Source organism: Pseudonocardia sp. TMWB2A, assembly GCF_017312135.1.
On sequence record NZ_QKQY01000002.1, the window covers coordinates 5,694,466 to 5,809,808 of the forward strand.

General features: G+C 73.7%; 103 protein-coding genes and 1 tRNA gene (2 of these 104 only partly in view). 42 read left to right on the top strand and 62 right to left on the bottom strand.

Annotated features, from left to right (window positions below; translation table 11 throughout):
• Window positions 1-165, bottom strand: partial view of a VOC family protein gene (locus tag DMP17_RS41085; protein WP_226350082.1) — the 5' portion only. Its footprint begins 327 nt before the window's first position; 165 of the gene's 492 nt are visible here — the first part of the coding sequence; it begins with the start codon at window positions 163-165; its stop codon lies beyond the left edge, outside the window.
• 227 nt (window positions 166-392) lie between these two features.
• Between DMP17_RS41085 and DMP17_RS41090 the strand changes: the two genes are divergently transcribed.
• Complete coding sequence (locus DMP17_RS41090; RefSeq protein ID WP_226350081.1) at window positions 393-1,853, top strand: purine-cytosine permease family protein; 1,461 nt, start codon at window positions 393-395, stop codon at window positions 1,851-1,853.
• Window positions 1,854-1,914: 61 nt separating this feature from the next.
• On the top strand, window positions 1,915-2,895 hold the full coding sequence (locus tag DMP17_RS41095; RefSeq protein ID WP_337832373.1) for an AraC family transcriptional regulator: 981 nt from the start codon (window positions 1,915-1,917) through the stop codon (window positions 2,893-2,895).
• A gap of 4 nt (window positions 2,896-2,899) precedes the next feature.
• On the opposite strand, the gene murA is transcribed toward DMP17_RS41095, so the two are convergent.
• Entirely contained in the window at window positions 2,900-4,168 is a 1,269-nt protein-coding gene (gene murA, locus DMP17_RS41100) for a UDP-N-acetylglucosamine 1-carboxyvinyltransferase (protein ID WP_226350079.1), read from the bottom strand.
• 124 nt (window positions 4,169-4,292) lie between these two features.
• On the opposite strand from murA, the gene DMP17_RS41105 reads away from it, so the two are divergent.
• The gene (locus DMP17_RS41105) at window positions 4,293-4,886 is read left to right on the top strand and encodes a cob(I)yrinic acid a,c-diamide adenosyltransferase (RefSeq protein WP_337832374.1); all 594 of its coding nucleotides are present in this window, start codon (window positions 4,293-4,295) and stop codon (window positions 4,884-4,886) included.
• A gap of 38 nt (window positions 4,887-4,924) precedes the next feature.
• Here DMP17_RS41105 and DMP17_RS41110 read toward each other — a convergent pair whose 3' ends face one another.
• From DMP17_RS41110 to argS, 23 genes are all read right to left on the bottom strand, one after another.
• The gene (locus DMP17_RS41110; RefSeq protein ID WP_226350077.1) at window positions 4,925-5,665 is read right to left on the bottom strand and encodes an E3 ubiquitin ligase family protein; all 741 of its coding nucleotides are present in this window, start codon (window positions 5,663-5,665) and stop codon (window positions 4,925-4,927) included.
• 61 nt (window positions 5,666-5,726) lie between these two features.
• A complete protein-coding gene (locus DMP17_RS41115; protein ID WP_062397354.1) occupies window positions 5,727-6,176 on the bottom strand; it encodes a DUF2550 domain-containing protein in 450 nt (149 codons plus the stop codon).
• Window positions 6,177-6,196: 20 nt separating this feature from the next.
• Window positions 6,197-6,568, bottom strand: coding sequence for a F0F1 ATP synthase subunit epsilon (locus DMP17_RS41120; RefSeq protein WP_020621465.1), 372 nt, complete (start codon window positions 6,566-6,568; stop codon window positions 6,197-6,199).
• Between the two features lie 50 nt (window positions 6,569-6,618).
• On the bottom strand, window positions 6,619-8,052 hold the full coding sequence (gene atpD / locus DMP17_RS41125; protein ID WP_062397356.1) for a F0F1 ATP synthase subunit beta: 1,434 nt from the start codon (window positions 8,050-8,052) through the stop codon (window positions 6,619-6,621).
• On the bottom strand, window positions 8,052-9,050 hold the full coding sequence (locus DMP17_RS41130; RefSeq protein ID WP_226367372.1) for a F0F1 ATP synthase subunit gamma: 999 nt from the start codon (window positions 9,048-9,050) through the stop codon (window positions 8,052-8,054). The genes atpD and DMP17_RS41130 overlap by 1 nt, the downstream gene beginning before the upstream one ends.
• A 12-nt stretch (window positions 9,051-9,062) precedes the next feature.
• A complete protein-coding gene (atpA, locus tag DMP17_RS41135) occupies window positions 9,063-10,700 on the bottom strand; it encodes a F0F1 ATP synthase subunit alpha (RefSeq protein WP_226350074.1) in 1,638 nt (545 codons plus the stop codon).
• Window positions 10,701-10,775: 75 nt separating this feature from the next.
• Window positions 10,776-11,606, bottom strand: a complete 831-nt coding sequence (locus DMP17_RS41140) for a F0F1 ATP synthase subunit delta (RefSeq protein WP_226350073.1) — start codon at window positions 11,604-11,606, stop codon at window positions 10,776-10,778.
• A complete protein-coding gene (locus DMP17_RS41145) occupies window positions 11,606-12,154 on the bottom strand; it encodes a F0F1 ATP synthase subunit B (protein WP_062397364.1) in 549 nt (182 codons plus the stop codon). The genes DMP17_RS41140 and DMP17_RS41145 overlap by 1 nt, the downstream gene beginning before the upstream one ends.
• A gap of 63 nt (window positions 12,155-12,217) precedes the next feature.
• A complete protein-coding gene (locus DMP17_RS41150; protein WP_020621511.1) occupies window positions 12,218-12,463 on the bottom strand; it encodes a F0F1 ATP synthase subunit C in 246 nt (81 codons plus the stop codon).
• A 124-nt stretch (window positions 12,464-12,587) separates the two neighbouring features.
• A complete protein-coding gene (gene atpB, locus DMP17_RS41155) occupies window positions 12,588-13,361 on the bottom strand; it encodes a F0F1 ATP synthase subunit A (protein ID WP_062397367.1) in 774 nt (257 codons plus the stop codon).
• Window positions 13,362-13,721: 360 nt separating this feature from the next.
• Window positions 13,722-14,198: a hypothetical protein gene (locus DMP17_RS41160; protein ID WP_337832375.1), complete on the bottom strand. Its 477-nt coding sequence runs from the start codon at window positions 14,196-14,198 to the stop codon at window positions 13,722-13,724.
• Between the two features lie 282 nt (window positions 14,199-14,480).
• On the bottom strand, window positions 14,481-16,340 hold the full coding sequence (locus DMP17_RS41165; RefSeq protein WP_337832376.1) for a glycosyltransferase family 4 protein: 1,860 nt from the start codon (window positions 16,338-16,340) through the stop codon (window positions 14,481-14,483).
• 38 nt (window positions 16,341-16,378) lie between these two features.
• A complete protein-coding gene (glyA, locus tag DMP17_RS41170) occupies window positions 16,379-17,662 on the bottom strand; it encodes a serine hydroxymethyltransferase (protein WP_226350071.1) in 1,284 nt (427 codons plus the stop codon).
• 75 nt (window positions 17,663-17,737) lie between these two features.
• Complete coding sequence (locus DMP17_RS41175; RefSeq protein ID WP_226350070.1) at window positions 17,738-18,400, bottom strand: L-threonylcarbamoyladenylate synthase; 663 nt, start codon at window positions 18,398-18,400, stop codon at window positions 17,738-17,740.
• A 104-nt stretch (window positions 18,401-18,504) separates the two neighbouring features.
• Window positions 18,505-19,404, bottom strand: coding sequence for a peptide chain release factor N(5)-glutamine methyltransferase (gene prmC, locus DMP17_RS41180; RefSeq protein WP_226350069.1), 900 nt, complete (start codon window positions 19,402-19,404; stop codon window positions 18,505-18,507).
• Between the two features lie 68 nt (window positions 19,405-19,472).
• Entirely contained in the window at window positions 19,473-20,549 is a 1,077-nt protein-coding gene (gene prfA / locus DMP17_RS41185; protein WP_226350068.1) for a peptide chain release factor 1, read from the bottom strand.
• A gap of 87 nt (window positions 20,550-20,636) precedes the next feature.
• Window positions 20,637-20,858 carry a 50S ribosomal protein L31 gene (gene rpmE, locus DMP17_RS41190; RefSeq protein WP_062397374.1) on the bottom strand — a complete coding sequence of 74 codons (222 nt, stop codon included), beginning with the start codon at window positions 20,856-20,858 and terminating at the stop codon, window positions 20,637-20,639.
• Between the two features lie 132 nt (window positions 20,859-20,990).
• A complete protein-coding gene (rho, locus tag DMP17_RS41195; RefSeq protein WP_443217996.1) occupies window positions 20,991-23,306 on the bottom strand; it encodes a transcription termination factor Rho in 2,316 nt (771 codons plus the stop codon).
• A 403-nt stretch (window positions 23,307-23,709) separates the two neighbouring features.
• Window positions 23,710-24,612, bottom strand: a complete 903-nt coding sequence (gene thrB, locus DMP17_RS41200; protein WP_337832378.1) for a homoserine kinase — start codon at window positions 24,610-24,612, stop codon at window positions 23,710-23,712.
• Window positions 24,612-25,628, bottom strand: a complete 1,017-nt coding sequence (thrC, locus tag DMP17_RS41205; protein WP_255656744.1) for a threonine synthase — start codon at window positions 25,626-25,628, stop codon at window positions 24,612-24,614. Before thrC ends, thrB begins: the two co-directional genes overlap by 1 nt.
• Window positions 25,629-25,792: 164 nt before the next feature.
• Complete coding sequence (locus DMP17_RS41210) at window positions 25,793-27,172, bottom strand: homoserine dehydrogenase (protein WP_226350065.1); 1,380 nt, start codon at window positions 27,170-27,172, stop codon at window positions 25,793-25,795.
• Window positions 27,173-27,271: 99 nt separating this feature from the next.
• Window positions 27,272-28,720 (bottom strand): diaminopimelate decarboxylase, encoded by a 1,449-nt coding sequence (gene lysA, locus DMP17_RS41215; protein ID WP_226350064.1) that lies wholly within the window; start codon window positions 28,718-28,720, stop codon window positions 27,272-27,274.
• 1 nt (window position 28,721) lies between these two features.
• Complete coding sequence (gene argS, locus DMP17_RS41220; RefSeq protein WP_337832379.1) at window positions 28,722-30,371, bottom strand: arginine--tRNA ligase; 1,650 nt, start codon at window positions 30,369-30,371, stop codon at window positions 28,722-28,724.
• Between the two features lie 74 nt (window positions 30,372-30,445).
• Between argS and DMP17_RS41225 the strand changes: the two genes are divergently transcribed.
• From DMP17_RS41225 to DMP17_RS41245, 5 genes are all read left to right on the top strand, one after another.
• Window positions 30,446-32,539 carry a hypothetical protein gene (locus DMP17_RS41225; RefSeq protein ID WP_337832380.1) on the top strand — a complete coding sequence of 698 codons (2,094 nt, stop codon included), beginning with the start codon at window positions 30,446-30,448 and terminating at the stop codon, window positions 32,537-32,539.
• A 56-nt stretch (window positions 32,540-32,595) separates the two neighbouring features.
• Window positions 32,596-33,426, top strand: coding sequence for a DUF3105 domain-containing protein (locus tag DMP17_RS41230; protein ID WP_226350062.1), 831 nt, complete (start codon window positions 32,596-32,598; stop codon window positions 33,424-33,426).
• A 7-nt stretch (window positions 33,427-33,433) separates the two neighbouring features.
• Complete coding sequence (locus DMP17_RS41235) at window positions 33,434-34,108, top strand: DUF305 domain-containing protein (RefSeq protein WP_226350061.1); 675 nt, start codon at window positions 33,434-33,436, stop codon at window positions 34,106-34,108.
• Between the two features lie 106 nt (window positions 34,109-34,214).
• Window positions 34,215-35,102, top strand: coding sequence for an alpha/beta fold hydrolase (locus DMP17_RS41240; RefSeq protein WP_337832381.1), 888 nt, complete (start codon window positions 34,215-34,217; stop codon window positions 35,100-35,102).
• Between the two features lie 81 nt (window positions 35,103-35,183).
• Window positions 35,184-35,255: transfer RNA gene (locus DMP17_RS41245), tRNA-Arg, on the top strand.
• 76 nt (window positions 35,256-35,331) lie between these two features.
• Here the strand turns inward: DMP17_RS41245 and DMP17_RS41250 are convergent.
• From DMP17_RS41250 to DMP17_RS41265, 4 genes are read right to left on the bottom strand one after another with little or no spacing between them, the layout of a single operon-like run.
• Window positions 35,332-35,943 carry a GNAT family N-acetyltransferase gene (locus DMP17_RS41250; RefSeq protein WP_226350059.1) on the bottom strand — a complete coding sequence of 204 codons (612 nt, stop codon included), beginning with the start codon at window positions 35,941-35,943 and terminating at the stop codon, window positions 35,332-35,334.
• Window positions 35,944-35,983: 40 nt separating this feature from the next.
• Window positions 35,984-36,466, bottom strand: coding sequence for a DinB family protein (locus DMP17_RS41255; RefSeq protein ID WP_226367476.1), 483 nt, complete (start codon window positions 36,464-36,466; stop codon window positions 35,984-35,986).
• Between the two features lie 2 nt (window positions 36,467-36,468).
• Entirely contained in the window at window positions 36,469-37,125 is a 657-nt protein-coding gene (locus DMP17_RS41260) for a class I SAM-dependent methyltransferase (protein WP_374228754.1), read from the bottom strand.
• Between the two features lie 53 nt (window positions 37,126-37,178).
• A complete protein-coding gene (locus DMP17_RS41265) occupies window positions 37,179-38,198 on the bottom strand; it encodes an alpha/beta fold hydrolase (protein ID WP_337832382.1) in 1,020 nt (339 codons plus the stop codon).
• A 65-nt stretch (window positions 38,199-38,263) separates the two neighbouring features.
• Here DMP17_RS41265 and DMP17_RS41270 point away from each other — a divergent pair, with 65 nt between their 5' ends.
• Window positions 38,264-38,869: a helix-turn-helix domain-containing protein gene (locus DMP17_RS41270; protein WP_226350056.1), complete on the top strand. Its 606-nt coding sequence runs from the start codon at window positions 38,264-38,266 to the stop codon at window positions 38,867-38,869.
• Window positions 38,870-39,150: 281 nt separating this feature from the next.
• Here DMP17_RS41270 and DMP17_RS41275 read toward each other — a convergent pair whose 3' ends face one another.
• On the bottom strand, window positions 39,151-39,729 hold the full coding sequence (locus DMP17_RS41275) for a TetR/AcrR family transcriptional regulator (protein WP_226350624.1): 579 nt from the start codon (window positions 39,727-39,729) through the stop codon (window positions 39,151-39,153).
• Between the two features lie 74 nt (window positions 39,730-39,803).
• Here DMP17_RS41275 and DMP17_RS41280 point away from each other — a divergent pair, with 74 nt between their 5' ends.
• The 3 genes from DMP17_RS41280 to DMP17_RS41290 are packed head-to-tail and all read left to right on the top strand — an operon-like array spanning window position 39,804 to window position 43,412.
• Window positions 39,804-41,336 carry a class I adenylate-forming enzyme family protein gene (locus DMP17_RS41280; RefSeq protein WP_226350055.1) on the top strand — a complete coding sequence of 511 codons (1,533 nt, stop codon included), beginning with the start codon at window positions 39,804-39,806 and terminating at the stop codon, window positions 41,334-41,336.
• A gap of 28 nt (window positions 41,337-41,364) precedes the next feature.
• Window positions 41,365-42,558: an aromatic ring-hydroxylating oxygenase subunit alpha gene (locus DMP17_RS41285; protein WP_226350054.1), complete on the top strand. Its 1,194-nt coding sequence runs from the start codon at window positions 41,365-41,367 to the stop codon at window positions 42,556-42,558.
• Complete coding sequence (locus DMP17_RS41290) at window positions 42,555-43,412, top strand: hypothetical protein (protein WP_226367479.1); 858 nt, start codon at window positions 42,555-42,557, stop codon at window positions 43,410-43,412. The genes DMP17_RS41285 and DMP17_RS41290 overlap by 4 nt, the downstream gene beginning before the upstream one ends.
• A 14-nt stretch (window positions 43,413-43,426) precedes the next feature.
• Here the strand turns inward: DMP17_RS41290 and DMP17_RS41295 are convergent, their stop codons facing one another.
• The 3 genes from DMP17_RS41295 to DMP17_RS41305 are packed head-to-tail and all read right to left on the bottom strand — an operon-like array spanning window position 43,427 to window position 46,801.
• Window positions 43,427-44,863, bottom strand: a complete 1,437-nt coding sequence (locus tag DMP17_RS41295; RefSeq protein ID WP_226367480.1) for a phenylacetate--CoA ligase family protein — start codon at window positions 44,861-44,863, stop codon at window positions 43,427-43,429.
• Window positions 44,864-44,900: 37 nt separating this feature from the next.
• Window positions 44,901-45,662, bottom strand: coding sequence for an SDR family NAD(P)-dependent oxidoreductase (locus DMP17_RS41300; RefSeq protein ID WP_337832383.1), 762 nt, complete (start codon window positions 45,660-45,662; stop codon window positions 44,901-44,903).
• Window positions 45,663-45,691: 29 nt separating this feature from the next.
• A complete protein-coding gene (locus tag DMP17_RS41305; RefSeq protein ID WP_226350052.1) occupies window positions 45,692-46,801 on the bottom strand; it encodes an LLM class flavin-dependent oxidoreductase in 1,110 nt (369 codons plus the stop codon).
• A 201-nt stretch (window positions 46,802-47,002) separates the two neighbouring features.
• Between DMP17_RS41305 and DMP17_RS41310 the strand changes: the two genes are divergently transcribed.
• Genes DMP17_RS41310 through DMP17_RS41330 form a run of 5 tightly spaced genes read left to right on the top strand, consistent with a single transcriptional unit; the run spans window position 47,003 to window position 51,259 of the window.
• Window positions 47,003-47,401 carry a Zn-ribbon domain-containing OB-fold protein gene (locus tag DMP17_RS41310; protein WP_226350051.1) on the top strand — a complete coding sequence of 133 codons (399 nt, stop codon included), beginning with the start codon at window positions 47,003-47,005 and terminating at the stop codon, window positions 47,399-47,401.
• Window positions 47,398-48,528, top strand: a complete 1,131-nt coding sequence (locus DMP17_RS41315) for a thiolase family protein (protein WP_337832384.1) — start codon at window positions 47,398-47,400, stop codon at window positions 48,526-48,528. The genes DMP17_RS41310 and DMP17_RS41315 overlap by 4 nt, the downstream gene beginning before the upstream one ends.
• A complete protein-coding gene (locus tag DMP17_RS41320) occupies window positions 48,525-49,799 on the top strand; it encodes a cytochrome P450 (RefSeq protein ID WP_226350049.1) in 1,275 nt (424 codons plus the stop codon). Before DMP17_RS41315 ends, DMP17_RS41320 begins: the two co-directional genes overlap by 4 nt.
• Window positions 49,800-49,816: 17 nt before the next feature.
• Complete coding sequence (locus tag DMP17_RS41325; protein ID WP_226367483.1) at window positions 49,817-50,605, top strand: SDR family NAD(P)-dependent oxidoreductase; 789 nt, start codon at window positions 49,817-49,819, stop codon at window positions 50,603-50,605.
• An 18-nt stretch (window positions 50,606-50,623) separates the two neighbouring features.
• Entirely contained in the window at window positions 50,624-51,259 is a 636-nt protein-coding gene (locus tag DMP17_RS41330) for a TetR/AcrR family transcriptional regulator (RefSeq protein ID WP_226350047.1), read from the top strand.
• Window positions 51,260-51,310: 51 nt separating this feature from the next.
• Here DMP17_RS41330 and aspA read toward each other — a convergent pair whose 3' ends face one another.
• The 7 genes from aspA to DMP17_RS41365 all read right to left on the bottom strand — a co-directional run bounded on the left by aspA (window position 51,311) and on the right by DMP17_RS41365 (window position 60,354).
• Complete coding sequence (gene aspA, locus DMP17_RS41335; RefSeq protein WP_226350046.1) at window positions 51,311-52,711, bottom strand: aspartate ammonia-lyase; 1,401 nt, start codon at window positions 52,709-52,711, stop codon at window positions 51,311-51,313.
• Window positions 52,708-53,667 carry an asparaginase gene (locus tag DMP17_RS41340; protein WP_337832385.1) on the bottom strand — a complete coding sequence of 320 codons (960 nt, stop codon included), beginning with the start codon at window positions 53,665-53,667 and terminating at the stop codon, window positions 52,708-52,710. The genes aspA and DMP17_RS41340 overlap by 4 nt, the downstream gene beginning before the upstream one ends.
• Entirely contained in the window at window positions 53,664-55,055 is a 1,392-nt protein-coding gene (locus DMP17_RS41345; RefSeq protein WP_226350623.1) for an amino acid permease, read from the bottom strand. Before DMP17_RS41345 ends, DMP17_RS41340 begins: the two co-directional genes overlap by 4 nt.
• Before the next feature lie 77 nt (window positions 55,056-55,132).
• Window positions 55,133-55,789, bottom strand: coding sequence for a FadR/GntR family transcriptional regulator (locus DMP17_RS41350; protein WP_226350044.1), 657 nt, complete (start codon window positions 55,787-55,789; stop codon window positions 55,133-55,135).
• Between the two features lie 160 nt (window positions 55,790-55,949).
• Window positions 55,950-56,387: a VOC family protein gene (locus DMP17_RS41355; protein ID WP_226350043.1), complete on the bottom strand. Its 438-nt coding sequence runs from the start codon at window positions 56,385-56,387 to the stop codon at window positions 55,950-55,952.
• Between the two features lie 77 nt (window positions 56,388-56,464).
• Complete coding sequence (rph, locus tag DMP17_RS41360) at window positions 56,465-59,050, bottom strand: rifamycin-inactivating phosphotransferase (RefSeq protein WP_337832386.1); 2,586 nt, start codon at window positions 59,048-59,050, stop codon at window positions 56,465-56,467.
• Between the two features lie 134 nt (window positions 59,051-59,184).
• Window positions 59,185-60,354, bottom strand: a complete 1,170-nt coding sequence (locus tag DMP17_RS41365) for a lipase family protein (protein ID WP_337832387.1) — start codon at window positions 60,352-60,354, stop codon at window positions 59,185-59,187.
• Between the two features lie 219 nt (window positions 60,355-60,573).
• On the opposite strand from DMP17_RS41365, the gene DMP17_RS41370 reads away from it, so the two are divergent.
• From DMP17_RS41370 to DMP17_RS41385, 4 genes are all read left to right on the top strand, one after another.
• Window positions 60,574-61,635 carry an alpha/beta hydrolase gene (locus tag DMP17_RS41370; RefSeq protein ID WP_226367487.1) on the top strand — a complete coding sequence of 354 codons (1,062 nt, stop codon included), beginning with the start codon at window positions 60,574-60,576 and terminating at the stop codon, window positions 61,633-61,635.
• Between the two features lie 63 nt (window positions 61,636-61,698).
• A complete protein-coding gene (locus DMP17_RS41375; RefSeq protein WP_226350039.1) occupies window positions 61,699-62,088 on the top strand; it encodes a hypothetical protein in 390 nt (129 codons plus the stop codon).
• A 35-nt stretch (window positions 62,089-62,123) separates the two neighbouring features.
• Window positions 62,124-62,813 (top strand): response regulator transcription factor, encoded by a 690-nt coding sequence (locus DMP17_RS41380; RefSeq protein WP_337832388.1) that lies wholly within the window; start codon window positions 62,124-62,126, stop codon window positions 62,811-62,813.
• The gene (locus tag DMP17_RS41385) at window positions 62,810-64,195 is read left to right on the top strand and encodes a HAMP domain-containing sensor histidine kinase (RefSeq protein WP_337832389.1); all 1,386 of its coding nucleotides are present in this window, start codon (window positions 62,810-62,812) and stop codon (window positions 64,193-64,195) included. Before DMP17_RS41380 ends, DMP17_RS41385 begins: the two co-directional genes overlap by 4 nt.
• Window positions 64,196-64,219: 24 nt before the next feature.
• Here the strand turns inward: DMP17_RS41385 and DMP17_RS41390 are convergent, their stop codons facing one another.
• Window positions 64,220-65,002, bottom strand: coding sequence for a PRC and DUF2382 domain-containing protein (locus DMP17_RS41390; protein ID WP_337832390.1), 783 nt, complete (start codon window positions 65,000-65,002; stop codon window positions 64,220-64,222).
• A gap of 296 nt (window positions 65,003-65,298) precedes the next feature.
• Here DMP17_RS41390 and DMP17_RS41395 point away from each other — a divergent pair, with 296 nt between their 5' ends.
• The 6 genes from DMP17_RS41395 (at window position 65,299) to DMP17_RS41420 (ending at window position 72,282) form a co-directional block, all read left to right on the top strand.
• Complete coding sequence (locus DMP17_RS41395) at window positions 65,299-66,231, top strand: hypothetical protein (protein ID WP_337832391.1); 933 nt, start codon at window positions 65,299-65,301, stop codon at window positions 66,229-66,231.
• A 109-nt stretch (window positions 66,232-66,340) separates the two neighbouring features.
• Window positions 66,341-68,038 carry a phosphatidylglycerol lysyltransferase domain-containing protein gene (locus DMP17_RS41400; RefSeq protein WP_443217997.1) on the top strand — a complete coding sequence of 566 codons (1,698 nt, stop codon included), beginning with the start codon at window positions 66,341-66,343 and terminating at the stop codon, window positions 68,036-68,038.
• A 25-nt stretch (window positions 68,039-68,063) separates the two neighbouring features.
• On the top strand, window positions 68,064-69,251 hold the full coding sequence (locus DMP17_RS41405) for an alpha/beta hydrolase (protein WP_337832393.1): 1,188 nt from the start codon (window positions 68,064-68,066) through the stop codon (window positions 69,249-69,251).
• 13 nt (window positions 69,252-69,264) lie between these two features.
• Window positions 69,265-69,537, top strand: a complete 273-nt coding sequence (locus DMP17_RS41410) for a hypothetical protein (protein ID WP_073578537.1) — start codon at window positions 69,265-69,267, stop codon at window positions 69,535-69,537.
• 24 nt (window positions 69,538-69,561) lie between these two features.
• The gene (locus tag DMP17_RS41415) at window positions 69,562-71,607 is read left to right on the top strand and encodes an NAD(+) synthase (RefSeq protein ID WP_337832394.1); all 2,046 of its coding nucleotides are present in this window, start codon (window positions 69,562-69,564) and stop codon (window positions 71,605-71,607) included.
• Window positions 71,608-71,997: 390 nt separating this feature from the next.
• Window positions 71,998-72,282, top strand: coding sequence for a hypothetical protein (locus DMP17_RS41420; protein WP_208820499.1), 285 nt, complete (start codon window positions 71,998-72,000; stop codon window positions 72,280-72,282).
• Between the two features lie 44 nt (window positions 72,283-72,326).
• On the opposite strand, the gene DMP17_RS41425 is transcribed toward DMP17_RS41420, so the two are convergent.
• The gene (locus DMP17_RS41425; protein WP_226350032.1) at window positions 72,327-73,670 is read right to left on the bottom strand and encodes an MFS transporter; all 1,344 of its coding nucleotides are present in this window, start codon (window positions 73,668-73,670) and stop codon (window positions 72,327-72,329) included.
• Window positions 73,671-73,951: 281 nt separating this feature from the next.
• On the opposite strand from DMP17_RS41425, the gene DMP17_RS41430 reads away from it, so the two are divergent.
• On the top strand, window positions 73,952-74,722 hold the full coding sequence (locus DMP17_RS41430; protein ID WP_226350031.1) for a hypothetical protein: 771 nt from the start codon (window positions 73,952-73,954) through the stop codon (window positions 74,720-74,722).
• 46 nt (window positions 74,723-74,768) lie between these two features.
• On the opposite strand, the gene DMP17_RS41435 is transcribed toward DMP17_RS41430, so the two are convergent.
• Window positions 74,769-76,895, bottom strand: coding sequence for a PhoX family protein (locus DMP17_RS41435; protein ID WP_337832395.1), 2,127 nt, complete (start codon window positions 76,893-76,895; stop codon window positions 74,769-74,771).
• 264 nt (window positions 76,896-77,159) lie between these two features.
• The gene (locus DMP17_RS41440) at window positions 77,160-77,897 is read right to left on the bottom strand and encodes a LuxR C-terminal-related transcriptional regulator (protein WP_062397435.1); all 738 of its coding nucleotides are present in this window, start codon (window positions 77,895-77,897) and stop codon (window positions 77,160-77,162) included.
• A gap of 271 nt (window positions 77,898-78,168) precedes the next feature.
• On the opposite strand from DMP17_RS41440, the gene DMP17_RS41445 reads away from it, so the two are divergent.
• A complete protein-coding gene (locus tag DMP17_RS41445; RefSeq protein ID WP_337832396.1) occupies window positions 78,169-79,674 on the top strand; it encodes a GAF domain-containing protein in 1,506 nt (501 codons plus the stop codon).
• Window positions 79,675-79,684: 10 nt separating this feature from the next.
• On the opposite strand, the gene DMP17_RS41450 is transcribed toward DMP17_RS41445, so the two are convergent.
• The 3 genes from DMP17_RS41450 to DMP17_RS41460 form a co-directional block, all read right to left on the bottom strand.
• Entirely contained in the window at window positions 79,685-83,464 is a 3,780-nt protein-coding gene (locus tag DMP17_RS41450) for an ABC transporter ATP-binding protein (RefSeq protein ID WP_337832803.1), read from the bottom strand.
• Between the two features lie 275 nt (window positions 83,465-83,739).
• Entirely contained in the window at window positions 83,740-84,600 is an 861-nt protein-coding gene (locus DMP17_RS41455) for a hypothetical protein (protein ID WP_226350028.1), read from the bottom strand.
• Entirely contained in the window at window positions 84,600-85,541 is a 942-nt protein-coding gene (locus DMP17_RS41460; protein WP_226367496.1) for an ATP-binding cassette domain-containing protein, read from the bottom strand. Before DMP17_RS41460 ends, DMP17_RS41455 begins: the two co-directional genes overlap by 1 nt.
• 195 nt (window positions 85,542-85,736) lie before the next feature.
• Between DMP17_RS41460 and DMP17_RS41465 the strand changes: the two genes are divergently transcribed.
• From DMP17_RS41465 to katG, 3 genes are all read left to right on the top strand, one after another.
• Complete coding sequence (locus DMP17_RS41465; protein ID WP_337832397.1) at window positions 85,737-87,293, top strand: long-chain-fatty-acid--CoA ligase; 1,557 nt, start codon at window positions 85,737-85,739, stop codon at window positions 87,291-87,293.
• Between the two features lie 98 nt (window positions 87,294-87,391).
• On the top strand, window positions 87,392-87,811 hold the full coding sequence (locus DMP17_RS41470; protein WP_443217998.1) for a Fur family transcriptional regulator: 420 nt from the start codon (window positions 87,392-87,394) through the stop codon (window positions 87,809-87,811).
• Complete coding sequence (katG, locus tag DMP17_RS41475) at window positions 87,804-90,050, top strand: catalase/peroxidase HPI (protein ID WP_443217955.1); 2,247 nt, start codon at window positions 87,804-87,806, stop codon at window positions 90,048-90,050. The genes DMP17_RS41470 and katG overlap by 8 nt, the downstream gene beginning before the upstream one ends.
• 236 nt (window positions 90,051-90,286) lie before the next feature.
• Here katG and DMP17_RS41480 read toward each other — a convergent pair whose 3' ends face one another.
• The 4 genes from DMP17_RS41480 to DMP17_RS41495 all read right to left on the bottom strand — a co-directional run bounded on the left by DMP17_RS41480 (window position 90,287) and on the right by DMP17_RS41495 (window position 92,399).
• Window positions 90,287-90,481: a hypothetical protein gene (locus DMP17_RS41480; RefSeq protein WP_062397453.1), complete on the bottom strand. Its 195-nt coding sequence runs from the start codon at window positions 90,479-90,481 to the stop codon at window positions 90,287-90,289.
• Window positions 90,478-91,089 (bottom strand): winged helix-turn-helix domain-containing protein, encoded by a 612-nt coding sequence (locus tag DMP17_RS41485; RefSeq protein ID WP_226350025.1) that lies wholly within the window; start codon window positions 91,087-91,089, stop codon window positions 90,478-90,480. Before DMP17_RS41485 ends, DMP17_RS41480 begins: the two co-directional genes overlap by 4 nt.
• Before the next feature lie 181 nt (window positions 91,090-91,270).
• Entirely contained in the window at window positions 91,271-91,978 is a 708-nt protein-coding gene (locus tag DMP17_RS41490) for an alpha/beta hydrolase (RefSeq protein WP_337832399.1), read from the bottom strand.
• A gap of 43 nt (window positions 91,979-92,021) precedes the next feature.
• Window positions 92,022-92,399: a DUF5997 family protein gene (locus tag DMP17_RS41495; protein WP_062397456.1), complete on the bottom strand. Its 378-nt coding sequence runs from the start codon at window positions 92,397-92,399 to the stop codon at window positions 92,022-92,024.
• A gap of 30 nt (window positions 92,400-92,429) precedes the next feature.
• Between DMP17_RS41495 and DMP17_RS41500 the strand changes: the two genes are divergently transcribed.
• Window positions 92,430-93,110, top strand: a complete 681-nt coding sequence (locus DMP17_RS41500) for a LysR substrate-binding domain-containing protein (RefSeq protein WP_443217956.1) — start codon at window positions 92,430-92,432, stop codon at window positions 93,108-93,110.
• Between the two features lie 67 nt (window positions 93,111-93,177).
• On the opposite strand, the gene DMP17_RS41505 is transcribed toward DMP17_RS41500, so the two are convergent.
• Window positions 93,178-94,146 (bottom strand): acyl-CoA desaturase, encoded by a 969-nt coding sequence (locus DMP17_RS41505; protein ID WP_226350023.1) that lies wholly within the window; start codon window positions 94,144-94,146, stop codon window positions 93,178-93,180.
• 121 nt (window positions 94,147-94,267) lie between these two features.
• Between DMP17_RS41505 and DMP17_RS41510 the strand changes: the two genes are divergently transcribed.
• The 4 genes from DMP17_RS41510 (at window position 94,268) to DMP17_RS41525 (ending at window position 102,018) form a co-directional block, all read left to right on the top strand.
• A complete protein-coding gene (locus DMP17_RS41510; protein WP_226350022.1) occupies window positions 94,268-95,296 on the top strand; it encodes an LLM class F420-dependent oxidoreductase in 1,029 nt (342 codons plus the stop codon).
• Window positions 95,297-95,340: 44 nt separating this feature from the next.
• A complete protein-coding gene (locus DMP17_RS41515) occupies window positions 95,341-96,987 on the top strand; it encodes a flavin-containing monooxygenase (RefSeq protein ID WP_337832400.1) in 1,647 nt (548 codons plus the stop codon).
• 186 nt (window positions 96,988-97,173) lie between these two features.
• Window positions 97,174-97,953, top strand: a complete 780-nt coding sequence (locus DMP17_RS41520; RefSeq protein ID WP_337832401.1) for a hypothetical protein — start codon at window positions 97,174-97,176, stop codon at window positions 97,951-97,953.
• A gap of 144 nt (window positions 97,954-98,097) precedes the next feature.
• Complete coding sequence (locus DMP17_RS41525; protein WP_337832402.1) at window positions 98,098-102,018, top strand: multifunctional oxoglutarate decarboxylase/oxoglutarate dehydrogenase thiamine pyrophosphate-binding subunit/dihydrolipoyllysine-residue succinyltransferase subunit; 3,921 nt, start codon at window positions 98,098-98,100, stop codon at window positions 102,016-102,018.
• Window positions 102,019-102,080: 62 nt separating this feature from the next.
• Here the strand turns inward: DMP17_RS41525 and DMP17_RS41530 are convergent, their stop codons facing one another.
• Both DMP17_RS41530 and DMP17_RS41535 read right to left on the bottom strand, forming a co-directional pair.
• The gene (locus DMP17_RS41530; protein ID WP_224401521.1) at window positions 102,081-102,533 is read right to left on the bottom strand and encodes a hypothetical protein; all 453 of its coding nucleotides are present in this window, start codon (window positions 102,531-102,533) and stop codon (window positions 102,081-102,083) included.
• Between the two features lie 55 nt (window positions 102,534-102,588).
• Window positions 102,589-103,803 (bottom strand): DUF418 domain-containing protein, encoded by a 1,215-nt coding sequence (locus DMP17_RS41535; protein WP_337832403.1) that lies wholly within the window; start codon window positions 103,801-103,803, stop codon window positions 102,589-102,591.
• Window positions 103,804-103,889: 86 nt separating this feature from the next.
• Here DMP17_RS41535 and DMP17_RS41540 point away from each other — a divergent pair, with 86 nt between their 5' ends.
• Window positions 103,890-104,066, top strand: a complete 177-nt coding sequence (locus DMP17_RS41540; protein WP_020623156.1) for a DUF6104 family protein — start codon at window positions 103,890-103,892, stop codon at window positions 104,064-104,066.
• A 48-nt stretch (window positions 104,067-104,114) separates the two neighbouring features.
• On the opposite strand, the gene DMP17_RS41545 is transcribed toward DMP17_RS41540, so the two are convergent.
• The 6 genes from DMP17_RS41545 to DMP17_RS41570 form a co-directional block, all read right to left on the bottom strand.
• Window positions 104,115-105,203 carry an S-(hydroxymethyl)mycothiol dehydrogenase gene (locus DMP17_RS41545; protein WP_337832404.1) on the bottom strand — a complete coding sequence of 363 codons (1,089 nt, stop codon included), beginning with the start codon at window positions 105,201-105,203 and terminating at the stop codon, window positions 104,115-104,117.
• Window positions 105,200-106,192, bottom strand: a complete 993-nt coding sequence (locus DMP17_RS41550) for an LLM class flavin-dependent oxidoreductase (RefSeq protein WP_226367504.1) — start codon at window positions 106,190-106,192, stop codon at window positions 105,200-105,202. The genes DMP17_RS41545 and DMP17_RS41550 overlap by 4 nt, the downstream gene beginning before the upstream one ends.
• Window positions 106,189-106,965, bottom strand: coding sequence for an HpcH/HpaI aldolase family protein (locus tag DMP17_RS41555; protein WP_226367505.1), 777 nt, complete (start codon window positions 106,963-106,965; stop codon window positions 106,189-106,191). Before DMP17_RS41555 ends, DMP17_RS41550 begins: the two co-directional genes overlap by 4 nt.
• Complete coding sequence (locus DMP17_RS41560; protein ID WP_337832405.1) at window positions 106,962-107,870, bottom strand: hypothetical protein; 909 nt, start codon at window positions 107,868-107,870, stop codon at window positions 106,962-106,964. The genes DMP17_RS41555 and DMP17_RS41560 overlap by 4 nt, the downstream gene beginning before the upstream one ends.
• 30 nt (window positions 107,871-107,900) lie before the next feature.
• On the bottom strand, window positions 107,901-108,791 hold the full coding sequence (locus tag DMP17_RS41565; RefSeq protein WP_226350013.1) for a DUF6282 family protein: 891 nt from the start codon (window positions 108,789-108,791) through the stop codon (window positions 107,901-107,903).
• Between the two features lie 73 nt (window positions 108,792-108,864).
• Entirely contained in the window at window positions 108,865-109,947 is a 1,083-nt protein-coding gene (locus tag DMP17_RS41570) for an ABC transporter substrate-binding protein (protein ID WP_337832406.1), read from the bottom strand.
• Window positions 109,948-110,192: 245 nt separating this feature from the next.
• On the opposite strand from DMP17_RS41570, the gene DMP17_RS41575 reads away from it, so the two are divergent.
• The 4 genes from DMP17_RS41575 (at window position 110,193) to DMP17_RS41590 (ending at window position 114,320) form a co-directional block, all read left to right on the top strand.
• Complete coding sequence (locus DMP17_RS41575) at window positions 110,193-111,017, top strand: IclR family transcriptional regulator (RefSeq protein ID WP_226350011.1); 825 nt, start codon at window positions 110,193-110,195, stop codon at window positions 111,015-111,017.
• A 41-nt stretch (window positions 111,018-111,058) separates the two neighbouring features.
• Window positions 111,059-111,841 (top strand): ABC transporter ATP-binding protein, encoded by a 783-nt coding sequence (locus tag DMP17_RS41580; RefSeq protein WP_226350010.1) that lies wholly within the window; start codon window positions 111,059-111,061, stop codon window positions 111,839-111,841.
• 31 nt (window positions 111,842-111,872) lie between these two features.
• Window positions 111,873-112,718: an ABC transporter permease gene (locus DMP17_RS41585; protein ID WP_337832407.1), complete on the top strand. Its 846-nt coding sequence runs from the start codon at window positions 111,873-111,875 to the stop codon at window positions 112,716-112,718.
• Between the two features lie 159 nt (window positions 112,719-112,877).
• Window positions 112,878-114,320, top strand: coding sequence for a CitMHS family transporter (locus tag DMP17_RS41590; protein ID WP_337832408.1), 1,443 nt, complete (start codon window positions 112,878-112,880; stop codon window positions 114,318-114,320).
• Between the two features lie 184 nt (window positions 114,321-114,504).
• On the opposite strand, the gene DMP17_RS41595 is transcribed toward DMP17_RS41590, so the two are convergent.
• Window positions 114,505-114,867: a hypothetical protein gene (locus DMP17_RS41595; protein WP_139283056.1), complete on the bottom strand. Its 363-nt coding sequence runs from the start codon at window positions 114,865-114,867 to the stop codon at window positions 114,505-114,507.
• A protein-coding gene (locus DMP17_RS41600) for an FtsK/SpoIIIE domain-containing protein (protein ID WP_337832409.1) crosses the window boundary here: on the bottom strand, window positions 114,864-115,343 show its end. The gene runs 2,313 nt beyond the window's last position; only the last 480 of its 2,793 coding nucleotides appear in the window; its start codon lies beyond the right edge, outside the window; its stop codon occupies window positions 114,864-114,866. The genes DMP17_RS41595 and DMP17_RS41600 overlap by 4 nt, the downstream gene beginning before the upstream one ends.

The window sequence follows — 115,343 nt, forward strand, 5'->3', positions numbered from 1 at the left end:
GTAGATCGCGGCGGCGGCGTCGCCGAGCGGGGAGCCGTCCTCGAGCACCTCGATCGGCCCCGCCACCAGGTACAGGCCGAGCACCTCCCGGTACCACGCGACGGCGGCGGGCAGGTCGGGGACGGTGACCCCGACGTGGGAGAAGGCTCCGGGCCGGTCGCTCATGGTGGTCGTTCCCTCCTCGTACGGCCGGGCGGGCCCCGGCCGGCGGCGCCATCGGAGCCCTCCGCGACGGCGGCCGTCAACGCGTCCACGGCCCCGTCCGGACCTGCGCGGACAGCGGGGTGCGTTGCGCGGACAAACGGTGCGCCGGACGGATCGCCGGTCGTGGCGGGCGCTCCTAGCGTTCCGCGGCATCGACGGCCTGGACCGTCGCCCACGAAGGGACCGCCATGACCGACTCCGGCTCCGGCTCCGCACCGGCGCAGCTGCGCGCACAGATGGAAGACCACGCACTGACCGCGGTGCCCGACTCCGAGCGCCGCTCGGGCTGGGGGCTGATGACCAACACCGCGGGCATCGCCTCCACCCTGATCCAGCTCGCCATCGGCGGCAGTGTCACGCTGATCGCGGGCGTCGGCTGGGGCATCCTCGCCGGTGTCGTCGTGGCCGTCTTCGGTGGCGCGCTGGGCTGGCTGGTCGGCCACGTCGCCTACGTCTCGGGGACCTCCAGCACCGTGACCGCCCGCTTCTACGGCCTGGGCGTGCGCGGGTCGGCGCTGGCGTCGCTGATCTTCGCGTTCATGATCCTGGGCTTCCTGGCCCTGGAGAACGCGCTGCTCTACTACGGCACGCTGTTCATGTTCGGCTGGGAGCCGACGCTCGCCAACGCGATCGTCATCTACGGCGTGCTCACCCTGGCCTGGATCGGGCTGACCGTGTTCGGGCTGTCGCTGGTGCAGCGGACCTCGATGGTCCTGCTGGTCGTGTTCGTGGTGCTGACGGTGGCACTCGCCGTCGTCGCGTTCGTCCGCTCCGGGCTGTCGATGAGCGAGCTGCTGGCCGCGGGCCCGGTCGTGCCCGGCTACGGCAGCGGCGCGGAGCGGTTCACCGCGGTGCTGTCGATCCTGGCCGGGTCGGCCGGCGCGCTGGCCCTGGTCGACGCCGACTTCGCCCGCTACGCCCGCTCCAGCCGCGACGTCGGCATCCTCGCCGTCGGTGGCTCGATCATGATCGACGTCGTCGTGGTCGCGCTCGGGACCGTGCTCATCCACGCCGGTTCGGGCCTGGTCTCGGACTACCTCGGCCGGAACCCGGCGGTCGCCGCGACCCAGTCCGGCACGAGCGTCGCCGACAAGGTGACCTGGATGATCGCGAACAACTCCGGCGCGTTCTTCATCGTGCTCGCCGGCACGCTGGGCTTCGTCCTGATGTACGTGGCGCAGGTCAAGGCGCAGGTGCTCAACACCTACAGCGGGTCGCTGGCGCTGTCGAACCTGGCCGACGGGCTGTTCGGCAGCAACCCGGGCCGGGTGGCGATGGTCGTCGTCGGGAACGTGATCGGGCTGCTGATGGTCGCCGGTGACATCCTCGGCCTGGTCAACAGCTATCTCGGCCTGCTCGGGGTCACGACGACCGCGCTCGCGGGCGTGATCATCGCGGACTTCTTCGTGGTGCGCCGCCGCCGGGTCGCGGCGCCGGACGAGGCGGAGCCGGTCAACCTCGCCGGCGTGGTCTCGGTGGTCGGGGCGTCGGTCCTGGGCGGGGTCCTGCAGGAGACCGGGGTGACCTCGCTGGGCTTCGTCGTCGCGCTCGTGACCGTGCTGGTGGCGTATCCCCTGCTGAGGACTCGCGTTTTCGTGACGACCGTAACGCGGGCGACACCCGAAACGACGGTGCAGGTCGGAGAATGACGACCTGAGCGGAGCGGCCGGTCGCCGGGACCGGCCGCTCCGTCGCTCCCGAGGAGTGCCCGTGACCGCCACCGCCACCGCCACCGCCCACCGCGTCCGGCTGTCCAGCCACGACGTCGACGAGACCCGCGAGATCGTCGGGCAGGACTTCTGCCCGCACGACCTCAGGCTCGTCGAGCGGTCCACGCCGCTGGCCGCGCGGTACCGGTCGGACCGGGTGGGCGGGGTCGGCGTCTGCCGGCTGGACTACGGCGCACCGGTCCGCATCGCGGCCGGCGCCGAGCGGGACTTCTACCTCGTCGAGATCCCGCTGGGCGGACGGTCCGAGGTCACCGTCGGGGCGGACCGGGTCGTCGCCGACCCGCGCAGCGGCGTGGTCATCTCCCCCGGCGACGCGCTCGCCGTCTCCCGGTCCGCCGCCAGCCCGCAGCTCATCGTCCGCTTCGAGCGAGCCGCGGTGGAACGCGAGCTCGCCGCCCTCACCGGGCTCCCCGCCGTCCGGCCGCTGCGCTTCGCCGCGCCGCTCGACCTCGGTTCGGCCGCCGGACGCTCCTGGCGGCGGCTGGTGGAGCTGCTGTGGGCCGAGATCCGCGACGACGGCCCGCTGCTCGCCAGCCCGCTCGCCCTGGTGCACCTGCAGTCGGTCCTGCTCGGCCAGCTCCTCGCCGGGCACGCGCACAACTACAGCCAGGCGCTCCACGACGACACCCGGCGCCCGCTGCCCAAGCTGGTCCGCCGCGCCGTCGAGCTCATCGACCGGCACGCCGACGAGCCGCTGACCGTCGCCGACGTCGCCGAGGCCGTGGGGGTCGGTGTGCGGGCGCTGCAGGACGGGTTCCGCACCCACGTCGGCGCCAGCCCCACCGAGTACCTGCGCTCGGTCCGGCTGGACCGGGTGCACGCCGAGCTGGCCGCGGCCGACCCGGCCGCCAGCACCGTCACCGACGTGGCGCTGCGCTGGGGGTTCACCCACCTCGGCCGGTTCGCCGCCGAGTACCGGCGCCGCCACGGCGAGTCGCCGTCGGCGACCCTGCGGGGCTGAGCGCCTACCGCTCCGGCTCGCCCGCGACCCGCCGGATGTCGGCGCCCAGTGCGGACAGGTTCTCCACGAACCGCGGGTAGCCGCGGTCGATGTGCGCGACGTCCCAGACCTCGGTGGTGCCCCGCGCGCACAGCCCGGCCAGCACCAGCCCGGCGCCCGCCCGGATGTCGCTGGCCCACACCGGCGCGCTGGACAGCTCCGGCCGCCCCCGTACGACGGCGTGGTGCCCGTCGGTGCGGGCGTCCGCACCCAGGCGCACCATCTCGTCGACGAAGCGGAAGCGCGCCTCGAACACGTTCTCGGTGATCATCGACGTGCCCTCGGCGACGGCGGACAGCGCGATCGCCATCGGCTGCAGGTCCGTCGCGAAGCCCGGGTAGGGCAGCGTCACGAAGTCGACCGCCTCGGGGCGGCCGGGCATCGTGACCGAGAACTCCTGCTCGGCGGTGGTGACCTCGGCGCCCGCGCTGCGGAGCTTGTCGAGGACCAGGTCGATGTGGTGCGGGTCGACGCCGCGCACGGTGACCTCGCCGCGGGTCATGGCGGCCGCGAACGCCCAGGTGGCACCGACGATCCGGTCCCCGATGACGCGGTGCGTGGTCGGCTGCAGCCCGGCGACGCCGTGCACGGTCAGCGTGGAGCTGCCGACGCCCTCGAGCTTGGCGCCCATCTGCTGCAGCATCACGCAGAGGTCGACGATCTCCGGCTCGCGGGCCGCGTTGTCGATGACGGTCGTGCCCTCGGCGAGCACCGCGGCCATCAGGATGTTCTCGGTCGCCCCGACGCTCGGGAAGTCCAGCCAGATCTGCGCGCCGTGCAGGTCACCCGCCGTCGCGGTGACGCTGCCGTGCACGATGTCGGTGGTCGCGCCCAGCTTGCGCAGCCCGTTCTGGTGCATGTCCAGCGGGCGCGAGCCGATCGCGTCGCCCCCGGGGAGCGGGACGACCGCCCGCCGGCAGCGCGCCACCAGCGGCCCGAGCACGCACACCGACGCGCGCAGCTTGGACACCGACCGGTAGTCGGCCTCCGCCCCGGGGTCGGCGGGCACGTCGATGTGCACGGTCGACCCCTCGATCGCGACCGTGCAGCCCAGGCTCCGCAGGACGTCGGCCATCAGCGGCACGTCCAGGATCTCCGGGCAGTTCTCGAGCGTCGTCCGCCCCTCGGCCAGCAGCGCCGCCGCCATGAGCTTGAGCACGCTGTTCTTCGCCCCGACGACGTCGACGGACCCGCTCAGCCGGGCCCCGCCGTTGACCGCGAAATGCTCCACCACGCCCGGAACGGTAACGGGACCGTCACCGCGCCGGATGCCCGCCCCGGACGGCCCTGACCCTTCGGACCGTCCGGCGCACCCCCGCATCTGGTCGCCGAGGCACCGGCGCCCCTAGCCTGTCGGGGTGGCGGTGCATCTGACGCGGATCTACACGAAGACCGGCGACGACGGTACGACGGCCCTGGGCGACTTCAGCCGGGTCCGGAAGACCGACGCCCGGCTGGCGGCCTACGCCGACACCGACGAGGCGAACGCCGCGATCGGGGTCGCCGTGACCGTCGGGGGACTCCCGGATCGGATCGTCGACCCGCTGCGGCAGATCCAGAACGACCTGTTCGACGTCGGCGCCGACCTGTGCACCCCGATCGTCGAGAACCCCGAGTACCCGCCGCTGCGGGTCACCGAGGGCTACGTGACCCGGCTCGAGGGCTGGTGCGACGAGTTCAACCCCGAGCTGCCCAAGCTCAACTCCTTCATCCTCCCCGGCGGCACCCCCGGGGCGGCGTACCTGCACGTCGCCCGGACCGTCGCCCGGCGTGCCGAGCGGTCGGTGTGGGGCCTGCTGGAGGTCGACCGGGAGCACACCAACCCGCTGACCGCGCAGTACCTCAACCGGCTCTCGGACCTGCTGTTCATCCTCGGCCGGGTCGCGAACCCCGACGGCGACGTCCTGTGGCAGCCGGGCGGCCCGCACGGCGCCCCGATCACCGACGCCTGACCGGACCCGCTCCGGACGGCCCATTCAGGACGGCCCGCTCAGGTCAGCACCGCCACCAGCAGCGCGACGACGGCGCCGCAGCCGAACGCCACGGCCCGCCGCATCGCGGTGCCGCTGCGGCTCCGGCTGCGCTCCAGGTGGTCGCCGCGCTCGGCGACGGTGAGTGTGAGCGGGTGGTCGGCCGCGGCGGACAGGCGTACCCGGTCCCCGGACAGCCGGGCCTCCCCCACCACGGTGAGCCGGGAGCCCGGCTCGATCCGCCACTCGGTGCGCTCGCGGGCCACCGTCGGGTCGACGAGGCGGAACAGGCCGAACTCGTGGCCCTCGCCGTCGTCGGTGACCCGGCGGCGCTCGGCGACCGGGATCTCGGTGTGCGCGTCGCGGGGGTCGACCACGACCTCCGCGCCTCCGTCGGTCAGCCGGAACGGCCGCTCCCGCCGCTGCTCGGCGACGACCTGCCGCTCCTCCCGGTCGTCCCGGCCGCGGGAGAGCGCCTCCTCGACGAACCGGAACCAGACCGAGTCGACCCCGGTGAGCGGGGCCGGGCGGGCCTCGTCGTCGAGCGGCTCGACGGTGCCGGACAGCGACACCACCTGGCGGAACGCCGGGGCGTCGAGCTCGTCGCGGACGGAGCCGGCCATGGCGACGAGCTCAGCGACCGTCACCGGGGTCGCGGCCAGGCCGCGCGTCCAGCGGGCGTGCCCGTCGCGGGCCTCGCGGAACGACGTCCACGCCAGCCAGCCGAGAATGCCCGCAAACGCCAGGAAGACCAGATCCACGACGGCAGCATAGAACGGACAGACCGGACGACAGGTCCGTAGAGCTACCGATCCGGGGAGGTCAGGACGCCTCGCGGTAGCCGTGCCCCTGCCCCGGCGGGGTGGACTCCAGCCACGCCATGAAGCCGGTGCGGACGCCCGCCGACATCGCCAGCTCGACGTCGATGCCCCGGCCGGCGGCGTCGCGGCCGCGGCAGCGCAGCACCTCGACCGCCATCGGGATCGCGAACTCCTCCGACCGGTGCGGCGGCCGCCGGTCGACGATCTCCAGGTCGGCCCGGTCCATCACGACGGTCGCACCGATCCGGAAGCTGGTCAGGCGGTACCAGGCGAACCGCTCGCCCTCGTAGCGCCCGACGCCGAAGTGCCAGTCCGTGACAGCGAAACGGCGGCGCAGACACAGGTCCACACCGCCGTTGCGCATGAGTCGTACCCGCCGTACGGCGAGCCAGACCAGGGGGACGACCAGGCACAGCAGCAGAACTCCGACGAACGCCGCGATGAGCTCCACTGCCGTGCCCGGTCCCCGTACTAGTTCGCCTCGGCCGCCCGAAGGCGGGCCTCGGCCCGGGCGATCGCCGATTTGCCCTCGTCGGTGGACGAGTCGGCGCCGTCGCGCGCCCGCCGGGCCCGCTCGACGTCGATCTCGTCCGCCTGCTCGGCGAACTCGGCCAGGATGGACACCCGCTCCGCCGACACCGACAGGAACCCGCCGTGCACCGCGATGGTGCGCTTCGAGCCGTCGGTGGAGTCGATGCGGACGACCCCGGCCTCTTCCAGCTGGGCCAGCATCGGCTGGTGGCCGGGCAGGATGCCGACCTCGCCGACCGTGGTCCGGGCGAGCACGAAGCGTGCGTCGCCCGACCACAGCCGGCGCTCGACCGACACGAGCTCCACAGTCATCTCAGCAGGCATAGTCGAACTCCGCTGTCTCTTCGCTCCGCAAGCGTCGCTCAGCCTTCGAGCTTCTTGCGGTTCTTCTCCAGGTCGTCGAGACCGCCGCAGAGGAAGAACGCCTGCTCGGGGACGTCGTCGAACTCGCCCTTGGCGATCTTGTCGAACGCCTCGATGGTCTCCTTGAGCGGGACCGTCGAGCCCGGCTGGCCGGTGAACTGCTCGGCGACCAGGAGGTTCTGCGACAGGAAGCGCTCGATGCGACGCGCCCGGCCGACGAGCTGCTTGTCCTCCTCGGACAGCTCGTCGATACCGAGGATGGCGATGATGTCCTGCAGGTCGTTGTACTTCTGCAGGATCCGCTTGACCTCGTTGGCGACGCGGAAGTGCTCGTCACCGACGTACTGCGGGTCCAGGATCCGCGAGGTCGAGGTCAGCGGGTCCACCGCCGGGTAGATCCCCTTCTGGGAGATCGGCCGGGAGAGCTCGGTGGTGGCGTCGAGGTGCGCGAACGTCGTCGCCGGAGCCGGGTCGGTGTAGTCGTCCGCGGGGACGTAGATCGCCTGCATCGAGGTGATCGAACGACCGCGGGTCGAGGTGATCCGCTCCTGCAGCTCGCCCATCTCGTCGGCCAGGGTGGGCTGGTAGCCCACCGCGGACGGCATGCGGCCGAGGAGGGTCGAGACCTCCTGGCCGGCCTGGGTGAACCGGAAGATGTTGTCGATGAACAGGAGGACGTCCTGCTCCTGCACGTCACGGAAGTACTCCGCCATGGTCAGCGCGGAGAGCGCGACGCGCATACGGGTGCCCGGCGGCTCGTCCATCTGACCGAACACCAGGGCGGTGTTCTTCATGACGCCCGACTCGGTCATCTCCGTGATGAGGTCGTTGCCCTCACGGGTGCGCTCACCGACGCCGGCGAACACCGAGGTGCCACCGAAGTTCAGCGCGACACGCTGGATCATCTCCTGGATCAGCACGGTCTTGCCGACACCGGCACCACCGAACAGACCGATCTTGCCGCCGACGACGTAGGGCGTCATCAGGTCCAGGACCTTGATGCCGGTCTCCAGCATCTCGGTCTTGCCCTCGAGCTCGTCGAAGCGCGGGGCCTTCTGGTGGATCGACCGGAGGTCACCGGTGAACTGGATGGACGGGTCGTCCAGGCAGTCGCCGAGGGCGTTGAACACGTGGCCCTTGACCTGGTCGCCCACCGGCACGGAGATCGGGCGGCCGAGGTCGGTGACCTCCTGGCCGCGCACGACGCCGTCGGTCGGCTGCATGGAGATGGCCCGGACCAGGTTGTCACCCAGGTGCGTGGCGATCTCCAGCGTCAGCTTGCGCTTGTCGCCGGAGAGGTCCACCTCCAGCGTGAGGGCGTTGAGCAGGTTCGGGACCTGGTCACGCGGGAACTCGACGTCGACGACCGGGCCGGTCACCTGGACGACGCGCCCGGTGATCGGGCCGGCCGAAGTTTCGGCGGTCGTGGTCATCAGCTCTCACTTCCTGCGCTGGCGAGAGCGTCGACCCCACCGACGATCTCGCTGATCTCCTGGGTGATCTGTGCCTGGCGAGCCTGGTTGGCCTCCAGGGTCAGGCTACGGATCAATTCGTTGGCGTTGTCCGTCGCGGCCTTCATGGCCCGCTGCCGGTTCGCCGACTCCGACGCCGCCGACTCCAGCAGGGCCGCGTAGAGGCGGGCCCCGATGTACTTCGGCAGCAGCGCGTCGAAGAGCGTGTCCGGGTCCGGCTCGAACTCGTAGAGCGGCTGGAGCCCCTTGCTCTCCGGGTGGTCCCGCTGGCTCTCGGCCGTGTCGGCGTCGCTGTCGATCTCGTCGACCGGCTTCGCCGAGGCACTGTCGGCCGCGTACTCGACCTCGAGCGGAGCCATCCGCCGGGCCTGCGGCACCTGGGTGATCATGTTCTTGAAGCTGGTGTAGACGAGGTGCAGCTCGTCCACGCCGGTCACACCGTCGGTGTTGCCGTCGTGGTCGTCCTCCCCCGCCATGAACGAGTCGACCAGCGTCCGTGCGGCCTCGGCCGCGTGCTCGTAGCCCGGCTGCTCGGAGAAGCCGGTCCACGACTGCTCGATCTCCCGGTTGCGGAACCGGTAGTACGAGACGCCCTTGCGGCCGATCACGTAGAGGACCGGCTCCTTGCCCTGCTCGCGGAGCAGGGCCTGGAGCTGCTCGGCCTCCTTGAGGACGTTGGCGTTGTAGCCGCCGCACTGACCGCGGTCACTGGTGACGACCAGGACCGCGGCCCGCTTCGGCTGCTCCCGCTCGACGAGCAGCGGGTGGTCCAGCGCCGAGTTCGACGCGAGCTCCGACAGGGTGCTCGTCATCAGCTCGGCGTACGGACGTGCCTCGTCCACCCGCGCCCGGGCCTTCGCGATCCGTGAGGTCGCGATCAGCTCCTGGGAACGGGTGATCTTCTTGATGGACTGCGTCGACCGGATACGCCGGCGCAGCACCCGGATCTGTGCCGCCATCGGGTATCAGCCTCAGTTCTTCTTGACCGTGACGGTCTCCTGCTCGACATCGTCCTCGTCGAGGGCCTTCTCGGCCTTCTCCTTGGGGACGACCGAGGAACCGTCGGACGCGGTGAACTCGTTGCGCTTGAACTCGTCGACCGACTTGGTCAGCGTCTCGACGGCGTCGTCGGAGAGCTTCCCGGTGTCGGTGATCTCGTTCAGGGCGCCGGAGGCGTGGCGACGCGAGTACTCGCGGAACTCCGACTCGAAGCGCTGCACGTCGGCGACGGGCACCGAGTCGAGCTTGCCGGAGGTGCCCAGCCAGATCGAGACGACCTGGTCCTGCACCGAGACCGGCGCGTACTGCGCCTGCTTGAGCAGCTCGACCAGGCGCTCGCCACGGCCCAGAGCGGCGGCCGAGGCGGCGTCGAGGTCGGAACCGAAGGCGGCGAACGCCTCCAGCTCGCGGTACTGCGACAGGTCCAGACGCAGCGAGCCCGAGACCGTCTTCATGGCCTTGATCTGCGCCGAGCCACCGACCCGGGAGACCGAGATACCGACGTTGATCGCCGGCCGGACACCCTGGTTGAACAGGTCGGACTCGAGGAAGACCTGGCCGTCGGTGATCGAGATGACGTTGGTCGGGATGTAGGCCGACACGTCGTTCGCCTTGGTCTCGATGATCGGCAGACCGGTCATCGACCCCGCGCCGAGCTCGTCCGAGAGCTTCGCGCAGCGCTCCAGCAGACGCGAGTGCAGGTAGAAGACGTCGCCCGGGTAGGCCTCACGGCCCGGCGGGCGGCGCAGCAGCAGCGAGATCGCGCGGTAGGCCTCGGCCTGCTTCGACAGGTCGTCGAACACGATCAGGACGTGCTTGCCCTGGTACATCCAGTGCTGGCCGATGGCCGAGCCGGTGTAGGGCGCGAGCCACTTGAAGCCGGCCGGGTCGGACGCGGGGGCCGCGACGATCGTCGTGTACTCCAGCGCACCGGCGTCCTCGAGGGACTGCCGGACACCGGCGATCGTGGAGCCCTTCTGGCCGATGGCGACGTAGATGCAGCGGACCTGCTTCGACGGGTCGCCCGACTCCCAGTTCTCCTTCTGGTTGATGATCGTGTCGACGCAGACCGCGGTCTTGCCGGTCTTGCGGTCGCCGATCACCAGCTGGCGCTGGCCGCGGCCGATCGGGGTCATGGCGTCGATGGCCTTGATCCCGGTCTGCAGCGGCTCGCCGACGGACTGGCGGTCCATCACGCCGGCCGCCTGGAGCTCGAGCACGCGGCGGGCGTCGCTCTCGACGTCGCCGAGGCCGTCGATCGGGTTGCCCAGCGGGTCGACGACCCGGCCCAGGTAGCCCTCGCCGACCGGCACGGACAGGACCTCGCCGGTGCGGGTGACCTGCTGGCCCTCCTCGAGGCCGGTGTAGTCGCCCAGGACGACCGCACCGATCTCGTTCTGCTCGAGGTTCAGGGCGACGCCGCGGACGCCGCCCTCGAACTCGAGCAGCTCGTTGGTCATGGCCGAGGGCAGACCCTCGACGTGGGCGATGCCGTCACCGGTGTCGGCGACGATCCCGACCTCACGGCGGGACGTGCCGCTCTCCAGCGACGAGACGTAGCTGGAGATCGCACTCCGGATCTCCTCGGAGGAGATCGTCAGCTCTGTCATGGCTGCGTCGTTCCTTCTCTCGAACGGGGTCTTCGGGTCGTTCCGCCGGGGTCCGGCGATCGCGTCCGAAGCAGGTCAGCTGGGCAGGGATCGGCGAGCTGCGGCGAGTCGACCCGCCACACTGCCGTCGATGACCTCGCCGCCGACCTGCACGACCAGGCCTCCGAGGAGGCTCCGGTCGAGCTCGACCTGCAGGGAGATCGTGCGGCCGTACATACGGCCCAGGGTCTCGGCGAGCTTGGTCTCCTGCTCGGAGGAGAGCTCGACGGGTGTGCGCACCTTGGCGACCGAGCGGTCCCGGCGGGCCGCCGCGAGCTCGGCGAGCTCCTCGGCGACGACGTCGAGGTGCCGGCTGCGGGGCAGCCGGACCGCTTCGCGGAGCAGCGTCGCCGTCACCGGGTAGACCTTCTCGCCGAGCACCGAGTCCAGGAGCTGGACGCGACCCTCGACGGGCCGGGCGCCGTCGCCGAGCAGGCTCGCCAGCTGCGGCTCGCGGGCCACGATCCGGCCGAACCGGAACAGCTGGTCCTCGACCTCGTCGAGGGAGCCGTTGCGGTCCGCGATCGCGATGGCCGTGCGGCGGGCCAGGCCCTCCGCGCCGGTGACGATGTCGCGGGCCTTCGACCAGCGCTTGCGCGCCAGCTCGGAGACGAGGTCCACGGTCGGCTGCGAGAGCTGGGACCCGAACAGCCGGCGGACGAGGTCCGCGCGGGCATCCTCGGGGGAGGACGCGTCGGCCAGCAGGCGCCGGACGGAGCGCTCGGAGTCCAGGAACCGGGCCACCGCGAACAGCTCGTCCGCGGTCGTGGTCAGGTCCCGGGCCGACGCGGAGTCGGTCCAGGAGTCCAGCCGCTCGGTCAGCGCCGCGAGGGACTCACGGCTGGCGGGCTGCAGGACAGCCGCCATCAGTTCGCCCCGCTCCGCTGGGCCACGCCCTGCTGGTCGAGCTCACCGAGGAACGAGTCGATCGTCGCGGAGCGACGCGAGTCGTCGGCCAGCTGCTCGCGCAGCAGGCGCTCGGCCAGCTGGACCGACAGGCCCCCGACCTCGTTGCGCAGAGCACGCTGGGCGGCGTCGCGCGACGCGGCCACCTGCTCCTCGCCACGGGCCTTGATGCGCGCGGCCTCGGCCTCGGCCTCCTCGCGGAGCTCGGCCTTGATCTGCTGGCCCTCGGCCCGGGCGTCGTCGCGGATGCGCGCCGCCTCGGCCCGGAGGCCGGCGAGCTGCTCCTCGTACTCCTTCTTCAGCCGGTCCGCCTGCTCCTGGGTCTCCTGAGCACGCTTGAGGCCGCCCTCGATCGCGTCGGTCCGCTCCTCGTAGAGCGTCTCGAAGCGCGGGACCGCGAACTTCCAGAGCAGGAACAGCAGGATCGCGAACGCGACCACACCGAGCACGAGCTCATCGAGGTGCGGGAGAATCGGAAGCGGCTGTTCGGCGGCGAGAATCAGTTCCACCGTGTGTCCTTCCCTGACATGGCCGCCGGTACCGGGACCGGCATGAGAGTGATCTGCCGGCTCTTACTGCGCGATGAAGAAGAGCACCAGGCCGATCAGCATGACCAGCTCGGCGAGGACGAAGGTGGTCCAGCCGATACCCATCAGCTGGCCGCGGGCCTCCGGCTGGCGGGCGGTGCCGCTGATGACGGCCGACCAGATCAGGCCGACGCCGATACCGGCGCCGATGGCCGAGGCGCCGAACCCGATGGCCGCGAGGCCCGGGTTGATGTTGGCGGCTTCCTGGGCCAGAACCTGGGTGACGTTCACTTCGGGTTTCCTTCCGTCGGGTCCGCGGGATGCGGGTCGTTCGGTGTATCGGCCCGGACGGGCCGGCGGATGAAGCAGGTGGTGCGAGCGCGGTGCCGACGGCACCGGGGTCTCGGTGGTGCTGTCAGTGGTCCTCGGAGATCGCCGCGCCGATGAACACGGCGGCGAGCAGGGCGAAGACGTAGGCCTGGATGACCTGGACCAGCGCCTCCAGGAACGTGAACGCGATCCCGGCGGCGAACACCACCGGGGACGCGATGACGAGCGCGGAGCCCGCCGACACCAGGAACGCCGCACCCACGGCGGTCAGGGCGAGGATGAGGTGGCCTGCGAACATCGCGGCGAACACACGCAGTGCCAGCGAGAGCGGCTGCACCAGGAACTTCTGCAGCAGCTCGATCACGATGATCAGCGGCGCGATGAAGACCGGGACGCCCGGCGGCAGCGCGGCGTGCTTGATGTAGCCGAAGAACCCGTGCTTCTTGAACCCGGCGTAGTGGTAGAAGACGTAGACGAACAACGCCAGCGCGATGGGGAACCCGATCCGCGACAGCGTCGGGAACTGGATCACCGGGATGATCGCGAAGATGTTGTTGACCAGGATGAAGCTGAACAGGCCGAGGATCAGCGGGATGTACCGCTTGAAGTCCTCGGAGCCGATCTGGTCACGCGCCATCGTGTTGCGCGGGATGTTGTAGAAGGACTCCAGTCCGAACTGGAATCGGCTCGGGACGATGGACAGCTTGCGCGTGCCCAGCGTGAAGACGGCCGCGACGATGATCAGCGACAGGACCGCCAGCACCATCGGCTTGGTGACGGCGCCGAAGATCGGCGGGTACTCGAACAGACCTGCGCCGGGCGGAGTGAACTCCTCGGCCGCCAGTACCAACGTGCCCAATGGGGGTCCTTCCGGTGCTCCCGTTCCGCATCCACGCGGAACGGGGGATCGCCTGCAAGGTGCCTCGTGGCGCGATGTGTTTCCGGGCGGCCGGGTCGAAACACCGGAAGTCACCCACATCGCCTACGTGGCGGATGCTATCAGCCGTACTTCTACACGATGTCGGGGGCTCGTACGCACCTCACCTGCGCGTTCGTCCGGCGAAACGATCTTGGTCGGGTCCGGCGCGTCGCGTCGGGTGATTCACCGTTAACTCCCCCGGCGGTCGCCGCCCGGTCATCCGCCCGACGCCCTCGACAGCCCCCGTGGAGGCCCGCGAGGGCACCGCAGGAACGGACGAAACGGTCGTCGAACCCCAGGTCAGGCATCTGTGGACCCCGGATCGGTGCCGATCAGGATCTGGAGCTTCTGCCCCGCCCAGGCCTCCGCCGCCGTCGTCGTGATGAAGACGACGAGCATGGTGACGGCCAGTGACATGCGGTGCAGGCCCGCCGTCCCCCCGAGGGTGAACAGGGCGAGCAGGAGGATGACGGCCTTCATCGCGAGGCCGCCGAATGCGGCCAGCATCACAGCGCCCGGCTCGAGATGGGTCGTACGCAGCATCAGCACCGGCGTGAGCAGGGCCGAGCCGGTGGCCAGCAGGCCACCGAGGGCCGCGGCGGACAGGCCCGGGACCCCGGCCGCGACGACCCCGCCGACGGCGCAGACCACCGTGGTGGCCACACCGACCAGGGCGGCGCCGCGGGCCATCGACCCCGACAGCCGCCGCACGACCTGCGCCTGACCGAGCGCGGGACCGTCGTACTCCACGGTCCCCCAGCGGTCCCATCGCCACACGGTGCGTCCGCCTCCCGGCTCACCGGCCGCCCCACCAGCGGGTACGGCTCCGCGCACACGGTAACCGGCGGGTCCGGCACCCCGACCGGCGCCGTCCCCCGCGATGTCCCGTGCTGCCCGGCCCGCGTCGAGAAGTGCCTGAGCGCAGTCGGACCGCTGTCGAGCAGCACCCGGGTGCTTCTCGACGCGCTCGGCGGGCCCGGGACCGGGCGGCGTACGGGGCCGGGCGGGGCCCGATCCGTGAGCGCGGACACCTCTCCCCAGGGCGAGGACCGGCGCAGGTCAGGCGTCGCGGTCGCGGGCGGGGTGGTGCGCGGGGGTGGGGACGGTCGGCTGGTCCGGCCCCGACCCCGGCGTCGCGGCGGGGTGGGCGCGGTGACCGGTGCCGCGCGGGGGCTGCGGGCGGGGTGGGGTCGGCCCGAGGCCGGTCGGGTCCGGCGTCGGCGGTCCGGCGGCCGTGCCGCGTGGCATCCGCGGACGGGCGGCGACGGGCCGGGACGGGGGCGGCGGTATAGGCGGCCCGGCCTCGGCGGCCGTCGTCGCGCCGAGGTGCTCCGGCCCCCCGGTCGGGGCGCCCGTGAGCCGGGCGGGTCCGGGTCCGGGTCCGGCGAGCGCAGGTCCCGCAGCACCGGCGGCCACCGGTCCCCCGGTGCCGGCGGGCGCGCGTCGCGTCCCGGTCCGCGACGGGCCACGCCCGCCGCTCGGCCGGTGCGCGCCTCGCGTCCACGGCGCAGGCCCACCGGATGCGTCCCGGCCCGGTGTGTCCCGCCGTGACGGGTCCCGACCGGAGGTGTCCCCGCCCGGCACGACCCTGCCCGGCGCGGGCGCCGCCGCGGCGTGGCCCGGCGGTCCGGGACCGTCCACGACCGGACCGCCGGCGGACGGCCGGGCGGGGGGCGTCCCGCGCTCGGGCCCGGCGTCCGGGAGGTCGTCGGTCGAGGCGATCGCCGTCTCCCCCGCGGCGGCCGGTGCCGCGGAGGCGGTGCGCATCCGCGACCGGTGCGGCACGGCCGAGGCCACGAACGCCACGACCAGCGCGATCCCGGTCGCGGCGAGCACCAGGCCGGTGCGCGGGACCAGGGCGAGCGCGACCGCACCGAAGGCGATCACCGCGACCCACAGGTAGACCAGCAGCACCGCGCGCCGGTGGCTGTGCCCGACCTGGAGCAGGCGGTGGTGCAGGTGCATCTTGTCCGGGCTGAACGGGCTGGTCCCGGCCCGGGTCCGGCGCACGACCGCCATGAGCAGGTCCAGCGACGGGATGAACACGATGCCGACCAGCACGACCACCGGGGAGACCAGCGCCAGCAGATCCCCGGGCGAAGGGGTGTCCGACTGTGGGACGCGGCCGGACGCGCTCGTGATCGCGGCGGCTAGCATCACCCCGACCATCATCGAGCCGGTGTCGCCCATGAAGATCCGCGCGGGGTGGAAGTTGTGCGGCAGGAACCCCAGACAGGATCCCGCGAGCACCACCGCGAGCAGCGCGGGGACGAACGTGGCCGGATCATTGCCGTTCTCGCTGATCAGCCCGATGCAGAACACCGCGGTCGCGAGCGTCGTGATCAGCCCGATCCCCGCCGCGAGCCCGTCGAGCCCGTCGACGAAGTTCATCGCGTTGACCAGGACGACGGTGACCAGCACCGTCAGCAGCACCGACTGGCTCTGCCCGAGCGCCAGCACCGACCCGCTGAGGAACGAGTCGCCGCCGATCGGGATCCAGATCTGGAGCCACTGGACCCCGTAGAGGACCAGCAGCCCGGCCGCGGTGACCTGCGCGGCGAACTTGGTGAGGGCGTCGAGGTCGTAGCGGTCGTCGAGCATCCCGACGCCGACCAGCAACCCGGTCGCGACGACGACCCCGACGACCTCGGTGCTCTGCTCGAAGTAGGCCAGCCGCAGGGCCGGGAGCTGCAGCGACAGCAGCAGCCCGGCCAGCACCCCGCCGAACATCGCCAGGCCGCCCCACCGCGGGGTCGGGGTGACGTGCACGTCCCGTCCCCGCGGCCAGGCGACCGCGCCGACCTTCAGCGCCAGCATCCGGACCGGCCCGGTCAGCAGCAGCGTGACGACGGCGGCGACCAGCCCGACGAGCAGGAGCTCCCGGATGGGGAGTCCGTACGTGAACTGGTCAGTGGGCACGTCGCGAGCGCCTCTCCGCCTCCGCCGTGGGTCTCAGGTCACCCCCGAGGGTAGGCCGGTGCCTTCGAGACGAGCGCGGTGACCGCCTTCGCGACGTCGGCGAGCTCGGCGTCGCCGGCCGTGGTGTCGTGCTCGGCCTTGACCGCGCGGGCCAGCAGGGCGCCGACCTCGGCCATGTCGGCCTCGGTCATCCCCTGCGTGGTGACGCTGGGCGAGCCGACCCGGATGCCGGACGGCTTCATCGGCGGCGCCGGGTCGTAGGGGATCGCGTTCTTGTTCAGCGTGATGCCGGCGCGGTCGCAGCGGGTCTCCGCCTCCGAGCCGGTGACGCCGATCGGACGCAGGTCCAGCAGCGCGAGGTGGTTGTCGGTGCCGCCGGAGACGGCGCGCATGCCCTCGGACTCCAGGCTCTTGGTCAGCGCCTGGGCGTTCGCGATGACCTGGCGGGCGTAGGCCTGGTACTCCGGCTGCGCCGCCTCCTTCATCGCGACGGCCTTCGCGGCGACCGCGTGCATCAGCGGGCCACCCTGGGAGAACGGGAAGACGGCCTTGTCGATGGCCTTCGCGTGCTCCTCGCGGCACAGCACCATGCCGCCGCGCGGGCCGCGCAGGACCTTGTGCGTGGTGGCGGTGACGACGTCGGCGTAGGGCACCGGCGACGGGATCGCCTTGCCGGCGACCAGGCCGATGAAGTGCGCGGCGTCGACCATGAGCTTGGCGCCGACCTCGTCGGCGATCTCGCGGAACACCGCGAAGTCGATCAGGCGCGGGTACGCGGTCGCACCGGCGATGATGATCTTCGGCTGGTGCTGCTTGGCCAGGTCGCGGACCTGGTCGTAGTCGATGACCTCGGTGTCCTCGCGGACGGTGTAGGACACCGCGTCGAACCACAGGCCGGAGAAGTTGACCTTGCTGCCGTGCGTGAGGTGGCCGCCCTGCTTGAGGTCCATGGCCAGCACGGTGTCGCCGGGCTTGGCGAACGCCGCGTAGGCGGCGAGGTTCGCGCTCGCACCGGAGTGCGGCTGGAGGTTGACGTGCTCGGCGCCGAAGAGCTCCTTGGTCCGCGCGTTGCCGATGTTCTCGGCGACGTCGACGACGCCGCAGCCGCCGTAGTAGCGGCGGCCGGGGTAGCCCTCGGCGTACTTGTTCGACAGCGTCGACCCGAGCGCGGCCAGCACCGCGGGGCTGGTCAGGTTCTCGCTCGCGATGAGCTGCAGTCCGCCGCGCAGGCGCTCGAGCTCGTCCAGCACGACGCCCGCGATCTCGGGATCCTGCTGCTGCAGTGCGTGGAAGTCCGGTCCCCAGAAGGTCTGCTCGCTCACGCCGGGACACGCTACCCGCTGCCATCCCCGCAGGCCGCGGCCGTGCAGGCGTGATCACACCCGCGGGTGGCCCGCTCAGACCCGGTCGATCTCCTGGCCTACGACCTCCTCGACCTGTTCGGCGGTCACCCCGCCCTCGCGCAGCATGCGCGGCCGGGCGCCGGTGAGGTCGACGATCGTGGACGCGACCGGGTCACCGGACGGGCCGCCGTCGAGGTAGACCTGCACGCTCGAGGCCAGCTGGGTGATCGCCTCGGTCACGTTCGACGCCGGCGGGTTGCCCGAGGTGTTCGCGCTCGACACCGCCATCGGCCCGACCTCGCGCAGCAGCTCCAGCGCGACCGGGTGCAGCGGCATGCGCAGCATCACCGTCCCGCGGGTGCTGCCCAGGTCCCAGGCCAGCGACGGCGCGTGCTCCAGCACCAGCGACACCTCGCCCGGCCAGAACGCCTCGATCAGCGCCCGGGCGGACTGCGGGACCGTGGAGACGAGGCCGTCGATGGTGGTCCAGGAGCCGACGAGCACGCCGACCGGCATGTCCGGGCCGCGCCGCTTGGCGGCCAGCAGCGCGCGCACGGCGGTGCCGTTGAACGCGTCGCAGCCGATGCCGTAGACGGTGTCGGTGGGCAGGACGACCAGCTCCCCCGCCCGGACGGCGCGCGCGGCGGCGGTCAGGCCGCGTGTGCGCTCGGCGGGGACGCTGCAGTCGAACAGCGGCTGGGTCTGCGGTGCACTCACGATCCGCGAGGATACGACCGCGCCGCGCGGGGGTGCGGGGCGGCTCACATCCGCGGCACCGGCGGGGCGTCCGGACGACCGCTCCCCGCCGGGTGGGACGGGCGTCAGGGGCAGGGGACGCGGCGGGCGGTGACGAAGCGCGGGCGGCCGGTGAGGTCGTCGTGCTCGGTGACCTCACCCAGCGTGCGACGGCGGCGCAGCAGCGCCGGGACCGTCTCGCCGTGGGTGTCGTCGTGCTCGATCGCGAGGTGTCCGCCGTGCCGCAGCCATCCGCTGGCCCCGCGCACGACGGCCTGGATGATCTGGGTGCCGTCGGGGCCGCCGAACACGGCGCCGGGCGGGTCCCAGCGCTCCACCTCGGGCGGCACCGGCGTCCCGTCCGGGACGTAGGGCGGGTTGCAGACGACCAGGTCGACCGCGCCCTCCAGCTCGATGAGCAGGTCGGTCCACCGGACGTCGGCGACGTGCAGGGTCACCGGGCGCCCGCCCGCGGCCACGTGCGCGTCGAGGTTGCGCCGGGTCCAGGACAGCGCCGACGGGTCGGCCTCGAGGGCGTGCACCTCGGCGTCGGGCCGGGACACCGCGAAGGCCAGCGCGAGCGCGCCGGAGCCGGTGCAGAGGTCGAGCACCCGGGGGCGGGACACGTCGCGGATCGCGGCGAGGCCCCACTCCAGCAGCAGCTCGGTCTCCGGGCGCGGGGTGAACACCCCCGGTCCGACGGCGACCTCGACCGGGCCGAGCACCGCGGTGCCGAGGATGTGCTGCAACGGTTCCCGGGTGGCGCGGCGGGCCACGAGGGCCTGCAGCCGTTCGACGACCGGCGGGTCCACCAGCGGGGTCATCAGCAGCGTGGACCGCGAGGAGCCGAGCACGTGCGCGGCGAGCAGCTCGGCGTCGACGCGGGGGGACGCGACGCCGGCGGCCGCCAGGGTGCGCTCGGCCTCCGCGATCGCCACCCGGAGCGGCAGCCGGCTGCCGACCGCCGGGGTCGTCGTCTCGGTCACGCCTCCAGTGTCGCGGCTGCGGGGCTCGGGGACACCCCACGTGACCGGTGCATCACCTGAGCGGGGGATCACTCCTGCTCCTGCTCCCCCGCCATGGCCTCGGCGCGCTCGGCCGCGGTCAGGGCGGCGAGGACGTCGACGAGGTGGCCGTCGAGCACCGCGGACAGGTTGTAGGCCTTGAACCCGACGCGGTGGTCGGAGATCCGGTTCTCCGGGTAGTTGTAGGTGCGGATCCGCTCGGAGCGGTCCACGGTGCGGACCTGCGAGCGGCGCTGCTCCGACGCCGCCTCGGCGGCCTCGGCCTCGGCCTTCGCCTGCAGCCGGACCCGCAGCACGTCCATCGCGCGGGCCTTGTTCTGCAGCTGGGAGCGCTCGTTCTGGCAGGTCACGACGATGCCGGTCGGCAGGTGCGTGATCCGCACGGCGGAGTCGGTGGTGTTGACGCTCTGCCCGCCGTGGCCCGAGGCCCGGTAGACGTCGACCCGGATGTCGGCGTCGTGGATCTCGACGTCGGGGGTGTCGTCGGCGTCGGGGAAGACCAGGACGCCGGCCGCGGAGGTGTGGATGCGGCCCTGCGACTCGGTCACCGGGACGCGCTGCACGCGGTGCACGCCGCCCTCGAACTTCAGCGCGGCCCACACCCCGTCCACCGGGTCCTTGCTGCGCAGCGACAGCGTGATGTCCTTGTACCCGCCCAGGTCGGACGGGGTGGCGCCGAGGACCTCGACCTTCCAGCCGCGGCTCTCGGCGTAGCGGCTGTACATGCGCACGAGGTCGCCGGCGAACAGTGCGGACTCCTCGCCGCCCTCGCCGGACTTGACCTCCATCAGGACGTCGTCGCCGTCGTGCGGGTCGCGCGGGCGCAGCAGCTCGGTCAGCTCGGTCTCGAGCTCGACGATGCGGGTGTCCAGCGCGTCGGCCTCGGCGGCGAAGGCGCGGTCCTCGGCGGCGAGCTCACGGGCGGCGTCGCGGTCCTCGCGGACCTGGGCGAGCTCACGGGCGCAGCGCACGACCGGGCCGAGCTCGGCGTAGCGACGGCCCAGCTTGCGGGCCTGCGCCTGGTCGGAGAGGACGTCGGGGTCGGCGAGGCGCTGCTCCAGCTCGGCGTGCTCGTCGAGCAGGGCGTCGACCGACTGCGTGCTCATCCGGATTCCTTCGAGGCGCTGGGGCGGGAACGCGAAACGGCGCCCGCCTCCTCGCGTGCGGCGAGGCGACGGGCGCCGTGTCGGGAGCTACTTGGCGGCGCGCTCGCGCTTCCCGTAGCGGGCCTCGAAGCGGGCCACGCGGCCACCGGAGTCCAGGATCTTCTGCTTGCCGGTGTAGAACGGGTGGCAGGCGGAGCAGACCTCGACGCTGATGGCGCCGCTGTTCTTGGTGCTGCGGGTGGTGAACTGGTTGCCGCAACCGCAGGTGACCTGGGTGTCGACGTACTGAGGGTGGATTCCCTCGCGCATGGCTCTCTCCTCATCGTTGGCCGCCGGGTCCCTGGTACGACCAGGGTGAACCGGTGCCGGGAAGCTGACGGTCCATTCAACCATCCGGGCCCCGGCGGAATTCCCACCGGGGCCCGGACGGCACGGCTCGGACTAGTCCTCGTCCTTGCCGGGGGTGTTCTTGGCGACCTGCATCAGGAACTCGATGTTGGTCTTGGTCTTCTTGAGCCGGCTGAGCACCAGGTCGAGCGCCTGCTGGTCGTCGAGCGCGGCGAGGACGCGGCGGAGCTTCACCATCACCGCGTGCTCGTCGGGCGACATCAGGAGCTCCTCCTTGCGGGTGCTCGAGTCGCCGACGTCGATGGCCGGGAAGATCCGCTTGTCGGCGATCTTCCGGTCCAGCTTGAGCTCGGCGTTGCCGGTGCCCTTGAACTCCTCGAAGATCACCGTGTCCATCGTGGACCCGGTCTCGACCAGCGCGGTCGCGAAGATGGTGAGCGAGCCACCGTCCTCGATGTTGCGCGCGGCGCCGAGGAAGCGCTTCGGCGGGTACAGCGCCGTGGAGTCGACACCACCGGACAGGATCCGGCCCGACGCGGGCGCGGCCAGGTTGTAGGCGCGGCCGAGGCGGGTGATGTTGTCCAGCAGGACGACGACGTCGTGCCCCATCTCGACCAGGCGCTTGGCCCGCTCGATGGACAGCTCGGCGACGGCGGTGTGGTCTGCCGGCGGGCGGTCGAAGGTCGAGGCGATGACCTCGCCCTTCACCGACCGCTGCATGTCGGTGACCTCCTCGGGCCGCTCGTCGACGAGGACGACCATGAGGTGGCACTCGGGGTTGTTCGTGGTGATCGCGTTCGCGATGTTCTGCATGATCGTCGTCTTGCCCGCCTTGGGCGGGGAGACGATCAGCGCACGCTGCCCCTTGCCGACCGGCATGATCAGGTCGATCACACGGGTGGTCAGCTGCGACGGGTCGGTCTCCAGGCGGAGCCGCTCGTTGGGGTAGAGCGGGGTCAGCTTGGTGAACTCGGGCCGGTTGCGCGCGGCCTCCGGGTCCCGCCCGTTGATCGAGTCGACGCGCACCAGCGGGTTGAACTTCTGCCGCTGCTGCTCGCCCTCGCGGGGCTGGCGGACGGCGCCGGTGATGGCGTCGCCGCGCCGCAGGCCGTTCTTGCGGACCATCGACATCGACACGTAGACGTCGGTGGGGCCGGACAGGTAGCCGGTGGTCCGGACGAACGCGTAGTTGTCGAGGATGTCCACGATGCCGGCGACCGGCAGCAGGACGTCGTCGTCGCGGATCTCGGTGTCCACGCCACCGCCGGCGGCGCCGCCACCGGTGCGCTCGCGGTCCCGGCCGCGACGGCGGTCGCGGAACCGGCGGCCGCGGCGGCCGCGGCCGTCACCGTCGTCGCCGTCGTCGTCGCGGAAGTCGTTGCGGTCGGCACCGCGGTCGTTGTTCCGGTCGTTGACGCGGTCGTTGTTCCGGTCGCCGTTGCGGTCGTTGTTCCGGTCACCGTTCCGCTCACCACGGTTGTCACCGCGGTCGCCGGTCCGGTCGTTGTTGCGGTTCCCGCGGTTGCCGCGGCCGGAGTCGTCGCCGTCGCGGTTGCGCCCGCCACGGCCGTTGTCTCCGTTGCCGCGACCGTTGTCGTCGCGACCCTCACCGGTGCGGTCGCCACCGTTGCGGTCGGCACCGCGCTCGGCGTTGCGGTCGGCCCCACGGCCGCGACGGCGGTCGCCGTCGGTGCCGGGGTCGTCGCCGTCGGCGTCGCGACGGGCGTCCTTCTGGCCCGCGTCCCGCTGGCCCGCGTCCGTGGCGGTGTCCTTCGGGGCGCCCTGGGGGGCGGTGTCCTTCTGGCCGTTGTCGTCGCCCTGCCCGCGGCGGCGGGTCCGGCCACGACGACCGGCGCCGTCGGCGTCCTCACGACGCTCCTCGGCCGGGGCCGGGGTGCTGTCGGCCTGCTCCGGCGCGCTCGCGGCGGGGGCGGCCTGCTCGGGCGCGGCGGCCGGGGCGCTCTCGGCGGCGGCCGGGGCCGCACCGTTGCCGGCGGAGGTGCCGGTGTCGCCGGTGGCGGCGTCGGTCACGGTGGCGTCGGGGGCGCCGGCCGGACGGGTCGCAGCACGGCGACGACGGGTGCGCGGCGCGGGGGCCTCGGCCTGCTCGGCGGCCTGTCCGCCCTGGTCACCGGCCTGCTCGGCGGGTGCCTGGGGGGCGGCCGGCGCGGCGGAGCCGTTGCCGGCGGGGGCCGCGGCGGTGTCGCCGAGGGCGAGCTGCGGCGCGTCCGCACCGTCGGAGCCGGTGGTGGCAGCGGGGTCCGCCTTCGCCTTCGGCTTCTTCGCGGGGGCCGCCGCCGCTCCGCCCTGACGCTCCTTGATGGCCGCGATCAGGTCGCCCTTTCGCATGCCGGAGATGTCCGGGACGTTCAGCTCGGTGGCCAGCTGGCGCAGCTCGGCCAGCACCATGCCGGACAGGCCGCCGCGTCGGCGGGGCGCCGCCTCGGCCGACGCGGTCCCGGTACCGGCGAGATCGGTCTCGCTCACAGAGTTCCTTCCTGACCGACCCGGTTACCTGTCCAGGTCAGGGGATGTCACACGCTCGGCCGATACGGAGACCCCGTATCGGCAGCATTCACAGATGGAGTCCCACGACGACGTCGCGGGAGTCAGGCCGCCCGTTCGGGATTCCGAGTCCAGTTCAGAAAGGAGATCGGGCGAGCGGGCCCGGCCGCAAGACTACGCCGATGTCGCGTGGATCGCCATGCACGGGCGAGACTAGTCCGTACACCCCGGGGCGGCAACAACCCCCCTCGGGCGACGCGCCGACACACGGGGTCGCGTACCTCACGTTCCCGGCGGGCACCGGTGCTCAGCGGACCTCGACCTGCACACCGGTGGTGTCGACCGGCAGCCGCTGCACCGCGAAACCGTCGGTGTCGACGCCGTCGGGCAGCGCGCCGTCGCCGGTCAGGGCCAGCACCGTCGGCCCGGCGCCGGAGATCGCGGCGGGTACGCCGTGCTCGCGCAGCGCCTCGACCAGCCGCAGCGACGACGGGTACGCCGGCCGCCGGTAGGGCTGGTGCAGCCGGTCCTCGGTGGCCGCCATGAGCAGGTCCGGCCGCCGGGTCATCGCCAGCACCGCCAGCGCGCAACGGCTGCCGGTGAACGCGGCGTCGACCAGCGGGACCTGCTCGGGCAGCAGCCCGCGGGTGGTCTTGGTCGCGGACTCGAGGTCGGGCACGCAGGCGACCGGGTGCACGTCGGGGTGCACGTCCAGCTTCTCGGCGTGGAAGCGCCGGGCGGCACCCGCCGTCTCCCAGGCGACCACGAACCCGCCGAGCAGGCTGGCCGCGGCGTTGTCGGCGTGGCCCTCCATCCCGGCCGAGAGCTGCAGCAACGCGTCGCGCTCCAGCTCCGGGTCCCGCCCGGCCAGCACGGCCGCGGCCGTCACCCCGGCGACGGCCGCCCCCGCGGAGCTGCCGAGGCCGCGCGAGTGCGGCACCGCGTTGAGGCAGCGCAGCCGCAGCCCCGCGGGCGCCCCGCCGAACGTCTCGAAGGCCAGGCGCATCGCCCGCAGGACCAGGTGCCGCTCGTCGCGGGGGACGTGCCGGCAGCCCTGGCCCGCGACGTCGACGAACAGCCCCGGCGTCTCGAAGGTCTCTACCTCGATCTCGTCGTAGAGCGCGAGGGCCATGCCGAGGGTGTCGAAGCCGGGGCCGAGGTTGGCCGTCGACCCCGGCACCCGCACCAGTACGCGCGTCGGGCGGCCCATCAGGCCAGCTCGAGCGCCGCGGCGACGGCACCGGGGTCGATCGGCACGATCTCCGGGTCCGGCGCGGTGAGCAGGGCGGTGTCGGGGTCCTTGAGGCCGTGTCCGGTCACCGTGCACACCACGAGCGAGCCGGTCGGCAGCGACCCGTCGGCGTGGCTCTGCAGCAGTCCGGCGACGCTGGAGGCCGACGCGGGCTCGACGAACACGCCCTCCTGCGCGGACAGCATCCGGTAGGCGGCGAGGATCTCGTCGTCGGTGACGGCGGCGAACTTCCCGTTCGACTCGTCGCGGGCGGTGGTCGCGCCCTTCCACGAGGCGGGGGCGCCGATCCGGATGGCGGTCGCGATCGTCTCGGGGTCGCTCACCGGTGCGCCGTGCACCAGCGGTGCGGCGCCGGCGGCCTGGAACCCGAACATCCGCGGCAGCGCGTCGATGATGCCGTCCGCGTGGTAGCCGCGGTAGCCGTGCCAGTAGGCGGTGATGTTGCCGGCGTTGCCGACCGGCAGGCAGTGCACGTCCGGGGCGCGGCCCAGCTGGTCGCAGATCTCGTAGGCGGCCGAGGCCTGCCCGGCGATCCGCGTCGGGTTCACCGAGTTGACCAGCGCGATCGCCGGGTAGTCGGCGGTGGTCTTGCGGGCCAGCTCCAGGCAGTCGTCGAAGTTGCCGTCGATCTGCAGGATCCGGGCGCCGTGCGCGACGGCCTGGGCGAGCTTGCCCAGCGCGATCTTCCCGGTCGGCACGAGCACCGCGCAGGTCATCCCGGCACGGGTGGCGTAGGCGGCCGCCGACGCGGAGGTGTTGCCGGTGGACGCGCACAGCACGCTGGACTTGCCGTCGGCGAGCGCGGCGGTGACCGCCATCGTCATGCCGCGGTCCTTGAACGAGCCGGTCGGGTTGGCGCCGTCGACCTTGAGGTAGACCTGGCAGCCGGTCAGCTCGGACAGCCGCGGGGCCGGGAGCAGCGGCGTACCGCCCTCCCCCAGCGTCACCACGGTCCAGTCCGGCTGCACCGGCATCCGGTCGCGGTAGGCCTCGATGACACCCGGCCACTGGCCGGGCGGCGGCAGCGCGACCGCACCGGCGACCTGGGTCACCGGACCGAAGGGACCGGACGCCGGCCCCCGGACTCCTCGCACGCTGCCCGTCACGACCGGTCCACTCCCTGATCCCCCACCTGTGGTCATTCGCCCATACCCAGTGCGCTCACCGCGCGGCCCAGTCCCTCGACCCGCAGCACCCCGGCGACGCCGAGCACGTGGTCGAGGTCCAGCAGCGCCGACACCGTGGCCGACAGCGCGGCCTCCGGCGCCGAGTGCGTGACGACCGTCAGCCGGGCCTGGCTGCGGTCCGAGCCGTCGGCCCGGTCCACCGAGCCGTTCACGCCGCCGGTCTGGCGGACCGCGGCGATCGAGACGCCGTGCCGGGCGAACTCGCTCGCGATGGCGGCGAGCACGCCCTCGCGGTCGGCCACCTCGAGGTCGACGTGGTAGCGCGTCGGCACCTCGCCGATCGGGCGCACCGGCAGGCTGGCGTAGGCCGACTCGCGCGGCCCGCGGCCGCCGCCGACCCGGTTGCGGGCCACCGCGACGAGGTCGCCGAGCACCGCGGAGGCGGTCGGCGCGCCGCCGGCGCCCTGGCCGTAGAACATCAGCTGGCCGGCGGCCTCGGCCTCGACGAACACCGCGTTGAACGCGCCGTCGACGCCCGCCAGCGGGTGCGAGTCGGGGACCATCGCCGGGTAGACGCGCGCCGAGACCGACTCGGTCCCGTCCGCGGCCACCACGCGCTCGCAGATGGCGAGCAGCTTGATCGTGCAGCCGAGCCTGCGGGCGGCGGCGACGTCGGCCGAGCTGACCTCGCGCATGCCCTCGCGGTGCACGTCGGAGGCGGTGAAGCGGGTGTGGAACGCCAGCGAGGCCAGGATCGCGGCCTTCGAGGCGGCGTCGTAGCCGTCGACGTCGGCACTCGGGTCGGCCTCGGCGTAGCCCAGCCGGGTCGCCTCCTCCAGCGCGTCGGCGTAGGAGGTCCCGCCCGACGACATGGCCGAGAGGATGAAGTTCGAGGTGCCGTTGACGATGCCGGCGACCCGGGTGATGCGGTCCCCGGCGAGGGACTCGCGCAGCGGGCGCAGCAGCGGGATGGCCCCGGCGACGGCGGCCTCGTAGTAGAGGTCGGCGCCGGAAGCGTCGGCGGCCTCGGCCAGCGTCGGGCCGTCCTCGGCGAGCAGCGCCTTGTTCGCCGTGACGACCGAGCGGCCGGATTTGAGCGCCTCCAGCAGCCAGCCGCGGACCGGCTCGATCCCGCCGATGACCTCGACGACGACGTCGACGTCGTCGCGGGTCACGAGCTCGCCGGCATCGGTGGTCACCAGGTCCGGGAAGTTCTCGGTCAGCCAGGGGTGCCGGTGCGGTCGCCGCACGGCGACCCCGGCCAGCTCGATGCGGGCTCCCACCCGCGCGGCCAGCTCGTCGGCCTGCTCGGTGATGAGCCGGACCACCTCGGTGCCGACGGTGCCGCAGCCCAGCAGTGCCACCCGGACGGCGCCGGTCTCGCTCGCCACGTGTCCTCCTCGCGTGCGCGCACCCCTCGGGCGCGCGCCGATCATTCCTGGTCGGACGGGTGCAGACAGGTCCGGGTGGCGGTTCTCACCCGGGTGCGCTCACACCTCGAAACGGAACTGGTCCTCCAGTGTCTCGCGTCGCAACAGGGTCCGGTCGACCCCGTCACGGACCGCGACGACAGCGGGGCGCGGCAGCCGGTTGTACCCCGACGCCATGGCGTAGCAGTAGGCCCCCGTCGCCGCGACGGCCAGCAGGTCGCCCGGCGCGAGATCGGCCGGCAGCCAGCAGTCGCGCACCACGATGTCACCCGACTCGCAGTGCTTGCCGACCACCCGGGACAGCACGGGGACGTCCCCGCCGGGGACCGAGTCGTGCCCGCTGGCGCGCGACACCAGCCGTACGTCGTACTCGGCGTCGTAGAGGGAGGTGCGGATGTTGTCGCTCATCCCGCCGTCGACGCTGACGTAGCGCCGGGAGTACCCGCCGAGCGGGACGTCCTTGACGGTGCCGACCTCGTAGACGGTGACGGTGCCCGGCCCGGCGATGGCCCGGCCCGGCTCGACGGCGATCGCCGGCACGTCCAGCCCGGAGGCCGCGCACTCGCGCTTGACGATCGCGCGCAGCTCCTCGGCCAGCGCCGGCATCGACAGCGGGGTGTCCCCCGGCCGGTAGGCGATGCCGATGCCGCCGCCGAGGTCCAGGGTGCGCAGCGCGGTCAGGTTCTCGCCGCCGTGCTCGGCGTGCAGGTCGGCGAGCACCTTGACCACGCGGCGGGCGGCCGCCTCGAAGCCCTCGGTCTCGAAGATCTGCGAGCCGATGTGGCTGTGCAGCCCGACCAGGCTCAGGTGGCTCGCGGCGAGCACGCGGCGCGCCGCCTCCAGCGCCGCGGAGTCCTTCGTGTCGGACCCGGCGATGGAGAACCCGAACTTCTGGTCCTCGTGCGCGGTGGCGATGTACTCGTGGGTGTGCGCCTCGACGCCGACGGTGAGCCGGATCAGCACCGGCGCGACGGTGTCCCGCGCGGCGGCGACGTCGGCGAGCCGGGCGATCTCGTCGAAGGAGTCGACGACGATCCCGCCGACCCCCGCCTCGACCGCGGCCTCCAGCTCGGCGAGGGACTTGTTGTTGCCGTGCAGCGCGATCCGCTCGGGCGGGAACTCCGCGCGCAGCGCCACGGCCAGCTCGCCGCCGGAGCACACGTCCAGCGACAGGCCCTCCTGCGCGACCCAGCGGGCGATCTCGGTGCACAGGAACGCCTTCGCCGCGTAGTGCACGGCCTCGGCCCCGAACGCGGCGGCGAACTCGCTGCAGCGGCCGCGGAAGTCGTCCTCGTCGAGCACGAACAGCGGGGTGCCGTGGGTCGCGGCGAGGTCGCGGACGTCGGCCCCGGCCAGGCGCAGCGCGCCGTCCTCGCCGCGGGCGGCGTGCCGCGGCCAGACCGCGGGCGCCAGCTCGTCGAGCGCCGCGGCGCTCTCCGGGCGGGGCCCGGCCGACTCGGGCGCGGGGGTGAGGCCCGCGTGCATCGGGCCTGCGGGGTGTGCCCTCATGTCACATCCGTTCCGGGGCGTCGACGCCGAGCAGCGCCAGGCCGTTGGCGAGCACCGTGCGGGCGGCGACGCAGAGCGCGAGACGCGCGCGGTGCAGGTCGGAGACCTCCTCGTCGCCCTGGGGCAGGACGCGGCAGGAGTCGTAGAACTTGTGGTAGGCGCCGGCGAGCGACTCCAGGTAGCGGGCGACCCGGTGCGGCTCGCGCAGCTCGGCCGCGGTGCGCAGGATGTCGCCGAACTCGCCGAGGGTGCGGATCAGGTCGCCCTCGCGGGCGTGGTCCAGCAGGCCGTAGTCCTCGCCGGGGGTGATGCCGAGGTCCGCGGCGTTGCGGGCCAGCGAGGACAGCCGGGCGTGCGCGTACTGGACGTAGAACACCGGGTTCTCGCTGGTCCGGCTGGCCAGCAGGTCCAGGTCGATGTCCAGGCCGGAGTCCACCGACGAGCGGACGAGCGAGTACCGGGCGGCGTCGACGCCGACGGCCCCGACCAGGTCGTCCATCGTCACGACGGTGCCGGCGCGCTTGCTCATCCGGACCGGGGTGCCGTCCTTGACCAGGTTGACCAGCTGCCCGATCAGGACCTCGACGACGGCCGGGTCGTCGCCGAACGCGGCCGCGGCGGCCTTGAGCCGGGCGACGTAGCCGTGGTGGTCCGCGCCGAGCATGTAGATGCACAGGTCGAACCCGCGGGCCCGCTTGTCGCGCAGGTAGGCGATGTCGCCGGCGATGTAGGCGGGGCGGCCGTCGGACTTGATGACGACGCGGTCCTTGTCGTCGCCGTGGTCGGTCGAGCGCAGCCACCAGGCGCCGTCGGCCTCGTAGAGCGAGCCCTTCTCCTTCAGCGCGGCGACGGCGTTCTCCACCGCGCCCGAGTCGTGCAGCGACTGCTCGTGGAACCACACGTCGAACTCGACGCGGAACTCTCCCAGCTTCTGCTTGATCTCGGTGAACATGAAGCCGACGCCGACCCGGCGGAAGACCTCGTCGCGCTCGGTGTCGGGCAGCTCCAACGCGCCGGGCTCGGCCGCGACGACGCGCTGGGCGATCTCGGCGATGTAGTCCCCGCCGTAGCCGTTCTCCGGGGCGGGCTCGCCCTTCGCGGCCGCGACCAGGGAGCCGACGAACCGGTCGATCTGGGCGCCGGCGTCGTTGAAGTAGTACTCGCGGGTGACCTTCGCGCCGCGCGCGGACAGCACCCGGCCCAGCGCGTCGCCGACCGCGGCCCACCGGGTGCCGCCCAGGTGCAGCGGGCCGGTCGGGTTGGCGGAGACGAACTCCAGGTTGACGTTGCGCCCGGCCAGCTCGTCGCCGGTGCCGTAGCCCGCGCCCGCGGCGAGGACCTCCCCGACGATCGCGCCCTGCGCGTCGGCGGCCAGGCGCAGGTTGATGAACCCGGGCCCGGCGATCTCGGCGCTGGCGACGCCGTCGCGGGTCGCCAGCTCCTCGGCCAGCCAGGTGGCGAGCTCGCGCGGGTTCACGCCGGCCTTCTTGGCGGTGCGCAGCGCGATGTTGGTCGCGTAGTCGCCGTGGTCGGGGTTGCGGGGACGCTCGACCCCCGCATCGGCCGGCAGGGCGGAGACGTCCAGGTCGCGTCGGATCAGCACGTCCCGCGCGACGTCACGGACCAGGTCGGCGAGCACGTCGGGATTCACCACCCGGATTCTACGGAGGGACCCCCGGCACCCTCATGCAGGTATCCGCACCCCGACCGGCGACGATGCGGGGCGTGACGCCCCCCTCCACCGACCGGAGTACCCGCGCACCCGTCGTCTCCGGGGCGGTGGCGCTGCTGCTCGGGGCGGGGTTCGTCGCGGTGTCGCTGGCCTACAACCGCGGGAGCCTGGTCCCGCCGCTCGACGACGTCTACATCCACCTGCAGTACGCCCGGCAGTTCGGCGACGGCGAGCCGCTGCGCTACCAGCCGGGTGCGGAGATCACGACGGGCGCGTCGAGCCTGCTCTGGATGGTCCTGCTCGGCGCCGCGCACGCGGTCGGGTTCGACGGCCGGTGGCTGCTCGCCGTCGCCGTCGCGGGCGGGGTCGTCGGCGTCGCCCTCGCCGCGGTTTTCACCTCGGCCGCCGCGACCCGGCTGGGCGGCCGCGCGGCCGGGTGGTGGGCGGGGCTGCTCACCGCGCTGTGCGGGCCGCTGCTGTGGGGCGGGGCCAGCGGCATGGAGGTGGGTCTGCTCGCGGCCCTGGTCACCGGCACCCAGCTGTCCTACCTGCGCGAACGTCCCCGATTCCGGTGGACGCCGGTGGTCGCGGCGCTGCTGGCCCTCACCCGTCCCGAGGGCTTCCTGGTCGCCGCCGCGTTCGTCGCCGCGATGCTGTGGACGCTGTACCGGCAGCGGTCCTCCCCCGCCGCGGCGCCGTGGTGGCGGGGCGTGCCGGTCGTGCTGCCGGTGGTGGTGTTCGCCGGGCAGCTGCTGCTGTTCCGGGTGCTCACCGGGACCTCCCAGGCCAACGGGGTGCTCGCGAAGTCGTGGCTGCACACGGGGTTCCTGCACCAGCCGCTGGAGATCGCCGACCACGTGCAGCGCAACGTCGCGGCACTGCTCGCCTCGCTGGCCGGGCTGTCCGGGCAGGACGTGCTGGCGCCGCTCGCGCTCGTCGTCGCGGTGCTGGGGGTCGCCGCGCTCGCCGCGCGCCGGGAGCGGACCCTCGCGGTCGCGCTCGGCGGCGGGCTGGTGCTGGTGGTGGCGGCCGTTGCCACCCTGACGACGGCGATGTGGCAGGACCTGCGCTACCTGCAGCCGTTCCTGCCGCTGCTGCTCCTGCTCGTGGTGCTGGGCGCCGGTCTCGTGCCGCACCGGGCGGCGCGCGGCGGGCTGCTCGCGGTGGTGCTGCTGTTCACCGTCGCCGCGACGCCCGCCTGGGCGCTACGGCTGGGCCAGCAGGCCTCGGCGATGCGCGAGGGACCGGTGAGCGTCGCGCAGTGGATCGCCGGGAACGTGCCGCCGGGCGAGGCCGTCGCCGTCAACGACGTCGGCGCCGCGGCCTGGTTCGGCGGTCACCGCACCGTCGACCTGGTCGGCCTGACCACGAACGGGATGGCGGCGCAGTCGCTGAACGGGCCCGGGACGCTCTACGAGGCCCTGCGCGCGCTGCCGCCGGACGAGCGGCCGCGGTGGTTCGCGGTGTTCGACCGGTGGGGCGGGGTCCCCGTCGCCGACCTCGGCCGCGCCGGGCTGCTCGGCACCGAGCCGGTCATCACCTTCGGGCTCGCCGGGCCCGCCCGGCCCATCTCGGCGTCCGCACCGCAGACCTGCCAGATCGACCGCAGCTGCGACCGGGTGAGCATCTGGCGTGCGGACTGGTCCGCCGCGGACTCCGCGCAGGCACCGGACGCACCCGTGCCCGGCCGGATCGTGGACCACCTGAACGTCGGGGACACCGCCGACGAGGCCGCGCACGGCTGGACGACCGACCCGCCGGTGCTCGGCGTGCAGCCGGACTCGGTGCTGGACCGGGCCGCCGTCGCACCGGGACGGCTCGTCGCCGACAGCGGCCGGCACGTCGTCGGCGGGGAGACCTTCACCCTCGGCGGCACCGTCCCCGGACGGCCGGTCACCCTGACCGGGCGGATCGGTGCCGGGCCCGCGCTGCCCGGCGAGCGGACCCGGGTGGTCGCCGTCGACGTCGACGGCCGCCCCGCCGGGGAGTGGACGCTGCCGGACGCGCAGCCGTGGGCGCAGGCGTCGTTCACGGTGCCCGGGGAGCTCGTGACCGGTGACCGCGTCACGGTGACCACCCGCCCGGTCGCGCCGCTGCTCGCGCCCTACCCCGACTACCGCTCCTACGGGTGGTGGGCGAGCCGCTGACGGGGTCTTCCTAGACTCGGGCGAACCCGCCCGCCGACCACGAACAGGACTCCCCCATGGCCAGCGGCAAGTCCGGCAAGAAGCGACCGTCGATGCCGAGCTCGGTCGGCCGGCGCCAGTTCCCCTGGGGCATGGTCGCCGCGATCACCGTGCTGGTGCTGCTCGCGGGGGCGTTCATCGTCTACCCGCTGGTGCAGCGCAACCAGAACCGGGCCTGGGAGCCCTCCGACGACAACCGCAACCCGGCGCTCGCGATCCCCGGCATCGTCAGCCAGGACTACCCGGGCCTGCAGCACGTGCTCGGCTTCCAGCGGGTCGCCTACACCCACAGCCCGCCCTTCGGCGGCGCGCACGACGGCTTCTGGGCCGCCTGCAACGGCGTGGTCTACCCGAACCCGGTCCGCTCGGAGAACCTCGTGCACTCCCTGGAGCACGGCGCCGTGTGGATCGCCTACAACCCCGACACCCTCGACGAGGCCGGGCGGGCCGCGCTGGCCCAGCGGGTCGAGGGCCAGCCGTACACGGTGATGTCGCCCTACCCGGGGCTCGACGCGCCGATCTCGCTGCAGTCCTGGGGCAACCAGCTGAAGGTCCAGACCGCCGACGACGAGCGGATCGACCAGTTCGTCCGCGCCCTGCGCCTCAACCGCTTCACCCACCCCGAGGTCGGCGCCTCCTGCGACGCCCTCGGTGCGCAGGGCTTCGACCAGGACAACCCGCCGGCCTTCCAGCCGATCCCGGAGCAGTCCACCGTCGACGGGCAGACGATCCTGCCCGAGAACCAGGGCGCGACCCCCGGCGGCGCCCCGGCGCCCGACCCCGCCGTCCCCGGGCAGCCCGCACCCGGTCAGCCGGCCCCGGCGCCCGCGCCCGCCCCCGGGCAGTGACGCCCCGATGACGACCCCGGCCGACGAGACCCCGCTCTGGCGGAACCCGATCACGATCGCGCTCGGCGTGATCGCGCTGGTCGCGGTGCTCGTCGCCGGGTTCGCGGTCCGCGGCGCGTTCGGCCCGTTCGTGCCCGAGCCGGGCTCGGTCGACGTCGGGTTCGCCCAGGACATGACCGTGCACCACCGCCAGGCCGTCGAGATGGCGTCCTGGGAACGCGACCGCGCCACCGACCCGCGGGTGCGGCAGCTGGCGTTCGACATCGAGACCACCCAGAACCAGCAGGTCGGCCGGATGCAGGGCTGGCTCGGCCTGTGGGACGCGCCGAGCCTGCCCAGCGGCGGCCACATGGCCTGGATGGACGACTCCGCACACGCCGGCATGTCCGGCATGTCCGGGACCTCCGGCGGCGTCGCGACGATGCCGGGGATGGCGAGCACCGCCGACCTCGCCCGGCTGCGGGCCACCCCGCCCGGCACCGCGCTGGATGTCGAGTTCCTCCAGCTGATGCTGCGCCACCACCTGGGCGGCGTGTCGATGCTGGAGTACGCCCGCGACCACGCCGACACCGGCGAGGTCCGCAACCTCGCGTCGCAGATGCTCTTCTCGCAGAACTCCGAGGCGGACCTGATGCGCGGGCTGCTCGCCGAGCGCGGCGCGGCCCCGCTGCCCCTGGGCTGACCGCCCCGGGTGCCGGGACTGGACGACCGGCACCGCGGCGCGCTCTGATGGGAGCTGCCGCAGACGCCGGCGCCACCCCGTGGCCATCCGCGGCCGAGGAGGCCCCGTGAGCAGCACCGCGACCGTCGACGTCCCCCACCTGGGCGGATCCCGGATTGGGTACCGGTCCGGCAGGCCGCACGACCCGTCGCTGCCGACCGTCGTCATGGTCAACTCCTTCACCACGACCGTCGACCTCTACCGCCCCCAGTTCGAGGACACCGCGCTGTCGGGCGCGGCGAACCTGCTCGCCCTGGAGCCCTACGGGCACGGCGCGACGAGGTCTGCCTACCCGCACTTCACCTACTGGGACAGCGCCCTGGCGAACCTGCAGGCCATGGACGCGCTCGGCGTCGACCGGGCCTTCGTGCTCGGCACCTCGCAGGGCGGCTGGGTCGCCGCCCGGATGGCGCTGCTCGCCCCGGACCGGATCCAGGGCATCCTCCCGCTCGGCACCTCGATGGACTTCGAGAGCCCGGCCAGCCGCGAGCGGGGCTGCTGGGACGGCATCGAGTTCTGCACGCCGTCGGTCGACGCGCTGGCCGCCCCGGTCGGCGACGACTGGGTGGTGCCGGAGGAGTTCGTCGACGCCGTCCTGGGCGCAGGGCTCGGCGAGGGGATCGGCGACGAGTTCCGCGCGTTCTGGCGGCGGACCTACCGCGAGACCTACACCGGCGACGACGGCCGCCACCGCCTGCGCGTCTGCACGGTCAACCTGCGGGACCGCGACGGCCTGCACGGCAGGCTCGACGAGGTCCGCTGCCCGGTGCTGTGGCTGCACGGGACCGACGACACGGTCTACTCCGTCGCCAACGCCGAGGACGGCATCCGGCGTTTCACCGGTGCCCGGCACGCCGAGCTCGAGATCGTGCAGGGCGGGCAGCACTTCCTGAGCGCCTCGAACCCGGAGGAGGTCGACGCCGCGGCCCTGGCCTTCGTGACGCGGTGGGCGTGAACGGGACCCGGCGACGGGCATGATCGGCACCCCCCGCGCGGGCGGGGCGGGTGCGATGCGCTATCTTTCTCCCATCGCACGGCCCCCGTAGCTCAGGGGATAGAGCACCGCCCTCCGGAGGCGGGAGCGCAGGTTCGAATCCTGCCGGGGGCACGTCAACGCTTGACAGAGAACGCGGCCTCTCACCTGCTGGAACAGGGTGAGGGGTCGCGTTCGTCGTGTCCGGCCGTCATCGGCTGTGGGTGGCTCGTTGCGGGCGCGCCGGCGACGTCCCGTCGACGGTGCGCGTCACCACCCAGCGGTGCGGGGAGATCGGTCGGGTGCGGGTGAACCCTCGCCGCTCGAACACAGCCATCGGTCCGGTGTGCAGGTACGAACCCGGGACCGCTCGGTCGTCGGTCTCCTCCGGATACCCCTCCACGACCCCGCCGCCCAGGCGATCGATCTCGGCCAGCGCGCCGCCGAGCGCGATGTCGGCGACTCCCCGCTGCCGCAGCCCCTTCCCTGTGAAGAAGCAGGTGATGCGCCAGTCGGGCAGCCGCGTCAGCTCCTTCTCGTACCGCCGCCGGCTCTTGATCTCGGGGAGCTCATGCGGACTGCCGAACTGGCACCAGCCCAGACACGTGTCGCCGTCGAGAACCAGTGCGTTGTGAGTGGCACCCGACCGCACGAGCTCACGCTTCTCGGTTCGATTCTGCTGCGGGCTACGGCCTCTACCGAGCTTGACGTGGAAGCCCATGCACCAGCAACCGCCCCAGACGCCGTTGTTCGCCTCGACCAATTCGGCGAACGAAGCCCAGTTGTCCTCGTTCAGCATCGCGACCGTGAGAGCGTTCGCCATGGTGGGTCACTCTGCCAGCAGGTCGGCGAAGGCTCACTCCTCAGCGCCCGGTGCGGCCGTCGATGCGTTCGCGGAGGATGTCGGCGTGCCCGGCGTGGCGCCCGGTCTCCTCGATCATGTGCACCAGCAGCCACCGCCTCGACGGGGCCGACCTCCGTCCCACCGGCACCGGCGCCGCCCGGTCCAGGTCGGCCCAGGTGGCGATGACGGCGTCGGCCCGGGCGGTGGCCTCCCGGTAGGCGGCCACGACGTCCTCGGCGGTGTCCTCCTCCCGCGGCCGGAAGGTCGCGGGCCAGTCGCGGACGGCCTCGCCGAGGAAGTAGTGGCGTTCGACGTGCGTCAGGTGCGAGACCAGGCCGAGCAGGCTGGTCCCCGAGGGGACGCCGGGCTCGCGGGCGGCGGGGTCCGGGACGCCGGCGGCCTTGACGGCGACCGCGCCGCGGAGATGGCCCAGGAACCCGGTCAGCACGCTCTTCTCGTCCGCGGCGTCGCGGGGGAGGCCGGTGTCGTGGTGTCGGGGCACGGTCAGCTCCGGTCGGAGGGGACGGCGCCGGCGCGACGCAGGACCAGGACGGTGTCGACGACCGTGGCGGTGCGGCCGTCGGGGCCGGTCGCGAGGCGCCGGGGCTCGTCGGCGCGCTCGACGGCCCACCCGCCGGGGTCGAGGCCGAGCCCGGCGGCGATCTCGGCGGCGGTGGGGTGGCGGGTGTCCGGGTCCTGGTCCCACGACCACGGGGCGACGGACCCGTGGTCGACGACGAGGAGCACCCCGCCCGGGCGCAGTGCGCGCGCGGCGGTCCGCAGCACCGCGTCGCGGTCCAGTGTGAACGGGGTGTGCAGGTACTGGGCGGAGACCAGGTCGAACGTCCCGTCCGGGAACGTCGTCGCGAGGTCGTGGCGTTCGGCGCGGATCCGCTCCGCGAGCCCGTCGGCGCGACCACGACGCGCGAGCCCGTCCACGGCGGCGGCGGAGATGTCCACCGCCGTGACGTGCCAGCCACGCCGGGCCAGCCAGATCGTGTCGCCCCCGGCGCCGCATCCGAGGTCCAGGGCCGTGCCCGGTGCCAGCGGGCCGGCGACCTCGGCGAGCAGGGGGTTGGCGCGGACCTCTCCCCCGCCGCGGCGGCGGTACAGCTCGTTCCAGAAGGTCTCGGGGTCGGACGCGGTCGGCATGGGGTCCATCGGTGGTTCCTCCGGGAGGTGTCGGTGTGCGGGTGGGCGGGAGGGGTGGGCCGTCACGGCAGGAAGGTGAGCAGCTCGGCGAGCACGAACCCCGGGTTCTCCTCGGGCAGCCAGTGCCCGCTGCCGGGCACCTCCACCGCGCGGACCAGGTTCGGCAGGCGCGACTCGACGGACGGACGCGTCGACGTGAGCAGCCCCTGGGCGGTCATCAGCATCGTCGGCGTCGGGACGGGTGCGGCCGCGGTGTTGTCGCGCTCGTCCCGGCCGAGCGCCCGGTAGAGCTCGAAGCCGCCGCTCAGGACCTGGGGCCGGCTGTAGGTCCGGGTGAACTCGTCGATCTCCCGCTCGTCGAAGGGCGGCGTCGTGCGGCTGCCGCCGAAGCTCTCCCCGTCGTGCGCGACCTGGGCGTAGAACAGGCTCAGGTACTCGCGCACGTCGTCGGCGACGACGGTCTCGGGCACGACCCGCTTCGTGTGGAACGCGATGTGCCAGCTGAACGTGGCGTACCGGGCGGCGCTGAGCGCGGGACCCGGCAGCGGGTAGTCGAGATGGGCGTAGCGCAGGACCTCGTCCGGGTACTGGGCCGCGTACCGGAACCCGACCCCGGCTCCCAGGTCGTGCCCGACGATGCGGACCTCGCGCAGACCCAGGTGCTCCGCGACCAGTCCGTGCACGTACCGGGCGAGGGTGGCCTTGTCGTAGCCGGTGGGGACGCCCTCGCTGTCCCCCAGGCCCGGCAGGTCGACCGCGTAGACGGTGTAGTGCTCGGCGAGGGCGGGCATGATCGGCCACCACGCGTACCAGGACTGCGGCCATCCGTGCAGGAGCACCACGGGCGGGCCGGTCCCGCCGGCGACGTAGTGCATCCGCACCCCGTCGACGTCGGCGAACCCGTGCCGGAACGCGCCGTCGAACCCGGGGTCGTCCCGGGTGGCGGCGCCGAACCCGGTCGCGCCGGGCGGGGCCGGTGCCGGGCCGGCGCCCGGAGCGGAATCGGTCCCGCACCCGGCCGTCAGGGCCAGCACGGTGAGGGCGACGGCCACGGCGCGGCGGGCCGGTCGGAGAAGGTTCACCTCCGCAGCATCGGCACCCGTCGTACCTGCTTGCAAGAAATCTTGCCGATCGGCAATCTGGCGGGATGGACGACACCGGACACGACGTGCTCGCCGGAGTGGGCCCGCGGTTGCGGGACCTGCGCCGTCGCCGCGGCGCCACTCTCGACCAGCTCGCGGCGGAGACCTCGCTGACCGCGAGCACCCTGTCCCGGCTGGAGACCGGGAAGCTCCGGCCGACGCTGGAGCAGCTGTTGCCCCTCGCCCGGGCGCACGGGGTCCCGCTCGACGACCTCGTACAGGCGCCACCGACCGGTGACCCCCGCATCCATCTGCGCCCGGTGCGCCACCGCGGGCTGGTGTTCGTCCCGCTGACCCGTCGCGGCGGCGGGGTCCAGGCCTTCAAGGTGATCTACCCACCGGCCGCCGCGTCGCCGACGACCGCCCTGCAGACCCACGAGGGCTACGAGTGGTTCTACGTCCTCGACGGCCGGGTGCGCCTGGTCCTCGACGACACCGAGCACCTCCTCGACCCCGGCGAGGTGGTCGAGTTCGACACCGGCACACCGCACTGGATCGGCAGCGCCGACGACCGGCCCGCCGAGACGCTCGCGCTGTTCAGCCTCCAGGGCGAGCACGCCCACCTCGGCCGGGGTGCGACCCGTGCCGCGCACGACGGCCGAGGCCACTGAGGGCATCACCGGCGAATCCGGCCCGTTCGACGCAGGGCACGGCGGAGCGACGAAGCTGATCGAGCGGTCCGTCCTCGGCGAGCTTCAGTCGGCCCCCATGCGCGGTCACCGGCAGCGGAGCAGCGGGTCGATCGCCCGACGCCACTCAACCCAGCGCCCCGCTCCTGCCGCTGTCACTCCTCGGTGACGCAGAAGAACGCCTTGACCTGCTTTTACTAACGTGGTTAGCTTATTGTGGTCGCACGGGAACGGACACGAACCGGTACCCGGACACGCGGGGCTCAGCCGGGGAGATCCACCCCGCGCAAGAAGGTCCGCATCATCTCGACGAAGCGTCGTTCGTCCTCGTCATCCGAGGCGGGCACCAGGTCGTCGGGACCGAGTCCCTGCAGCGCGGCGCGCCCGTTCGCCGTACTGATCGCCGAACCGATCGTCATCCGATGCGCAGCTTCGAGGAGGAACAGATGCACGCGCTCCGGGACGCCCTGCCCCTCCAGTAGGAGGGAGTACCGCCGGTAGAGCCGCACGAGCAGCGGCTGCGGAAAGTACGCGACCACCAGCGGCACGGCACGCGGGTGCCGCAGCAGTGAACGGCGGAACAGCGTCGACTCCTCGACGAGCCACTCCCGCCACTGCCCGGCGGCGGGATCCGGCACGCGCGGGGTGTCCAGCACGATGGTCCGGGCGACCTCCGCCAGGATCTCCGCCTTGTCCGCGAAGTGGTTGTAGAGCGACGGCGCCCGGACGCCCAGGGCCGCGGCGAGCCGTTCGAGACTGAGCGCTGCGGGCCCGCCCTCGTCGACGATCGCCAGCGCGGCGCGGGCGGCGCCGTCACGCGTGATCAGCGGCCTGCGCCCCATCACCACCTCATCTCCTGTCGGACCGAGCCTACGGCCCACACCCACCACCACCTCACGACGGAGGACGCTCGACGATGCGCAACACCACCGTTCTCGATGCCCTGGGCGCCTGGTCGAGGCGTCGCCCCGACTCGCCTGCGCTGCAGGACCCGGCGCGTTCCCTGACCCGGCGCGAGCTCGCCGCGGCGCAGGACGCCGCCGCCGCCGCGCTGGTCGAGGCCGGGGTCCGGCCCGGCGACCGGGTCGGAGTACTCGGTCCGCTCTCCGTCGACTGGGCAGTGGCCGCGCTCGGCGTGCTGCGCGCGGGCGCAGTGCTGTGCCCGCTCAACGAACGTCTGGGAGCGTTCGAGCTGGCCGAGGTCCTCCGTCGGATCGACCCGGTGTTGGTCGTCGCCGATGACGGACACCGCCCGACGCTGGACGGCATCGACGCCGACACCCCCGCGGTCCGCTCCCTCGCGGCGATGCAGGAACGCCCCGCTGCGGGACGTTCCGTCTTGCCCGACCTGCCCCGCGACCCGACGCAGCCGGCGTGCATCCTGCCGACCTCGGGGTCGACCGGACGCCCGAAGGGGGTCGTGTACACCCACGAGGCCCTGCTCGGTGCGTTCTTCGAGTGGGCACTGCAGGCGCCGGAGCTGCTGCGTGGGCGGGCACTCGGCGTCAGTGCGTTCTCCTTCGCCGCGGGGCTGCTCAACGGCCTGCTCGGCCCCCTGGTGCTCGGTGGCAGCGTGGTACTGCTCCCCCGGTGGGACGCAGCGACCGCACTGCGTCTGATCAGGGACGAGCAGATCACCACCTTCGCCGCCACCACCATCTTCTACGAGCAGATGGCCCGGCTCCCGGAGTTCGCCGACGCCGACCTGTCCTCGTTGACCGTGGCGTTCACCGGCGGGAACCCGGTCACCACCGAACTGATCGAGGCCTGGGCTGCGAAGGGCGTCGGGCTACGACAGGCCTACGGCCTCACCGAGTCGCTGTCGAACGTCACCTTCCCGACCGTCGAGATGTCCGTGCGCAGCCCGGAGTCCGTCGGCGAGGGCGGCATCCTCACCAGGGTCGTGGTCACCGACCCCGACGGCGTCGTACTCCCGCCGGGCGAGCCCGGGGAGATCCGGATCTCGGGGCCCGGACTCGCCGCCGGCTACTGGCAGGACGAGGAGCACACGGCGGAGGCCTTCGCCGACGGGTGGCTGCGGACCGGCGATGTGGGCGTCGTCGACGACCACGGTGCGCTGCGTGTCGTCGGCCGCCTGAAGGACATGATCATCAGTGGCGGGATGAACGTCTACGCCGCCGAGGTGGAACGCGCGGCGCTCGCGCTTCCGGGCGTGGTCGAGGTGGCGGTGATCGGCGTGCCCGACGACGAGTTCGGCGAGACCCCGGCGCTGCTGCTGCGAGCGACCGAACCGTTCTCCGACCAGGCCGTACTGGAGCACTGCCGGACCCGCCTGGCCGCGTACAAGATGCCCCGCTACGTCGTGTTCCTCGACGAGCCGCTTCCGCGGACACCGAGCATGAAGATCGACAAGGCGGCCGTCCGAGACCGCCACACCGACATCCCCGCCACGCACCGTCGGCACGCACGTACCCCCCTGCCCGCGTGAACCGGGCCCCGGACGAGAGGACCAGCGCATGAGCATCGACGAGACCCCGGTGACCGGGCGGCAGGACCGCGCGTTCCGCACCATGCTCCGACACGTCGAGAAGGGCAGTACCGACTGCCACGACGAGATCGCCCGGTCCGAGGCAGCCGAGTACCGGGACCCGGGGCTGGCCGCCCTCGAACGCGATCGGGTGTTCGGCGAGGTGCCGTTCATCGTCGGCCACGGCTCGGAGATCGCGCGGCCCAACGAGTTCCTGACCCGCAGGCTGCCCCGCAACAACGCCATCGTCATCCGACAGCGCGACGGCGGCGTCAAGGCGTTCGTGAACGCGTGCCGACACCGCGGGGCCCAGCTCGTCGACGAGGCGTCCGGCCGGTGCCGGCTCTTCTCCTGCCCCTATCACCGCTGGTCCTACGACCCGAGTGGTGAGCTGCGCACCGTCACCCTCGACGACACGTTCGGCGACTTCGACCGGACTGCGTTCGGTCTGGTGGAGCTGCCCGTGCAGGAACGGCACGGGTTCCTCTGGATGATCGACAACGCGAAGCGCGGGATCGACGTCGAGAGCTGGCTCGGCCCGGAGATGGACGCCATCCTCGCCGGGTACCGGATCGAGGACCTGGTGAGCGTGACTCCACAGTCGTTCGACCGGCCGACCAACTGGAAGATCATGCAGGACGGCTTCCTCGACAACTACCACGTCAAGTACGCCCACCCGAACACGGCGGGCAAGGTCCTGCACACCAACAAGCTGGCGCTCGAGGACTACGGCAGGCACTTCTGGTTCCTCGCGGCACGCAAGAGCATCGACCGGTTCGTCGACGACGAGGACCCGGCCGGGGCCGACATCGCCAAGCACACGATCGAGAGCTGCTTCCTCGCGCCGAACAGCATGCTGCTCAAGCACGCGACGCACGTCGAGCTCCTGACCTTCCGGCCCTATGGCGACGACCCCGCGAGCTCGGTGATGGAGATGCGGATCATGGCGCCCACCACCGAGGCGCTGGAGATGGATCAGGAGCGCTGGGACGCGCTCTGGGCGAAGAACTGGAAGATCATGATCTCGATCATCCACGACGAGGACTTCCCGATCCTGGAGGGTTCGCAGGCGGCGATGCGCAGCCAGGACGCCGGGACGATGCTGCTGGGCCGCAACGAGCTGGGTAACCATCTGTTCCGGCGGGAGCTGAACCGCCTGGTCACGGCCGAGCCGGGCGCGTGACGACCACCGCGGGCCCGCCCGGCCTGGTCCGGCTGCGGGAGGTGCCGGACCTGACCGTGGCGGCCCGCGAGCTGCTCGCGCGGGCGGCCCGGTTCGACGCCGAGATGGGCTTCGGCCCACCACCGCCGGACCTCCGCCGCCCGGTGGACACCGTCATCGAGATCGACACCTGCCTGCACCGCCACGACGTCGCGCACGACGACCACTACGTGCCGGCCGGTGTCGTGTGCATCCGTGACCTCGGCGGGGGCACCGGGTCCGTCGAGCTGGTCGTCGACCCCCTGCGTCGTGCGATCGGGGTGGCGACCTCGGTGCTGGAGGTGCTCGGCACCGAGCCGGACCCGGTGTGGGGCTGGGCCGGGACCGGGTTGCACGTGCTGCACGCCGTCGCGCTCGGCAACCATCCGGCCGCCGAGCGCCTGGCGCGGCGGTCCGGTGTGGCCACCGACGCCGTCCGGCACCACCTGGTGCTCCCCGTCGACGAACCCGCACCCGACGATCCGCAGCTCACCCGGGACCGGCCGGACGGCACCGTCGCCGGCACCGACGACGACCGCGAGGTGGTCCTGCGCGACGTCACCGGGGGGTCCGCCCGTCTCCGACGGCCGGGCCCGGACGGCGCGCTCGCCGGGATCTCGGAGATCGCGACCGCACCCGGTACGCCGGAGCACGCACGGTGCGCGGCGCTGGTCACGCTCGTCGGCGCGGCCGTCGTCCGGCTGCGGGCGGAAGGTGCGGGAGCCGTCGAAGCGGTCGCCGACGCGGGCGACGGAGCGCTGCTGCTGGCGTTGCGCCGGTTGCGCTTCGAGCACGACCGCACCGACCTGGTCTTCCGCATCGGACCGGCCCGCTGACGCCGGGCCCGGTGTCAGGCCCGCGGACGCTCGTCGACGACCCGCCGGGCCTTGAACGTCGTCTCGGGCAGCGTCCCGGGATCGAGCAGCGTCACCGGCACCGTGATGGCGACGGCCCGGCGCAGCGCCTGCTCGGCCCGCCCGGCGAGCTCCCGCCGGGCCGCGGCGGCGTCCGCGGCGGGCAGGCCGTCGAGCGCCGTGGCGGTGGGCGCCGAGACCTCGGCCTGCACCGTGATCTCGTCCAGCGCGGCCGGGCGAGCGACCCGGATCCGGAACTCCGGCCCCAGCCCGTCCACCGAGCGCAGCGCCGTCTCGACCGCCGACGGGAAGACGTTCGCCCCGCGGACGACGAGCATGTCGTCGAGCCGGCCCAGCACGCCCTCGGGCATCCGCGGGTAGGTCCGCCCGCACGGGCACGGGTCGTCGGCGAGGTAGGTCTCGTCCCCCGGCGCGAACCGGATCATGGGCTGGGACTCGCGCCAGAGGTGGGTGTAGACGACCGCGCCGCGCCCGCCGACCGGCACCGCGGTGTGCGGGTCGTCGGGGGCGACGACCTCCACGTGCACCTCGTCGGTGATCAGGTGGGTGCCGGTGCCCGCGGTGCAGCCCACGCTGGTCTGGAACGGGTACATCTCCGACGTCGACCCCGCGTCGACGACGGTCGCGCCCCAGCCCTGCTCGATGAGGTGGCGGGTCCCGGGCAGGGAGCCCCCGGGCTCACCGCCCACCAGCAGGGTGCGGACCGTCCCCGCCGCGAGGTCGATGCCCATCCGCTCGGCCACCGACAGCAGGTGCACGCAGTACGACGGCGTCGCCGTGAACACCGTCGACCCGAGCCGTCCGATCAGCTCGAGGTGCCGCTCGGAGTCGGTGACGCCGAGCGGGAACACGGTCGCGCCGATCCGTTCGAGCCCCTGCAGCACACCCCAGCCGCCGAAGAACAGCCCGAACGGGAACCCGACCTGGGCGATGTCGTCCGGCCGGACACCCGCACACCACTGGGCCATCGCGTGCACGTCCGCGGCGCGGTCCCAGTCGCCCCGTGACACCGCGTAGAGCGTCGGTGTCCCCGAGGTGCCCGACGAGCCGTGGATCCGGGCGATCCCGGTCGACCCGTCGGGCGTGGAGAAGTCCCGGGTGTAGCTGCCGAACGGCGGATGCTCGGCCTGGTCCGCCACCAGCATCCGCTTGGTGACCACCGGGACCTTCGCGGTGAAGTCCGCGAGCGAGCGCACGTCGTCGGGGTGGAAGCCGTGCGCGTCGTAGTGCCTGCGGTAGAACGGCAGCCGGTCGTAGGCGTAGTGCAGCTGGTGGCGGATCCGGTCCAGCACCACCGCGTCGCGGTCGCGGGGGTCGCGGGTCTCCCGTTCGGCGTCCCAGAATCGGGCGAACCCCCGGTCGTCACGGTCGGTGCCGTCGACGACGGTGTGCGGCACGGCGGCGCTGCTCATGCGTGTCCTCTCTGCGGCGGGGTGGTCTCGGCGGCGGTCAGCCGGCGCTGCCCTTGGCGTTCCACCCGCCGTCGACGGGCAGGACCTCCCCGGTGAGGAAGGACGCGTCCTCCGACAGCAGGAACGCGGCCGCGGCGGCGATGTCGGCGGGCGTGCCGAGCCGCGGGATCAGGTGGGCCGCGACGAAGTTCTCCCGCATGCTGTCGGTGATCCCGGCGAGGATCGGGGTGTCGATCGTGCCCGGGCAGATGCAGTTCACCCGGATCCCGCGCGGGCTGTACTCCATCGCGACCTGCTGGGTGAGGCTGACGACGCCGCCCTTGGCCGCGCTGTAGGCGGCCAGGTTCTCCAGGCCCTTGAGCGCCGCCATCGACCCGATGTTGAGGATCGACCCGCCCCCGCCGTCGAGCATCCGCGGGATGACGGCCTGCATCCCCAGCCAGACGCCCTTGAGATCGGTGTCGACGACGTGGTCCCACCCGGCCTCGTCGAGGTCGACGACGTTGTCCGGCCCGAGGGTGTTGGTGACGCCCGCGACGTTGCCGAGGGCGTGCACCCCGCCGAACCCGCCGACGGCCTCGTCGACCAGGCGCTTCCAGTCGCCCGGGCGGCGCACGTCCATCACGACGTGCGCGCCCCGCCCGCCGGCGTCGACGATCTCGCGGGCAGTCGTGTCGTCGTCCTGCAGGTCGCCGACCACCACCGCGGCGCCCTCCGCGGCCAGCCGCAGCGCGATGCCGCGGCCGATCCCCTGCACACCGCCGGTGATGACGGCGACCTTCCCGTCGAACCTGTTCATGCTCGCTCCGATCTCGAAGGGGGTCGGGGTCAGGCCCGGCCGAGGGCCACGTTCGCCAGCCGCTCGCGGCGGGCCATGTTCTCCCGCGGGGTGAACTGCGGGGTGACGTAGCGGGCGAACAGCTCCAGCGAGCGGTTCCAGCGGTCGGTGGTCACCCAGTCCCGGGTGTTGATGAGGAAGGTGCCGAAGCCGCCGGTCTGCTCCTCCAGCTCCCTGATCGACCGGATGCAGTCCTCCGGGCTGCCGACGATCCAGGGGATCTCCTCGACCATCCACTCGAAGGTGAGGTCGGCGTCGTCCATCCCGTGGCCCTTCTTCATGAGGGCGCCGAGGCCGAGGCCGAGCAGGTACTCGTAGGAGCGCCGCACGCCCTCCCGGATCTCGTTCATCGCCTGGTTGCGGGAGTCGGAGACGTAGACCTCGCGGCTGACCCGCCAGTTCCGCCGTGCCTCGGCGGGGTCGAGTCCCGCCTGCTCGGCGGCGCCGACGAGCGCGGCGGCGTGGGCGGCGAGGTCGGGCGCGTCGGTGTAGCCGCGGTTGTCGGTGGGCGCGAAGTACACCGAGAGCGCCTTCCAGCCCTTCTCGCCGCACCGCGCGTAGTTGTGGGTGCCGGTGAGCCCGGCGATCGCGAACGGCGGGACCTCCTGGTAGGGCCCGACCTGCAGCTGGCGGTTCTCGTACTTCCAGTAGAGGCCCTCGTAGCTGACCGGCTCCTCGGAGGTCAGCAGCTGCCAGATGATCTCCAGCGCCTCGTTCGTGCGCGGCTTGGCCTCGGAGCGCTCCAGCCCGAACAGGGCCTGGTCGGTCGGCAGCCCGCCGCCGCCGAAGCCGTACTCGAGACGGCCGTGGGTGAGGTGGTCGAGGAACGCGAGGCGCTCCGCCACCTGGAACGGGTCCTGGTAGGGCAGGTTGACCACGCCGGTGCCGAGCCGGATGCGGCTGGTGACCGCGGACGCCTTGGCGATCATGTACTCGGGCACCGGGACGTTCTCGAAGCCGCCGGTGTGGTGCTCGCCGATCCAGTACTCGTGGAAGCCCAGCTTCTCCGCCAACACGATGTCGTCGATGTCCCGGTCGTAGGACAGCGTCCAGTTCTCGTGCGGGGGGTGCTCGGGCATCGTGAACAAGCCGAACCGCATCGGTCGGACCTCCTGGCCGCACTCGACCGGCGTAGCCTCGTTGCCAAACGCCGGGTTGTTTTCAGTTCGGCAAACAGTGACCTGGTTCACCTGAGCTGTCAAGAACTCCGTTCGTAACGGGGCAGACCGCCCCTGTGCGTCGTTGATAACTGACCCACGGTTTGTTTTCATGGCGGGACACCCGACCCAGGAGAGCCGCCCGTGCCGCACGCCGACGCCGTCGACCCACGCCCCCGTTCCGAGCTCGACGCCGACGGGACGTGGCGGCTCGCCGGGCTGCGCTGTCCGGGGTGCGCGGCCGTCTCCGCCCACGTGTGGCCGCGGTGCCCGGCGTGCGGCGGACCGGTGGAGCGGGCGTCGTTCGGTCCGGGCGGCACCGTCTGGAGCAGCACCGTCGTCCGGATCCCGGTCGCCGGGCGGGAGCCGCCCGTCGCGCTGGCCTACGTGGACCTCGACGACGGGCCACGCGTCCTCGCCCACGCTCCGCTCGGACCGGACGCGCCGCCGGTCGGCTCCCGGGTCGTGCTCGTCGCGCCGACCGCGGCGGGCGACCCGGCGGTCGGCACGGTGCCCGGTACCGGCGCGGGGGTGGCGTCGTGACCGGGGTCGCGGTGCACGGCGTCGGCACCTCCCACTTCGGGCGCAGGCCCGACCGGGACGCCGTCGCGCTCGTGCACGACGCGGTGTCCGAGGCGCTCTCCGACGCCGGGGACCCGGCGCTCGACGCGGTCTGGGTCGGCACGGTGTTCGGCGCGCCCGGGGTGGCCCAGCGGTCGCTGCGCGCGCTCGGGATCACCGGGATCCCGGTGGTCACGGTCGAGAACGCCTGCGCGAGCGGGACGACGGCCTTCGCCGAGGCCTGCGAGGCCGTCCGCTCCGGCCGGTACGGGCGGGTGCTCGCGCTCGGCGTCGAGCGGATGAGCGCGGCGTTCGACGGCGCGATCACCCCCGAGCCGTCCGACCCGGAGCAGGCCTCGGGCCTCGCGCTGCCCGCCCTCTACGCCATGAGCGCCGCCCGCTACCTGGCGCTCGGCGCCGTCACGCACGCGCAGCTGGCGGCGGTGTCGGTGAAGAACCACGCGCACGCCCTGCACAACCCCCGCGCCCAGTACGCGGGGTCCTACACCGTCGAGCAGGTGCTCGGGTCCCGCATGATCAGCGACCCGCTGACCCTGCTGCAGTGCTGCCCGACCTCCGATGGCGCCGCCGCGGCGGTGCTCGGACCGGCCCGCGGGACGGGCCGGGAGGTGGCCGTGCGCGGGGTGGCGCTGCGCAGCGGCGCGCCGTGGAACGAGCGGTCGCCCCACGTGTGGGGGTACGACCTGACCCGCGACACGGCCGCCGACGCGCTCGCCGCCGCCGGCCTGGACTCGGTGTCCGACGTCGACGTCGTGGAGATGCACGACGCCTTCACGATCGGCGAGATCGTCACCGTCGAGGCGCTCGGGCTGGTGCCCCCCGGTGCGGGCGGACGGGCCGCCGAGACCGGCCTGACCGCACTCGGCGGCCGGCACCCGGTGAACCCGTCCGGCGGGCTGCTCTCCCGTGGCCACCCGCTCGGCGCGACCGGGCTCGCCCAGGTCGCGGAGATCGTGTGGCAGCTGCGCGGCGAGGCGGCGGCCCGGCAGGTCGAGGGGGCCCGGATCGGGCTGGTCGAGACGATGGGCGGCGGCGTCTCGGTCCTCGACGGCAACGCCTGCGTCGTCGCCGTCCTGGAGGCACCGTGACCACCACCCCGCCCGACGCCGCCCCGTTCGACGCCGACAGCGCCGACCTGCTCTCCGCGGAGGCCGTGGCCGACCCGTACCCGCTGCTCGCCGCGCTGCGCGAGCACGACCCGGTGCACTGGAGCCCGCGGTACCGCTCGTGGTTCCTCACCCGGTTCGACGACGTCGACGCCGCACTGCGCGACGTGCGCTTCTCCTCCGACCGGATCGCCCCGTACCGGCGGGCCAAGCTGGACCGTCCGGGCGCCGACCCCGGGCTCCGCTACGCCTTCGGGGTCCTCGAGGAGTGGATGGTCTTCAAGGACCCGCCGGACCACACCCGGCTCCGCAAGCTGCTCAGCCGCGGGTTCACCCCGCGGGCGGTCGCCCGGATCCGGCCGCGGGTCGAGGAGCTCGCCGACGAGCTGCTCGACGCGGCGACGCCCTCCGGCGCGGGCACCCTCGACGTCGTCCGGGACTTCGCCTACCCGCTGACCGCCTCGGTCATCGCCGAGATGCTCGGGGTCCCCCGGCGCGACCAGGACGACTTCAAGGTCTGGTCGGACCGGATCACCGGCCTGGTGTTCGGCGGTATGGGCGACGCCGGGCGGCACGCCGACGGGGCGAGCGGGATGGCCGAGCTGACCGGCTACCTGGCGGACCTGGTCGCGGCCCACGAGCGCCAGCCCGCCGACGACCTGCTCTCGGCGCTGATCAGCGCGCGCGACGAGCACGACTCGCTGAGCCACGACGAGCTCGTCGCCACCGGGGTGCTGCTGCTGTTCGCCGGGCACGAGACCACCACGAACCTGATCGGCAGCGCGGTGCTGGCGCTGCTGCGCCACCCCGGGCAGCGCGCCCTGCTCGACGCCGACCCGCAGCGGTGGAGCGGCGCGGTCGAGGAGGTGCTCCGCTTCGACGGTCCCGCCAAGACCGTCGCGCGGGTGATGGCGCAGGACGTGGAGCTGCGCGGACGGACCCTGCGCCGCGGGGACCGGGTGTTCCTCAGCCCCTCGGCGGCCAACCGCGACCCGGCGGTGTTCGAGGACCCGGACAGCTTCGACATCACCCGCCGGCCGGGCCGCCAGCTCGGCTTCGGGGTCGGGCCGCACTACTGCCTGGGCGCGCCGCTCGCGCGGCTCGAGGCCGCCGTCGCCGTGCCCCGGGTGCTGGCACGGCTGCCCGGCCAGACCGTCGACGAGGACGGGCTCCGCTGGGCGCCGGTGCTGCTGTCCCGCGGGATGGAGCGGCTGCCCGTGCTGCTCGACCCGGGTCCGCCGGACGCCCGGTGACCGGGGAGGATGGGCGGGTGACCGACCCGCCGGCAGCGCTCCCCGGCGGGTTCCGGCTGGACGGCCGGGTCGCCGTCGTCACCGGCGCGTCGTCCGGGCTGGGTGCCTGCTTCGCCCGGGTGCTGGCCGGTGCGGGCGCCGACGTCGTACTGGGCGCGCGCCGGGCCGACCGGCTGGAACAGGTGCGGCGCTCGATCGCCGACACCGGGCGCCGCGCCGTCGCGGTCGTCACCGACGTCGCCGACCCGGACCACTGCGAGCGGCTCGTCGACGCCGCCGTCACCGGGCTGGGCCGCATCGACGTCCTCGTCAACAACGCCGGCACCGGCTACGCCGCCCGCGCGGAGACCGACGACCACGGGCGGGCGGCCGCGCTGCTGGAGGTCAACCTGCTGGGGGCCTACGCGATGGCCGCGGCCGCGGGCCGGCGGATGATCGACGCGGGCCGCGGCGGCGCGATCGTCAACGTCTCCTCGGTGCTCGGGCTGACCGCCGGCACCGTGCCGCAGGCGGCCTACTCGGCGTCGAAGGCGGGGCTGGCGGGGCTCACCCGGGACCTGGCGGCGCAGTGGGCCCGGCACGGCGTCCGGGTCAACACGCTGGCTCCCGGCTGGTTCGCCTCGGAGATGACCGGCCCGCTGCTGGAGCACCCGCGCGGGCGCGACGCCGTCGTCGACCGGATCCCGCTGGGCCGCCTCGGCGAGCACGACGAGCTGGCCGGGCCGCTGCTGCTGCTCGCGTCGCCGGCGGGGTCGTACCTGACGGGCACGACGCTGTGCGTCGACGGCGGCTGGACGATGCACTGAGCGGGAAGGGGTGAGCTGATGCCGCGACCGAGTCGCTGGCCGGACCTCGTGCGTGCGGCCGGGGAGGAGTTCCGGGAGCACGGGTACGACAACGCGACGCTGGAGAGCATCGGGGCCCGGGTCGGGATCCTGAAGGGCAGTGTCTACAACTACGTCGGCAGCAAGGAGGAGCTGCTGCTCGCCGTCGTGGACCGGCCGGCGCAGGCGCTGCTCGCCGAGCTCGACCGGCTGCGGGCCGACACCGACAGCAGCGTGGCGATGCGGCTGCGCGAGCTGATCCGGACCCAGGTCCGGATCTTCTCCGACTACTACCCGGCCGCCTTCGTGTACCTGCAGCACGTCGGGCGCTTCCGGTCGCCGGTCTTCGCCCGGTTCGACGACATGGACCGCCGCTACATCGCCGCGGTCGAGTCGCTGCTGGCCGAGGGGGTGGACAAGGGTGAGTTCTCGCTGGCGGGCTCGCCCGCCGTGGCCGCCCGCGCCGTCGTCGGCATGCTCGACTGGATGCAGCACTGGTTCACCCCGCAGAGCGGTGAGGCCGACGCGCGCCTCGCCGACGAGCTCTTCGCGATCGCGCTCGGGGGCCTGCTCACCGCGGGCGGGGTGCACAGCCTGACCCGCGGACTCCCCTACGAGGCCCCGCCGCAGCCCTGACACCCGTTCCGCACCGGGTGCAGGGCCGCGGCGGGCCCTGCGCGGGCCTTCTCAGCGGAGCCCGGGGCGGGCCAGCACCTCCGGGCGCAGCAGCCGGGCCAGCTCGTCGGCCGGGATCAGGCCCCGTTCGACGACGAGCTCCACGACCCCGCGGCCCGACGCGAGCGCCTCCTTCGCGATCTCGGTGGCGGCGGCGTAGCCGATCGTCGGGTTCAGGGCGGTGACCAGCCCGATCGAGTTCTCCACGTAGCCGCGGAGCACGTCGGTGTTGGCCGTGATGCCCGCGACGCAGCGGGTCGCGAGCGTCCGGCACGCGGCACCCAGGTGCGTGATCGACTCCGACAGCGAGTGCAGGATGATCGGCTCGAACGCGTTGAGCTGCAGCTGTCCGGCCTCGGCGGCCATGGTGACGGCGACGTCGTTGCCGATCACCTCGAAGGCGACCTGGTTGACCACCTCCGGGATCACCGGGTTGATCTTCCCGGGCATGATCGAGGACCCGGCCTGGACCGGCGGCAGGTCGATCTCGTTCAGACCGGCGCGCGGGCCCGAGGACAGCAGCCGCAGATCGTTGCAGGACTTCGACAGCTTCACCGCGATCCGCTTGAGCACACCCGACAGGTGCACGAACGCGCCGCAGTCCTGGGTGGCCTCCACCAGGTCGGCCGCGGTCCGGACCGGCACCCCGGTGATCTCGCCCAGGTGCCGGCAGGCCGCCTCGGCGTAGCCGGGCGCGGCATTGAGACCGGTCCCGATCGCCGTCGCGCCGAGGTTGATCTCGTGCAGCAGCGCCGCGGCCTCGGTGAGCCGCTCGCGGTCCTCGCCCAGCATCACCGCGTACGTGCCGAACTCCTGCCCGAGGGTCATCGGCACGGCGTCCTGCAGCTGGGTGCGCCCCATCTTGAGCACGTCGTGGAACTCGACGGCCTTCGCGGCGAAGGCGCGCTCCAGCACGTGCATCGACTCCGACAGCTCGCGCGCCGCCAGGATCGTCGCGACGTTGACCGCGGTCGGGTAGGCGTCGTTGGTCGACTGGGACATGTTGACGTGCTCGTTGGGGTGCACGACGTCGTAGCGGCCGCGCTCGTGGCCCAGCAGCTCCAGCGCCCGGTTCGCGACGACCTCGTTGGCGTTCATGTTCGTCGAGGTGCCCGCACCCCCCTGGATGACGTCGACGACGAACTGGTCGTGCAGGGCCCCGCCCCGGATCTCGGCGCAGGCGGCCACGATCGCGTCGGCCACCTCCGGATCCAGCAGCCCCAGCTCCCGGTTGGCCAGGGCCGCGGCCTCCTTCACCGCCGCGAGCGCCTCGATCAGGTGCGGGTAGACGGCGATGGTGGTGCCGGTGATCGGGAAGTTCTCCCGGGCCCGGGCGGTGTGCACGCCCCAGTAGGCCTCGGCGGGGACGTCGCGGTCGCCGAGCAGGTCGTGCTCGTGACGGACGGCGCTCATGCGGTCTCTCCTTCGGCGGTGGCCAGGGGGCCGGTGACCCGCAGGTCGGTCCGACCCGGCGGGAGGTGGACGCCGCACCGGGCGAGTGCGGCGGTGACGACGGGGCGCAGGGCGCGCAGCCCGCCGTCGGCGATCTTCACGGCGACGGCGGTGCCGTCCGGCAGCGCGGCGACGGTGACGGCCTCGAAGCCGTCCTTGGCGAGCAGGCCGGGCACCGCCCGCATCAGCGCGGTGACCGGGCGCCGCGATCCGCCGACGAGCTCGGGGTGCCGGCGCATCCCGGCCGCGACCAGGCCGTCCGGGGACTCCGGGTCGGCCGTCACGAGCCAGGCCAGCGCGCCGGCCAGCCCCCGCAGCGAGACGGCGAACAGCGGTGCCCCGCAGCCGTCGACGGCGGTCCGGGCGACCGGGGCGCCGGTGAGGTCCTCGACGGTCTCCCGGATCGCGGTCTGCAGCGGGTGCCGCGGGTCCAGGTAGCCCTCGGTCGGCCAGTCGCGCAGCAGACAGGTCCGCAGCATCGCGGCGTGCTTGCCGGAGCAGTTCTGCGCCAGCTGCGACGCCGACCGGCCCGCGGCGAGCCAGGCGTCCCGCTCCTCGGGGTCGTAGGGCAGGTCGGCGGGGTTGCCCAGCGCGCCGATGCCGATCGGGCCGAGCAGCGCCCGGACGGCGCCGAGGTGGGCCTGCTCGCCGGAGTGGCTCGCGGCGGCGATCGCGAACCCGGACGGACCGGGTCGCAGCCCGAGCCGGGCCATCGCCGCGGCCTGCAGCGGCTTCGCCGTCGAGCGGGGGTAGAACGCGACGTCCGGGTCCCCCGCGGCGAACAGCGTCGAGCCGTCCGGGGCGAGCACCACGACCGAGCCGTGGTGCACCCCCTCGACCATGCCGTCGCGCAGGAGGTGCACCAGCGGTTCGTGGGCCGGTACCCCGATCCTCGGCGGGGCGGCCAGCTGGGTCATACCGTGTCGTCCTCTCTGTCGTCCGTGCTGTGGTCCGTGCTGTCGTCCGCGCCGAAACCGGTCCGGTCGAACGCGGACATGTCGATGCGGTTGCGGACCGCGTACCAGCCCGCGACCAGGGCGCCGACGATCACCGGCAGCCCCATGAGGGTGATCCTGCCGACCTCGTCGAAGGCCATGAGCACGACGACGGCGGCGAGGAACACCAGCGTCGCGACGTGCGTGTACGGCGCGCCCGGCAGCCGGAACGCGGGCCGCTCGACGCCTTCGCGGCGGCAGCGGCGCACGAACAGCAGGTTGCTGATCATGATCGTTCCCCAGGTGCCGAGGATGCCGATCGCGGCGAAGTTCAGGACGATCTCGAACGCCTGCGCCGGGACCACCGCGTTGAGCCCGACGCCGAGCACGCAGATCGACGAGGTCAGGAGGATGCCGCCGTAGGGCACCCCGCGCCGGCTCATCACCCCGGTGAAGCGGGGTGCCGACCCCGACGCCGCCATCGAGCGCAGGATCCGGCCGGTCGTGTAGAGGCCGGCGTTGAGGCTCGACAGCGCCGCGGTGAGCACGATCAGGTTCATGATGCTGTCCGCGCCGGGCAGCCCGAGCCGGGCGAGCACGGTGACGAACGGGCTCTCCCCGGCGGAGTACTCCGTCCACGGCAGCAGCATCGTCAGCAGCACCACCGAGCCGACGTAGAACAGCGCGATCCGCCAGACGATCGAGTTGATCGCCCGCGGCATGACCTTCTCCGGGTGCTCGGTCTCTCCGGCGGTGACGCCGACCATCTCGATCGCGGCGTAGGCGAACACGACGCCCTGCACGATGAGCACCGCGGGCAGCAGCCCGGCCGGGAGGATCCCGCCGTTCCCGGTGATCAGGGACGGTCCGGGGGTGACCCCGTCGATCGGGGTCTGCGTCGCCAGCAGCCAGATGCCCAGCAGCATGAACGCCACCAGGGCGCCGACCTTGACGATGGCGAACCAGAACTCCAGCTCGCCGAACAGCCGCACCGACACCAGGTTGACCACGAGCACGACGGCCAGCGCGACCAGGGCGAGGACCCACTGCGGGACCGGGGTGAAGAACGACCAGAAGTGCGCGTAGAGCGCGATCGCGGTGATGTCGGCGATCCCGGTCGTCGACCAGTTGAGGAAGTACATCCAGCCCGCGACGTAGGCGCCCTTCTCCCCCATGAACTCCCGGGCGTAGGACACGAACGCACCCGACGAGGGCCGGTAGAGGATCAGCTCCCCCAGCGCCCGGACCACGAGGAACGCGACGACGCCGCAGACCGCGTAGACCAGCGCGAGCGCCGGTCCCGCCTGGGCGAGGCGGCCGCCGGCACCGAGGAACAGCCCGGTCCCGATCGCCCCACCGATGGCGATCATGTGGATGTGCCGGGCCCGCAGGTCCTTGCGGTAGCCGGAGTCGCCACGGTCGGCGACGGGGGCGGGTCGCGTCCCGGTCACCGGGTCACCCCGCCCTCGCGCACGATCCCGGCCAGGGTCTGCTCGACGTGGCCCAGGTGGGCGGTCATCTCGGCGACGGCGCGCTCCTCGGAGCGTTCGGCGATCGCGGCGACGATCCGACGGTGCTCGGCGTTGGACTGCTCGCGCCGGTCGCCCAGCTTGTTCAGGAACGACGACTGCGCGGCCAGCGCCTCCCGGATCTCCTCGATGACCTTGGCGAACGCGGGGTTCCGCGACGCCCGCGCGATCGTGATGTGGAACAGCGAGTCCAGGGCGACCCAGGTGGCGTCGTCGGTCTCGGCGTCCATCCGGCCGACCAGGTGCCACAGCTCGTCGAGGTCGGCGTCGTCGTGCCGCACGGCGGCGTAGCCCGCGACCGGGATCTCGACGTGCCTGCGGACCTCGAACAGGTCACGGGCGCTGTAGTCGCCGAAGGTCGGGTCGTCCGTCGGACCGGTCGCGACGACGAAGGTGCCGCGCCCGGTGCGCGACTCGGTGAGCCCGAGCGCCTGCAGGCCCCGGAGCGCCTCGCGGACCACCGACCGGCTGACCTCGAACTCCGCGCTCAGCGCCGCCTCGGCGGGCAGCTTGTCTCCGACCTCGTACTCACCCCGCTCGATGGTGGCTCGCAGGTGGGACAGCACGGCCTCCATGGCGCTGACGCGACGGGGACCACGCTGTCCGGCTGTCCGGCTGTCTGACAGGTTCACGGTGCAAGAGAGTGACGGGGAGGGGCGCCGCTGTCAAGAACCGGGGCCGGCCGGCCGAGGGCCGACCGGCCGCAGTCGACCGGTCTCCGCCAGCCGGTCTCCGTCAGCCGGTCTCCTCGGCCAGCGCGACGAGGATGCCGTCCGGTCCCCGTACGTAGGCGAGCACGTGCGCCCCGCCGAACGGCACCACGTCGCCGACCGGCACGGCGCCGTGCCCGCGCAGCCGGGCGAGGGTCTCCGCCACGTCGGTGACCGCGAACATGATCCGCCGGATGCCGAGCACGTTCACCGCGGCGCCCGGGTCCCCGGCCGGCGACGACGGCGACCCGAACCGCATGAGCTCCAGCCGGCCGTGCCCGTCCGGCGTCCGCACGACGGCCATGTCGCACTGCACGCCGTCGAGCCCGACCAGCCGGTCCACGTCCGGGCCCGCCACCGTCGCCCGGCCCTCCTCCGCCAGGCCGAGCGCGCCGAAGAACGCGACCGCCTCGTCGAGGTCGGTGACGACGACGCCGACGTTGTCCATCCGCAGCACGCTCATGATGTCCTCCCGATCGCGCGGCCCCGGTGGCCGCGTCCGTCCCGGGGACGGAGCCGGTCCCCGGTTCTCGACATGTCTCAGCCGAGGATCTCGACCAGCCCGCTCCCGCCGTCCACCCGGACCCGCTGACCGTCCCGGATCAGCCGGGTCGCGTCCTCGACCCCGACCACGGCGGGCAGGCCGTACTCGCGGGCGACGACGGCGCCGTGGGTCATCCGCCCGCCGACCTCGGTGACCAGCCCGGCGATCGTCACAAACGCCGGTGACCAGCTGGGGTCGGTGTAGGTGGTGACCAGCACGTCCCCGGGTTCGAGTGCGGCGCCGGACAGGTCGGCGACGACGCGGGCGCGGCCCTCGACCGTCCCGGCCGACACCGCGAGCCCGGCGAGCGCTCCGGGCGGCACGTCGTCGCGGTGGTAGGAGCCCTGCAGGCACTCGCCGTCGGAGGTCAGCACCCGCGGCGGGGTCAGCGCCTCGTACGCGGCGAACTCCGCCCGCCGGGCGCGCACCAGCGCGAGGTCGGCGTGCCCGGTGCGCGAGACCTGCTCCAGCTCGTCGAACCGCAGGTAGTAGGCGTCGGTGCGGTCGTCGAGCACCCCGGCGGCGACGAGCCGGTCGGCCTCGGCGAGCAGCGCGGCCCGGTAGACCGCGTAGCGCGAGACCATGCCGAACTTGGGGAACTCGCGGTAGCCGATGAAGGTCCGCAGCCGGTCGATCATCAGCGCCGTCCGCGCGGCCCGTGCCTCGCCGTCGGTCCCGGCCCGCAGCCGGGCCAGCAGGTCGTCGCGGGTGGCCTCGGCCTCGCGGCGGCCCTGCTCGAACCGGCGGCGCCCGGCGCCGGGCTCCTCGCCGTCGACGTGGCCGAGGATCAGCGGCACGAGCGCGGCCGGGCGCTCGTGCCACCGCGGCCGGCTGATGTCGATCTCGCCGACGCAGCGGGCCCCGTAGGCGTCGAGCCAGCCGACGATCGCGTCGCGGGCCACCGTGCCGCCCTCGACCGACCCCAGCGCGTCGAGCACGTCCTCCCGTCCCTCGCGCAGGAGCGCCACCGCCGCCGGGTACGGGCGGACCGCGTCGGCGACGTCGAGCAGCGCGAGCCCCATCTGCGAGGTCACGTTGTCGGGCACCGACCGGGTCAGCACGTCCGACGGCCGCTCCCCCAGCCACTCGCCGACGTGCTCGTCGATCCAGTACGCCGCGTCCATCGCCGTCATGAACACCCGGGTGCTGCGCGGGTTGTTCAGCCGCGCCCGCAGCTCAGGGATGTCCGCGCGGACGGCGGCGAACAGCTCCGGCCCGACGCGGCCGGAGATCCTGCGGGCCGCGTCCGCCACCGAGGCCCGGACCTCGGCGACCAGCTCGGCGACGAGCGCGGGGTCCGGGTCCAGCGGCTCGGAGGTCGGCGCGCCGTGCACCGGGGCGGGCGTCGCCGGGTCCTCGCCGAGCGGGACCGCGCCGCGGTCGAGCACGGTGCGCAGCGCGTCGGTCATCAGCGGGTCCGACCGGCCCATCACCGCGAGCAGGCCGTCGCGACCGGAGAGGGTGCCCAGCGCGGCGGTGACGTCGACGAACAGCCGCCCGCCCGCCTCGGCCATCGGGCGCGGCGTCGTCATCTGCCAGAACGACAGCCCGAGCGGGCGCATCGCGTCGGTCATCATCTGCTGGTAGCCGACCGACAGGTAGACGTGGAGGCGGTCGTCGTCGGTGTCGGGGACCGGGAACAGCGTGGTGATCGGGCGGCTCTGGACGACCTGGAACCGGCCGCCGGACAGGCACCACTCGACGTCCTGCGGGCCGCCGAGCCCGGCCTCGATCGTGCGGCCGAGGCGCGCCAGCTCCAGGACCTGGTCGTCGGTGAGCAGCGGGGAGTCGTCGTGCGGGCCGAGCCGCTCGGTCCGGATGCCCCCACCGGGCGCGGGCCGGACCGCGACGGTCCGCGGTGCGGCGCGCCGGTCGACGACGGTGCCGTCGCGCACCGTCCACCCGTCCGCCGCGACCAGCCCGGACACCAGTGCCTCACCGAGCCCGGGCACCGCCTCGACGACGGTCGCGGTCCGGTCGGAGGTCACCGGGTCGGCGGTGAACAGCACCCCGGACACGTCCGGGACGACCATCTCCTGGACCACCACCGCCATCGCGACGGCGCGGTGATCCAGGCCGCGCCGCCGGCGGTAGGCCACGGCGCGGTCGGTGAACAGCGACGCCCAGCAGTCCCGCACCCGGTCGAGCACGGCGTCGGCGCCCACCACGTTCAGGTAGGAGTCCTGCTGCCCGGCGAACGACGCCGTCGGCAGGTCCTCGGCGGTCGCGCTGGAGCGCACCGCCCACGCCGTCCCGGCCGGGGACCGACCGACCGCCGCGGCGACCGCCGCCGCGACGTCGTCGGGGACCGGCCGGGACGCCACCAGCCCGCGGACCTCGGCGGCGACCGCGGCGAGCCCGTCGGCGTCGTCGGCGGGCAGGCCGGCCAGGCGGTCCAGCAACGCGTCGAACCCGGGCGCACCCTCCACGACGGCCCGGTAGGCGCCGGTGGTCACGCACCAGCCGCCCGGGACCGTGATCCCCGCCGTCCGGGTCAGCTCCCCCAGGTGCGCGGCCTTCCCCCCGACGACGGCGAGCCGGTCCCGGCCGACCTCGCCCAACTGCAGCAGCACCCCGTGCACGCCCACCCCCGTGTCACCACGACGCCGCAGGTCACGGCGCCGGGCGCAGAGTCTGGCGCGGCCACCGGGTCTTGCCGCAAGTCCCCCGCTGCGTTATACGTTGACCATGGCGGGAGGGACTCCCGCCATGGCTGTCAGCGGCAGGTGGGCGTCGTCGGCAGGTCGGCGAAGCGGGCCTGCAGGAACGCCAGCGCACGGGCCTGCCCCTCCGGGTACCCGCCGAGGTGGCCGGGGACGGGCGACGGCCGGAACTCGACGTCGGCGCCGCGGGCGCACCAGCGCTCGGCGAGCTCCTCGCCCTGGCCGAACGGCACGATGTCGTCGGCGACGCTGTGCACGATCAGCACCGGCGCCTCGGGGGTGCGACGCCCGATCAGCTGCTCGTCGACCCGGCTCGCGAAGGGCTCCTCGTCGAGGAACGCCGAGATCGGGCGTCCGTCGGCGGACAGCGACTCCGAACGCAGGCCCGGGTAGCGCAGCGCGGAGTCCTGGGTGCACTGCTCGCGCAGCTCGGCGACCACCTGCCGGCCGCGGTCGTTGAGCAGGTCCTGCACCCCCAGGTCGGGGTAGGCGGCGTCGAACCCGGACACCGCGTAGCCGAGCAGCGCGACGGCGGGGCCGCCCTCCAGGGCCCGGCCGGTCGCACGCAGGTCCGCCGGCGGCGCGCCCGCGTAGGCGCCGACGAGGTTCAGCTCGGGGGCGTACTCCGGGGCCAGCTCGACCGCGGCGGCCGACGCGCCACCGCCCTGGGAGTAACCGTAGAGCGCGGTCGGGGCGTCCTCCGGCACGCCGACACCGGCCCGCTGGGCGGCGCGCGCCACGTCGAGCAGGGCGTGCGCCTGCGCGGCGCGGTTGACGTAGGTGTGCTCGCCGGGCGTGCCCAGGCCCTCGTAGTCGGTGACGGCCACGGTGTAGCCGCTGGTCAGCAGCGCACCGATCGCCGGGGCCTCGTACTCGGTACCGGCCTGCAGCTGCCGCGACGGCGCGCAGCGGTCGGCGAGCCCCTGGGTCCCCGCGGCGAAGCCGACGACCCGGGTCGGCCCGAGCGCCGGGACGAGCGGGGTGAGGACGATCCCGCTCACCGTGATCGGCCGGTCGTCGGTGTCGAGGCTGCGGTAGAGGATCCGGGTCGCCGTCGCGGCGGGCACCGTCGGGGTGAGGACCCGCTCCGCGGACACGACGTCACCCGGCGCACCCTCGCCCCCCGGTCCGTCCGGCGAGGCCAGTGCCTGCGGCACCGCGACCACCGCCGCGACGACCGCCACCACCCCCGCCACGACCGTCGCACGCAGCCTCGTCCTCATGCCCGTCCCCCTCCGCAGATGATCTCCACTGGGCTGAACGAGCACCCGTCCGCCGGGGAACGGGGGACGAAGGTTGCGAAACGGCAGCGGCGGGTGATCCGTGCCGCGACGAGCGGCACGCAACGGCACCCGGTGCCACAATCGAGGGTGAAGATCGGGTACACGCGGGAGGTCACCGTGGATCATCGGGTACGTGTCGCACGAGGAGCCCTGCGCGGTGTGCTGGCCCTGCCGAAGCCGGTGAAGCGGGCGATCGCCGGCCCGCCCGTCCGTCGCGACGGCCAGCAGCTCGACCTCGACATCCAGCTCCTGCTGCGGCTGCTCACCCCGCGCCGGCCGCAGCCGGTCCCGCCGCCGGAGCAGATGCGGGCGGGCCAGTCGTTCGTCGACCGCGTCGTCGCCGGGCCCGAGGAGCCGGGGGTGCGCCGCGAGGACCGCACGGTCCCCGGCGCGGTCGCCGACCTGCGGGCGCGGCTGTACGTGCCGCCGCCGGGACCCGACGTCGTCGACGGCGCGCTGCTCGTCTACGTGCACGGCGGCGGTTTCGTCGCGGGCGACCTGGACACCCACGACGAGCTGTGCGCGACGCTGGCCGCCGAGTCCGGCGCCCGGGTGCTGTCGGTGGACTACCGGCTGGCGCCCGAGCACCCGTTCCCGGCCGCCGTCGACGACTGCCTGGCCGCGTTCGCGCACGTCACGGCGCACCCGGAGGAGTTCGGGGCGGCCCCGGGCCGGATCGCGGTCGGCGGGGACTCCGCCGGGGCGAGCCTGGCGCTGACGGTGGCCCGCGAGACCAGCCGCGACGGCGCCGACCCGGCCGGGCGTCCGGTGTTCTGCCTGGCGTTCTTCCCGGTCACCGAGCTCGACGGGCACACCCGCTCACGCGAGCTGTTCGGCGACGGGTTCCTGCTCACCGGCGAGGCGATCGCGGCGATGGCCGGCTGGTACGTGCCCGAGGCGATGCGCGACGACCCACGGCTGCGGATCGCCGAGGGCGACCTGTCCGGGATGCCGCCGGCCTACGTCGCGACCGCCGGGTTCGACCCGCTGCGCGACGAGGGCGAGCACCTGGTCACCCGCATGCGGGAGGCGGGCGTCCCGGCGACGCTGCGCCGCCACCCCGACCTCGTGCACGGCTTCGCGACCTCGCTCGGGATCGGGGTGCGGCCCCGCCAGGCCGTCGCCGAGGCCGCCGGGGCGCTCCGGACGGCGTTCGCCCTGCTCGCCTCCCCGGTCCCGGCGCCCTTACCGGATCCGAACACGAGCAGCACCCGGTCCTGATCTACGGGGAGCACCGTCGGTGAGGTCCCGGCCGCACCGGCCGGGCTCGACAGGAGGAACCCGATGCGGACCAGGACGAAGTGGATCACCGGCGCCGCGGGCGCCGCACTGGCCACGGCACTGCTCGCCACCGGCGCGGGCGTGGCCTCGGCGGCCTCCGGTACCTCGGCACCGGCCACCACGAATGCCGCCGACACGAAGACGTGCGACCGGCTGCCGCACGCCATCGCCCGGATCGACAAGCAGACCACCCGGATCGGTGGCGACGCCACCGTGAAGGGCTCGACGGCCTGGATGCAGGCGCGGGAGCAGGCGGCCCGGACGGCCGGGCACACCGCCGAGGCCGACGTGCTCGCCGCCCGGATCTCGGACCAGGCCGGGCGGACCAGCGCACTCGGGACGCTGCGCGGCCAGCTGGAGCACGTCCAGCAGACGGACTGCGGCGGTTCCTGACCGGTCCCCGGCCCGGCGGTGCCAGGATCGCCCCTGTGGAGACCAGCCCGGGTGGACGCGGGCTCGTCCTCGTGGTCGAGGACGAGCCCGCCATCGTCGACCTCATCGGCCTGTACCTGCGCCGTGACGGGTTCTCCGTGCTCACCGCGGCCGAGGGGTCCGCGGCGCTGGAGCTGGTCCGCCGGCACCGGCCGGTCGCGGTCGTGCTGGACGTCGGCCTGCCGGGCCTCGACGGCATCGAGGTGTGCCGCCGCCTGCGCGCCGACGACGACTGGACCCCCGTCCTGTTCGTCACCGCCCGCGACGACGAGGTCGACCGGGTCCTCGGCCTGGAGATCGGCGCCGACGACTACGTGGTCAAGCCGTTCAGCCCGCGCGAGCTGATGGCCCGGCTGCGCGTCGTGCTGCGCCGCGGCACCGGTCCCGTACCGGGCCCGCTCGTGCTGGGCCGGGTCCGGGTCGACACCGTCACCCGCCGGGTCCTGGTCGACGACCACGAGGTCGCCCTGACCGCGACCGAGTTCGCGCTGCTCGCCCACCTCGCCCGGTACCCGGGCCGGGTGTTCTCCCGCGAGCAGCTGCTGTCCTCGGTGTGGGGGTACGCCGCGCACGCGGGCACCCGGACCGTCGACGTCCACGTCGCGCAGCTGCGGGGCAAGCTCGGTGGCGACTGCCCGATCCGCACGGTGCGCGGCGTCGGCTACGCCGCCGAGGTCGGCCGGTGACCGGCCGGCGCAGCACCGCGTGGCGGGTCGCGCTGGCCTGCCTGCTCGTCGCGCTCCTCGCGGTGCTGGTCAGCTCGGTGGTGACGCTGGTGCTCGTCGACCGGACCGCGCGTCAGGTCACCCAGGAGGCGCTGGCCCAGCAGGCCGACGTCGTCGCCCGGCAGCTCGACGCCGGTGTCCCCCTCGCCGCGGTCGAGCCGCTGCTGCGGGGGCAGGACATCGCCGTCGTCGTGCTGCCGGACCCGGTCGCCGACCCGGTGCTGGCCCGGGCGCTGGAACGCGCGGGCGCGGCGCGGGCGCTGGCCGGACGGCCGGTGTCCGCGGTCGTCACCGCCGACGGGACCGGCTGGGTGGTGGAGGCCCGCCCGGCGGCCGGGTCGGCGTTCGCCCTGGTCCGTGCCCCGGAGCGGGGGCCGCTGGGCAGCCCGCTGCTGGGGCGCACCCTCGGGTTCGCGCTGCTGGCCGGTTCGCTGGCCGCGATCCTCGTGGGCGCCGGTGCCGGCACCGTGCTGGCGCGTCCGCTGCGGCGCACCGCCCGGGCGGCCCGCGAGCTGGCCGACGGCGCGCGCGACGTGCGGGTGCCGGTGCGCGGCCCGGCCGAGGTCGCCGACGTCGCCGCCGCGGTGAACGAGCTCGCCGACGCGCTGGCCCGCAGCGAGGGGCGTCAGCGCCGGTTCCTGCTCTCGGTGTCCCACGAGCTGCGGACCCCGCTGACCGCGGTCCGCGGGCTGGCCGAGTCCCTCGCCGACGGCGTGGTCACCGGCGACGACGTGCCGGGGGCGGGCGAGGTCATGGTGCGGGAGGCACTGCGGCTGGACCGGCTGGTCGCCGACCTCATCGACCTCGCCCGGCTGGAGGCCGACGACGTCCGGGTCGACCTGCAGATCGTCGACCCGGTGGCGCTGGTGGACGAGGCGGCCGAGGTCTGGCGCGGACGGTGCGCGGGGGCCGGGATCGCGTTCCGCGCCGAGACCGCCCGCGACGTGGGGCCGGTGCTCGCCGACCCGCGCCGGCTGCGGCAGGTCCTCGACGGGTTCGCCGAGAACGCGGTGCGGGTCGTCCCGCCGGGGGCCGCACTGGTGTTCGCCGTCCACGGCGACGGCGCGGTCGAGGTCCGTGACGGCGGCCCCGGCCTGGCCCCGGAGGACTACCCGGTGGCCTTCGAACGGGGCCTGCTCCACGACCGCTACGACGGCCGTCGCCCGGTCGGGCTGGGCGGGATCGGCCTGGCACTCGCGCACGGCCTGGTCACCCGGATGGGCGGCACCGTCACAGCGGGCCCCGCACCGGAGGGCGGTGCGTGCTTCACCGTGCGGCTCGCGGCGGCCGGGCCCGCAGATGGGCCCGGCGCGTCACCGGGCCCGAGGTACGGGCTCCGGTGACGCGCCGGTGGCGCGGTGCGTCGCTCAGCTGCGGCGCTCGTCGCGGGGCAGGGCGTGCTGCGGGTCGTCGACCTCGATGCGCTCCTTGCGCACGGTGTCGGAGACCTTCTCGTCCTCGGTGACGGTGCGGGTGCCGAGGCGCACCTTCTCGACGGCCTCGGTGGTCTTGTCGACGACCGGGCGCTCGCGGTGCAGGGTCACCTCGTGCTCGGCCTCGCCCATGGCGCCCGGGCGGGCCTTCGCCTCGGTGCCGTCGATCGGCTCGCGCTCGAGGCGGACCTCCTCGTGCGACACCGGGACGGTGACGGTCTGGTCCTCGGTCACGACGTACTTGCGCAGCGCGACGCGGCCGGTCTCCTCGGTCTCGGTGCCGACGCGCAGGTTCTCCTCGTGGCGGACCATCGCGTCGTCGCCGGTACGGGCGGTGCGGTCGGTGCGGTCGCGGTCGGTGCGCTCACCGGTGGCGTGGCGGGCGTCGGTGCGGCCGTTGCCGGTGCCGATGCCGTAGTGGCGGTAGAGCTCGTCCTCCTCCGACCCGGTCAGGCGCTCGTCGGAGCGGCCCACGTGCGGGCAGTCCTTGACGGCCTTCTTCTCCACACCCAGCGCGACGTCGCGGTCGTGCACGTCGGCGTTCTGCAGCGGCACGAAGCTCTCCTTGGTGCCGAACAGCCCGGTGTTGACCGTGGCCCAGGTCGGGTCACCGCTGCGCTCGTCCAGGTAGATCTGGCCGATCTTGCCGACCTTCTCGCCGTGGTTGTCGACGACCTGACGACCGATGAGCTCCCGGGTCATGTCCTTCGTGATCATGCTGCTGTCCTCCGTGGCTCGGTGCGAATGCTGTCGAACACCGGTGGGGTCGGCCCGGAACCGCCCCGGCATGCGGCGGATGCCCCGTTCCCCGTCGTCCGTGTGACCGCCGTCATCCACCCGGCCGCACGGGATCGCTTGTGCGACAACGCTGGGTGTAGCGCGTTCCCGTCGCGGGCGACCCCGGACGGCATGTTTGGGACGGTCTGTTCTGGACTTGATCTAGGACGTTCCCGACGACGGGGACGGATCATCCCGCCGCCGGGTCCCCGGAACCGGCGTGGAATCGTGGTGACGTGCTCGCCGGGACCGCACTGCTCCCGCTCGGGTCGGCCGTCACCGTCACCGCCGTCGCGGGCACGGCCGCGCTCACCCTCGTACTGCTCGTACGCCGCTGGGCCCGGTGGCGGCCCGCGGTGCGGGCGGCCGCGCTGCCGGCCGTGGTCGCGCTCGTCGTGCTCGCCCTCGCGGTGGGAACGAACGCCTGGTTCGGCTTCTACCCGACGCCCGCCTCGCTGGCCGCCGGACCGGACCGCGGCGGGCTGCCCGCGCCACCCGCCCCGCCGGTCACCGGACCCGGCCGGGACACCGTGCTGACCGTCGACGGCGTCGACGTGCCCGTGCACCTGCCGCCCGGCTACGACGACCACCTCGCCCACCCCGTCCTGGTGTGGACCGGACCCGGTGACGGGTCGGCCGCGGTCGACGCCGCCGTCGACGCCGCGGTCACCGCGGGCCGGATGCCGGCCGTGGTGGTGCTGTGGACCGACCGGGTGCCGGTGTCCCGGCTGCGCGCCGCCGCCGTCGCGGCCGGCTTGCCGGTGCTGCGGACCGACCGGGCCGCGTGGGCCCTCGCCGGTCCGCCCGAGGGCCCCGGGTGCCCGCTGGGCCGGGCGCTCGCCGAGCGCGCCGACGTCGCGACGGCGGCCGGGCCACCCGGCGGCGACGGCTGCCCGGCCCCCGCGTCCGGTTCGCCCGATCCGTTGGACCTGGTCGTCGTGCGCACCGCGGCGACGCAGGATGACCCGGTGCCGGGCGCGCCGCCGCCGGGCCCGGCGCTAGCGTCGGGGTCGGTGACCGCGGCGCCCGGGACACCGGCGGCCGACGTCGTCGCCGCGGAGCTGGACGCGCTCGGCGCCCGGCTGCCGGGTCCGGTGGCCCGTTCGGGCGTCGCCGGTGGTCCGCCACCGGGGACGGAATCGACAGGAGGAACGCGTGACGGGCTCTGAGGGCTCCGGCCCGCCCGGGACGACCGGGGACGAGCACCGGGACGAGCACGGGGACGTCCGCACCCGCGGAGCGGCCCCGGCGCCGGACCCGGAGGCCCGCAGACGACGGCTGTCCGAGGCCGCCGTCGTCCGCGCCGTGGTGTGGGCGGCCCGGATCGTCGGTGCGCTGACCGTCGTCGCGGCGGTGCTGCCCGCGCCCCGCCGGGTCATCGGCAGCGAGCTGCGCAGCACCCTGGGCCTGCCCGCAGGGCTGGGGCTGGCGTCGCTGGTCGTGACCGCGCTCGCCGGGGTCGGCCTGCTGCTGCTGGCCACCGGGCTGCGCCGGCGCAAGCAGCGCGCCTGGTGGGTGGCGACCGCGACGACGACGTTCCTCGTCGTGGTCAACCTGCTGCACGTGCTGGACCAGCGGCGCGGCATCGGGCCCGCGGTGCTGGTCGTCGCGCTGCTGGCGGCGCTGATCGCGACGCGCCGCTACTTCGTCGCCCGGCAGGACCCGGGCGGGCTCGGCCGGTCGGTCCGGTCGCTGCTGCAGTTCGGGCTGTCCGGCTTCCTCATCGTCTGGGTGCTGCTCGCGCTCAACCCGCGCCGGCTCGTCGGCGACCCGTCGATCGCGGCGCAGGCCGCGCACGCGGCGCTGTCGCTGATCGGGGTGACCGGCCCGGTCGAGTTCGAGCAGCGCGCCGTGTGGCTCGACGACCTGACCTCGGCGATCGGGCTGACCTTCGGGGTGGTCGCGCTCGTCGTCGCCGGGTACCACCTGCTGCGCTCGCCGGAGCCGCGCCCGTCGCTCGACCCCGACGACGAGCAGCGCCTGCGCGCCCTGCTCGACCAGCGCGACGGCGACTCGCTGGGCTACTTCGCCCTGCGCCGTGACAAGGCCGCGGTGTTCGCCCACGGCGGCAAGTCCGCGGTGTCCTACCGGGTGCTCGCCGGGGTCGCGCTGGCCTCGGGCGACCCCGTCGGCGACGTCGGCGCGTGGCCCGGCGCGATCGAGGCCTTCCTCGGCATCTGCACCCGCTACGGCTGGTCGCCCGCGGTGATGGGCTGTTCCGAGCGCGGCGCGACCGCCTGGTCCAAGGCCGGTCTCGACGCCCTCGAGCTCGGCGACGAGGCGGTGCTGGAGACGGCGTCGTTCAGCCTCGACGGACGCCCCATGCGCGGGGTCCGCCAGACCGTCAACCGGATGCAGCGCAGCGGGCACACCGTCGAGGTGACGCGGCTGCGGGACCTCGACGAGACCGCACGGATGCGGGTCGCCGAGCGCGCGCACCGCTGGCGCGGCGCCGAGGACGAGCGCGGTTTCTCGATGGCGTCCTCGCGCGTCGCGGATCCCTCCGACCCGGACGCGGTGATCGTCACCGCGCTCCGCGACGGCGAGCCGTCCGGGATGCTGCAGCTGGTCCCCTGGGGCCGCGACGGGCTCTCGCTGGACCTCATGGTCCGCGACGCCGACGCCGACAACGGCATCAACGAGCTGATGATCGCCGAGCTGATGGCGGCCGCGAAGGACCACGGCGTGAAACGGGTGTCGCTGAACTTCGCGATGTTCCGCTCCGCCCTGGAGCGCGGCGAGCGGATCGGTGCCGGACCGGTCGCCCGCGGCTGGGCCAGGGTGCTGCGGATCGCGTCGCGCTGGTGGCAGATCGACTCGCTCTACCGGTTCAACGCGAAGTTCCGCCCGAGCTGGTACCCGCGCTACGTGCTGTTCCCCGCCGTCCGCGACCTGCCGCGGGTGTTGTTCGTCGTGCTCGAGGCCGAGGGCTTCGGCGGCCGCCCGCCGGCGCTGCTGCGGCTGCTGCGCCGGTGAGCCGGGTCCGCGCGGGGGCGGCGCCGTGATCCACGCCTCCGAGCTGCGCCTCGACGTCGTCGCCGCGGTGGTCGTGCCGACGGTCGCGGCGGTGCTGCTGCTCATCCTCACCGGTGGGGCGTGGCACCGGCTGCGCCGGGTGGCCCGGACGCTGCTCGTGGCCGTCTCGGCCGTGGCCGTGCTCGCGGCCGCCGGGGCCGGGGCGAACCTGCTCGGCGGCTTCTTCCCCACCGTCGGCTCGCTGATCGGGTCCTCCCCCGACCCCGGCGAGGGCTCGGTCGCCGACATCGGCCCGGACGGTGCGGGCCTCGACGCGGCGATGCCGCTGGTCGCCGCCCGCTCCGCGCAGGGGCTGGGCTCCACGCTGCACATGACCCTGCACGGGGCCGTGTCCGGCATCGACCGCGACGCCGACGTCTACCTCCCGCCCGGCTACACCGAGCACCCGCGGGCGCGGTTCCCGGTCGTCGAGTGGCTGCCCGGGTTCCCCGGCGAGCCCCGTGAGGTGGCCGCCCTGTTCAAGGTGCCCGACGTGCTCGACGCCGCCATCGCCGCGCACCGCATCCCGCCGGTCGTGCTGGTCATCCCCGACATCAACGGCGAGCCCCGGTTCGGCCACGACCAGGAGTGCGTCGACGCCCAGCACGGCGCGGCCGACGACACCTACCTGACCACCGACCTCGTCGACTGGACGACCCGGCACCTGCGGGTGCGGCCCGACCGCGGCGCCTGGGCGCTGGCCGGCTGGTCCTCGGGCGGCTACTGCGCGATGAACCTGGCGCTGCGCCACCCGCGCACCTACGCACTCGCGGTCAGTCAGAGCGGCTACGACCGCACCCCCGACGACGTCGTCACCGGGGAGCTGTTCGCCGGGCGGCCCGACCTGGCCGCCGCCAACGACGTCGTCGCGCTGCTGGGCGAGCGGCCCGCGCCGCTGGCGATGCTGGTCACCGCGGGCTCCGACGAACCCGAGGAGCGGGCCGCCGCGGACCGGATCCGCGCGGCCGCCGCGCCACCGGTGACCGTCGACACCCGGCTCTACCCGGGTGGCGGACACAACCAGAACGCCGTCCGCGCGCAGCTGCCGGACCTGGTGGACTGGCTGGGTGCGCACCTGCTGGGGCCGCTGGCCCCGCCCGCGACGCCGGCGGGTGTCACGATCGACGACGGGCCCGGTGTGCCGCAGCGCGTGCTGCCGGTGCCCGACCCCTAGGAAGGAGACACACGTGGTCTGGGAGGGAGTCGGCACCCTGCTGCTCGTCGGCGGGCTGCTCGCCGGGGTGGTGTGGATCGTGATCGCGGCCGGCGTCGGGGAGATCCCGAAGGTGCTGCACGGCCTGGCGCTGTGGCTGCTGGTGCCGCTGGCGTGGCTGGGCTCGCTCGGGGTCGTGCTGGCCGGCGGCTCGGTCGGGGCGGGCTGGGCGGTGCTGCTGGGGCTGCTCGTCGCCACCGGGGTCGCCTGCGCGGCGGCGCGGATGCTGGCGGGTCGACGGAGCTGACCACCCACCGGTCAGAATGACGGCGTGGACTTCCGCTCCGTCTACCGCCACCACTTCCTGCGCACCGCCGCGGCGACCCTGCACACCACGATGGCCGACCCGGCCGCGAACGTCGCCGCCGTGCTGGAGACCGCCCGGACCTGCGCAGACGACGGCGTCGGGCTGGTGGTGTTCCCTGAGCTGACGCTCTCGGGCTACTCCATCGAGGACGTCCTGATGCAGGACACGCTGCTGGAGACCGTCGAGACCGGGCTGCTCTCCCTCGTCGAGGCGACGGCGGACCTGCTGCCGGTCCTCGTGGTCGGGGCACCGCTGCGGTACCGCCACCGCCTCTACAACTGCGCGGTCGTGATCCACCGGGGCCGGATCCTGGGCGTCGCCCCGAAGTCCTACCTGCCGACCTACCGCGAGTTCTACGAGCGCCGCCAGACCGCCCCCGGGGACGACGTCCGCGGCGCCACGATCCGGCTCGGCGCCACCGACGTGCCCTTCGGTACGGACCTGCTGTTCGCCGCCGAGGACCTGCCCGGCTTCGTGCTGCACGCCGAGATCTGCGAGGACTACTGGGTGCCGATCCCGCCGTCGGCGGAGGCGGCGCTGGCCGGGGCGACGGTCCTGGCGAACCTGTCCGGCTCACCGATCACCGTCGGTCGGGCCGACACCCGGCACCTGCTGTCGCGCTCGGCGTCGGCGCGCTGCCTGGCCGCGTACGTCTACGCCGCCGCGGGCGAGGGCGAGTCGACCACGGACGTCTCGTGGGACGGCCAGACCATGATCTACGAGAACGGCGTGCTGCTCGCGGAGTCCGGGCGCTTCCCGCAGGGCGCGCGGCACGCGGTCGCCGACGTCGACCTGGACCTGATCGCCGGCGAGCGGCGCCGCCAGGGCACCTTCGACGACAACCGCCGCACCCACGCCACCCGCACCGACGCCTTCCGCACGGTGGCGTTCCGGCTCGACCCGCCCGGCCACGACATCGGCCTGCGCCGCACCGTGGAGCGCTTCCCGTTCGTGCCCGCCGACCCGGCGCGCCTCGAGCAGGACTGCTTCGAGGCCTACTCGATCCAGGTCGCCGGGCTGGAGCAGCGGCTGCGGGCGATCGGCCAGCCGAAGGTCGTGATCGGCGTGTCCGGCGGGCTCGACTCCACCCACGCCCTGATCGTCGCGGCGCGGGCGATGGACCGGCTCGGCCGCCCGCGCACCGACATCCTCGCCTTCACCATGCCCGGCTTCGCCACCTCCGACCACACCCGCAACAACGCCGTCGCGCTGTCCGAGGCCCTCGGCGTCACCTTCGCCACGATCGACATCACCGGCACCGCGCGGACGATGCTGTCGGAGATCGACCACCCCTTCGGCCGGGGCGAGCCCGTCTACGACGTCACCTTCGAGAACGTCCAGGCCGGGCTGCGCACCGACTACCTGTTCCGGCTGGCGAACCAGCGCGGCGGGATCGTGCTCGGCACCGGGGACCTGTCGGAGATCGCGCTCGGCTGGTCCACCTACGGCGTCGGCGACCAGATGTCGCACTACAACGTCAACGGCGGCGTGCCGAAGACGCTGATGCAGCACCTCATCCGCTGGGTGATCTCCTCCGAGCAGTTCCCGCCCGAGGTGTCGGCGGTGCTGCGCTCGGTGCTCGACACCGAGATCACCCCGGAGCTGGTGCCCTCGGACGGGACGACCGAGGTGCAGTCCAGCCAGGCCACCGTCGGTCCGTACGCGCTGCAGGACTTCACGCTCTGGTACACGCTGAGGCACGGCTTCCGGCCGTCGAAGATCGCGTTCCTGGCCGGGCACGCCTGGTCCGACGCCGCCGCGGGCCGGTGGCCGCCCGGGTTCCCCGACGACGAGCGGCCCGCCTACTCCCCCGCCGAGATCCGGCGCTGGCTGCAGGTCTTCGCGCGGCGGTTCTTCCAGTTCGCGCAGTTCAAGCGCTCCGCGCTGCCGAACGGGCCGAAGGTGTCCGCGGGCGGCGCGCTGTCGCCCCGCGGGGACTGGCGGGCACCCTCGGACCTGTCGGCGACGATCTGGCTGGACGAGATCGAGCGGGAGGTCCCGGCCGGCTGAGGGCGGCCCGGTCACGGGGCGCGAACGCGGACGCCGCAGCGCCCCGGGTCCGGACGGGGGTGGCCCACTGGGCCGTCCGGCGGCGACGACGGGTGATCCGATCACACGTCCGGCGCAGCAGTGGTGCGTGTCGTCGTGTCGCCGGCACCGGTCGCCGATCGGTGACACGGTTCACCGAGCGGACGGGGCCGCCCTGTGCCGACGGGGCGGCGCCACACCGGGCGACCGGACCGGCGGAGAGCCCCGGCGCGATCCCGCGCACCCCTCGCGAACAGCGGGAACACCGGGTCCTGAGTGGATCGGCGGGCACCGGCCGACGGGCCCCCCGCCCTGCCGGGGGCGGGTGAACCCGACCACTACTGTCGCCCGCATTCGACCTGGAGGTGAGTCGTGGCACTCGCGAACATCCTGTCCGAGATGCCGGATCTGCTGGAGCGGACCCTGGCGGAACACACCCCCGACGCGCAGGGCTTCTGCCGTGAGTGCCGGGACGCGACGGGGGTCAGCGCCACCTGGCCCTGCGTGACCCGCGAGCTGGCCGAGCAGGCCCGCTCGATGTCCTCCGGCGGTCCCGGCACCGTCGACGAGCGGCCCGCCGAGGGCACCGTGGCCGGGCGTCGCCGGGCCCGGGACCTCTCGGCCCCGCTCGGCAACGGCCGGCACCGCTCGATCTAGGCCGCTCCGGCGCCCCGGACACCAGGTCCGGGGCGCCGTCGTCGTCAGGAGAGCCGGGCGGGCGCGTCCGGGCGGTGCGTCTCCCGGATGAGCAGGACCGCGACCAGCGAGATCACGGCGACGACGACCATGTAGGCCGCGACCGCCATCGACGTCCCGTAGCCCTGCTGCAGCGCGGCGGCGATCAGCGGTGCGAACCCGCCGCCCAGCACGGCGCCGACGGCGTAGGAGAACGAGGCGCCGCTGTAGCGGAAGCGTGCCTCGAACATCTCCGCGAACAACGCGGACTGCGGGCCGTAGGACAGGCCCAGCCCCACCGTGAGCACGACGACCGCGACGACCATCGCGGCGAACCCGGTGGTGTCGAGCAGCAGGAAGAACGGCACCGGCCACACCACGAGCAGCACCGAGCCCACCAGGTAGGCGCGCTTGCGGCCCACACGGTCGGACCAGATCGCGCCGGCGACGATGCTGACCAGCCAGCTCAGCGAGCCGATGATCACGACGACGATCATGGTGTTCCGCGGGACCTCGAGCACCTGGGTGCCGTAGGAGAGCAGGTAGGCCAGGAAGATGTAGCCGATCGCGTTGTTCGCGACGAAGCTGACCGAGGCCAGCACGAGCTCGCGCGGACGGTGCCGGAACACCTCCAGGATCGGGGCGCGGCTGCGGCCGCGGTTCTGCCGCAGCATCGCGAACACCGGGCTCTCCTCTACCCGCAGCCGGATCACGAGCCCGACGACGACCAGCAGGATCGACAGCAGGAACGGGATCCGCCAGCCCCACGCGGCGAACTGCTCGGGGGTGGTCAGGTTGGACACGACGAGGAACACCAGCTGGGCCAGGATCAGCCCGGCGGGCACCCCGATCTGCGGGAACGAGCCGTAGCGCCCGCGCCTGCCGGGCGGGGCGTGCTCGACCGCCATCAGCGCGGCGCCGCCCCACTCACCGCCCGCCGAGAGGCCCTGCAGCAGGCGCAGCACGACGAGCAGCACCGGCGCCGCGACGCCGATCTGGCCGTAGGTGGGCAGCAGGCCGACGCCGACGGTGGCCACGCCCATCAGCAGCAGCGAGAAGACCAGCATCTTCTTGCGGCCGAGGCGGTCGCCGAAGTGCCCCCACACGATGCCGCCGAGCGGACGCGCCACCAGGCCGACCCCGAGGGTCGCGAACGCGGCCAGGGTGCCCGAGGCCGCGGACATCGTGGTGAAGAACTGGCTGTTGAACACCAGGGCCGCGGCCGTGGCGTAGATGAAGAAGTCGTACCACTCGATCGTCGTGCCGATCGCGCTCGTCGCGGCGACCCGGCGCACCTGCGCGGGCGCGGAGCCGGTCGTGTCGGCGGCACTCGTCGGGCCCGCGCCGGGCCCGGCCTGCTGCTCGGTCATGCGTCCTCCCCTGACCCGGGACGGCGGTGTCCCGGACCGCGCTACTTTTGCACCGAACGTCCGGTCGGGTAAAGACGTCCGGGGTGCCCGATCCGCGCCACTCGTCGCACGGCCGGGTGCGGTCGTCGCCACGAACGGTCCGCGAAGATCGGACATCACGGGACATTCGCTACCGTCCGGTCACTGAACACGCGGTCCGGTACCCCCCGACGGGCCGGGATCCCCCGATCCCGACGCTCCCCCGCAGCCCGGCCGGTCCGCGTGCCGGAGGAGAGACCGTCGTGCCCCGACACCGACATCGGGCGCAGGCCGGGCTGAGGCCCGGTCTGCGTCACGTCGCCACCGCGGCCGCCGTCGCGAGCGGCACGCTCGCCGTCGTCACGCCCGTGACCGGGCTCGGCTTCGGGCCGGCCGAGGCCGACCTGCGCCTGGCCGCACAGGACGTGTCCGAGGGCGACCTCGGTAGCCCGTTCGCCGAGGCCGCGGCCGCCGCGGACACTCCCCGCTCCGCGCCCGTGTTCGGCGCCGAGATCGTCCGCGACGCGGGTCTGCTCGACCCGGCCGCGGACGCGAGCCTCGCCGCGGCCCGCAAGGCCCAGGGCCTGGCGCAGGAGGCCGCCGAGCAGGCCAGGGCCGCCGCCGCACTCGCCGCCCGCGGGCTGAACGACCCGTCGTGCGGGCTCGACCTCGACGACCTGGGCCGGGTGAAGGACTGGGTGTCCGACGCCGCGGAGTTCCTCGGCTGCGCCTACGGCGAGACCGACCTGATCGGCGTCGCGAACCGGGCGAACGCCTCCGACCACCCGACCGGACACGCCCTGGACATCATGGTGCGCGGGCAGAAGGGCGACCGCATCGCCGACTGCGCCCTGGCCAACGCCGACGAGCTCGGCGTGAAGTACGTGATCTGGGAGCAGCGCATGAACGACGGCTCCGGATGGTCGACGATGGAGGACCGCGGCGGCGACACCGCGAACCACTACGACCACGTGCACATCTCGTTCGACAAGCGCGCCGGGTCCGGCGAGCCGGACCTCGGCCGCTGCGCCTGACCCGCCGCCCGGTCCGCGGCGGAGCACGGACCGGGCTGCGGTGGTCTCAGACGCCGATCTTCGCCGGGCGTCCGTCCTTCAGGTGCCGGATCGCGGCGACGGCCGGACGCGGCTGCGCGGCGCCGCCGTCGGGCCAGTGCGACGCGGGCTTCTCCGGTGAGGCGTCGTCGACGTCGCCCGGGTGCTGCACCGAGACCAGCACGAAGTTCTCGGTGACGACCGGGCCGCAGCACTCCGAGCCGACCGGGACGCTGGCGAACAGCCGGGTCGAGCCGCGCTGCGGCCCCTCCAGCACGACGCCGTAGAGGCCGTCGTTGATCTCCAGCGCCTGGCTGGAGTCGGTCGAGATCCACAGGTTGCCGTAGGGGTCGAACGCCACGTTGTCCGGCGAGGTGATCGGGCTGACCTGGGACTTGTCGAACCCGCCGAAGTACGTCGACGGGTCGTCGGGCTTCCCGCAGACCAGCAGGATGTTCCAGGCGAACGTCGTCGCCGCCGGGTCGTCGCGCGTCTCGGTGAGCTCGATGACGTGGCCGTGCTGGTTGGCGTTGCGCGGGTTCGCCTCGTCCGGACCGGCCTTGGCGCCCGCCTTGCCGCGGTCGGAGTTGTTGGTGCAGGCGATGTAGACCTTCCCGGTGCGCGGGTTGGGCTCCACGTCCTCCGGGCGGTCCATCTTCGTCGCGCCGACCTTGTCCGCGGCGAGCCGGGTGAACACGAAGACGTCGGCGACGCTCATGCCGTCCACGTAGGACTTCGTGGTCGACGCCAGCGGCTTCCACTGCCCGGAGCCGTCGAAGCGGCCGTCGCGCGGCAGCGTCCCGGTGCCGGTGATCTCCGCGGCCGGGCTGTCCCCGGTGAACGTCGCGACGTAGAGCGTGCCCGACGACAGCAGGGTGGCGTTGTGCTCGCGGGCGGCCCGGCTGTGACCACGGCGCATCCGCTTGTCCGACACGAACTTGTAGACGTAGTCGAAGCGCTCGTCGTCGCCCATGTAGACGACGGGGCGCCCGTCCCGGGTGAGCGCGACGGTGGCGCCCTCGTGCTTGAAGCGGCCGAGCGCGGTGTGCTTGACCGGCTTCGAGCGCGGGTCGTGCGGGTCGATCTCGACGATGTAGCCGAACCGGTTGGCCTCGTTCGGCTCCTGCGCGAGGTCCCAGCGCGGGTCGACACGCTCCCACCGGCGCTCCGAGGCGCCCTCTTCGAAGCCGTAGCGCTTCGCGCGCTCGTCGGTGACCGGGCCGGAGGCGAAGTAGCCGTCGAAGTTCTCCTCGCCGGACAGGAAGGTGCCCCACGGGGTGGTGCCGCCGGCGCAGTTGCCGATCATGCCCTTCACGCTGCGCCCGGTCGGGTCGGCCTTCGTGCGCAGCACCTCGGCACCGGCGGCCGGGCCGTCGAGCACCATCTCGGTGTCGGCGGTGATGCGCCGGTTGAGCTTCCCGTTGCGGTCGTAGCGCAGCTCGCCGGTGCGCAGGTCGCGGGTCACCTCGACGACGCCGCCGCCGTGCGCGGCCATGCCGATCCGGATCTGCTCGGGGGTGGGGGCGTCCTCGTCGTACCCGCGGAACATCAGCGGCTCGAGCGTGTACTCGTGGTTGGAGAACATGACGTAGCGGCGGCCGGGGCCGTCGATCGGCAGGATCCCGCAGAAGTCGTTGTTGTAGCCGAACTGACGGGCCTGCGCGGCGGCGGTCTGGTTCTCGAAGTCGAACTCCGGCGCGTCCGGGAACATCGGGTCGCCCCAGCGGATCACGACGTTGCTCGCGTAGTCGACCGGCACGCGGATCGCGTCGTCGAGGTTCGGCGCGACCGTCTCGTACTGCAGCCCGCGCGGGGGCCGGGCCTGCGCCGGCGATGCCACGTCGGCACCGAGCGGATGGGCCGGCGCGGCCGGGGCGGGCTCGGCCGCCGAGGCGGTGCCGGCCAGGGCCACACCGGCCCCGGCGCCCAGGCCGATCACCGCACCGGCGCGGAGCATCCCGCGCCGGTCGAGCACGGCCTGCATGACGTCACCGAAGTAGGCGTTCGACGACGGGTTGGGCTCGGGCCGGGAGCAGGCGTCGCCGCACCGGTAGCGGCAGGTGAGGCCCTGACGTCCGTGCCGCACGCGGTCGAGGAGCGGGAGGGCACGGCGGGGGCCGGCCTGGGGGGCGTCGCCGGGGCAGCTGTGAGCCACGGTCGTCCTCCTGGGGTCGTGGTGGGATGACGCGGTCCGGTCCGATCCGTTCGGAACCGTCCGTTTCCTCCGCATCCCAACACCCCCGTTCTCCCGTGGGGTGAGGAGAAGGTGGCCGCCGGGTGAACGCATCCCCGGACGGGGTGGCGTCGACCACGCAACGCGACCGGCGCGGCCACCCGATGGGTGACCGCGCCGGTCGCGTCGTGCGCTGGAGAGGGCACGGACCGGGGCGGGCGAGTGCCTCGCCCCGGCCCGGCGGGATCAGACGATGCCCTGGCGGGCGGCGGTGTAGACGATCTCGGTGCGACGACGGACCTCGAGCTTGTCGCGCAGGTTCCGCACGTGGAACTTCACGGTGGCCTCGGAGATCCGCAGCCGGGTCCCGATCTCGCGGTTGGACAGGCCGACGGCGAGCAGCCGCAGCACCTGGTTCTCGCGGTCGGTCAGCAGCGAGGTCTTGCAGAGGTCCGGCGTGGGCGACGGCGCCGGGTCGGTGTCGCGCAGCACCTGCAGCGGGCCGGCGCTCGCGGTGCCCGGGTCGAAGACGCCCTCGCCGCGCAGGACCGTGCGCAGCGCCCGCACGATCTCGGCGGTGTCGGCGCCCTTGCGCAGGTAGCCGTGGACACCCAGGCGGACGGTGCGCATCATCGAGTCGCGGTCACGGCAGCCGGTCAGCACGAGGATCTTCACCCCGCGGCAGCGCTCCAGCAGCGCGCGCACCAGGTCGAGGCCGGGCCGCTCGTCGCGGGCGAACTCGATGTCGACGATGATCGCGTCGGGGCGGGCGCGCTCGGCGGCCATCAGGGCGTCGCGCGGGGAGGCGGCCTCGCCGGCCGGGGCCAGGTCGGGCTCGGCGGTCAGCAGGGCGCGCAGCCCGTGCCGGACGACCGGCTCGGAGTCGACGACGAGTACCCGGGCCGCGCGGCGGATCACATCCGCGCCGTCGGCCCCGCGGCCGGCACGCAGATCGGTGGCCTCACGAACGGCTTCGAGCGTCATCGCTGTCCTCCGGTGGATCTGTTGCGTCATCGCAGGAACACCACCCGGCGTCCCGATGCGGCAAACCGTAAGGAGCGCCACGTTGCCCCCACGTTGCGCGCGATCGAGCGACGTCGCATCCCGGCCCGGTCGCGAGGGGGTCGAGCCCCCCGAGCAGCGGGTATGCTCGCGACCCCGGGACGGACCACCGATTCCGGGACGGTCCCGCGCCGGCGCGGGACATCACGTGGGAGCAGGGCACGACGTGCCCCCAGCCGTGACGGGAGGCGACGTGAGCGGAGCCGAGGGCGGGACGTCCCCCGAGGAGATGGTCGCCGACGCACATCGCCTGCGGCGCATCTACGACGACGGGCTCGGCGCCGGCGGTTCGGCGGGCACGCCCCGCCCGGTCGTCTCGGACTCGTGGCAGCGCAGCCTGGCCGCGCACGTCGACCCGGAGGGCAGGCTCCCCCCGCTCATCTACCTCGCCGACGAGCTGAAGGAGGTCCGGACCGGCCACCCGCTGCACGCGGTGATGCCGCTGCTCCGTTCCACCCTCGTGAGCATCGCCGACGAGGCGATGCACGTGATGCTCGTGACCGACGCCGACGGCACCGTCCTGTGGCGCGACGGCGCACACGGCCTGCTGCACTCCGCCGACGACGTCGGGCTCGTCGAGGGCACCCGCTGGGCCGAGGAGACGATCGGCACCAACGCGATGGGGACGGCGCTGGCCGTCGACGAGCCGGTCCGGATCCACTCCGCCGAGCACCTCGTCCGGGCCTACCACGACTGGACCTGCGTCGCGGCCCCCGTGCACGACCCCGACACCGGCGACACCATCGGCGCGATCGACATCTCCGGGCCGCTGCACACCGTGCACCCCGCGCTGGTGCAGCTGGTGACGGCGACCGCGCACCTCGCGGAGAACCAGCTGCGGGTTCGGCTGGCGATCGCCGACGAGCGGCTGCGGGTCAAGAACATGCCGCACCTCGCGGCGCTGCGCGGCTCCGAGGGCGCCCTGCTGTCCGCGAGCGGCCGGGTCATCGCCAGCGAGCCCTACGGCCTGTTCCCCGAGCGGATCCGGCTCGACGACGGCGTCGACCGGGTGCAGCTCGGCGACGGCCGGGAGATGGCCGTCGAGAGGCTGGCCGAGGGCTACCTGCTGGTGCCGCCGTCGCGGCGGCGCGGGCGCGTCGTCCCGGCGGCGCCGACCGGTGCGCCCCGCCCGCTGGAGCTGCGCTTCACCGGCGGGGGCGGTCCGCGCGTCACCCTCGACGGCGAGGAGTTCGCCGCCACCCTGCGCCCGGCGGAGATCCTCACCGCGCTGGCGCTGCACCCCGACGGGCTCTCCGGCGAGCAGCTGACCCTGATGCTCTACGGCGAGGACGGCAACCCGACCACCGTCCGCGGCGAGATCCACCGGCTGCGGTCGTCGCTGGGCGCGGAGCTGCTGCTCACCCGCCCCTACCGGCTGGCCGCCGGGCCCCAGGCCGACTTCCTGCGGGTCCGCGCCGCGCTGCGCGACGGCCGGGTGTCCGACGCGCTCGACTCCTGCCACGGCGAGCTGCTGCCCCGCTCCGACGCGCCCGCCGTGCGCGAGCTGCGCGACGAGCTCGTGGTCGGGCTGCGGCACGCCGTGCTCGCCTCGGACGACGTCGCGGTCCTGCACCGCTTCGTCGTGCACCCGCTGGGGACCGACGACCTGGAGGCGCACGAGCTGCTGCTGGACCTGCTCGACCGGGACGACCCGCGCCGCGCCGCCGTCGCCGCGCGGGCCGAGCACCTGCGGGACTGACCCGCCGGGCTCAGGTCTGTGCGGCCAGCGGGCTGTCCGGCTCGGGCTCCAGCTCCCCCGCGCGCCACAGGGCCGCGTAGCGACCGCCCGCACGGACCAGCTCGTCGTGCGTGCCCTCCTCGGCGATCCGGCCGCCGGACAGCACCACGATCCGGTCCGCCCGCCGCGCGGTCTGCAGCCGGTGGGCGACGACGAACGCGGTCCGCCGCGACGCCACCCGCTCCCCCGCCGCCAGCACGGTGGCCTCGGTGGCCGGGTCCAGCGCCGCGGTCGCCTCGTCGAAGATCAGCACGTCCGGGTCGACCAGCTCGGCCCGCGCCAGCGCGACGAGCTGCCGCTGCCCCGCAGACAGGCCCTGCCCCCGCTCGCCCACCGGGGTGCGGAACCCCTGCGGCAGCGACCGCACCAGACCCAGCGCCCCGATCGCGCGGGCCGCGGCCTCGATCCGCTCCGGCGGGGCGTCCGGGCGGCCGTAGGCGATGTTGGAGGCGACGTCGCCGGTGAACAGGTGCGCCTCCTGCGGGACCACCCCGAGCCGCGAGCGGTACCCGGCCAGCGGGAAGCGGCGCACATCGACGCCGTCCAAGCGGACCTGGCCGTCGCCGGTGTCGTAGAACCGGGCGATCAGCTTGATCAGCGTCGACTTGCCGGCACCGGTCGCGCCCACGAGCGCGACGGTCTCGCCCGCCCCGACGCGCAGCGACACGTCGTCGAGGGCGGGGGCGTCCACTCCCGGGTAGCGGAACGTCACGTGGTCCAGCTCGACCTCGCCGCGCAGCCGCGCCGGCACGGGCGCCGGGCGCTCGGGCTCGTCCGGGACCGAGGTGGGCGTGCGCAGCAGCTCCGAGATCCGGTTCAGGCCGACCCGGGCCTGCTGGTAGCCGTCGAACACCTGCGACAGCTGCTGCACCGGGCCGAAGAACAGGGTCAGGTACAGCAGGAACGCGGTGAGCACGCCCGGGGTGATGTCCCCGCCGACGATGCGGGTCCCGCCGACGAACAGCACGACCGCCGTGGCGATATCGGACAGGAACGCCACGAACGGGAAGTAGGTGGCGATGTAGCGCTGCGCGCGCAGCCGCGACCGGCGGTAGGCGTCGGAGCGCTCGCCGAAGCGGTCGTAGCTCAGCTCCTCGCGGACGTAGGCCTGCGCGATGCGCACCCCGGACACGTTCTCCTGCAGGTCGGCGTTGACCACGCTGACCCGCTCGCGGGCCTCGGCGTAGGCGCGGGAGGAGAACCGGCGGAACACCACGGTGCCGACCGCGAGCAGCGGCAGCAGCCAGCCCAGCGCGTACAGCGCGAGGTGCGGGTCGGTGAGCACCAGCGCGGTCGCGACCCCGCCGATCGTCAGGAGGCTGACGACGGCCTGCGCCAGCCCGGTCTGCAGGAACGTGGACAGCGCGTCCACGTCGGTCGTCATCCGGGTCATGATCCGGCCGGACAGCTCGCGCTCGTAGAAGTCGAGGCCGAGCCGCTGCAGGTGCGCGTAGCTGCGCAGCCGCAGCAGGTAGAGCAGGCTCTCCCCGGCCCGGGCGGTGACCAGCGTCTGGAACCCGACGACCACCGCGTCCAGCACGACGATCAGCAGCCCGGCCAGCGCCGCCAGCAGCAGGACCCGGGTGGCGCCGTCGGTGATGCCGTCGTCGACGGCGATCCGGGCGATGCTGGGCAGGGCCAGGGTCGCCAGCGCGTCCGCGGTCATCAGCGCGACGCCGAGCACCAGCAGCCGGCGCACGGGGCGCAGCAGCGAGGACAGCCGGAACGCGGGATCGGGGGCGGTCGGGTCGTCGTCGCCGCGCAGCCGGGGGGTCTCGTCCGCCGGGGGCAGCTTCGCGACGGACTCGAGCAGCTCGGGGGTCGCGCTGATCCCACCGGCCCAGCCGGCCGCGCCGCCTCCGCCGTCGCGGGTCAGGGCCCGGTCCGGGTCCTCCTCGATGCTGACCCGCGGCCACAGCTCCGGGGTGACGGCCGGGCCCGCCGGTGCATCGGCGAGGACACCGGTGCCGGTGCCGGTGCCGGTGCCGTTGGCGGGTGCCGCCTCGTGGGCGGCGGGCCCGCGGGTACCGCCGCCGAGCTCGTCGGCGGGGCCGGTGGCGAGCAGCTCCCGGAACAGCGCGCACCGGCCGCGCAGCTCGTCCTCGGTGCCGGTGTCGACGACCCGGCCCTTGTCCAGCACCGCGATCCGGTCGGCCAGCGCCAGGGTGGAACGCCGGTGCGCGACCAGCAGCGTGGTCCGCTCGGCGGTCAGCTCGTGCAGGGTCTCGTGGATCGCGGCCTCGGTGGCGGTGTCGACCGCGGAGGTCGCGTCGTCGAGCACCAGCACCCGCGGCCGGGTCAGCATCGCCCGGGCCAGCGCGATCCGCTGCCGCTGGCCACCGGACAGGGTCAGGCCGCGCTCGCCGACCTCGGTGTCGTAGCCGTCGGGCAGATCCTCGACGAACGACGCCACCTGCGCGGCCTCGGCGGCGGCGCGGATCTCGTCCTCACCGGCGTCCGGCCGGCCGTAGGCGATGTTGTTGCGGATGCTGTCGGAGAACAGGAACGCCTCCTCGAACACCACCCCCAGCTCGGCGCGCAGGTCGTGCAGCCGCAGGTCGCGCAGGTTCACCCCGCCGATCGAGAGACGCCCGGCCTGCGGGTCGTAGAAGCGGGGCAGCAGCAGCGCCACCGTCGACTTGCCCGAGCCGGGCGGGCCGACCAGGGCGAGGGTCTCGCCGGGTTCGACGCGCAGGGAGAGCCCGTCCAGGACCGGGTCGGGGGCGGCGTCGCCGTCCGGGCCGGAGCCCGCGGGCTCGTAGCCGAACCGGACGTCGTCCAGCTCGACGGTCAGCGGGCCCTCGGGCAGCGCGGCCGGACGCTCCGGGTCGACGATCCCCGGTGCGGCGTCGACGATCTCGAAGACGCGCTCCGCCCCGGCCCGGGTCAGCTGCGCGGTGACCACGAGCGCGCCGATCAGCCGGGCGGGCCCGACGAGCATCCCGACGTAGGTGGTGAACGCCAGGAACGTGCCGAGGTCGATGGTGCCGCGGGCGGCCATCCAGCCGCCGACGCCGATCACCGCGACCTGTCCCAGCCCGGGCAGCGCCAGCAGCATCGGGTTGAGCCGCGCGGTCAGCCCGGCGGCCCGCAGCCGCTCGCCGTAGAGGCGGCGGGCCCGTCCCTCCAGCGTGGCGGTCTCGCGGGCCTCCTGCCCGAAGCCCTTGACCACGCGCACGCCGGTGACGGTCTCCTCGACCTGCTGCGCGATCTCGGCGGCCCGCTGCTGCGCGGACCAGGTGGCCGGGAACAGCCTGCGCCGGATGCTGTTGGTGGCCAGGAACGCCAGCGGCAGCATGACCAGCGCGACCACGGTGAGCAGCGGCGACAGGTACAGCATCGCGACGATCGCGACGACCACCAGCACGACGGTACCCGCCGACAGCGGCACCATCGACAGGAAGCCCTGCACCAGCTGCAGGTCGGAGATGGCCCGCGAGGCGACCTGGCCAGTGCGCAGCCGGTCCTGGCGGACGCCGTCCATGCGCTGCACCGCGCCGAACACCGCGCGCCGCAGGTCGTGCTGCACGTTCAGCGCCATCTTGCCGCCGAGGTAGCGGCGCACGAACGCGCCGACGAACTTCAGCACGCCCAGCACCAGGAGCCCGCCGACGACCGGCGCGAGCACGCCGGTGTCCCCGCCGATCGCGCCGTTCACGCCCTCGCGGATCAGCAGCGGACCGATCGCCTCCAGCCCGACGCCGAGCATCGACGCGACGAGCGCACCGACCGTGACGCGGCGGTGCCGCATGCAGGCCGTGGCCAGTCTGCGGATCCAGCCGGGGCGTGCGGAGGGGTGGGGAGAGGGCACGTCGCCAGGCTATGCCCGCCCCCCGACAACCGGCCCGGCGACGCCGCCCGGCGCGGGCCGCCGGGCACCCGCCGTCGACGACGGCCGCTCCCCCGCACCGCCCACCTCGCACGGGTTCCGGCGACGTCGCAGACCGTGCAGAGGCTGCGAGGTGGAGCGAACCCGTGCGAGGTGGGCCGGGCTGCCGGCCGCCGCCCCGGACCCGCCGGCTCGTCTCAGGTGATGTCCCGCCGCGCCCCGACGACGGCGGCCAGTGCGATCCCCGAGGCCGTCCAGACCGCCAGGACCAGCAGCCCGACCCAGCCGGGCGGCGGGGCGCTGACCCCGGCCAGGAACTCCAGGACGAACTGCGACTGCGCCCCCAGCCCGGCCGAGCTCACGACCGGCTCCCAGATCGCGAGGTCACCGGCGTTGCCGGGCAGGAACGGGGTCAGCCGGGCGAACACCGACGGGTCGCCGAGCGAGGACCCGTCGCCCGCGCGCAGCGCCCCGGCGATCAGGTTCTCCCCGATCAGCAGGTAGCCGACGGTGAGCGCGATCGCCCCGGCCTGGTTGGTCACCAGGGTCCCGACGGCGACGCCGAGCACCCCCCACAGCGCGCACACCAGGATGCCGATCGCGCCCAGCCCGGCGAGCTGCCCGAGGTCGGGCAGCTGCTGGCCGCCGAGCGCCGCACCGCCGAGCAGCGGACCGACCACGACGAGGAACAGCGCGTACAGCCCGGCGACGACGGCGGCGATCAGCGCCTTGGCCGCGAGCACCTGGCCACGGGACCCGGTCAGATAGGCCAGCGTGACCGTGCGGTGCCGGAAGTCGCCGGTGCCCAGCAGCGTCCCGAAGGCGGCGCCGACGATCGCGGTCATGGTCAGCGCCGACGCCAGCCCGGCGAGCATCAGGATCGACGACGTGTCGGTGGCCTGCGGCACGAGCAGCTGCAGGATGCTGCCGAGCAGGCTCTGGGCCAGCGCGAGCAGCAGCACCGGCAGGAACAGCAGCCACCACACCCGGGTGGACAGGGTCTTGCGGACCTCGGCGGTCAGGACCGCGCGGAAGCGGTCGAGGCTCACGGTCGCCATCAGCGCTGCTCCTCCCCGGCGAGCAGGCGCAGGAACATCTGTTCCAGCCCGGCCCGCTCCTCGCTCATCCCGTACACCGCGACGCCCGCGGCGAGCGCCAGGTCCCCGACGCGGACCGCGTCGGCCCCGCCGACGGCCAGTACGCCGTCGTCGACGCGGTCGATCTCGGTGATCCCGTCCGTGGCGAGCGCCTCGGCCAGCCGGGCCGGGTCCGCGGCGCGCACGAGCACCCGCGAGCCGTGGCCGGCGCGCAGCTCGGCGACGGTGCCGTCGAAGCGGCAGGCACCGCGGTCGATGACGACCAGCCGCTGCGCGGTCAGCTCCATCTCGGCCAGCTGGTGGGAGGAGACGAGCACGCTGCGCCCGGACGCGGCGAAGGCCTGCAGGAACGAGCGCAGCCAGGCGATGCCGTCGGGGTCCAGGCCGTTGCCCGGCTCGTCGAGCACGAGGATGCGCGGGTCGCCGAGCAGCGCCACGGCCAGCGCCAGGCGCTGGTTCATGCCGAGCGAGAACCCGCCCGCCGAGCGGTCCGCGGCGGCGGCCAGGCCCACCAGGGTGAGCACCTCGTCGACCCGGGAGTCGGGGACGCCGATCGCGGCGGCCGCGGCGCGCAGGTGCGCGCGGGCGGTGCGCCGCGGGTGCACGCCCTGCACCTCCAGCACCGCACCGACGACGCGGCCGGGCGAGGCCAGCGCGGAGAACGGGACCCCGTCGACGAGCGCGCGCCCGGTACTGGGCACGACCAGCCCGAGGATCATCCGCAGCGTCGTCGTCTTGCCCGAGCCGTTGGGTCCGAGGAACCCCGTCACCGAGCCGGGCTCGACGGTGAACGACAGGTCGTGCACGGCCTCGACCGGGCCGAACCTCTTGCCGAGCCCCTCGACGACGATCCGCCCGCTCCCGGCCGCCGTCGCCGGGTCCGTGGACGCGGTCTCCTGCACTCCGGCCTCCGTCCGTCTCGCGTCGCACCCCGGGTTCGCGCCGGGGCATCGCCTGCCCGCCAATCCTCGCCCAGCGCGGGGACACGACCGGAGGCGGGCCCCGCACCGATCCGGTCGGCACTGGCGCGAGACCGACGAAACGGACTTGAATGGCGTGCGTCACACGCTCAGCGACGAGCCCCGAGGAGCCGCCCCGTGATCGACCCGACCAGCACCGTGTCCTCCCTGCTGCGCACCCACGCCACCGAACGCCCGGACGACGAGGCCCTGCGCTTCGGCGACGTCCGCCGCACCTGGTCCGAGCTGGACGTCCGGGTGCGCAGGCTCGCGGCGGCCCTGCGCGCGGAGGGCATCGGCCCGGGTGACCGGGTCGCGGTGCTGGACCTCAACCACCCGTCGTGCCTGGAGCTGTCGCTGGCGTGCGCGTGGATCGGCGCGGCGAACGCGGTCGTGAACTTCCGGCTCGCCCCGCCGGAGATCGTCTACGTGATCGGCGACGCCCGGGCGCGGCTGCTGCTGGTCGGCCCGGAGTTCGCCGGGGCGGTCGGGCAGCTGCGGGAGAAGCTCGGCGCGGTGGAGCGGGTGCTCCACGTGGGCGGGGAGGCCGACGAGTACGAGGCGTTCCTCGCCGCGCACGAGCCGGACACCGACCCCTACGACGCCGGCCCCGGCGACTGCTTCGTGCAGCTCTACACCTCGGGCACCACCGGGTTCCCGAAGGGCGCGATGCTCACCCACGGCGCGATGCTGGCGCACGCCGCGCACGTCGCCGCGGACTTCGAGCTGACCCCGACCGACGTCGTGCAGGTCGCGATGCCGCTGTTCCACGTCGGCGGGACCAGCTACGCCTTCCTCGCCCTCGCCCAGGGCGCGCGGATCGTGATGGCCCGGATGCCCGACCCGGCGGCGCTGCTGGACATGGTCGCCGCGGAGGGCATCACGCACACGTTCTGGGTGCCCGCGCTGATGGGTGCGATGACCCAGGTGCCGGGTGCGGCCGACCGCGACTGCTCGTCGCTGCGGGCCATCTCCTACGGCGCCTCGCCGATGCCGCTGCCGGTGATGCGGGCGTCGCTGGCGCTGTTCGGCCCGAAGCTGCACCAGGTCTACGGAATGACCGAGGCCTGCGGCGTGGTCAGCTCGCTGGGCCCGGAGGACCACGGGGACCCGGCCGTGGAGCACCGGCTGGTGTCGGCGGGCAAGCCCATCACCGGCTGCACGATCGAGGTGCGCGACCCGGCGACGGGCGAGCGGCTCGGCACGGACGAGCCCGGGGAGATCTGGGTGCGGACCGACCAGCTGATGAGCGGCTACTGGGACAAGCCGGAGGCGACGGCGGCGGCGATCACCCCGGACGGGTGGCTGCGGTCCGGCGACGGCGGCCACATCGACGCCGACGGCTACGTCTACGTCACCGACCGGATCAAGGACATGATCGTCTCGGGTGGGGAGAACGTGTACCCGGCCGAGATCGAGCGGGTGCTCGCCGAGCATCCGAGCGTCGGTGACGTCGCCGTCATCGGGGTGCCCGACGACCGGGGCGAGGTCCCGAAGGCCTGCGTGGTGGCCGCTCCGGGGGCGACCGTCGACCCCGAGGAGCTGCTCGTTCACGCGCGCGCCCACCTGGCGTCGTTCAAGTGTCCGAAGACCGTCGACGTCCTGACGGAGCTCCCCCGCAACCCGACCGGCAAGATCCTCAAGAAGGATCTCCGGGCACCGTTCTGGGCGGGCCGGGAGCGCAGCACCGTCTGACGTGGCGCCGGTCTCATACTGAGACACGCCGAAACTTGACCGACTCAAGAAAAGCGGGCAGTGTCGCCGCCGTGTCGAACGCATCGGACTACGAGGGCATGTTGCGCGCAGCGTCGCTGCGCGTGACGCGTCCTCGCCTGGCCGTGCTGCAGGCGGTGCACTCCCACCAGCACGCGGACACGGAGTCGATCATCCGTGTCGTGCGGGAGGACCTCGGGGAGGTGTCGCACCAGGCCGTCTACGACGTGCTGCGTGCGCTGCACTCCTCCGGGCTGGTCCGCAGGATCCAGCCCACCGGTTCCGTCGCGCGGTACGAGGCGCGGGTCGGCGACAACCACCACCACGTGGTGTGCCGGTCCTGTGGCGCCATCGCCGACGTCGACTGCGCCGTCGGCTCCGCACCCTGTCTCACCGCCTCCGACGACAGCGGCTTCGTGATCGACGAGGCCGAGGTCGTCTACTGGGGCCGGTGCCCCGACTGCTCATCCACTGATCCCGAGAGGATGTCCCGTGTCTGACGAGCACCCCACCGTCGAGAGCGAGATGAACCGCGAGCAGGACGGCGGTTGCCCCGTCGCCGCCGGCCGCATCGCGCACCCCACCGAGGGTGGCGGCAACCAGAGCTGGTGGCCCAACCAGCTCAACCTGAAGATCCTGCGCAAGCACGCTCCCGCCGCGGACCCGATGGACGACGGCTTCGACTACGCCGCGGCGTTCGCGACCGTCGACCTCGACGAGCTCGCCCGCGACGTCGACGCCGTCATCACCACCTCGCAGGACTGGTGGCCCGCCGACCACGGCAGCTACGCCGGGTTCTTCATCCGGATGGCCTGGCACTCGGCCGGCACCTACCGGACCTACGACGGCCGCGGTGGCGCCGGCGCCGGCATGCAGCGCTTCGCCCCGCTGAACAGCTGGCCCGACAACGGCAACCTGGACAAGGCCCGCCGGCTGCTCTGGCCGGTCAAGCAGAAGTGGGGCAGCAAGGTCTCCTGGGCCGACCTGATGGTCTTCGCGGGCAACCGCGCCCACGAGATCTCGGGCTTCCCGATGTTCGGCTTCGCCGGCGGCCGCGCCGACGTGTGGGAGCCGGAGGAGGACGTCTACTGGGGCTCGGAGAACGTCTGGCTGGGCAACGAGGCGCGCTACGGCGGCAACAAGGACATCGCGCACCGCGAGCTGGAGAAGCCGCTCGGCGCGTCGCACATGGGTCTGATCTACGTCAACCCGGAGGGCCCCGACACCAGCGGTGACCCGATCGCCGCGGCCCGCGACATCCGCGAGACCTTCGGCCGGATGGCGATGAACGACGAGGAGACCGCCGCGCTGATCGTCGGCGGGCACACCCTCGGCAAGACCCACGGCGCCGCCAACCCGGACGAGAACGGCAACGTCGGCCCCGAGCCGGAGGCCGCCGACATCACCGAGCAGGGCCTGGGCTGGAAGCAGAGCTTCAAGTCCGGCAAGGGCCGTGACGCCATCACCTCCGGGCTCGAGGTCATCTGGACCCGCACCCCGAACCGGTGGAGCCACGACTACCTCAAGCACCTCTACGCCTACGAGTGGGTGCCGGAGAAGTCCCCGGCCGGGGCGAACCAGTTCGTCGCCAAGGACGCCGAGGACATCATCCCCGACCCCGAGGCCGGGCAGCCGAACCGCAAGCCGCGGATGCTGGTCACCGACGTCTCGATGCGGGTCGACCCGGTCTACGGCGAGATCACCCGCCGCTGGCTGGACAACCCGTCCGAGTTCGAGGACACCTACCGTCGCGCCTGGTACAAGCTGACCCACCGCGACATGGGCCCGAAGGAGCGCTACATCGGCGCCTGGGTGCCGACCGAGGAGCTGCTCTGGCAGGACCCGGTCCCGGCCGTGGACCACGAGCTCGTCTCCGCCGACGACGTCGCGTCGATCAAGGCGAAGGTGCTGGAGTCCGGCCTGTCGGTCAGCGACCTGGTCAAGACCGCCTGGGCCGCGGCCTCGTCGTTCCGCCAGTCCGACAAGCGCGGTGGCGCCAACGGCGGCCGCATCCGCCTCGAGCCGCAGCTGCAGTGGGAGGTCAACGACCCCGACACGCTGCGCACCGTGATCTCGACGCTGGAGTCGATCCAGTCCGACGTCAACGGCTCGCTCACCGGTGGCCGGAAGATCTCCTTCGCCGACCTGGTCGTGCTGGCCGGTGCCGCCGCGGTGGAGAAGGCCGCCAAGGACGCCGGGCACGACGTCACCGTCCCGTTCGTCCCGGGCCGGACCGACGCCACCCAGGAGAAGACCGACGTCGAGTCGTTCTCCTACCTGGAGCCCACCGCCGACGGCTTCCGCAACTACCGCGGCAAGGGCCACACCCTGCCCGGCGAGTTCCTGCTCGTGGACCGCGCGAACCTGCTCGGCGTCTCCGCCCCGGAGATGACCGTGCTGGTCGGCGGCCTGCGTGTGCTGGGCGCCAACACCGGCGGGTCGACGGCCGGCGTGTTCACCGACAAGGTCGGCACGCTGACCAACGACTTCTTCACCAACCTGCTGGGCTCCGATGTCCAGTGGCGTTCGGTCGCCGGTGACGACGACTCCTTCGAGGCCGTCGACGCCTCCGGGAACGTGAAGTGGACCGGCACCCGGGCCGACCTGGTCTTCGGGTCGAACTCCGAGCTGCGCGCCGTCGCCGAGGTCTACGCCTCCGACGACGCCAAGGAGAAGTTCGTCCGCGACTTCGTCGCCGCGTGGGACAAGGTCATGATGGCCGACCGCTACGACGTCTGATCGTCGCGTAGCAGCACGTCACGACGCCCGGGCCGGGTCACCGGCCCGGGCGTCGTCGTGTCCGGGCCTCGCCGCACACCTCCGTCGAGATGCGCGCACCCCGCACGCCCCTGAGCCGCATCTCGACGCATTCCGGACGCCGAGATGCAGCTCAGCGGGCCGGGGAGATCCACGACTCCCGCTGAGCTGCATCTCGGCGGGTCGGTGCCGGCCAGCGGGCGACCCGTGGAGGGGCGTCAGTGGTGCAGCAGCCGTGGCGCCCAGGTCCCGGCACGCGGGCGGACGGCCCACCACAGCCGGGCGTAGGCGGCGTGCAGGCCGTCGCGCATCCGCGGACGGGGGCAGCGCCGGGCGAGGCGGTGCGCCTCGGCCTCGCGGTGCAGGTCCGCCATCCGCGCCCGCGCGAGACGGGCCCCGTGGTCCTCGATCACGACCCACCTCCCGGCGGCTCTGGCGGGGTGATCTCGCCGGGCGGGCGCGGGAGCCACGTCCCGAAGAAGAACTCGACCGGACGCGCCCCCGGCGGACGGGTGGACGGGTCGTGCTGCCGCTGCTCGAACCGCCGCGAGACGGCGATCAGCTCCTCGTGCAGCGCGCCGAGCTCCTCGGCGGTCATCCAGGTGGAGCCCGCCGAGAACCCGGCGCCCTCGCGCCACTCGGGCGCCTCGGCCCCGGCGCGCCGGAACCACCGCTTCATCTTCTCGGCGACCCGGTCGACGTAGACCTCCGACAGCGTCTCGGCGGCCATCGCGGTCTCGGGCTCCATGCCGTCCTCGACGCCCCAGGACTGCCCGTAGCGGACGAGCTTCCACGGCTTCTCCCGGCCGCGGCCGCCCTCGGCCGGCTCGACGAAGCCGTACTTGGCGAGGATCCCCAGGTGGTAAGCGCAGCTGGCGACGCTCTCGCCGGTGAGCTCGGCGCACCGGGTGGCCGTCGCGGTCCGTTCGAGCCCGATCACCTCCAGCAGCTCCACCCGCAGCGGATGGGACAGCGCACGCAGCCGCGCGGGGTCGGTGAGGGTGTAGGGCTCCTTCGGCACGGGAGTCAAGGTATCTTTATCAAGACATCTTGAGCAAGAGGCCTTGACTCAAGTTCGAACGCCGAGATGTAGCTCAGCGGGCCGGGAAGATCCACAAATCCCGCTGAGCTGCATCTCGGCGATCGGCCCGCGGCCTGGCACCCCCGGGCAAAGCGCCGGCGGCACACGCGGAGGCGGCGGGTCACCCCAGCCCGTCGAGCACCCCCGCGAGCCCCGAGGGCTCGGACAGCATCGGCCAGTGCCCCGTCGGGAGCGCGACGAGCGTCCACTCCGGACCGCCCATCTCCGCGAACCCGGGGACGCCCGCGTCGATCAGCTCCCGGACGTCGTCGGGCGCGAAGCTGCAGGCCACGACGGTCTTGGGCAGCGAGGGGTCGGGCGTCCCGCGACGCGCGCCGGTGAGCACCACTCCGGGCGGCTCGGCCACCGAGCGGGCGCGGACGTCGTCGAACACCGCGTCGGGGACGCCGGCGGTGCTGCTGCCGCCGGCGTCGAGCTCGGCGCGGGCCGGCATCGGCAGCGCGCCGTGCTCGGCGAGGGTCGCCCGGGTCGCGGCCTGCGCGTCGGGCGGGGTGAAGTCGATCTGCGCGACGCCGTCGGGCAGCGGGCCGGTGTCGACGAACACCAGGTGCGCGAGCCGGCCCCGGGCGCGCTCGGCCACCGCGGCGCAGACCGGGCCCGCGCCGCTGTGGGCGACCAAGACGACCGGGTCGCCCGCGCCGCCGAGGGCGGTGAGCACCTCGTCGACGCGGGTCTCCGCGGTCGCACCGGGCTCGTGGCCGAGGTCGAGCGCGGCCACGTCGTGCCCGCGGGCGCGCAGGTCGTCCGCGACCGCGTCCCACGCCGTCGCGTCGATCCAGAAACCGGGGACCAGGAGGTAGCTCGTCATGCCACGAGCCTGGCGGCGGACGAGGACGGTTCCGGTCCTCGTCCTACTTCTTCTGCTGCTGCGCCTTCAACCGCGCGGCCTCGCGCTGGCTCTCGGCGCGGGTGGCGCGCTCGCGCGCGAGCCACTCGGGCTCCTCGGACTTGATCGCGGCGATCTGCTCGGTGGTCAGCGGCTCGGTGATCCCGGCGCGGGCCAGTCCCGAGATCGACACCCCGAGCCGGTCCGCGACGACCGGGCGCGGGTGCGGCCCGGTGGTGCGCAGCTCGCGCAGCCACTCCGGCGGGTCGGCCTGCAGGGCGTCGAGCTCGTCGCGCGAGACGACCCCCTCGCGGAAGTCGGCCGGGGTGGCGTCGAGGAGCACGCCGAGCTTCTTCGCCGCGGTCGCGGGCTTCATCGTCTGGGCGGACCTCTGGCGCGTCATGTCACCAGGCTATGCGGCTAGCCTCGACCGGTGACCGCCACGTCCTTCCACCTCGGCTACGTCCCGGGCGTCACGCCCGGCAAGTGGACCCGGATGTGGGCCGAGCGCCGCCCCGGGGTCCCCCTGGAGCTGCACACGGTGACCGCCGCCGAGGCCGCGGACCTGGTCCGCGCGGGCACGGTGGACGCCGCCGTCGCCCGGCTGCCGATCGACCGGACCGGGCTGCACGCGATCCCGCTCTACACCGAGACGACCGTGGTGGTCGTCCCGAAGGAGCACGTGGTGACCGCGGCCGACGAGGTGACCGTCGCCGACCTGGCCGACGAGATCGTCCTGCGCACCGGCGACGACACGCTCGACTGGCCCGACGGGCCGCCCGGCCGGGCCGCGGACCACGCCCCGCCGACGACGGCCGAGGCGGTCGACATCGTCGCCGCGGGGGTCGGGGTGCTGGTCGTCCCGCAGTCGCTGGCCCGGCTGCACCACCGCCGGGACCTCACCTACCGGCCGCTGGTCGACGCCCCGGGCTCCGGCGTCGCGCTGACCTGGCCGGACGCGGAGAACAGCGACCTGATGGAGGAGTTCATCGGGATCGTGCGCGGCCGCTCGGCGCACAGCACCCGGACCCGCCGCAGCGAGCCCCCGGCGGCACCGGCGCCGCGCGCCCCGTCGACGGCGGGGAAGCGGCGGCCGGCCCGGCGTCGCCGCTAGGACCCGGACACGACGACGCCCCCGGTGCACGGGGCACCGGGGGCGTCGGACGTATGACGCGGAGGGGTCAGGCCGCGGCGGCGGCCGGCTTCTTCGAGAGCTTCTCGAGGCGACGCGTGGTGGGCCAGCGGACCGCGGTCGCCCAGCCGAGCTTCTCGAAGCCCCGGATGACGACGGCCGAGATGTCGATCTGGCCCTTCTTCACACCGTGCCGGGCGCAGGTCGGGTCGGCGTGGTGCAGGTTGTGCCAGGACTCGCCGAAGGACAGGACCGCCAGCCACCAGACGTTGGCGGACTTGTCACGGGAGGCGAAGGGACGCTCGCCCCAGATGTGGCAGATCGAGTTGATCGACCAGGTGACGTGGTGCAGCACCGCGACGCGGACCAGGCCGGCCCAGAAGAACGCGGTGAACGCGCCCCACCAGGACATGGTGACCAGGCCGCCGACGAGCGCCGGGCCCGCCAGGCTGAACACGACGATCAGCGGGAACGCCTTCTCCACGCGCATCATGTCGCGGTCCTCGAGCAGGTCCGGCGCGAACCGCTTCATGTTCGTGAGGTCGCGGTTGAAGATCCAGCCCATGTGCGAGTGCCAGAAGCCCTTGACCAGCGCCTTCGCACCGGTGCCGTAGAGCCACGGCGAGTGCGGGTCGCCCTCCTTGTCGGAGAACGCGTGGTGGCGGCGGTGGTCGCCGACCCAGTCGAGCACGCTGCCCTGCAGCGAGATGCTGCCGGCGACCGCCAGCGCGATCCGCAGCGCCCGGTTCGCCTTGAACGAGCCGTGGGTGAAGTAGCGGTGGAAACCGACCGTCACACCCAGGCCGCTGACCAGGTAGAACACGACGAACAGCGCGACGTCGACCCACCCGAGGCCCCAGCCCCACGCGAGCGGGACGGCGGCGAACAGCGCGAGCGTCGGGAGGACGACGAACAGTCCGACCAGGAACATCGCGCCGGGCGGGCGCTGCCCGTCGACGATCGGCGCGGGCGTCCGCTTCGCGGGCGTGCTGCGGGGTGGTGCGGCCTCGAGCGTCATGGCTCCACTGTCCCGGCGGCGCTACCCACCGGGCAGTGCGGCTAACCCCCCTGTTGCGATTCGGGTTCCGCTCCCCGGTCCGGACTTGACCGACGAGTAACTTGTGAGTACTGAACGGGGAGTGAAGCTCTCCACCGTCCTCCCCTACGGCGACGACCCGATCCGCAACGCGGACGCCGTCACCGACATGGAACGCGCCGGCCTCGACGTCGTCTGGGCCGCCGAGGCCTACTCCTTCGACGCCGTCTCCCTGCTCGGCTACCTCGCCGCGCGTACCGAGCGGCTCGAGATCGGCTCGGCGATCCTGCCGATCTACTCGCGCACCCCGACCCTGACCGCGATGACCGCGGCCGGCCTCGACGCCCTGTCCGACGGCCGGTTCAGCCTCGGCCTCGGCGCGTCCGGCCCGCAGGTCATCGAGGGCTTCCACGGCGTCGCCTACGACAAGCCGATCGGGCGCACCCGGGAGATCATCGAGATCTGCCGCAAGGTCTGGAAGCGGGAGGAGAAGCTCACCAACGACGGGCTCTACCCGATCCCGCTGCCCGGCGGCACCGGCCTCGGCAAGCCGCTGAAGATCATCAACCACCCGAAGCGCGCCGACATCCCGATCTGGGTGGCCGCGCTGGGCGAGAAGAACCTGCAGATGACCGCCGAGCTCGCGAACGGCTGGCTGCCGCACGTCGTGCTGCCGGAGAAGATCCAGGAGGTCTTCGGGCCCGCCCTGGAGGCCGGCTACGCCAAGCGCGCCCCCGAGCTGGGTCCGCTGCAGATCACCGGCGGCGGGATCGTCGCCCTGGAGGAGGAGTTCTTCGAGCCGGCCCGCCAGGCCGCCCGCGGCCTCTACGCGCTCTACATCGGCGGCATGGGCGCGCGCGGCAAGAACTTCTACAACACCGTCTTCGCCAAGCAGGGCTACGCCGACGCGGCGAAGACCGTGCAGGACCTCTACCTGGACGGGAAGAAGGAGGAGGCCATGGCCGCCCTCCCCGCCGACTTCATCGACAAGGTCACCCTGATCGGCTCCGAGGGCCACGTCCGCGAGCGGATCGCGGCGCTGCAGGAGAACGGGATCACCCACCTGCACGTGAACCCGATGACCAACGACGTGAACCGCACGTTCGAGAAGCTCAAGACCTGGATGTCCTAGGTCCGGGCTTGCCGGGCCCGCGCGGGCGTGCTCATCTGGGTGACATGGTCGACAGCGCTGTTGGTCAGGACGTCGCCCCCGAGGAGTTCGACGCGGTCGTGGTCGGAGCCGGGTTCGCCGGGCTCTACATGCTGCACCGTCTGCGCGGGCTCGGGATGTCCGCCGTCGTGCTGGAACGCGCCGACGGCGTCGGCGGGACCTGGTACTGGAACCGCTACCCGGGCGCGCGGTGCGACTCGGAGAGCTACTACTACTGCTACTCCTTCGACTCCGCGCTGGAGCAGGAGTGGACCTGGACCGAGCGCTACCCGCGCCAGCCGGAGATCAGGGCCTACCTCGACCACGTCGCCGACCGGTTCGACCTGCGCCGGGACATCCGGCTCTCGACCACCGTCACCGGGGCCCGCGCCGACGCCGACGGGCGGGGCTGGACCGTGTCGGTCGAGGACGGCCCCGACCTGCGCTGCCGGTTCCTGGTCACCGCGGTCGGCTGCCTGTCCGCGGCGAACGTGCCGGACCTGCCGGGCCTGGACGACTTCGCCGGGCGCTGGTTCCACACCGGCAGCTGGCCGCACGGGGGCGTCGACGTCGCCGGGCGGCGGGTCGGCGTCGTCGGCACCGGCTCGACCGGGATCCAGGCGATCCCGGTGCTGGCCGAGCAGGCCGCGCACCTGACCGTCTTCCAGCGCACCCCGAACTACTCGATCCCGGCCCGCAACGGCCCGCTGACCGAGGACGAGTCGCGCGCCTACAAGGCCGACTACGACCACATCCGCAAGATCCAGGCCGGGTCCACCAACGGCCACCCGTTCACGATCGACGACCGCTCCGCCCTCGACGACCCCGACGACGAGCGCGAGCGCGTCTACCGGGCCGCCTGGGAGCGCGGCGGGCTGCGGTTCCGCGCGGCGTACCGGGACCTGCTCGCCGACGAGGCCGCCAACGCCACCGCCTCGGAGTTCATCCGCGACCGGATCCGGGAGGTCGTCGAGGACCCGGCGACCGCCGAGGCACTGCTTCCGCACGACCACGGCTTCGCCACCAAGCGCCCGCCGATCGACACCCACTACTTCGAGACCTACAACCGCGACGACGTGACGCTCGTCGACGTCCGGGCCGACCCGGTCGAGGCCGTCGAGCCGGGTGGTCTGCGGCTGCGTTCGGGCGCGCTGCACGAGCTCGACGACCTGGTGTTCGCCACCGGCTTCGACGCGCTGACCGGCCCGCTGCTGCGGCTGGACCCGGTGGGCCCGGACGGCACGGCGCTGAGCGACGCCTGGCGCGCGGGCCCCCGGACCTACCTGGGGCTGGCCGTGTCCGGCTTCCCGAACCTGTTCACCGTCACCGGGCCGTTCAGCCCGTCGGTGCTCACGAACATGCCGACCTCGATCGAGCAGCACGTCGACTGGATCGCCGGCTGCCTGGCGCACCTGCGCGCGACCGGCCGGGACCGGATCGAGGCCGACCCGGTCGCCGAGCGCGACTGGGGCGAGCACAACCGGGCCGCCGCCGACGCGACGCTGCTGCCGCGGGCCGCGTCGTCCTGGTACCTGGGCGCGAACGTGCCGGGCAAGCCGAGCGTGTTCATGCCCTACGCCGGCGGGTTCGCCCGCTATGCCGCGACCTGCGCCGACGTCGCCGCCGACGGCTACCGCGGGTTCCGGCTGTCCGGCCGCGGCGCGGCCGCGTGAGCACCACGCCACCCCCCGACGAGGGGACCTGCGGCATTGCGCCGTTCGGCCCAGTACCGGGGGGTCGCGTCACGGCTCGTAGGCGGGGCGTAGAGAATGTGTGACGTCATCCACGGTTCACGGCGCCCCGGGCAACCCCTGCCGGGGCACCCGCGACAGGACTCGCGACATGACGAGGAGCCCGACTTGCTGGAGCTCGCCATCCGGACCTCCGACGAGCCGATCTCCCCCGGGCAGTACCGGCACACGGCGACGCACGCCTGGTGGATGGGGACCTGCTTCGCCCGCGACGAGCTCTGCGTCCACTACAGCGAGCACCTGGTCCAGCAGTGGACCCCGCTCGACCCGGCCCAGGACTGGCTGCTCGACCGCGAGCTGACCGGCCGCGTGCACTGGCTCAGCGGCGACGGCGCGGCTGCGATCGAGGACGGCTTCGACATCGCCGACCAGTGGCCCACCGGCCGCTTCCGCGCCCCGCACGGCGACTTCTACGCCGCGCTCCACGGCCACCGACCGGCCGCGCGGCCCGGCTCGTGGTCGCATCCCACAGAGGCGTTCCTCGCGGGCCTGCCCCGCGACCCGGCCGCGATGCTGGACCGGCTGATCGCCGACAGCCCGCCCGGCCGCGGCTACACCGGCCCGTGGGTCAGCGCGGTCGACGCGCTGCGGACCTGCCGGGTCCCCGCCGAGCTGCGCGCGGTGCTCTACGCCGCGCTGCGCCGGATGCCGGCCGTCTCCCTCGGCGAGACCGACAACCTCGACGGCGAGCGGCACCCCACCCTCGTCCACGACGACGGGCCGGTCCGCACCGAGCTGCTGATCTCCCCCGTCGACGGGCAGTACGCCGGCGAGCGCGACACCGTCCGCCGACCGGCCCGCGTCGGCCCGCCGGTCGGGACGGTCGTCGCCGAGACGGCGACGCAGACGGCGGTGGTCGGCGTCCTCGGGTCCCCGCCCGGCTTCTGAATCGTGCCGCTCGCCGTCCGCGTGCGGTCGATCACGAAACGATCACGAAGTGGGACCCGGCACACTGCCCGGTCTCGCGTCGAGGGGACTAACCTGGTAGCCGGTCGCGACAAATCGAGCAGCTATCAAGGCGGTTGACGCAGAGTGTCATCGAGCAGTACCTCCCATCAGGCGAGCGACTTCGGTCCGAACGAGTGGCTCGTCGAGGAGATGTACCAGCGCTTCCAGGAGGACCCGTCGGCCGTGGACCCGGCCTGGCACGAGTTCTTCGCCGACTACGGCAAGGACGGTGAGCAGACCTCCTCGTCGTCCGTCGGGACCGAGGAGCCGGCCGACACCTCCTCCGGCAACGGGTCCGCCCCGGCGGCCTCCTCGGGTGGGGTCACCCGCGGCGCGGCCACCGAGGACGACCAGGGCAGCGGGAGCGGCACGGAGACCGGCGCGGCCGGCTCCGGCGACGCCCCGGCCCAGAAGGCCGTGACGAACGGCGGGAAGGCCGGCGGCAAGGGCACCGCCACCTCCCGCGACGTCCCGCCGCCGGTCACCCCGAAGGCCGAGCCGCCGCCCGCCGAGGAGCGCCTGCGCACCGCGAGCGCACCGGCCCCGGCGTCGTCGTCGAACGGGACACCGGCCAAGCCCGCCGCGGGCAGCGGATCCAAGGCCGCGAAGCCGGCGCAGGACGGGGGTGGCGCGACCACCACCCCGCTGCGCGGTGCCGCGAACGCCATCGCCAAGAACATGACGTCGTCCCTCACGCTGCCGACCGCGACCAGCGTCCGTGCGGTCCCGGCCAAGCTGCTGGCCGACAACCGCATCGTCATCAACAACCACCTCAAGCGGACCCGCGGCGGGAAGCTGTCGTTCACGCACCTGATCGGCTACGCGCTGGTCCGGGCCCTGGCCGACTTCCCGAACCTGAACCGGCACTTCGTCGAGACCGACGGCAAGGCCTCGGTCGCGACGCCGGAGCACGTGAACCTCGGCCTGGCCATGGATATGGCGGGCAAGGACGGCAGCCGCACGCTGATCGTCGTGTCGATCAAGGGCTGCGAGAACCTGTCGTTCGCGCAGTTCTGGCAGTCCTACGAGGGCATGGTCCGCAAGGCCCGCGAGGGCAAGCTGACCGCCGAGGACTTCTCCGGCACCACGATCAGCCTCACCAACCCGGGCACGCTCGGCACCAACCACTCGGTGCCGCGGCTGACCGTGGGCCAGGGCGCGATCGTCGGCGTCGGCGCGATGGAGTACCCGGCCGCGTTCCAGGGCGCCTCCGAGGAGCGCCTCGTCGAGCTCGGCATCTCCAAGATCATCACGCTGACCTCGACCTACGACCACCGGATCATCCAGGGCGCCGAGTCCGGCGACTTCCTGCGCCGGATCCACCAGCTGCTCCTCGGCGAGGACGGCTTCTACGACGACATCTTCGCCTCGCTGCGGGTGCCGTACGAGCCGGTCCGCTGGGTGCAGGACTTCCCCGAGGGCGAGGTCGACAAGACCGCCCGCGTGCTGGAGCTGATCGAGTCCTACCGGACCCGCGGCCACCTGATGGCCGACACGGACCCGCTGAACTACCGCCAGCGCCGGCACCCCGACCTCGACGTCCTCAGCCACGGTCTGACCCTGTGGGACCTCGACCGCGACTTCGCGGTCGGTGGGTTCGGCGGCCAGAGCCACATGAAGCTGCGCGACGTGCTCGGCCTGCTGCGCAACTCCTACTGCCGCACCATCGGCACGGAGTACATGCACATCGCCGACCCCGAGCAGCGCAAGTGGCTCGAGGAGCGCATCGAGGTCTCGCACGTCAAGCCGGACTCCTCGGAGCAGAAGTACATCCTGTCCCGGCTGAACGCGGCCGAGGCCTTCGAGACCTTCCTGCAGACCAAGTACGTCGGGCAGAAGCGGTTCTCGCTGGAGGGCGGCGAGACCGTCATCCCGCTGCTCGACGCCGTGCTGGACAAGGCCGCCGAGCGCGAGCTCGACGAGGTCGTCATCGGCATGCCGCACCGTGGCCGGCTCAACGTGCTGGCCAACATCGTCGGCAAGCCGATCAGCCAGATCTTCCGCGAGTTCGAGGGCAACCTCGACCCGGGCCAGGCGCACGGCTCCGGCGACGTGAAGTACCACCTCGGCGCCGAGGGCAAGTACTTCCGCATGTTCGGCGACGGCGAGACCGCGGTCTCGCTGACCGCGAACCCGTCGCACCTGGAGGCCGTGGACCCGGTGCTGGAGGGCATCGTCCGCGCGAAGCAGGACCTGCTCGACAAGGGCGACGGCGGCTTCACCGTGCTGCCGGTGCTCATGCACGGCGACGCGGCGTTCGCCGGCCAGGGTGTCGTCGCCGAGACGCTGAACCTCGCGCTGCTGCGCGGGTACCGCACCGGCGGCACCGTGCACGTCGTCGTCAACAACCAGGTCGGGTTCACCACCGCGCCGGAGCACTCGCGCTCCTCGCAGTACTGCACCGACGTCGCGAAGATGATCGGCGCGCCGGTCTTCCACGTGAACGGCGACGACCCGGAGGCCTGCGTCTGGGTCGCCAAGCTGGCCGTCGAGTACCGCCAGCGCTGGAACAACGACGTCGTGATCGACATGATCTGCTACCGGCGCCGGGGCCACAACGAGGGCGACGACCCCTCGATGACCCAGCCGTCGATGTACGACATCATCGACGCCAAGCGCAGCGTCCGGAAGATCTACACCGAGTCGCTGATCGGCCGTGGTGACATCACCATGGAGGAGGCCGAGCAGGCGCTCAAGGACTTCTCCAACCAGCTCGAGCACGTCTTCAACGAGGTGCGCGAGCTCGAGAAGACCCCGCCGGTGATCTCGCCGTCGATCGAGTCCGAGCAGCTCGTCCCGTCCGACCTCGACACCTCGGTCCCGCTCGAGGTCGTCCACCGGATCGGCGACGTGCACGCCAACCTCCCCGAGGGGTTCGCCGTGCACAAGCGGGTCGAGCCCGTGCTGCGCAAGCGCGAGAAGATGTCCCGCGAGGGCGACGTCGACTGGGCCTTCGCCGAGCTGCTCGCCATCGGCTCGCTGGCGATGGACGGCCGGCTGGTCCGACTGTCCGGTCAGGACTCGCGTCGCGGCACCTTCGTGCAGCGGCACTCGGTCCTGATCGACCGGCACACCGGTGCGGAGTACTTCCCGCTGCGCAACCTGGCCGAGGGGCAGGGCCGGTTCCTGCCCTACGACTCGGCGCTCTCGGAGTTCGCCGCGGTCGGCTTCGAGTACGGCTACTCCGTCGCCAACTCCGACGCGCTCGTCATGTGGGAGGGCCAGTTCGGCGACTTCGTCAACGGCGCCCAGTCGATCATCGACGAGTTCATCTCCTCCGGCGAGGCCAAGTGGGGCCAGCTCTCCGACGTCGCGCTGCTGCTGCCGCACGGCCTGGAGGGCCAGGGCCCCGACCACAGCTCCGGGCGCATCGAGCGCTTCCTGCAGCTGTGCGCCGAGGGCTCGATGACCGTCGCGCTGCCGTCGGACCCGGCGAACTACTTCCACCTGCTGCGCCAGCACACCCTCGACGGGGTGCGCCGGCCGCTGGTGGTGTTCACGCCGAAGTGGATGCTGCGTGCCAAGCAGGTCGTCAGCCCGCTGTCCGACTTCACCGAGGGCCGGTTCCGCCCGGTCATCGACGACCCGGAGCACGCCGGCAAGGGCGACACCGTCTCCGGTGTGAAGCGGGTGCTGTTCTGCTCCGGCAAGATCTACTGGGAGCTGGCCGCGGCCCGCGACAAGCGCCGCAAGAACGGCGACGCAGGCGTGGACGAGGCCGCGCTGGTCCGCGTCGAGCGGCTCTACCCGATGCCGGCCGAGGAGATCGCCGCCGTCCTCGAGCGCTACCCCGAGGCCGCCGGTGACGTCCGCTGGGTCCAGGAGGAGCCGGCCAACCAGGGCTCGTGGCCGTACTACGGCCTGGAGCTGCCGCAGAAGCTGCCCCAGCTGCAGGGCAGCTTCACCCGGGTGTCCCGGCGTCGGATGGCGGCCCCGGCCGCCGGCTCGTCGAAGGTGCACGAGGTCGAGCAGGCCGAGCTGATCGACAAGGCGTTCGCCGGATAACACCACGCACGACGACGGCCCGGTCGGGGATCTCCCCGGCCGGGCCGTCCGTGTCCCGGGGGTCAGGAGCGGCGCAGCGCCCCGGCGACGACCGCGGCGCCGGTCACGACCGGCACGGCCCACTCCGCCACCCGGATCCGGCGGCGCAGCGCGGCGTCCGGGCCCTCCGGCGTCGCGGCGCGGCGGCCCAGCGCCCCGGCCCAGGCGCTCGCGGCCAGCGCGGCACCGGTCAGCGCGGTCCGGGTCGCCGCCGCGGCCGCGACGCCCGGCTCGCGCCGGCGGACCGCGTCGCGCGCCAGCAAGCCCGCCCCGCCCAGCAGGTGCGCCGCCGTCGCGGCGGTGCCGATCCGGCCCCACCCGCCCCAGCCCGCGCCGGCGAGCCGTTCGCGCTCGGCCGGGTCGCCGACCGCGTCCAGCGCGCCGTTGAGGCCGGTGACGCCCATCAGCGAGCCGCCGAACCAGGCGGCCAGGCCGACGTCGTGCAGGGTGCGGGCCACGGGAGGGGTGAGTGCCATGAGAACTCCGGATCGGGGGACGGCGGGGCCGCGCGGGCGCGGCGGTCCGTCGACGCTACCGAGCGCTCCGCGGCGCCGGCCCGTAGGTCAGGCGGCGGAGCAGCGTCTCGGCGGGACCCCGTACGCCGGCCCGGTCGAGCCGGTACGCGACGACGACGGTCAGCAGCCACACCCCGACCGCGACCAGCGACGCCGACCAGCCCGACAGGTGCGCGCCCAGCCCGAGGCCCCAGGCGGTGAGCAGCGGCACGAACAGCAGCGACTGCGCCAGGTAGCCGCTCAGCGAGCGACGGCCGAGCGCGACCAGGGCCCGGACCGGCAGCGGCGCCGTCGGACGGGTGCCGAGCCGGTGCGCGACGAGGCCGAACACCGCCGCGTAGCCGAGCGCGGCGAAGATCCCGGTGGCGATGTGCAGGCCGGCGAACGCACCCGGGTCCGGCAGCGCGACGACGCCGATGTGCACGAGGGCCTGGGCCAGCCCGGCCGACCAGCCGACGGCGATGCCGACGACGGCGATGCGGCGCAGCAGGGGCAGGTGCGCGCCCGGCTCCTCCAGCACGCGGTGCCGCGCGGCGAGCAGCCCGAGCAGCACCGCGGCGGGCATCACCAGCGTCACGAACGCCCCGGGGATCGCCGACACCCACAGCGCGAGCCGCAGCGGCAGCGTCGCGAACCAGTCCGGGGTGGCGAGGGCGAGCTGCTGCGCGGCCGACGTCGGCGTCGTGCCCCCGGTGAACTGCGCCAGCACGCCCATCACCGCGGGGACGGCGACGGCGAGACCGGCCAGGACCCCGGCCCCGATCCGCAGGGTGCGGTCGCTGCGGTGCAGGAACAGCGGCACCAGCACCAGGCCCAGGACGCCGTAGGTGCCGAGGATGTCGCCCTGCCACAGCAGGGCCGCGTGCAGCAGGCCGAGGGCGAGCAGCCACCAGTGCCGGGTGCGCAGCAGCCGCCGCGCCTGCGCGTCGGTGCCGCCGCCGGCGATCCGGCGGGCGTACAGCTGCCCGATGCCGTAGGCGAACAGGAACCCGAACAGTGTCCAGGCGCGGCCGTCGACGGCGGTGATGGTCACGACCTGGGCGATCCGGTCGGCGAGCCCGCCGTCCGCGGCGTGCAGCAGCGTGGCCCCCAGCTCGGAGGTGTAGGCGAACCAGGGCGCGTGGGCCAGTGCGATCAGCAGCAGCATCGCGCCCCGGGCGAGGTCGGGGGCGAGCGCACGGTCACTCACCGGGGTCGGGGCGACGGTCGCGGCGGACGGCGCGGTGGACATGGGATCTCCTCACGAGGCGGTGGGAGACCATCGGAAACGATGCCGTCGCGTCCGGGTCAAGCGGCGGCCGCCGTATCCTCGCCGGCATGTACTTCACCGACCGCGGCATCGAGGAGCTCGTCGACCGGCGCGGCGACGAGCAGGTCAGCGTCGAGTGGCTGGCCGACCGGCTCCGCGCCTTCGTCGACGCGAACCCGCAGTTCGAGACGGCCGTCGAGCGGCTGTCGAGCTTCCTCGCGCGCGACGACGCCGACGACGAGTGACGCCGCGGGGCCGGGAGGGGACTCACCGGCCCCGCGGCGGGCCGGGGGTCAGAACACGACGACGGAGCGGATGACCTCGCCGTCGCGCATGCGGGCGAAGGCGGTCTCCACGTCGTCGATGCCGATCTCCTCGGTGACCATGTCCTGCAGCGGCAGGCGTCCACCGAGGTGCAGCTCGACCAGCCGCGGGAAGTCCCGCGACGGCAGGCACTCGCCGTACCGGCTGGACCGGATCGCGCCGTCCCGGCGGAAGAAGTCGATCAGCGGGAGGTCGGGGACGGTCGCGTCGGGGTGCGGCACCCCGACCAGGACGAGCGTGCCGGAGGGGCGGCGCGCGTAGAAGGCCTGCTTCCACGTCTGAGGCAGCCCGACCGCGTCGATGACGACGTCGGCCCCGGCCCCGCCGGTGAGCTCGCGGACGCGCTCGACGACGTCGGTGTCCCGGGCGTCGACGGTGTGGCCGGCCCCGAACCCGGTCGCCCACTCCAGCTTCCGCGGGTCGGTGTCGATCCCGATGACCGTGGTCGCACCGGCCGTCCGGGCACCGGCGATGGCGGCGTCGCCGACGCCCCCGCACCCGATCACGGCGACCGTGTGTCCGGGCCGGACGCCACCGGTGGTGACCGCGGCACCGAACCCGGTCGTCACCCCGCAGCCGATGAGCCCGGCCACCTGCGGGCTGATCCGCGGGTCGACCTTCGTGCACTGCCCGGCGTGGACGAGGGTCTTCTCGGCGAAGGCCCCGATCCCCATCGCGGTGCCCAGCGGCGTCCCGTCGGTCAGCGTCATCGGGGTGCTCGCGGTGCGCGGCGCCGTACACGACCACGGCTCGGCGTCCCGGCAGGACCGGCAGGCGCCGCAGACCGCGCGCCAGTTGAGGATCACGAAGTCGCCCGGGGCGACGTCGGTGACGCCCTCGCCCACCGACTCGACGACGCCGGCGGCCTCGTGGCCGAGCAGGATCGGGAAGCGGCCGGGGATGCCGCCGTCGCGGAAGTGCACGTCGGTCTGGCAGACCCCGCAGGCCTGCACGCGGACCACGGCCTCGTCGGGTCCGGGGTCGGGCACCACGACGGTCTCCACGGTGACCGGCTTGCCCAGGTCGAGGGCGACGACGCCGCGGACCTCCTGGCTCATGACGTGCTCCTGTCGTGTTCTCGTGATCCGGCCGGGAGCGCTCCCAGCCGGGGTAGGACGTGCTCGCCGAGCAGTGCGACGGTGCGGCGGGCCACCTCGGCCGGCATCGGGTGCGGCGCGACCCGCACCTGGATCTGGGAGACGCCGGCCCGCCGGTGGTCACGGAGCCGGGAGAGGACCTCGTCCGGGGTGCCGACGAGCACCGGGTCGGGATCACCGTCGGCCCGGCCCACGTCCCACAGCCCGCGGGAGCGGTAGTAGTCCCGCAGCCCGCCGAGGTGCTGCGCGGCGTGGTCGCGGGCCCGGTCGCCGTCGGTGTCGACGACGCAGATGCGGTTGGCCGCGACGGTGCCGGTGCCGCCGGCGTCCCGGTAGGCCGAGGCCTGCCGGGCCAGGACCCGGTCGGAGTAGTTGGTGGCGGCGTAGTAGCCGTCGGCGGCCGACACCGCGCGGTGCACCGCGGCGGCGCCGGACCCGCCGACGAGGACCGGCGGCCCACCGGCCCGCCACGGCGGGGGGACGGCGCCGCCGCCGTCGCGCCACCGCTCGCGCATCCCGGCCAGCACGGTGTCCAGCAGCGCGCCGCCGGCGCGGTCCGGCCCCCCGAACCTCCCGCGCAGCGGGGGCGGCCCGAGCCCGAGGCCGAGCACCAGCCGTCCCTCGCTGAGCTGGTCGAGCAGCGCGGCCTCGGTCGCGAGCCGGTCCGGGTCCTGCGCGCGCACCAGCAGCACCCCGGTGCCGAGGCCCAGGGTCGTCAGCGGGGCCAGGTGCGCCAGCACGAGCAGCGCCGAGGGCAGGTGGAACGGCTCCGGCCGGGCGTGGAAGCTCTCGCCGAGCCACACCGAGTCGAAGCCCGCCCGCTCGGCGGTCTCCAGCAGCGGCCGGGCGCGGCGCAGCTGCGCGGCGACCGGCCCCATCGCGGGCTCGGACCCGAGGTCGAGGGCCAGCCCCAGGGTCATCGACGGAGACATCGACGGAGACGCCGTCATGCCGTCTCCCGGACCCCGGCCACCAGGTCGGCGGCGGCGCTCGCGAGCAGGCTCGCGTCGTTGCCGCCCACGACGAAGTCCGTGCCGTGGTCGAACGCCGTGCGGATCGCCGCCGGCGCCGCGCCGTAGGCCAGCCCGAACACCTTCCCGGCGCCGTGCGCGGCCGCGCGGGCCGTCCCGATGTGGGCGAGCACGTCGTCCGACGACGGCGTGGATCCCGTCGACAGCGCGAGGTCCGCGGCGCCGACGAACAGCCCGGCGACGGCCGGGAGCGCCGCGATCCGCTCCGCGTCGGCGATCCCGGACTCGGCCTCCAGCTGGACGATCAGCATCGCCTCGTCCCGGCCGAAGCCGAGGTAGTCCGGCGTCGGGCGCCGGCCCCAGTGCCCGGCCCGGCTGGTCCCCCCGGACCCGCGGGTGCCCTCCGGGGGGAAGGAGAACGCCCGGGCCACCGCCTCGGCCTGGGCGAGGGAGTCCACCCGTGGGACGAACAGCCCGCAGGCACCGGCGTCGAGCATCAGCTGCACCGTCGACGGCCGGTGGTCCGGGATCCGGACGAACGGGACCAGCCCGTGCGCCCGCGCCGAGGACAGCAGCCAGGCGGCCGTCTCGATCCCGATCGGGGCGTGCTCCAGGTCGACGACGACGAAGTCGAACCCGGCCCCGGCGACGATCTCCACCGGTTCCGGCGCGGCCAGCTTCAGCCAGGTCCCGAGCGCGCGGGCCCCCGGCCGCAGCACCGCCCGCGGCGACACCGGCCCGGTGCCGGTCACGCCGGGAAGTCCTCGGCGTTGCGCACCCAGCCGGGCTTGGCGGAGAAGTCGGCGCGCGGCGGGCAGAAGATGTCGATCAGCCGGTTCTCCCCCGGGCCGTCGGCCTCGGAGGTGTGCACGGTGGGCGGCGGGATGACCGTCAGCGAGGGGCTGCCGACGCCGACGTGCTCGTCCTCGCGCCAGTGGTTGCGGTCGGTGACCCAGGGCGTGCGGATGTGGTGGGTGTAGTGGCCGTGGGTCGCCAGCGAGTACTGCTCGAAGTCGTCGTGGTGGTGCGGGGAGAGCGTGTCGGCCGGGCGCGGCCCGTCGTGCGCGGCCAGCAGGTTGACCATGAACGAACGGCTGCGGAAGATCCGTCCGAACCTCCCCTGCTCGAGCGGGTGGTCCTCGGCCCGGTAGAACCGCACCCGCTCCGGCCCGGGCGGGGCCGGCCACGGCTCGGCCGGTGCGACCCGGGGCGACGGCTCGGCGAACGCGGCGGCGTTGCTCGCGCGCCCGGCCCAGCCCGGCTCGTCGCTGCGGACCAGCAGGGTCAGGTCGGCGGTGCCGGTGTTGTCGATCCGCACGGCGCCGGGCGGCAGGACCGCGACGCCGTGCCCGGCGAGCGCGGTGCTGGCGCCCTCCCAGGTGACGTCGGCGGCCGCCGCGGTGTCGGTGAGGATCAGGACCGTCTCCGAGGAGAAGGTGGTGTCGGCGACCGTGCCGGGCCTGCGGGCGGCGACGTGGTGCACCACGGCGTTCTGGCCCCGCGTCGTCCAGGTGTCCCCCGCGTCGGTCGTGGTCGCGGGCAGCGCGGTGAAGTCGAGGTACTGGGCGGCGGCAATGGGCCGGGTCCGGTCGATCCCGGCGGCCTGGGACGCGAGGGTGCGGCGCGGGTCGGTGGTGGGGGTGAGCTCGGTGGTCACGGGAGTCCTCCTGTGCGGTCGGCGACGCGTCTACTCGGCGATGCCGAGCAGGTGGGCGGGGTTGTCGACGACCATCCGGCGCAGGTCCTTCTCGTCCAGGCCGAGGTCGAGCAGCGCCTCGCAGGTGCCCAGCCACGCGTCCACCGGGGCGGGGTTGCCGCGCTGGCCGGCGTCCGAGGCCAGCACGGTGTGCTCCGGACCGATCCGGGAGATCCACTCGAACAGCGTCTCCGGCTCGAAGTGCCGGTTCTCCCGGTGCGGGTTGTACATCCCGACCTCGTGCTCGACGTAGGCGCCGAGCCCGACGAACTCCTCGCAGGTCTCGGGCTCGGCACCGATCACGAAGTTCGGGTGGCTGATCACGAGCTTGTCCATCCCGGCCGCGCGGGCCTCGGTGAACAGCACCCGGATCTGGTCGGGGTACATGTGCCCGGCGTTGAGCACCGCATCGGCCTCCCGGACGATCCCGACGACCTCGCGGGCCTCGGCGGTCAGCCCGCCGTCGGGCCCGACCACGTCGATCCGCTCGATCGTGGTGTGCACGGTCGAGGTCGGGAACTGGCCGCCCTCGGGGTGGCAGTCGATGTGCCGGCCCGAGCTGATGGTCGGGAACCACACGACCTTGCCGCCCATCGACAGCGACAGCCGCACGGCGTGCGGGTTGACGCCGCCGACCGGGCTGTTCAGCGCGATCCCGCCGAACACCTCGGTCGGGATCGACGCCAGCTGGTTGGCCTGCGCGAGCACGTCCATCACGGTGTTGTGGTGGTGCGACTTGACCACCATCGCCCGCATCCCGAGCCGGTCCCATCCGTCCTGTGCGGCCTCGTAGTGCAGGAACCGCCGCGGGTAGGGGCTGGGGCCCGAGTGGACGTGCATGTCGATCAGGCCGCGCAGCGCGGCGAGGACGGCGTCGGACATGGGAGCGGTGTCCTTCCTGCGTGCCGCGGTGGCGGCACGGGTCGTGGGAGGCGGATGGAGCGGGGCGGGGTGGTCAGGACCCCGCGGACGGCCTGACCTCGGACGGGGTGAAGTCGCCGATGGCCGCACCGGCGCCCGAGTCGAGGACGTCCTCGACCGGCGGCTTCCCGGTGATCAGTCCGGCACCGAGCGCCCAGTCGGCGAAGCGGTCCACCGACGCCGGGTCGATCTCGGTCCACGAGGTGCTCTGCGGGTCCGGGATGAGGGCGCCGAGCCGGGTCTCGATCATCGCGACGCCGTCCTCCAGGGCCTTCTGCTCGTCCTGGCCGGGGCCCGGGCGGGTCTCCGGCTTGGAGTCCCAGACGGCGCGCACGGCGTCCTCGGGGTGCTGCCGGCTCCAGGCCAGCGCCTTGGCGACGGCCCGGCCGAGCTTCGCGTAGGCCTCGGGGTTCTCGGCGAGCGCGGACTTCTGGGCGAGCAGCCCGCCGCCGAAGAGCTGGTCCAGCCCGGGGACCGGGATGTCGGTGACCGCGATGTCCTGCGAGCGCAGGCTGGTGTAGAGGGTGTCGTACATGGCGAGCGCGTCGACGTCGCCGCCCCGCACCGCCGTGACCTGCTGGGCCCCGACGCCGATCGGCACGATCGTCACGTCCTTCTCGCTCATGCCCTCGGCCTTCAGCGCGGTGCGCAGCAGGGTCGCCCCGGTACTGTTCGCGTTGGTGACGCCGACCCGCTTGCCCCGCAGGTCGGCCACCGAGGCGATGCCGCTTCCGGGCACCGCGGCCAGGCCGTAGATGACGTGGCCGTAGAAGGGCATGAAGTACTGCAGGTCGGTGCCCTGCTGGGCCGCGATCATGACCGGCTCGGGGGTGGCGACGGCGACGTCGGCGTTCCCGCCGATGATCTGCTGGGCGGCCTCGGTCCCGGACTTCGCGGTGCTGAAGGTCGCCTGGACGCCCTCCTCGCGGAGGAAGCCGAGCCGGTCGGCGAGGGTGATCGAGCCGGTCTCCACGCTCCAGGCGGCCGTGGTGACCACGACGTTGAGCGTGTTCCCCGAGCCCGGGTCGGCGGAGGAGCCGCAGGCGCCGAGCCCGGCGACCAGGGCCGCGGCGGTGGCGACGACGCCGAGGCGGCGCAGCAGAGTGCTGCTGTTCATCAGATGCCTGCCTTCGTGGGAGGTGTCCGTGGAGGGGCGGGCACCACGCGTGGCTCTCGAACGCCCCGACTCGCGTCGCACCGGATGACCGCATCCCGAACTATAAGTTCGCATCCCGACATGTCAAGACTGCGCTGTCTGCGACAAATCGACTACAGATCCGATTGATGCTTGTGCGCGGCCCTTGTCGCGCCCTATCTTCGCAACACGCAGATCGCTATACGATCATCTGGAGGCCACGGCGTATGAGCGGCGACACGGTTCCCCTCCCGGACGTCGGCTCCCGGTCGACCGGCGACATCCAGGCCGTCGCCCGTACCGCGCAGATCCTGGCGCTCTTCGGCCCGTCCCGGCCCACGCTGACGGTCGCGCAGGGGGCGACGCTGCTCGGGCTGAACCGGACCACGACCAACCGCTACTTCATGTCGCTGGTGGCGGCCGAGCTGCTGGAACGCTGCCCGGACCAGCAGGCCTCGTTCCAGCCGTCCCGGCTGCTCTACCAGCTCGGGGCCTTCGCCCTGGGCCGCCAGCAGGTCACCGAGATCGCTCCCCCGGTGATGCGCGACCTGTCGGCCGACGCCCACCTCACCGTCGCGATGGCCCTGTGGGGTGCGGGCGGCCCCGTCGTCGTCCACGTCGAGCAGCACGTCACCTGGGGCGCGGCCGTCACCGTCCGCGTCGGCCACCAGCTCGCCAGCGACGCCGCACAGACCCAGGTCTTCCTGGCCTTCCACCCGGACCGCTTCGCCATCGAGCGTCTGCTCGGGACCGTCCCCGGTGCCCAGCGCGAGGACCTCAACGAGCGTGCCGAGCAGGCGCGGGCCAGCGGGATCGGCAGCACCACGACCTCCGCGGGTGTCCGCATCCTGGCCGCGCCGGTGTTCGGCGCCCGAGGACTGGCCGCCACGATCGCGGTGATCGGCACCGCAACCGCGCTGGCGCCGGGGTCCGCGGCCCGCGAGGAGTCCCTGCTCACCGCCGCGGCGATGCGCCTGACGGACCTGATGGGCGGGACGTGGCCGCTGCCGGTGCCCGACGCCGTCGCCGGGCCGGAGTCCGGCACCGCCTGACCCGGCCCTCTCCCCCGAACCGTGCACAGAGGAGTGCCCCCATGACCCTGGCCACGACCGACGCCGTCGCACTGACCGGCGTGCACAAGAGCTACACCAGCAAGCGGGGTGGCGAGGTCGTCGCCCTCGACGACGTCGACCTCGCCGTCCCGCAGGGACAGTTCCTGTCCATCGTGGGCCCGAGCGGCTGCGGCAAGAGCACCCTCCTGAAGATCATCATGGGGCAGACCCGCCTGACCCACGGCTCGCTGAGCTTCGGCGGCGAGCTGCTCCCGGGCCGGCACCGTCTCGGCATGGTCTTCCAGCAGGCGTTGCTGCTGCCCTGGCGGACCGTGCGGCAGAACCTGCTGCTGTCCCACGACCTCAACGGCGCCCCGGCCGAGGGGTCGGACCGGATCGCCGACGAGATGCTGGCCAAGCTGGGCCTGTCCGACTTCGCCGACAAGTACCCCAACGAGCTCTCCGGCGGGATGCAGCAGCGGGTCGGCATCGGGCGCGCCCTGGTGCACGACCCGCAGATCCTGATGATGGACGAGCCGTTCGGCGCGCTGGACGCGCTCACCCGCGACCAGCTCGGCATGGACCTGCTCGAGATCTGGGAACGGGACCGCAAGACGGTCCTGTTCGTCACCCACAGCGTCCCCGAGTCCGTCCTGCTGTCCGACCGGGTGGTGGTCATGACCGCCCGGCCCGGCCGGATCGCCGAGGTCATCGACATCGACCTGCCCCGCCCGCGGGTCCTCGAGACGATCAACACCCCCGAGTTCGGGAGCTACGTGACCCGGATCCGCAGGCTCCTCAACTCCGAGCACAGTGCCCACTGAGCGCCCGCCCCGCCCCACCACGGAGACAGACATGACGACGACGTCGGACCGCAGCAGCTCCGTCCGGACGCCCCCCGCCACCGCCCGGCCGCCCCGCCGGCGGCTGGTCGACCAACCCGGCTGGCTGCTCGCGTCCGGGCTCGCCGTCCTGCTCCTGGCGGTGTGGGAGGCCGCCGTGGTCGTCTTCGACGTCTCGGCGCTGATCGTCCCCGCCCCCTCGACGGTGGCGCGGTCGCTGTGGGTCGGGCTGACCGACGGCTCGCTGCTCCCGCACGCGTGGGTCACGCTGCAGGAGATCCTGCTGGGCTTCCTGCTGGCCGTCGTCGCCGCGCTGTCGGTGGCGTTCCTGGTCACCCAGTCGCGGCTGGTCGACAAGGCGGTCTTCCCGCTGGTCGTCGCGACCCAGACCATCCCGAAGGTCGCCATCGCGCCGGTCCTGCTGATCTGGTTCGGGACCGGGATGACCTCCAAGGTCGTCACGACCGCGCTGCTGGCCTTCTTCCCGCTGCTGGTCAACGCGATCCACGGGCTGCGCTCGACCGACCCCGACCAGATCGCGATGTTCCGCTCGTTCGGCGCCACCCGCGGGCAGGTCTTCCGCAGGCTGCAGTTCCCCAGCGCGCTCCCGAGCATCGTGGCCGGGCTCGACGTCGCCGCCATCTTCGCGGTGACCGGCGCGATCGTCGCCGAGTTCGTCGGGTCGACCGAGGGCCTGGGCTACGCCATCCAGGCCACGAACTTCACCCTCGACGTGTCCCGGACGTTCGCGGTGCTCGTCCTGCTGTCCGCGATCGGCATCACCCTGCACTTCATCATCACCGGCGTCGGCAGGCGCGTGGTGTTCTGGGCGAACGACGCGACCCGCATCGACCACTGACCCGCCCGTCACGGGGCGGCCGGCCGCCCGTCCGCCCCGTGACCACAACGACCACAGGGCACGCAGCGACCACTACGTGGGCTGTGTCCGCAAGCGGGACCGGGGCCGGGGCCCGGACCTAGCGTTGCTCCTCGACACATCCGTCGAGGAGGAGCACCGATGCTCATCGTTCTCGGGTCCGCGATGATCGCGGTCTTCATGTACCTGATCCTGGCGAAGCGGCTCGCGCCGACGCTGGCGCTGGTACTCGTCCCGCTGACCTTCGCCCTCGTGGCGACCGGCACCGGCCTGTCCGAACCGGGCGAGGACGGCGTCGTCGACTCGATCTCGTCGGCGTTCAAGGACTTCGCGCCGACGGCCGTGCTGCTGTTCTTCGCGATCATCTTCTTCGGCACGATGATCGACGTCGGGCTGTTCGACCCGCTGATCCGCTTCGTGCTGCGCACGGTGAACAACGACCCGGTGCGCCTGGTCGTGCTGACCGCGGTGCTCGCCGGTGTCGTCTCCCTCGACGGCGACGGCTCGACCACCTTCATCATCACGGTGTCCGCACTGCTGCCGATCTACCTGCGGCTCGGGCTGAGCCCGGTGGTGCTGACCGTCGTCGCCAACCTCGCGAACGGCGTGCTCAACATCCTGCCCTGGGGCGGCCCCACGATCCGCGCGGCGACGGTGCTGAACGTGTCGCCCTCGGAGCTGTTCAACCCGATGGTCCCGGGCATGGTGGCCGGCATCGCCACCGTGCTGCTGCTGGCCTGGCAGCTGGGCCGTTCCGAGCGCAGGCGGCTGCTCGCCTCGGGCCGCACGCTGTCGGTCGTCGCCGACGAGATGGTGGCGGTGCGCGAGCCCGCCCTGGTCGGCGGGGGCACCGGCACCGACGGCACGCACGGCACCGACCGGCCGGCGTCCGGCTCCGCCGGGGGCTCCTCCGACGCCGACGACGCCGCCCTCGAGGGCACGCTGGACCCGAACCGTCCGACGCTGCGGCCGAAGCTGATCTGGTTCAACCTCGGGCTCACCGTCGCGCTGCTGGTGCTGCTGGGCATGGACGTCCTGCCGCTGTCGCTGGTGTTCGTCGCGGCCGCCGCGATCGCCCTGGTCGTGAACTTCCCGAAGCCCGAGGACCAGCTCCGGGCGGTGACCTCGCACGCCACCTCGATCGTCGGTGTCGTGTCCATGGTGTTCGCCGCCGCGGTCCTGGTCGGGGTGCTGTCGGGCACCGGCATGGTGACGGCGATGGCGAACGGGATCGTCTCGGCCGTGCCGCCGTCGGTCGGCTCCTGGTTCGCGGTGATCACCGGTGTGCTGAGCATGCCGCTGACGTTCTTCCTCACCAACGACGCGTTCTACTTCGGCATCCTGCCGATCCTCACCGAGGCCGCGGGCCACTACGGCATCGCCCCGGTGGAGATGGCCCGCGCGTCGATCATCGGCCAGCCGGTGCACATGACCAGCCCGCTGGTCCCGGCGCTGCTGCTGCTCGTCTCGCTCGCGAAGGTCAACCTGGCCGACCACCACCGCAGGGTGATCTGGCGGGCCGCGGTCTGCTCGCTGGTGATGCTCGGGGTCGCGCTGCTGCTGGGCGTCGTCCCGCTGGGCTGACCGCCCGCCCACGATCCGGTGCCGCACACGCGGTACGTCGGGGAGGGGCGGACGGCGACCACCGGCCCCGGACCCCCGGCACGACCGTCGAGATGCAGCTCAGGGCTGCCCGCCACCCGCGTGGCCGGCCCGGGGCTGCATCTCGGCGTGTCCGGCCCGGGCGGGTGCGGCGTGCGGGGCGGGGTCAGTCGTCGTCGCGGCGCAGGCGGAACAGCCGCCGGTCGCCCGAGGAGCGCAGCTCGCGCAGGGCCTCGTCGGCGGCCTCCTCCAGCGCGGCGTGCTCGTCGGGGTCGGCCCGCAGGTCGGGTCGCGGCCGGGGACGCCCCGGCTCCTCGGCCGACCACATCAGCTGCAACGCCGCCTCCCAGCGCAGCTCGAACATGCCGCGGGCCAGGGTGAGCCGGTCCGCGGCGTCCCGCAGCTCCCGCTCGGTGCCGCGCAGCTCGCGGCGCAGCTCCTCGGCCCGCCGGGCGTCGCGTTCCCGCAGGTCGACGACGGCACCGGCCAGCTCGGCCACGACCGCGCGGTAGCGCTCGACGGCACTCACATCCCACCTCCGGCGAGGGTGTCCGGGCCGCCGCCGCCCGCGTCGGTCAGGATGACCAGCTGCGGGCGGCCGTGCCGGGAGCGGTCGAGGAACAGCGCGCGCCCCGGCGTCGGCGTCCAGTCCAGCGGCTGTCCGCCCAGCAGCGGCACCAGGTCGGTGCCCTGCACGCCGGTCGCCACCCAGGCGCCCAGGTCGTCGATCGCCGCACCCGGCGGGGCCAGCAGCGTCTTCAGCCGCTGCGCGCCCTGCCACCAGCCCAGCACGTGCACCCCGACCCCGGGCCCGTGGCGCAGCAGCGCCCGCAGGTCCTCGGTGCCGGTGCGGTCCAGCATCGACTCCGCCGCGTCGGCGCCGAACACCACGACCAGCAGCGACGCGTGTCCCCCACCGCCGCCCGACGCGGCCCGGGCACGGACCGTCGCCGCCAGCTCGGCGACGCGGGCGGCGAACCCGTCGGCGGACACCTTCTCCACCGT

Bases quoted from the DNA above. Each gene is read 5' to 3' on its own strand.
- DMP17_RS41300 (WP_337832383.1), bottom strand. From the start codon at position 45,662: ATGAACAGGTTCGACGGGAAGGTCGCCGTCATCACCGGCGGTGTGCAG.
- DMP17_RS41140 (WP_226350073.1), bottom strand. From the start codon at position 11,606: ATGGCGGCTGTCCTGCAGCCCGCCAGCCGTGAGTCCCTCGCGGCGCTG.
- DMP17_RS41120 (WP_020621465.1), bottom strand. From the start codon at position 6,568: ATGACTGTGGAGCTCGTGTCGGTCGAGCGCCGGCTGTGGTCGGGCGAC.
- DMP17_RS41550 (WP_226367504.1), bottom strand. From the start codon at position 106,192: ATGACGGCGTCTCCGTCGATGTCTCCGTCGATGACCCTGGGGCTGGCC.
- DMP17_RS41590 (WP_337832408.1), top strand. From the start codon at position 112,878: ATGCTCATCGTTCTCGGGTCCGCGATGATCGCGGTCTTCATGTACCTG.
- DMP17_RS41535 (WP_337832403.1), bottom strand. From the start codon at position 103,803: ATGTCCACCGCGCCGTCCGCCGCGACCGTCGCCCCGACCCCGGTGAGT.
- atpD (WP_062397356.1), bottom strand. From the start codon at position 8,052: ATGACCACGACCGCCGAAACTTCGGCCGGCCCGATCACCGGGCGCGTC.
- prfA (WP_226350068.1), bottom strand. From the start codon at position 20,549: ATGAGCACGCAGTCGGTCGACGCCCTGCTCGACGAGCACGCCGAGCTG.
- DMP17_RS41230 (WP_226350062.1), top strand. From the start codon at position 32,596: ATGGCCAGCGGCAAGTCCGGCAAGAAGCGACCGTCGATGCCGAGCTCG.
- DMP17_RS41090 (WP_226350081.1), top strand. From the start codon at position 393: ATGACCGACTCCGGCTCCGGCTCCGCACCGGCGCAGCTGCGCGCACAG.
- rho (WP_443217996.1), bottom strand. From the start codon at position 23,306: ATGGTGCTGGCCGAGCTGCGCCAGCTGGCCACCGAGCTGAACGTCCCG.
- DMP17_RS41505 (WP_226350023.1), bottom strand. From the start codon at position 94,146: ATGACGCTCGAGGCCGCACCACCCCGCAGCACGCCCGCGAAGCGGACG.
- DMP17_RS41355 (WP_226350043.1), bottom strand. From the start codon at position 56,387: ATGAGCGTGCTGCGGATGGACAACGTCGGCGTCGTCGTCACCGACCTC.
- DMP17_RS41270 (WP_226350056.1), top strand. From the start codon at position 38,264: ATGGACGACACCGGACACGACGTGCTCGCCGGAGTGGGCCCGCGGTTG.
- DMP17_RS41570 (WP_337832406.1), bottom strand. From the start codon at position 109,947: ATGAACAGCAGCACTCTGCTGCGCCGCCTCGGCGTCGTCGCCACCGCC.
- DMP17_RS41340 (WP_337832385.1), bottom strand. From the start codon at position 53,667: ATGACCCAGCTGGCCGCCCCGCCGAGGATCGGGGTACCGGCCCACGAA.
- DMP17_RS41565 (WP_226350013.1), bottom strand. From the start codon at position 108,791: ATGTCCGACGCCGTCCTCGCCGCGCTGCGCGGCCTGATCGACATGCAC.
- rpmE (WP_062397374.1), bottom strand. From the start codon at position 20,858: ATGCGCGAGGGAATCCACCCTCAGTACGTCGACACCCAGGTCACCTGC.
- DMP17_RS41455 (WP_226350028.1), bottom strand. From the start codon at position 84,600: ATGGCGACCGTGAGCCTCGACCGCTTCCGCGCGGTCCTGACCGCCGAG.
- lysA (WP_226350064.1), bottom strand. From the start codon at position 28,720: ATGAGGGCACACCCCGCAGGCCCGATGCACGCGGGCCTCACCCCCGCG.
- DMP17_RS41330 (WP_226350047.1), top strand. From the start codon at position 50,624: ATGCCGCGACCGAGTCGCTGGCCGGACCTCGTGCGTGCGGCCGGGGAG.
- DMP17_RS41540 (WP_020623156.1), top strand. From the start codon at position 103,890: ATGTACTTCACCGACCGCGGCATCGAGGAGCTCGTCGACCGGCGCGGC.
- atpA (WP_226350074.1), bottom strand. From the start codon at position 10,700: ATGACAGAGCTGACGATCTCCTCCGAGGAGATCCGGAGTGCGATCTCC.
- aspA (WP_226350046.1), bottom strand. From the start codon at position 52,711: ATGAGCGCCGTCCGTCACGAGCACGACCTGCTCGGCGACCGCGACGTC.
- DMP17_RS41490 (WP_337832399.1), bottom strand. From the start codon at position 91,978: ATGACGAGCTACCTCCTGGTCCCCGGTTTCTGGATCGACGCGACGGCG.
- DMP17_RS41375 (WP_226350039.1), top strand. From the start codon at position 61,699: ATGCGGACCAGGACGAAGTGGATCACCGGCGCCGCGGGCGCCGCACTG.
- DMP17_RS41235 (WP_226350061.1), top strand. From the start codon at position 33,434: ATGACGACCCCGGCCGACGAGACCCCGCTCTGGCGGAACCCGATCACG.
- DMP17_RS41350 (WP_226350044.1), bottom strand. From the start codon at position 55,789: ATGGAGGCCGTGCTGTCCCACCTGCGAGCCACCATCGAGCGGGGTGAG.
- DMP17_RS41365 (WP_337832387.1), bottom strand. From the start codon at position 60,354: ATGAGGACGAGGCTGCGTGCGACGGTCGTGGCGGGGGTGGTGGCGGTC.
- DMP17_RS41470 (WP_443217998.1), top strand. From the start codon at position 87,392: ATGTTGCGCGCAGCGTCGCTGCGCGTGACGCGTCCTCGCCTGGCCGTG.
- DMP17_RS41585 (WP_337832407.1), top strand. From the start codon at position 111,873: ATGACGACGACGTCGGACCGCAGCAGCTCCGTCCGGACGCCCCCCGCC.
- thrC (WP_255656744.1), bottom strand. From the start codon at position 25,628: ATGCCGGTGCAGCCGGACTGGACCGTGGTGACGCTGGGGGAGGGCGGT.
- thrB (WP_337832378.1), bottom strand. From the start codon at position 24,612: ATGGGCCGCCCGACGCGCGTACTGGTGCGGGTGCCGGGGTCGACGGCC.
- DMP17_RS41275 (WP_226350624.1), bottom strand. From the start codon at position 39,729: ATGGGGCGCAGGCCGCTGATCACGCGTGACGGCGCCGCCCGCGCCGCG.
- DMP17_RS41575 (WP_226350011.1), top strand. From the start codon at position 110,193: ATGAGCGGCGACACGGTTCCCCTCCCGGACGTCGGCTCCCGGTCGACC.
- DMP17_RS41285 (WP_226350054.1), top strand. From the start codon at position 41,365: ATGAGCATCGACGAGACCCCGGTGACCGGGCGGCAGGACCGCGCGTTC.
- DMP17_RS41580 (WP_226350010.1), top strand. From the start codon at position 111,059: ATGACCCTGGCCACGACCGACGCCGTCGCACTGACCGGCGTGCACAAG.
- DMP17_RS41250 (WP_226350059.1), bottom strand. From the start codon at position 35,943: ATGGCGAACGCTCTCACGGTCGCGATGCTGAACGAGGACAACTGGGCT.
- DMP17_RS41545 (WP_337832404.1), bottom strand. From the start codon at position 105,203: ATGAGCCAGGAGGTCCGCGGCGTCGTCGCCCTCGACCTGGGCAAGCCG.
- DMP17_RS41390 (WP_337832390.1), bottom strand. From the start codon at position 65,002: ATGATCACGAAGGACATGACCCGGGAGCTCATCGGTCGTCAGGTCGTC.
- DMP17_RS41130 (WP_226367372.1), bottom strand. From the start codon at position 9,050: ATGGCGGCACAGATCCGGGTGCTGCGCCGGCGTATCCGGTCGACGCAG.
- DMP17_RS41260 (WP_374228754.1), bottom strand. From the start codon at position 37,125: ATGGACCCCATGCCGACCGCGTCCGACCCCGAGACCTTCTGGAACGAG.
- DMP17_RS41425 (WP_226350032.1), bottom strand. From the start codon at position 73,670: ATGACCGAGCAGCAGGCCGGGCCCGGCGCGGGCCCGACGAGTGCCGCC.
- DMP17_RS41495 (WP_062397456.1), bottom strand. From the start codon at position 92,399: ATGACGCGCCAGAGGTCCGCCCAGACGATGAAGCCCGCGACCGCGGCG.
- DMP17_RS41345 (WP_226350623.1), bottom strand. From the start codon at position 55,055: ATGATCGCCATCGGTGGGGCGATCGGGACCGGGCTGTTCCTCGGTGCC.
- DMP17_RS41515 (WP_337832400.1), top strand. From the start codon at position 95,341: ATGGTCGACAGCGCTGTTGGTCAGGACGTCGCCCCCGAGGAGTTCGAC.
- DMP17_RS41280 (WP_226350055.1), top strand. From the start codon at position 39,804: ATGCGCAACACCACCGTTCTCGATGCCCTGGGCGCCTGGTCGAGGCGT.
- DMP17_RS41305 (WP_226350052.1), bottom strand. From the start codon at position 46,801: ATGCGGTTCGGCTTGTTCACGATGCCCGAGCACCCCCCGCACGAGAAC.
- DMP17_RS41295 (WP_226367480.1), bottom strand. From the start codon at position 44,863: ATGAGCAGCGCCGCCGTGCCGCACACCGTCGTCGACGGCACCGACCGT.
- DMP17_RS41530 (WP_224401521.1), bottom strand. From the start codon at position 102,533: ATGGCACTCACCCCTCCCGTGGCCCGCACCCTGCACGACGTCGGCCTG.
- DMP17_RS41450 (WP_337832803.1), bottom strand. From the start codon at position 83,464: ATGCGGCACCGCCGCGTCACGGTCGGTGCGCTCGTCGCGTCGATGCTC.
- DMP17_RS41440 (WP_062397435.1), bottom strand. From the start codon at position 77,897: ATGACGCTCGAAGCCGTTCGTGAGGCCACCGATCTGCGTGCCGGCCGC.